Origin of the sequence: Pseudomonas fluorescens, from assembly GCF_001708445.1 — a bacterium.
Taxonomy (GTDB): Bacteria; Pseudomonadota; Gammaproteobacteria; order Pseudomonadales; family Pseudomonadaceae; genus Aquipseudomonas; species Aquipseudomonas gorinensis.
Map to the genome: position 1 here is coordinate 1,027,737 of NZ_CP015637.1, position 115,343 is coordinate 1,143,079.

Here is a 115,343-nt window from a genome sequence, read left to right on the forward strand (position 1 = left end):
CGGACCTGCTGCGCACGCGCCGCGCCACCAGCACCGCGCTGTTACCGGCGGCCAGCCTGCACCTGCGGGCCTGCCGCTGGTTCAATGCGCAAGGCTTGATCGATGAGGCGGTGGAACAGGCATTGCGTGCCGGCCATCTGGATGTGGCCGCCAACCTGGTACAGAACCTGTCCGAAGAGCAACTGCTGGCCGAACAGAACGTCGGCATGCTGTTGCGCTGGAAAATGGACTTGCCCGATAGCCTGCTGATCAGTACACCCCGGTTGATCGTGCTCTATAGCTGGGCCCTGGGGCTGGCGTGCCAGTTGGATGCGGCGGAAGAGTTGTCCAGTTACCTCAGTCGCTTCCTGCCGGCACCGTCGGCCACGGCGCAGAAGTCGATGCTGGCCCAGTGGCTGGCGCTCAGCGGGATTATCGCCCGTGGCCGCGGTGACCGCGAATTGACCCAGCGTTATTGCAGCGAAGCCTTGGAAAGTTTGCCGCAGCGTCGCTATGGCCAGCGTCTGATGTGCCTGTCGACCTTGTCCAACCTGGCCATTGTCGACGCCGACCTGTGGCGCGCCCGCGGCCTGAACCGCGAGTCCCTGGAATTGGCGCAGCGGGTCGGAAACCCGCTGTTCGAAGCGCTGGCCCATTACGACCGTGCGCGAGTGTTGCAGGCGCGCGGCGAAATCCTGCGTTCCCTCGATGAGGTTCGCCAGGGCCTGCAACGCCTGCAGGGCCTGGCGCCGCAGCGGTTGTACGCCGTGCGTGCGCGATTGTCGCTCTATGAAGGTTATTTGCTGCTGGCGCGCTATCAGCCTGAGGCCGGCCTTGCTCGTCTGCGGGCCGGGCTGGTTGAAGCGCGCGCCTGTCGCGACATCAGCGTACTAATCGGCCATTGTGTGATCGCCAACTTCGAAGGGCGCCGCAACGACTTCCCCAAAGCCTTCGCCGAACTGGCCGAGGCCGAGCGCTTGATGCACATCTGGGACGTGCCGCCGATCTACTACCTGGCGATGATCACCCTGATCAAATGCGAATTGTGGCTGGCCCAGGGCCGCACCGACCTGGCTGATGCCTGGCTGACGCGGCTGGGGCAAACCTACAATGGTCAACACGCGGCTGCCGCGCCGGAGTTTCATCCGCACCTGCCGCAACATATCGGGCTGCAACAGGCCGCCCTCGATGCGATTCGCCATCAAGCGGATGCGGCGTTGGAGCGTCTCGAAGACCTGGCGCAACAGGCGCACAACAGTGGGCGACAAATGATTGCGCTGATGGCGCTGACCCAGCAGGCGCAACTGCTGCTGGAAAACGGCCAGGAAGCCAAGGCGCGGCCGGTGTTGGCGCGGGCGCTGGAGGCCGGCTCGGGAGGGGCATTGCAGCCGTTCCAGCGTTTGCTCGAAGGTTACCCGCAGTGGATGCGCGAACAGCTTGGCAAGGACCCTCACGGCTTGCTGAACCAGAGCCTCTTGGCGCTGCTGCCGGCCGTTGCGGTCGCGGAGCCGTCGCCTGGTCATGAAGTCCTGAGCGCCCGTGAATTGGCGGTGCTGCAATTGATCGCCCAGGGGTGCTCGAACCAGGAAATCAGCAACCGCCTGTTCATCTCCCTGCATACGGTCAAGACCCACGCCAGCCATATCAACAGCAAGTTGGGGGTGGAGCGACGAACCCAGGCGGTGGCGCGGGCGCAAGAGTTGAGGTTGATTGGCTGAAACGTAAACCTTACGGCGGGCGAGCTTGCCCGCGTTGGGCTGCGAAGCGCACCCAGTCTGGTTTAATAGTGCAATTATTTTGGCGATGCTCGCCGGAAAACGATAATTCATTTGCACTGGAGGACCGCCCATGACCACCGCCAAGCCGACTCTCATCCGTGAAACCTTCCCCGTCGGCCCGTTGCAGTGCAACTGCACCATCATCGGTGACCCCATCACTAAAAAAGCCATCGTGGTCGACCCCGGTGGCAACCACGAATTGATCCTGGCGCGCCTCGATGCACTGGGCTTGAAGGTGGTGAGCATCATCCACACCCATGCCCATCTCGATCACTTCCTCGCCTCCGGCCAGTTGAAGGAGAAAACCGGTGCCACCCTGCACCTGCACAAGGATGATCAGTTTCTCTGGGACAACCTGGAAATGCAGTGCCAGATGTTCGGTGTGCCCTACACTCCGGTGCCTTCGCCAGACCAATGGCTGGTCGATGATGAAGCGTTGGCCTGCGGCTGTGGCGTGGCGCTGCATACGCCGGGGCACACACCCGGTTCGATGAGTTTCTGGTTTGCCGATGCCAAGCTCCTGATTGCTGGCGACACCTTGTTTCGACGTGGCGTAGGGCGAACGGATTTGTGGGGCGGTGACCAGGCGGCGATCGTGCGTTCGATCAAGCAGCGGCTCTATACGTTGGATGAGGGCGCGACGGTGGTAACCGGTCACGGCCCGGATACGCGGTTGGGGGATGAGATGCGTGAGAATCCCTTTGTGCGCGCGTAATGGGGCAGGGGACGTCGGTAGTCCAGCTTTCGGCGCTGTGGTGTCTGGAGAATTGCTGTAGCAAAAACACAGGTCGCGTTCAGCCTGCTTCTGCTACGGTTTCTGTAGCGGTAATCCTGGCCAGTTTTTTGTTACAGCTCTGGATGCGGTTGCGGAATTTTTACCGTTTGTCGCGTTCCAAACTCGGCACAGGTCCATTGCCTATGTCCTCTGCACCACAGAATGCAAAAGTAGGAGCTTCCTTCATGTTCACTCCGCGTCGTCTGCTTGTTGTCGCTACCGCCGTAGCCCTGTTGTCTGGCTGCGCTTCACCTAATCCATATGACGGCAGCCAGGGACAGGCAAATAATGGATCGCAAGGCGGCATGAGTAAAACCGCCAAGTACGGCGGCCTTGGTGCCCTGGCCGGCGCACTGGCCGGTGCGGCCATCGACCATAACAACCGTGGCAAGGGCGCGCTGATCGGCGCGGTGGTTGCCGGTGCAGGTGCGGCTGGCTATGGCTACTATGCCGACCAGCAGGAAAAGAAACTGCGCGAAAGCATGGCCAATACCGGGGTTGAAGTTCAGCGCCAGGGCGACCAGATCAAGCTGATCATGCCGGGCAATATCACATTTGCCACCAACTCGGACGCGATCTCCAGCAGCTTCTACCAGCCGCTGAACAACCTGGCCAACTCCCTCAAGCAATTCAATCAGAACACCATCCAGATTGTCGGTTACACCGACAGTACCGGCAGCCGTCAGCTGAATATGGACCTGTCCCAGCGTCGCGCGCAGAGCGTGGCCAACTACCTGACCTCGCAAGGCGTCAACGGTGCCAACCTGAGCGCGCGCGGTGCCGGTCCGGATAATCCGATTGCCAGCAACGCCGACGTTAACGGCCGTGCGCAGAACCGTCGTGTCGAAGTGAACCTCGGTCCGATCCCTGGCCAGCAGTACGGCCAGCCTGCAGGCCAGCAACAAGCGCCCCAGCAGAACAATCAATTCCAGGGCAATCCGTACCAGCAGTACCAATAAACGCCGGCCACTAAAAAGGGCGCTGTGCAGTCAATGCACAGCGCCCTTTCTATTGCGTTCAGATCAGTCGATGTATTCAAACACCTTCACAATTTTCTGCACGCCGGACACACCCTGTACCAGGTTGGCCGCACGGGTCGCTTCCGCCTGGGTCAGCAAGCCCATCAGGTAAACGATACCGTTGTCGGTCACGACTTTGATGCGCGAGCCAGGAATCGCGTTATCGGTCAGCATCTGCGCCTTGATCTTGGTGGTCAGCAAGGCATCGTTGCTGATAGCCAGCAGGGTGATCGGGTCCATCACCTGCAATTCGTTGTGGACCTTCTTGACCCGTTGAACAGTCGAGGCCGCTTGTTCGGCCTGGGCTTTCAGGTCGGCGCGCGGTGTTTGCCCGGCAAGCAGTACCACGCCGTTGAAGCTGGTCACGACGATACGCGACGCGCCGTTGCCCAGGTCTGGCGCGGCCTTGGCGATGTTGACTTCGACCTTTGTTTCGATCAACGAGTCGTCGATCTTGCTGCCAAAGGTACGGGTGCCCTTGTCGTCCTGGATGGGGGTGTCACGTGTCGCAGTGATTGCCGTGCTGCACCCGCTGATGCTGAGGCATAGCGTGATGGCCAATAGGCTGAGGCGTTTAACGGTCATTCTTCACTCCCGAACAGTTGGCTGTCGATCAGATCGCACAGGCAGTGGATCGCCAGCAGATGGACTTCCTGAATACGTGCGGTGACAGTGGCCGGGACGCGAATCTCCACATCCTCGGGCAACAGCAGCGACGCCATGCCGCCGCCATCGCGTCCGGTCAATGCTACGACAATCATTTCACGATCATGTGCGGCCTGGATCGCCTGAATAATATTCGCCGAGTTGCCGCTGGTGGAAATCGCCAGCAACACATCACCCGGTTGGCCCAGGGCACGGATTTGCTTGGAGAAGATTTCGTTGTAGCTGTAGTCGTTGGCGATCGAGGTGATCGTCGACGAATCTGTGGTCAAGGCAATGGCCGGCAGGCTCGGCCGCTCGCGCTCGAAGCGGTTGAGCAGTTCGGACGAGAAGTGCTGGGCATCGCCGGCCGAACCGCCGTTGCCGCACGAAAGCATTTTGCCCTCGTTGAGCAAGGCATTGACCATGACCTGACTGGCTTGCTCGATGTGCGGTGCAAGTACGTCCATCGCCTGTTGCTTGGTGTCGATGCTGGCCTGGAAAAGCTGGCGAATTCGGGATTGCATGTCCATCTGTGTGACCTTAAGTAGCGCGGCTGTTTGGCACAGGTATGTGCAGCCCGCAAAGCAAAGAGCAAAAGTGTGTGGTGAAAATGTCCGGCGAATCAGCTGTCGAAGGCGTCTTTGAGCCAGGTCAGATCAGCAAGGCCTGCCGGTGTGCTTTCCATGGCAACCACATCGAAACGGCAGGGGGAGTCAGACCAGCGGTGCTCCTTGAGTAGGAAGTACTGCGCGGCGAGTATCAGCTTCTGACGCTTGCGCCCGTCAATACTGGCGAGCGCGCCACCCCATTGTGCGTGTTTTCTGTAGCGGACTTCGACGAATACTACTGTATCGCCGTCAAGCATGACCAGATCAAGCTCGCCGCGTTTACACAACCAGTTCTGCGCCAGAAGGCGCAGACCCTGTTGTTGCAGGTATTTCAGAGCTTGAAGTTCGGCATCCTTGCCGCTTTTTGCGCTGGACCGCTCAGGCATCAGCGTGGGGTATCAGGCAGGCGCTGGATCTCGCCGCCGACGAATTTCGCCCATGGCATCTGGCGGTCGACGCGCTGGTTGGGGCTGATACCCAGGCTGCCCGAAAGGCCATCAACCCGTGTATCCGGCAGGGCCTTGAGCTGACCCAGGCGTGGCGCCAGGCGGTAGGCATCGACACCCATTGCATACAGGCGGCCGAGGCTGCCATTGGCTTGTGGCCATTGCGCGGCGACCTGGTTGCGCAGCGGGTCGGTGGTGTTGAGCAGCCAAGGGGTTTCGCAGAACATCACGTTGGTCATGTCCAGGTACTGGTTCTTGTCGCCGCTGGCACTGAATACGTGGGACGTGGCGTACACCGGTACATCACCGGCGTATTGGAAGTTAAGGGTCGGCTTGATCTGCTGGGCCAGTTGCGGGGTCACGGCCAGGAAGATGAACTCGATGTCCTGGCGACGCGAAGGTTGCGCGGCCACGTCGGTGCCGACGGTGCTTTGCAGGCTCTTGGCGCGGCCTTCGCTTTTGCGCAGTTGGAACAAGTCGGCGATCTGCTGTGCAAGGGCGACCGGCTGGTCGACGTACTCGACGCCTACGACGGTGCCGCCATTGGCTTCCCAATCCTGACGGAAGGCTTTGTAGACGCGCTCGCCCCATTCGCCACGCGGCACCATGGCAGCGGCGCGGTGCAGGCCATCGGCACGGGCGCGACGTGAGACTTCGCGGGCTTCGTCTTCAGCGGCCAGGCCGAACTGGAACAGCTGGGCCGGGCTTTGATCGGTCTCGCTGTAGTTCAGTGCCAGGGTGGTGATCGGTAATTGCGGACGTGCGCTGAGCTGTTTGACCAGTGGTTTTTCCAGCGGACCGACGACCAGTTGCACGCCGGCAGCCTGGGCCTTGGCGTAGAAGTCGTCGAGGGAGGTCAGGCGCGAGCTATCGTAGAACTCGATCACCGGCGGTCGCTGGCCGGCTTGCTCGGCCTGGTAATGCGCGGCCATGAAACCTTCACGCAGCGCCTTGCCGACGGACGCCAGCGGGCCCTCCTGTGGCAGCAGCAGGGCGATCTTGTTCAGGGGCTGGCTGGCGAGTTCCTTGAGCTTGGTCAGCGGGGTTGGCAGTTGCACGGCCGCCGGGTGCCCTGGGTTCTGCGCGCGCCAGGTGTCGATCGCCGCCTGTTGTTGCTCCAGGGTGCCAGCGCCCTTGACGGCCTGGGCCAGGGTGATCCAGCCGTCCATTGTCGGGTTGCCGCTGGCTTGCAGTTGCTCGGCCGGGAGTGCGGCAATCAACGTCCAGATGGCTTCGTGGTTGCTCTTGGCGACATCACCGCTGAGCAATGGCGCCATGGCCACACGCTCGCGAGCCGCGGCCAGGGTCTGGCCATCGGCTTCATAGGCGCGAGCGTGCACGGTGCCGGTGCGGATCTGCTGCTCGGGCGGCAGGTCCTTCAGGCTTTGCAGGCTAGGGTGGTTCAGGGCGGTCAACGCAGCCTTGGGCTGGTTGCGCGTCATCGCCAGTTCGGCGGCCAGGGTGCTGGCAAAGATTTGTGCGGCGGGTTTGAGAACATCCAGCGGCACCTGCGCAAGGATCTGCGACGAGCGGCCGGGGTTGTTCTGGCGGTAGGCCATGTCAGCCGCACTCAGGCGCAGCAAGGCCGCCTTTTCTGGCGTCTTGGCGGTGGTCGCCTGTTCGAGCAGTTGCTCGATACTGGCATCCGGGGTCCGTGGAAGGTCGCCAAGGCTGGACGAGGGCGAGCTGGCGCAAGCGGCCAACAAGGCAGCGAGGCAAAGGGCGGAGAGCAGCCGCAGGCAAGCGATCATGTAAGTGTCCTGATACCGATCAAATTAGCGTGGAATTGTACCCAAGCACTGGCCCAGGCGCGATGTTACTGGCGTGAAACTGTCGATTTAGGTCGTGTAAATGTTGCGATTGGCTGTGCACGGCTGAAAAGGCATCGGCTTCGATGGCATATTTTCAAGGCGTCTACGCGCTACAATGTGGCTTTTGCCAACCATCGAGGTGTGCGTTTTGACTGCTCCAGGTCCTTTGAATTCCACTGCAGGCTCGCTTTTTGTCGTGGCGACGCCCATTGGCAACCTGGACGATATCAGTGCGCGGGCGCTGAAAGTGTTGCGCGACGTTAAATTGATCGCAGCGGAAGACACCCGGCACTCCCAGCGTCTGATGCAGCATTTTGGTATCAGCACGCCATTGGCTGCGTGCCATGAGCATAACGAGCGCGAAGAAGGCAGTCGTTTTATCACGCGCCTGCTGGCAGGTGATGACGTGGCGCTGATCTCCGATGCCGGTACCCCGCTGATCTCTGATCCGGGTTATCACCTGGTTCGCCAGGCGCGTGCTGCGGGTATCAATGTAGTGCCTGTTCCGGGCGCATGCGCGCTGATTGCCGCTTTATCGGCAGCTGGATTGCCCTCCGATCGTTTTATTTTCGAGGGCTTCCTGCCGGCCAAGGCGGTCGGGCGTCGTGCTCGGCTCCAAGCGTTAAAGGAAGAGCCGCGTACATTGATCTTCTATGAGGCTCCCCACCGTATTCTGGAATGTCTGCAGGATATGGAGCTGGTGTTCGGTGGTGAACGCCTTGCACTGTTGGCGCGGGAGATTACCAAGACCTTCGAGACCCTCAAGGGCCTGCCGCTGGAAGCGTTGCGCGCGTTTGTCGAGGGTGACAGCAATCAGCAACGAGGCGAATGCGTGGTGCTGGTGGCGGGCTGGAGTGCGCCAGAGTCCGAAGACGCGGTGGGCAGCGAAGCCATGCGCATCCTTGATCTGTTACTCAAGGAAATGCCCCTTAAGCGCGCGGCAGCCCTGGCGGCGGAAATTACCGGGGTGCGCAAGAATGTGTTGTATCAAGTTGCGCTGGATAAACAGAAAACCGAATAGTTCCGGGGGTAAGCCGGTATTTCGTCTGAAGGTGATGGCACTGCTATGCTTTTAGTACTTGTCCTAAGTCCCTCGTGCCGTTAACCTGCGCGGCGGAGAGTCGATTGGACAGTCGCTGCCTTCTATGAAAATTAGGAGGGGGAGGAAAGTCCGGGCTCCATAGGGCGAAGTGCCAGGTAATGCCTGGGAGGCGTGAGCCTACGGAAAGTGCCACAGAAAATAACCGCCTAAGCACTTCGGTGCCGGTAAGGGTGAAAAGGTGCGGTAAGAGCGCACCGCACGACTGGCAACAGTTCGTGGCTAGGTAAACCCCACTTGGAGCAAGACCAAATAGGGTCCCAAGGCGTGGCCCGCGCTGGGACCGGGTAGGTTGCTAAAGATGTCCAGTGATGGCCATCGTAGACGAATGACTGTTCAAGACAGAACCCGGCTTATAGATCGACTCTCCACCTTTTTCCTTCTGTCCGAATCTCGGGCAGAAAACCGGTAGTAACGCAAGAATCCCTCCCTGCTGAATCATTGGCAGATGCATCTTCGTAATACCAAAAAAATCTTACTCTTAATAAATTACATTAACTATGAGCCATAGCTCTTTGAGCTATTTGTGCTTGTTGGGCCCAAAACATCGCTGAACTCTGGTTTCTCCTCCCTTTACGCTCCTAAATCTCCGTTCTGTAAGGCTTTTCCTTGAATCCGCGCCTTGACGGTGTGGTGGCCGCATTCCTATAGTGTGCGCAAGTGGCGGAAAGTGGCACAAAGTGGGTTTTTTGAACGTAAAACGCTAAAATTTGGAGAAACGCATCTGTGTTTCGCGGAGCTAACGCTATCAGTCTCGATGCAAAAGGCCGTCTCGCCATGCCGAGCCGGTATCGTGACGAGCTCATTTCGCGAAGTTCCGGGCAGTTGATTATCACCATCGATGCTGTTGACCCTTGTTTGTGTGTTTACCCGCTCGATGAGTGGGAGTTGATTGAAACCAAGTTGCGCGCTTTGCCTTCATTGCGTGAAGAGAACCGCCGCCTGCAGCGTTTGCTGATTGGTAATGCCGTCGACCTCGAGCTCGATGGCAGCGGTCGTTTCCTGGTGCCTCCGCGTCTGCGCGAGTACGCCAAGCTGGATAAGCGCGCAATGCTGGTGGGCCAACTGAACAAGTTCCAATTGTGGGACGAAGATGCCTGGGACGCTGTTTCTGCAGCGGACCTGGCTGCTATTCAACAACCGGGCGCCATGCCTGATGAACTGCGTGATTTGATCCTGTGACTATTGATAGCGGCTTTAACCACATCACCGTACTGCTTGACGAAGCCGTTGAGGCTCTCGCCGTACGCGCGGATGGCTGCTATTTGGATGGCACCTTCGGCAGAGGCGGGCACAGCCGGTTGATACTCAGCCAGCTCGGGCCCGACGGCAAGCTCCTCGGATTCGATAAAGACCCCCAAGCGATTGCCACCGGGCAAGCGCTAGCGGCCGAAGACGGCCGCTTTGTCGTTGTGCAGCGCAGCTTTGCCGAGCTGGGCGCGGAAGTTGCCGAGCGCGGCATGGCGGGCAAGGTGGCCGGGGTTTTGCTCGACCTGGGCGTGTCTTCGCCGCAGCTCGATGATCCGGAGCGCGGCTTCAGTTTCATGAACGACGGCCCGCTCGACATGCGCATGGACCCGACCCGTGGTGTCAGTGCTGCCCAGTTCATCGCCACCGCGCCGGTGGAAGAAATCGCCCGCGTGTTCAAGGAATACGGTGAAGAGCGCTTCGCCGGGCGCATGGCCCGTGCCGTGGTCGAGCGTCGGGAAATCCAGCCGTTCGAGCGCACCGCCGATCTGGCCGAAGTGCTGAAAGTCGCCAATCCTGCCTGGGAAAAGGGCAAGAACCCGGCTACCCGTGCATTCCAGGGCCTGCGTATTCACGTCAACAACGAATTGGGCGATCTGGAAGCCGGCCTCGAAGCCGCGCTGGAAGCCTTGGAAGTGGGGGGGCGCCTGGTGGTGATCAGCTTCCACTCCCTGGAAGACCGTATCGTCAAACTGTTCATGCGCCGCCTGGTCAAGGGCGAGTCCGACAACCTGCCGCGCAACCTGCCGGTGCGTTTCGAAGCCTTCGTGCCAAAAATCAAAATCCATGGCAAAGCGCAGTTCGCTTCCGAAGCCGAACTCAAGGCCAACCCACGTTCCCGTAGCGCTGTCATGCGTGTCGCGGAGAAGTTGCGGTGAGCAAGCTTTTCGCCAAGCCCCTCCCGGGCGGCAGCTTTTTTATGCTGCTGCTGTTTATCGGCGTGCTGGTGTCCGCGATTGCGGTGTCCTACAGCGCCCATTGGAATCGTCAACTGCTCAACACCCTGTACGGGGAATTGAGTGTGCGTGATAAAGCCCAGGCGGAGTGGGGCCGGCTGATTCTGGAGCAGAGCACCTGGACGGCCCACAGCCGTATTGAAGTGCTGGCGACCGAGCAACTGAAAATGCACATCCCGGGCGCGGCCGAAGTTCGCATGGTGGCGCCATGATGAAGCTCGAAGGTGCACTTTACCCGTGGCGCTTCCGTCTGGTGCTGGGCTTGTTGGCCCTGATGGTCGGCGCGATCGCCTGGCGCATCATCGACCTGCAAGTGGTTGACCGCGACTTCCTGATTGGCCAGGGCGATGCCCGCAGCCTGCGGCATATTCCGATTCCTGCGCACCGTGGCCTGATCACTGACCGTAACGGCGAACCACTGGCTGTCAGTACCCCGGTGACTACCCTGTGGGCCAACGCCAAGGAACTGCAGGTGGCCAAGGACAAATGGCCGCAACTCGCCGCCGCCCTGGGCCAGGACCCGAAGGCCTTGGCCGAGCGCCTGGAAGCCCAGGCCAATAAAGAGTTCATCTACCTGGTGCGCGGCCTGACCCCCGAGCAGGGCCAGCAGGTGCTCGACCTTAAAGTCCCCGGTGTCTACGGCATCGAGGAATTCCGTCGTTTCTATCCGGCCGGTGAAACCACCGCCCATATGGTGGGTTTTACCGACATCGATGACCATGGCCGCGAAGGTGTGGAGCTGGCCTACGATGAATGGCTGGCCGGGGTCCCCGGCAAACGACAGGTCATCAAGGATCGGCGCGGCAGACTGATCAAGGATGTCCAGGTCACCAAAAACGCCAAGGCCGGTAAGCCCTTGGCGTTGTCGATTGACCTGCGCCTGCAATACCTGGCCAACCGCGAGCTGCGCAACGCGATCATCGAGAACGGCGCCAAGGCCGGCAGCCTGGTGATCATGGACGTGAAGACCGGCGAGATCCTCGCCATGGTCAACCAGCCGACCTACAACCCGAACAACCGTCGCAACCTGCAACCGGCGATGATGCGCAATCGTGCAATGATCGACGTGTTCGAGCCAGGTTCGACCATGAAAGCCATCTCCATGAGTGCTGCCCTGGAAACCGGCCGCTGGAAGCCCAGCGACAAGGTCGAGGTGTATCCAGGCACCCTGCAGTTGGGCAAATACACCATTCGTGACGTGTCCCGCACTGAAGGGCCGGTGCTGGATTTGACAGGTATCCTGATCAACTCCAGTAACGTGGGCATGAGTAAGGTGGCCTTCGATATTGGTGGCGAAACCATCTACCACCTGGCGCAAAAAATCGGCCTGGGCCAACCCACCGGCCTCGACTTCCCGGGTGAGCGCGTCGGCAACCTGCCGAACTATCGCGACTGGAAAAAAGCCGAGACGGCCACGCTTTCCTACGGCTACGGCCTGTCCGTCACCGCCATCCAACTGGCCCACGCCTTCTCGGTGCTGGCCAACAATGGCCGCATGGTGCCGCTGAGCCTGATCCACGTTGACGAAGCGCCGAAAGCCACCCAGGTGATCCCGGAAAACGTCGCCAAGACCATGCAAGGCATGCTGCAACAAGTGATCGAAGCGCCGCGCGGTGTCTTCCGCGCCCAGGTGCCGGCGTATCACGTGGCAGGCAAGTCCGGTACGGCACGTAAGACGTCGGTGGGTACCAAGGGTTACGCCGAGAACTCCTACCGCTCGCTGTTCGCCGGCTTCGGCCCGATGAGCGACCCGCGCTACGCCATCGTGGTTGTGATCGATGAACCAAGCAAAGCCGGTTACTTCGGTGGCCTGGTATCGGCGCCGGTGTTCAGCAAAGTGATGTCGGGCACCCTGCGCCTGATGAACATCACGCCGGATAACCTGCCGCCGACCCAACAAGCGAACGCCGGACCACCGGCCGCTGCTGCCAAAGCCAATGGAGGGCGCGGCTGATGTCCTTGAGCCTGAACAAGATTTTTGCCCACGCCGGTCGCGATCTGCTGATTCGCGAGTTGAGCCTGGACAGCCGCAACGTACGCGCCGGGGACCTGTTCCTGGCGGTGCCGGGCGGCAAGTACGATGGCCGTGCGCATATCGCCGATGCCTTGCAACGCGGTGCGGCGGCCGTGGCCTATGAAGTGGAAGGCGCGACCGTGCTGCCGATCACCGACGTGCCGTTGATTCCGGTCAAGGGCCTGGCCGCGCAGCTGTCGGACATCGCCGGGCGTTTCTATGGTGACCCGAGCCGCCACCTGAACCTGATTGGCGTGACCGGTACCAACGGCAAGACCAGCGTGACCCAATTGGTCGCCCAGGCCCTCGACCTGTTGGGCCAGCATTGCGGCATCGTCGGCACCCTCGGCACGGGCTTCTATGGCGCGCTGCAAAGCGGCCTGCACACCACGCCAAACCCGATTGCCGTGCAAGCGACCCTGGCTGACCTGAAAAAGGCCGGAGCCAAGGCGGTCGCCATGGAAGTCTCGTCCCACGGCCTGCATCAGGGGCGTGTGACGGCCCTGGCCTTTGATGTGGCAGTGATGACCAACCTGTCCCGCGATCACCTGGACTACCACGGCACCATGGAGGCCTACGCCGCCGAGAAGGCCAGGCTGTTTGCCTGGAATGACCTCAAGTGCCGGGTGGTCAACCTGGACGATGCCTTTGGCCGCCGACTGGCTGCCGAGGACCACGAAGCTCGCCTGATCAGCTACAGCCTGGAAGACGCCAGCGCGTATCTGTATTGCCGCGAAGCCCAGTTCAATGACGAAGGCGTGCGTGCCACGCTGGTGACGCCACAAGGCGAACACCATTTGCGCAGCACCTTGCTCGGGCGCTTCAACCTGAGCAATCTCCTCGCCGCTGTCGGCGCATTGCTTGGCCTGGATTACGCCCTGGATGAAATCCTGCGCGTGCTGCCGAAGCTGGAAGGCCCCGCTGGGCGCATGCAGCGTCTGGGTGGGGGCACGCAACCGCTGGTGGTGGTCGATTACGCTCACACCCCGGATGCGCTGGAAAAGGTCCTGCTGGCCCTGCGCCCCCACGCCAAGGGCAAGTTGCTCTGCCTGTTTGGCTGTGGCGGTGACCGTGACCGTGGCAAACGCCCGTTGATGGCTGAAATCGTCGAGCGTCTGGCCGATGGTGTGCTCGTCACCGACGACAATCCGCGCAGTGAAGACCCGAGCCAGATTTTCGCTGACATCCGCGCAGGCTTCCAGGACGTGTCCAAGGTTGCCTTCGTCGCCGGTCGTGGCGCGGCCATTGCCCAATTGATCGCCAGCGCCAGCGCTGACGACGTGGTGGTCCTGGCCGGTAAAGGCCACGAGGATTACCAGGAAATCAACGGCCAACGCCATGCCTTCTCCGATCTGGTCGAGGCTGATCACGCCTTGACTGCCTGGGAGGTCGCCCATGCTTAAAGCCATGAAGTTCAGCGAACTGACCCAGCCCCTGTCGGGCCGTGTGCTGTCCGGTGATTGCAGTTTCAATGGTGTCAGCATCGACAGCCGCGTAATCAAGCCGGGCCAATTGTTCGTCGCCCTGGCCGGGCCGCGTTTCGACGGTCACGACTACCTGAATGAAGTCGCCGCCAAAGGCGCCGTCGGTGCTTTGGTGCAGCGCGAAGTGGCGGATTCGACCTTGCCGCAATTGCTGGTGGCCGATACACGCCTGGCCCTGGGCCAGCTCGGGGCGCTGAACCGTGCTGCCTTCGATAAACCCGTGGCCGCCATCACCGGTTCCAGCGGCAAGACCACGGTCAAGGAGCTGCTCGCCGGTGTCCTGCGTACGCGCGGGCCGGTGCTCGCTACACGTGGCAACCTGAACAATGATTTCGGCGCACCGTTGACCCTGCTCGAACTGGCCCCGGAACACACGGCGGCGGTGATCGAACTGGGCGCTTCGCGCATCGGCGAAATCGCCTACACCGTGGCGCTGACCAAACCCCACGTCGCGATCATCAACAACGCCGGAACTGCCCATGTTGGCGAGTTCGGCGGCCCGGAGAAAATCGTCGAGGCCAAGGGGGAAATCCTCGAAGGCCTGGATGCCTCGGGCACCGCTGTATTGAATCTGGACGACAAGGCCTTCGAGACCTGGCGTGTACGTGCCGCCGGTCGCAAGGTCCTGACGTTTGCCGTGCTGAACGCCACGGCCGATTTCCATGCATCCGACATCACCGTCGATGCCCGTGGCTGCCCGTCCTTTACCTTGCACACTCCGCAAGGGCGTGAGCATGTGCAGTTGAATCTGCTGGGCAACCACAACGTCGCCAACGCCTTGGCTGCCGCCGCTGCTGCTTACGCCCTGGGCGTTTCGCTGTTCGGTATCGCCACCGGCCTGGGCGCGGTACAGCCGGTCAAGGGCCGCACGGTGGCGCAACTGGTGACCAACGGCATGCGCGTGATCGATGACACCTATAACGCCAACCAGTCCTCGGTCTGCGCCGCCATTGACCTGCTCAAGGGCTTCGACGGGCGCAAGGTGCTGGTGCTGGGCGACATCGCCGAACTGGGCGATTGGGCCGAACAGTCCCATCGCGAAGTCGGTGTCTACGCCAGCGATAAAGTCGACGCCCTCTACGCCGTTGGCCCGCACATGGCTCACGCCGTCGCGGCCTTCGGCCCTGGCGCGCGGCATTTCGCGACCCAGGCCGAGTTGATCCAGGCGCTGGGCGTGGCTGAACACGACAAACACACAACCATTTTGATCAAGGGATCGCGCAGCGCGGTGATGGAAAACGTCGTCGCGGCCTTGTGTGGCTCAAGTACGGAGAAACATTAATGCTGCTGCTGCTGGCTGAGTATCTGCAACAGTTCCACAAAGGCTTCGCGGTCTTTCAGTACCTGACCCTGCGCGGGATCCTGGGTGTGCTGACTGCGCTGTCTTTGTCGCTGTTCCTGGGGCCGTGGATGATCCGCACCCTGCAGAACCTGCAAATTGGTCAATCGGTTCGTAATGACGGCCCGCAGTCGCACCTGTCCAAATCTGGCACCCCGACCATGGGCGGTGCATTGATCCTGTCGTCCATCGGCATCAGCACCTTGCTCTGGGCTGACCTGCACAACCGCTACGTGTGGGTGGTGTTGCTGGTGACCCTGTTGTTCGGCGCTATCGGCTGGGTCGATGACTACCGCAAAGTCATCGAGAAAAACTCCAAAGGGCTGCCAAGCCGCTGGAAGTATTTCTGGCAGTCGGTGTTCGGCCTTGCCGCTGCGATCTTCCTCTACACCACCGCGCCAAGCGCCGTGGAAACCACCTTGATCATCCCGATGCTCAAGGACGCCAGCATTCCACTGGGCATTGGCTTTGTCGTACTGACGTACTTCGTCATCGTCGGCTCCAGCAACGCGGTGAACCTGACCGACGGCCTCGATGGCCTGGCGATCATGCCGACGGTGATGGTCGGCGGTGCGCTCGGCATCTTCTGCTACCTGTCGGGTAACGTGAAATTCGCCGAATACCTGCTGATCCCCTATGTGCCGGGTGCCGGTGAACTGATTGTGTTCTGCGGCGCATTGATTGGTGCGGGCCTGGGCTTCCTGTGGTTCAACACCTATCCCGCACAAGTCTTCATGGGTGACGTTGGCGCATTGGCGCTGGGCGCGGCCCTGGGCACCATCGCGGTGATCGTTCGCCAGGAAATCGTGCTGTTCATCATGGGCGGTGTGTTCGTAATGGAAACCCTGTCGGTGGTCATCCAGGTGGCCTCCTTCAAATTGACCGGGCGCCGCGTGTTCCGCATGGCGCCGATTCACCACCACTTTGAACTCAAGGGCTGGCCTGAGCCGCGCGTGATTGTCCGTTTCTGGATCATCACCGTGATTCTGGTCCTGGTCGGCCTTGCCACCCTGAAACTGAGGTAGAAACGAGTGTCCCTGATCGCTTCAGACCACTTCCGCATCGTTGTCGGCCTCGGCAAGAGCGGCATGTCCCTGGTTCGCTTCCTGGCGAACCGGGGCAAGCCGTTTGCCGTGGCCGATACGCGGGAAAATCCACCGGAGCTGGTCACGCTGCGCCGTGACTACCCGCACGTGGAAGTGCGTTGTGGCGAGTTGGATGTGGAGTTTCTGTGCCGTGCCGATGAGCTCTACGTAAGCCCCGGCCTGGCCTTGGCGACACCGGCCCTGCAAGCTGCAGCCGCGCGTGGCGTGAAGCTGTCCGGTGACATCGACCTGTTCGCGCGTCACGCCAAGGCGCCGATCGTGGCCATCAGCGGCTCCAACGCGAAAAGCACCGTGACTACCCTGGTCGGCGAAATGGCGGCTGCGGCCGGCAAGCACGTGGCGGTGGGCGGCAACCTCGGGACACCGGCGCTGGACCTGCTCAGCGACGACGTCGAGCTGTACGTCATGGAGCTGTCGAGCTTCCAGCTGGAGACCACCCACGACCTGGGTGCCGAAGTCGCCACCGTATTGAATGTCAGCGAAGACCACATGGACCGCTACAGCGGCCTGCCGGCCTATCACCTGGCCAAGCACCGGATTTTCCGCGGTGCCAGGCAAGTGGTGGTCAACCGCCAGGATGCCCTGAGCCGTCCGCTGATGGGCGAGGGCTTGCCGTGCTGGACCTTCGGCCTGGGCAAACCCGACTTCAAGGCCTTTGGCATCCGCGAAGAGAACGGCGAGAAATACCTGGCCTTCGAATTCCAGAACCTGATGCCCGTGCGCGAACTGAAAATCCGTGGTGCGCATAACCAGTCCAATGCCCTCGCGGCCTTGGCGCTCGGGCATGCCGTTGGCCTGCCGTTCGACGCCATGCTGTCGAGCCTGCGTTCCTTTGCCGGCCTTGAGCATCGCTGCCAATGGGTGCGTGACCTCGATGGCGTCAGCTATTACAACGATTCCAAGGCCACCAACGTCGGCGCTGCACTGGCCGCCATCGAAGGCCTGGGGGCCGATATCAAGGGCAAGCTGGTGCTGATTGCCGGTGGTGACGGCAAGGGCGCCGACTTCAAGGACCTTAAAGGTCCGGTGGCCGCCCATTGCCGTGCCGTGGTGCTGATGGGCCGCGACGCCGACCTGATCGCCGCCGCCCTGGGGGACGCCGTGCCGCAAGTGCGCGCCACCTCCCTGGACGACGCTATCGCCCAGTGCAAGGCCTTGGCCCAGCCGGGCGATGCGGTGTTGCTGTCGCCGGCCTGTGCGAGTCTCGACATGTTCAAGAACTACGAAGAGCGCGGCCAGTTGTTCGCTCGCGCCGTGGAGGCCTTGGCATGAATATCAACTTGCGCAACATCATCAAGCCGTACCCTTCGCCGATTATTACCGGGCGCGGTATCGACCTGGATTTCCCGATGCTCGCCGGTTGCCTGGCGCTGCTCGGACTGGGCCTGGTGATGATCACCTCGGCGTCTTCCGAAGTGGCCGCCGTGCAGTCGGGCAACACCCTGTACATGATGATCCGTCACCTGGTGTACCTGGTGATCGGCCTCGGGGCGTGCATCGTCACCATGATGATCCCCATCGCCACCTGGCAGCGCCTGGGTTGGCTGATGCTGATCGGTGCCTTCGGCTTGCTGGTCATGGTGATCCTGCCCGGCATTGGCCGTGAGGTGAACGGTTCGATGCGCTGGATCGGCTTCGGTGCATTCAACGTGCAGCCGTCCGAGATCGCCAAGGTGTTCGTGGTGATCTACCTCGCCGGTTACCTGGTGCGTCGCCAGAAAGAAGTGCGCGAAAGCTGGATGGGCTTCTTCAAGCCATTCATCGTGCTGCTGCCCATGGCCGGCCTGTTGCTGATGGAACCTGACTTCGGTGCCACCGTCGTGATGATGGGGGCCGCGGCGGCCATGCTGTTCCTCGGCGGCGTGGGCCTGTTCCGCTTCACCTTGATGGTGGTGCTGGCGGTCGCTGCGGTGACCGTGCTGGTACAAGCGCAACCTTACCGGATGGCGCGCCTGATCACCTTCACCGACCCATGGTCCGACCAGTTCGGTTCCGGCTACCAGTTGACCCAGGCGCTGATCGCCTTCGGGCGCGGCGAGTGGCTGGGCGTGGGCCTGGGCAACAGCGTGCAGAAGCAGTTCTACCTGCCGGAAGCGCACACCGACTTCGTGTTCTCGGTGCTTGCCGAAGAGCTTGGCGTGGTCGGTTCGCTGTGTACCGTCGCGCTGTTCGTGTTCGTGTGTGTGCGCGGCATGTACATCGGCCTGTGGGCCGAGAAGGCCAAACAGTATTTTGCCGCTTATGTGGCATATGGCTTGTCGTTCCTGTGGATCGGCCAGTTCCTGATCAATATCGGTGTGAACGTCGGCCTGTTGCCGACCAAGGGCCTGACCTTGCCGTTCCTCAGTTATGGCGGCAGTTCGTTGGTGATTTGCTGCGCCTGCCTGGGGTTATTGCTGCGCATCGAGTGGGAGAGTCGAACCCACCTGGGCAGCGAAGAGATGGAGTTCAGCGAAAGCGACTTCGCCGAGGAGCCGACCCATGGGCGCTAACGTGCTGATCATGGCAGGCGGCACCGGGGGCCACGTGTTCCCGGCCCTGGCTTGTGCCCGCGAATTCCAGAACCGTGGCTACACCGTGCACTGGCTGGGGACGCCGCGTGGCATTGAAAACGAACTGGTGCCGAATGCCGGGCTGCCGCTGCACTTGATCAACGTCAGCGGCCTGCGTGGCAAGGGCAAGTTGTCTTTGCTCAAGGCGCCGTTCGTGTTGCTCAAGGCGGTGTGGCAGGCGCGCAAGGTCATTCGTGAATTGAAGCCGGTGTGTGTGCTTGGCTTTGGCGGCTATGTGACAGGCCCTGGCGGTGTTGCCGCGAAGCTCGCGGGAGTGCCGGTGATCGTGCATGAGCAGAACGCCGTGGCCGGCACGGCCAACCGTTTGCTCGTGCCTTTGGCGGCGCGGGTGTGTGAAGCGTTCCCCAACACCTTCAGTGCCTCGGACAAACGTCGCACCACCGGTAACCCGGTGCGCACCGAGCTGTTCATGGCCATCGCCCGTGAAGCATTGGCCGGGCGCAAGGCGCACCTGCTGGTCCTGGGCGGAAGCCTGGGTGCCGAGCCGCTGAACAAATTGCTGCCGGAAGCGGTGGCGCAATTGCCTGTGCAATTGCGCCCGGAAATCTTCCACCAGGCGGGCAAGCATCACGATGAAGTGACCGCCGCGCGTTATCGGGAGGCAGGTGTGGAGGCCAATGTGCAGCCCTTCATCAAAGACATGGCCCATGCCTATGGCTGGGCCGACCTGGTGGTCTGTCGCGCTGGTGCGCTGACCGTCAGTGAACTGGCCGCTGCCGGACTGCCGTCGTTACTGGTGCCTTTGCCCCATGCGATCGACGATCACCAGACCCGCAACGCCGAATATTTGGCCGGGGAGGGCGCTGCCTTCCTGCTGCCGCAAAGAACGACTGGCGCCGCCGATTTGGCCGCACGCCTGACCGAGGTTTTGATGCAACCGGAACGACTCAACAGCATGGCGAGCACCGCAAGCCGCCTGGCCAAGCCTGACGCAACCCGCACCGTGGTCGATATCTGCCTGGAGGTGGCCCATGGTTGAGAATCAGAAAGCCATGCCGCAACCAGAGATGCGCCGCATCCGCCGCATCCACTTCGTCGGTATCGGCGGCGTGGGCATGTGCGGTATTGCCGAGGTGTTGCTGAACCTCGGCTACCAGGTGTCGGGCTCCGACTTGAAAGAGTCGCCGGTCACCGATCGCCTGAAGTCCTTTGGCGCACAGATTTTTATCGGCCACCGCGCCGAGAACGCCACCGAGGCTGACGTGCTGGTAGTGTCCAGCGCTGTGAACACGTCCAACCCGGAAGTGGCCACCGCCCTTGAGCGCCGCATTCCCGTGGTGCCACGCGCCGAGATGCTGGCCGAGCTGATGCGCTATCGCCACGGCATCGCCGTTGCCGGCACCCACGGCAAGACCACCACCACCAGCCTCATTGCCTCGGTGTTCGCGGCCGGTGGCCTGGACCCGACCTTCGTCATCGGTGGCCGCCTGAATGCAGCCGGCACCAATGCCCAGCTCGGCACCAGCCGCTACCTGATCGCCGAAGCCGACGAAAGCGATGCCAGCTTCCTGCACCTGCAACCGCTGGTGGCCGTGGTCACCAATATCGACGCCGACCACATGGCGACCTACGACGGTGACTTCAACAAGTTGAAGAAAACCTTCGTCGAGTTCCTGCACAACCTGCCGTTCTATGGGCTGGCGGTGGTGTGCCTGGATGATCCGGTGGTGCGTGAAATCCTGCCTCTGGTCAAGCGCCCGACCGTGACCTACGGCTTCAGCGAAGACGCCGACGTGCGCGCGATCAATGTGCGCCAGGAAGGCATGCAAACCTTCTTTACCGTGCTGCGTCCCGACCGCGAGCCACTGGACGTGTCGGTGAACATGCCGGGCAACCACAACGTGCTCAATTCCCTGGCGACCATCTGCATCGCTTCTGACGAGGGCGTCAGCGATGAGGCCATTGTCGAGGGCCTGTCGTGCTTTGCCGGCGTGGGCCGTCGCTTCCAGGTCTACGGCCAGTTGCCGGTGGAAGGTGGCGACGTGATGCTGGTGGACGACTACGGCCACCACCCGACCGAAGTCGCCGCGGTGATCAAGGCCGTGCGTGGTGGCTGGCCGGAGCGTCGCCTGGTGATGGTCTACCAGCCGCACCGCTACAGCCGTACCCGCGACCTGTACGACGATTTCGTCAATGTATTGGCCGATGCCAACGTGCTGCTCTTGATGGAAGTCTACCCAGCCGGTGAAGAGCCGATCCCGGGTGCCGACAGCCGCAAGCTGTGCAACAGCATCCGTCAGCGTGGCCAGTTGGACCCGATCTACATCGAGCGCGGCGTGGACCTGGCGCCGATCGTCAAGCCGCTGCTGCGTGCCGGCGATATCCTGCTGTGCCAGGGTGCCGGTGATATTGGCGGCCTTGCGCCGAAATTGCTCGCCAGCCCGCTGTTTGCAGCCGCGCAGGGGAAGTCGAAATGACCGTGAATTACGACGCCCTGTTCTCTACCATCGCGCCTGCCGACTTCGGCCGCGTGGCGGTATTGTTCGGCGGCAAGAGCGCCGAGCGCGAAGTGTCGCTCAAGTCCGGCAATGCCGTGCTTGAAGCCCTGCAAAGCGCTGGCGTGAATGCGTTCGGGATCGACGTGGGCGATGACTTCCTCGCCCGCCTGCAGGCCGAGAAGATCGACCGCGCCTTTATCATCCTGCACGGTCGTGGCGGTGAAGATGGCAGCATGCAGGGCCTGCTGGAGTGCGCAGGCATTCCTTACACCGGCAGCGGTATCCTGGCTTCCGCGCTGGCGATGGACAAGTTGCGCACCAAGCAGGTGTGGCACAGCCTGGGTATTCCAACCCCGCGCCACAGTGTCCTGTGCAGCGAAGACGATTGTATTTCCGCAGCCAAGGAACTGGGCCTGCCTTTGATCGTCAAACCAGCCCATGAAGGCTCCAGTATCGGCATGGCCAAAGTGAACTCGGCCGCCGAATTGATCGACGCATGGAAAGCGGCAAGTACCTACGATTCGCAAGTGTTGGTGGAACAGTGGATCCAGGGTCCCGAGTTCACCATCGCCACCCTGCGTGGCCAGGTATTGCCGCCCATCGCATTGGGCACGCCCCACACCTTTTACGACTACGACGCCAAGTACCTGGCTTCCGATACCCAGTACCGGATCCCGTGCGGCCTTGACGCAACCAAAGAACAGGAATTGATGGACCTCACGGCGAAAGCCTGTGAGGCGCTGGGTATCGCCGGTTGGGCGCGGGCAGACGTGATGCAGGATGACCAAGGGAATTTCTGGTTCCTGGAAGTCAACACCGCACCGGGTATGACCGACCACAGCCTGGTCCCTATGGCCGCTCGCGCCGCCGGTCTGGATTTCCAGCAGTTGGTGCTGGCCATTCTCGCAGCAAGCATTGAGGCTCGAGGCTAAGACATGAAAGGCGCATCGCTTCGTCATCAGCCCCCCGCACCCGGCCGCAAGCCGGTGCCACGGGGTGCCAGTCGAATGGTGGCTAAAGAGCCGATGTCGGCGCGCCTGCCGAAAGCCAACTTTGGTTTTATCAAGGCGCTGTTCTGGCCGGTGCTGCTGGTGGTGCTGGGCTTCGGCACTTACGAAGGCGCACAGCGTCTATTGCCGTATGCCGACCGGCCGATCACCAAGATCAGCGTGCAGGGCGACTTGAGCTACATCAGCCAGCAAGCGGTGCAGCAGCGCATCGGGCCGTTCCTCGCCGCGAGCTTCTTCACCATCGACCTGGCCGGCATGCGCCGGGAGCTGGAACAGATGCCGTGGATCGCCCATGCCGAAGTCCGTCGCGTCTGGCCGGACCAGGTGACGATCCGCCTGGAAGAACAACTGCCCGTGGCCCGTTGGGGTGACGAAGCGCTGTTGAACAACCAGGGCCAGGCGTTCACGCCGCGTGAGCTGGCCAACTACGAACACCTGCCGCAGTTGTTCGGGCCGCAGCGGGCGCAACAGCAAGTGATGCAGCAGTACCAGGCCTTGAGCCAGATGCTGCGGCCACTGGGCTTCTCCATTGCACGCCTGGAACTGCGTGAGCGGGGCAGCTGGTTTTTGACGACCGGGGCAGGCAGTTCCGGCCCGGGCATCGAGTTGTTGCTGGGACGCGACCACCTGGTGGAAAAGATGCGCCGCTTCATCGCCATCTATGACAAGACCTTGAAAGAACAGATTACGAACATTGCGAGCGTCGACCTGCGTTACGCCAACGGCCTTGCCGTCGGCTGGCGTGAACCGGCTGCGCCCACGGCAGCGCAACCCGCTGTCGCGAAGAATTAAGAAGAGGCAGGACCCATGGCAAACGTGCAAAGCGGCAAAATGATCGTCGGTCTCGATATCGGCACCTCCAAGGTGGTGGCGCTGGTGGGCGAGGTCGGGGAAGACGGCACGATCGAAATCGTCGGTATTGGCACGCATCCGTCCCGGGGCCTGAAGAAGGGCGTGGTGGTGAACATCGAGTCCACCGTGCAATCGATCCAGCGCGCCATTGAAGAAGCGCAGCTGATGGCCGGTTGCCGGATTCACTCGGCGTTCGTCGGCGTGGCCGGCAACCATATCCGCAGCCTGAACTCCCACGGCATCGTGGCGATCCGCGACCGTGAAGTCAGCTCGGCCGACCTCGAGCGCGTGCTCGACGCCGCCCAGGCCGTGGCGATCCCGGCTGACCAGCGCGTGTTGCACACCCTGCCGCAGGACTACGTGATCGACAACCAGGAAGGCGTGCGCGAGCCCCTGGGCATGTCGGGCGTACGCCTGGAGGCCAAGGTCCACGTGGTGACCTGCGCCGTCAACGCCGCGCAGAACATTGAGAAGTGCGTGCGCCGCTGCGGCCTGGAAATCGACGACATCATCCTTGAGCAACTGGCTTCGGCCTACTCGGTACTGACCGACGACGAAAAAGAACTGGGCGTATGCCTGGTGGACATCGGCGGCGGCACCACCGACATCGCGATCTTCACCGAGGGTGCGATCCGTCACACCGCTGTGATCCCGATTGCTGGCGACCAGGTCACCAACGACATCGCCATGGCGCTGCGTACACCGACCCAGTACGCCGAAGAAATCAAGATTCGCTACGCCTGCGCCCTGGCCAAGCTGGCGGGTGCCGGTGAGACCATCAAGGTGCCAAGCGTGGGCGACCGTCCACCGCGCGAACTGTCGCGCCAGGCCTTGGCCGAAGTGGTCGAACCACGCTACGACGAGCTCTTCACCCTGATCCAGGCTGAACTGCGCCGCAGCGGCTACGAAGATTTGATCCCGGCCGGCATCGTGCTGACCGGTGGTACCTCGAAGATGGAAGGCGCGGTCGAACTGGCCGAGGAAATCTTCCATATGCCGGTGCGCCTGGGCGTGCCCCATGGCGTCAAGGGCTTGGGCGATGTTGTGCGCAACCCGATTTATTCCACCGGTGTGGGCTTGCTGTTGTACGGGCTGCAAAAGCAGACCGATGGCATTTCCCTGTCGGGCCCGAGCAACCGAGACAGCTACCGCAGCGACGACGAAGCCAAAGCGCCGTTGTTCGAGCGGTTGCAGGCTTGGATCAAAGGCAATTTCTAACGAATTACCGCAACACCGCAACACGGCAAAAAAGCAGTAGGCGAAAAAACTAGAGAAAACGAAAGGAGAGGGAACATGTTCGAACTCGTAGACAACATCCCCGCCAGCCCGGTCATCAAAGTGATCGGTGTCGGCGGTGGCGGCGGCAACGCTGTCAACCATATGGTCAAGAGCAACATTGAAGGCGTTGAATTCATCTGCGCCAACACTGATGCCCAGGCGCTGAAAAGCATCGGCGCGCGGACCATCCTGCAATTGGGCACAGCCGTGACCAAGGGCCTCGGCGCTGGCGCCAATCCGGAAGTCGGCCGTCAAGCCGCCCTGGAAGACCGCGAGCGTATTGCTGAAGTGCTGCAAGGCACCAACATGGTGTTCATCACCACTGGCATGGGCGGCGGTACCGGTACCGGTGCGGCGCCAATCATTGCCGAAGTGGCCAAGGAAATGGGGATCCTGACGGTTGCCGTCGTGACCCGTCCGTTCCCGTTCGAAGGCCGCAAGCGCATGCAGATCGCCGACGAAGGTATCCGTCTGCTGTCTGAAAGTGTTGACTCGTTGATCACCATCCCCAACGAGAAATTGCTGACCATCCTGGGCAAGGACGCGAGCCTGCTGTCCGCGTTTGCCAAGGCTGACGATGTACTGGCCGGTGCCGTTCGCGGTATTTCCGACATCATCAAGCGCCCGGGCATGATCAACGTCGACTTTGCCGACGTACGTACTGTCATGAGCGAAATGGGTATGGCGATGATGGGCACTGGCTGCGCCAGCGGTCCGAACCGTGCACGCGAAGCCACTGAAGCGGCCATCCGCAACCCGCTGCTGGAAGACGTGAACCTGCAAGGCGCACGCGGCATCCTGGTGAACATCACCGCCGGTCCTGACCTGTCCCTGGGTGAGTACTCCGACGTAGGTAGCATCATCGAAGCCTTCGCTTCCGAGCACGCAATGGTCAAGGTCGGTACCGTTATCGATCCGGACATGCGCGATGAACTGCACGTGACCGTGGTTGCAACTGGCCTGGGCGCGAAAATCGAGAAGCCTGTGAAGGTCATCGACAATACCGTTCATACCAGCCACGCCAGCCAGTCGGCTGCCGCTCCTGCGCCTTCGCGCCAGGAACTGCCGTCGGTGAACTACCGTGACCTGGATCGTCCGACCGTGATGCGCAACCAGGCTCAGGCCGGTGCTGCGGCGTCCCGTAGCCCGAATCCGCAAGATGACCTGGACTACCTGGACATCCCGGCTTTCCTGCGTCGTCAGGCCGATTAATGGAATGTATCAGGGCTATGAAGGTGATTGGTGTTCAGCAAAGGTCTGGTCTGCTATTATCGCCAGCCTTTGTTGATACCAGTTCGCAATTTGCGCTGAAGCGGTCCAAGCCATGATTAAACAACGCACCCTGAAGAATATTATTCGTGCCACAGGTGTAGGTCTGCACTCCGGGGAGAAGGTATACCTGACCCTCAAGCCTGCACCTGTCGACACCGGCATCGTGTTTGTGCGTGCCGACCTGGACCCTGTGGTGCAGATTCCTGCTCGCGCGGAAAATGTTGGCGAAACCACGATGTCGACCACGTTGGTCAACGGTGACGTCAAAGTGGACACGGTGGAGCACTTGCTCTCGGCCATGGCCGGTTTGGGCATCGATAACGCCTACGTCGAGCTCTCCGCGTCCGAAGTCCCGATCATGGATGGCAGCGCTGGACCCTTCGTATTCTTGATTCAATCTGCCGGCCTGGAAGAACAGGACGCAGCCAAGAAGTTCATACGCATTCTGCGGGAAGTGACAGTAGAAGACGGCGACAAGCGCGCCACCTTCGTCCCGTTCGAAGGCTTTAAAGTGAGCTTTGAGATCGATTTCGACCACCCGGTATTCCGTGACCGCACCCAAAGTGCAAGCGTGGATTTTTCCAGCACTTCGTTCGTAAAAGAAGTCAGCCGCGCCCGTACCTTTGGTTTCATGAGTGACATCGAGTACCTGCGCAAGCACAACCTCGCACTCGGCGGCAGCGTTGAAAACGCCATTGTGGTCGACGCGGATGGTGTACTGAACGAAGACGGCCTTCGCTATGAAGACGAATTCGTGAAGCACAAGATCCTCGATGCAATCGGTGACCTCTACCTGCTGGGCAATAGCCTGATAGGCGAGTTCAAAGGCTTCAAGTCGGGCCACGCCCTTAACAACCAGCTGCTGCGCAAGTTGATTGAGCAGACAGACGCTTGGGAAGTCGTGACCTTCGAAGATGCCAGCACCGCACCGATCTCTTACATGCGTCCCGTTGCGGCGGTGTAAGTAACAACTCTCTTTCTTTAGTTTTGAAAGGCTGCCTTCGGGTGGCCTTTTTTTATGTCCGTTGCAACAGCGCCGCCCCCTGTAGGAGCGAGCTTGCTCGCGAAAAACCTGAGTGCGCCGCAATAAACCTGGTGCCCGCGTTATCGTTGACGTTCTTCGCGAGCAAGCTCGCTCCTACAGGGGCTAGGTTGCGGCATCGACAATGCAGTTTCGGCCACTGTGCTTGGCTTCATACAGCGCCTGGTCCGCACTCAGCATCAACGCCTCCAATGACATGCGGCTGCGTTTGTCCCAGGTGCTCATGCCGATGCTGACGGTAATCGGCCGTTCATCTTCCGCCACCCGTGGCAAGTGCTCGACGCTGCTGCGGATATGCTCGGCGATCAGCCAGGCGCCCTTGGCGTCGGTGTCGGGCAGCACCACCGCGAATTCCTCCCCGCCATAGCGCGCCGCCAGGTCAGCCGGTCGGCGGATATTGTTGCCGATCACCTGGGCCACGGTGCGCAACGCTTCGTCGCCGCCACTGTGGCCATGGCGGTCGTTGAACGCCTTGAAGTGGTCCACGTCGATCATCAGCAGTGTCAGCGGTTCTGTGGAGCGTTGGGCGCGATCCCATTCCAGACGCAGGCGCTCGTCAAGGACGCGGCGGTTGGGCAGGCCCGTCAGGGCATCGGTGGCTGCTTGTTCTGACAGCACTCTCTCCGCACGATAGCGCCGGCGCAGTTCCCGGCGCAGCATCCAGGTGAGCCACAACAGGCCGATACACAGGATGCCCGTGGCGCCGCTGGTGAGCAGCGCGACACGTTTCCAGGGGGCGAATACGTCTTCACTGGGGAGCGCCACCACCACGATCAGCGGCAGTTCGCCGACATTGGTGAACGTGAACAGGCGCTCCTTGCCGCTGATGGCGGAGATGGCCTGGAAGCTGCCGCTTCCATCGCGCAGCATGCGTTTGAAGTTCGGTCGCTCGCTCAGGTCTTTGTCGATCATGTCGCGTTCAAGCAAAGGTTGCTGGGCCAGCAGGATGCCTTTGTTGTTCAGCAGGTTGACGCTGCTGCCGTTGCCGATCGTCAGGGTGCTGAACAACTGGTCGAAATACGCCAGGCGCATGGTGGCGACCGCGACGCCGGCGAACTCACCATTGGGCCCCGACACGCGCCGGCTGAATGCGATGCGCCAGACCTGGTCGCAGTCGCAATGGATCTTGAACGGTCGGCTGATAAACAAGCCCGCCTGGGCGTCCTTGGCATGCACCTGGAAATAATCACGATTGGCAAAATTGCGCGGAGTGGGCTGCAGGGTCGAGGAGTCGGCGATCACCGCTCCGGTGGCATCCAACAACAGCACCTCACCCTTGAAAGGTGCCGCCATGGACAAGTCAAACTGCACCAGGTGGCGGATATTCGCGGCAACCTGTGACAGGTCCTCACGTTGCGTGGCGGTAATCAGTCCCTTGAGGGCCAGGTCGTACAACTCGACGTTTCGCAGTACATCGGCATTGATCAGTTGGGCAATGTTGGTGGTTGAACGCTTGGCCGCCTGCAAGGTGCTGGCGTGTTCGCGGATCAACAGTGCGGCGACGATGATCACAATCAGGGCGACGGTGAGGCCGCTGCCCAGCATCAGCAATAGTTCGGGGTGTGCAGGTGAGGTGCGAGTAGGGCGTGGGCTCATCGGGCAGACTTCAGCGGTGACGATGCTGGCAGTTTAGTTCTACCCGATGAAAATTAAATACTTGGTTAAAAAGAAACTGTGCGCGTCAAAACACGTTGATCGGATAGTCGACGATCACCCGGTACTCATCCACATCCCGATCCACCGCCGAGTAACCCCGGCCGCCACGGTTGGTCGCCCATTGCAGGCGCACCGCCAGGTCCTTGGCCTTGCCGCCTTGCACCACATACTTCAGGTCGACATCCCGTTCCCAGTGCCTGGCGTCTTTGCCGTCTGCGCTGTACCAGGCGCTGTAGCCACGACTTTGCGGGTCGACCTTGGTCAGGTCGGTCTTGCCGCTGATGTAGGACACCGCCGAGGTCAGGCCCGGCATGCCGAGGCCGACGAAGTCATAGGCGTACTTGAGCTTCCACGAGCGTTCGTTGGGGCCGTTGAAGTCCGAGTACTGCTGGGAGTTGTCCAGGTACACGCTGTCGCCCTGGGTGATGTAGTCGAACGGCGTGTTGCCGTTGACCCGCTGGTAGGCGGCGGTGACGCTGTGGTTGCCCACGCCCACGGTGAAATGCAGGCTGTAGGTGTTGTTGTCGATGGCACCGAGCAGCGACTGGCCGGTGTCCTGGGTGTGGTAATAGTGCAGACCCGGGTTGAGGCTGACCTGCTCGTTCAGCGCGTAGGTGTAGTCCAGGTCGTAGTAGTACTGGTGCCACACGTCCTTGAGTTCAGAGGCGTAGAGATTGCTGGTCAGACCCGGGATGGCGCTGAACGACACACCGGCCCAATCCAGGTGCTGGTTGTCGGCATGGTCCGGCAGTGCGCCGTAGCTGGTGCCGATGCGCTGATGGCCGCTCTGGTTGTAGAGCTTGGTGAAACTGGCCTGGCCGCCTTCGAGCATCCAGCCGTCGAAGCTGTGGTTGACCAGGCTCACGCCACGGAAGGTCTGCGGCAGCATGCGGGTCATGCCGCCGGCAATCACCGGGTTGTTGAGGAACAGGTCGCCCGCTTTCACCTCGGTGTCGAACGCCCGTATCTTCAAGGTACCGCCCGCCGTGGAGAACGAGCCGGGTGCCTTGCCGTTGCCGCTGCCATACGGAAGGATGCTGGAACCGTCGGTGCCGCCACCCCCGTCGAGCTTGAGGCCGAGCATGGCGTGGGCGTCCAGGCCGAAACCAACGGTGCCCTGGGTGTAGCCGGATTCGAAGGTGCCGAGAAAGCCCTGGCCCCACTCCTTGCTGTCATCGGTATGAATATCGCGACGGTCGCGGTTCATGTAGTAGTTGCGGGTGTTGATATTGAGGTGGGCGCCTTCGACAAAACCGTCGGCGGGAGGCGCGTCTGCTGCATGGGCAAGAGGGACGATCGTTGCGGTAATCGCGAGAAATAACGGGGTGAACGTCAGCGAGTTCTTCACCGGTGGAGCTCCTTGGGTCAATCGGAAACGGCCAATGTCGTGGGGGTGTGCCTGGCCTTTTTTTACGGCAAAAAAAAGCCGCTGAAGTCAGCGGCTTTAAGACAGATTCCCAGTGTAGAGCCCTGGAAATATGTCGAGGGAAATTCGGGTAAGCGGGTCAGCTGTCTTTGCCGTCGCGCTCATCGATGCGTCAAATTAACGCAGGCGAGCGGTACGATACAGAGTGTAACAAGATAATGACTGTTGCCGAAATCGCAACAGTAGTAGTGAGGGCCAAGCCCTAATACTTGTCAGTTAAAAGATAGAACGAGCAAACAGTCACCTGTGGCGAGCGGGCTTGCCCTAATGCCACAGTTACAGTGTTCCTCCTTGACTGACTGGCATTAGGGCAAGCCCCCTCCCACATGTGACCGAGGTGTTTTCAAGATTTAGATTGGCAGGGTGATGCCAAAGGTATTGCCACCGGGCTCGCTGCGTACGAACACATCGCCGCCATGCATCAGCGCAATCGCCTTGACGATGGCCAGGCCCAACCCGTGATTCGCCCCGCTGTTGCTGCGCGACGCGTCCACCCGATAGAAGCGTTCGAACAGCCGTGGCAGGTGTTCGCTGGCAATCACTTCGCCGGGGTTGGTCACGCCGATCGTCACCTGATGTTCCAGCACTTCGATGTTCACGTCGATCACCTGCCCAGGCGCGGTGTGCTGCACTGCATTGCTCAGCAGGTTGATCAGCGCTCGGCGCAGGTGGGCTTTTTCGATCTGCACCTGGGCGTCGCCGTGGACCTGCACCTGGACCTGAGCGTCTTCGAGGATGAAGTCCAGGTAGTCGAGGGTGGTGGCAACCTCGTCGGCCAATGAGCTTTCAATCAGCTTGGTGGCCTTGCTGCCCTGGTCGGCGCTGGCGAGGAACAGCATGTCGTTGATGATCGAACGCAGGCGTTCCAATTCTTCGAGGTTGGATTGCAGTACCTCGAAATAATGTTCGGCCGAACGTCCGCGTGTCAGGGCAACCTGGGTCTGGCCGATCAGGTTGGTCAACGGCGAACGCAGCTCGTGGGCGACGTCGGCGTTGAACGACTCCAGGCGTGAGTACGCTTGCTCTACGCGGTCGAGGGTGGCGTTGAACGAGTTGACGAACTGACTCAGTTCCGGCGGCAGCGGCGACAGTTGCAGGCGCCCGGAGAGCTTCGGCGGTGCCAGCTTCTGTGCTTCATCCGAGAGTTTGCTCAGCGGCTTGAGGCCAATGCGCGACACCCAGAACCCCAGCAGCGACGCCAGTACCACGCCGACCAGTGCCAGGCTCACCAACGCCACCAGCAGATGGTGCTGGGTGGCACGGAAGTTATCGGTGTCGATGGCGATCATGAAACGCAGCGGCGGGCGTTGGTCCTTGGCCGGGAACTGGCTCACCAGTACCTTGAACGGGTATTCGCGCCCCGGCAGGCGCAGATCGCGCTTACCCGTCGGGCCTTCGGCGAAGGCGCGGATCAGCGCATCGGGGTTGCCATACTCGTAGTTCGGATCGCTGCTGACGACCCAAAAACGGATACGTTTGTCTTCCTCACCCAATAATTTGAGCTTGGCTTGAATCTTCGCCCAATGGTCCGGTGTACCGAAGCGGTTCACAGAGGATTCCAACACGCTGTAGCGCGCGTCCAGCTCCGCCCCGGGTAGCAGGCCCAGGCTGCGGTCCACCTGCTGATACAGCGCGCCGCCGATCAACAGGAAGATCAGCGCCGCCACGAGGGTGAACAGGCTGCTCAGACGCAGGGCAATGGAGTTAGCCGACACTGCGATTCTCCAGCACATAGCCCATGCCGCGAATGGTGTGCAGCAGCTTGTGTTCGAACGGCCCGTCGAGTTTGGCGCGCAGGCGCTTGATCGCCACTTCCACCACGTTGGCGTCGCTGTCGAAATTGATGTCCCAGACCATTTCTGCAATCGATGTCTTGGAGAGGATCTCGCCCTGGCGCCGCGCTAACACACTGAGCAGCGAGAACTCCTTGGCGGTCAGGTCCAGGCGCACGCCGTTGCGGCTGGCCTTGCGGCTGATCAGGTCGATCCACAGGTCGGCGACCGTCACCTGCACCGGCTCGTGGCCGCCGCTGCGGCGGGTCAGGGCTTGCAGGCGCGCCACCAGTTCGAGGAATGAAAACGGTTTGCCGAGGTAATCGTCGGCACCTTCGCGTAGCCCGCGGATACGGTCTTCCACGCGTTCACGGGCGGTCAGCATGATCACCGGTGTCTGCTTGCGCGCGCGCAACGCCCGCAACACGCCAAAGCCGTCGAGGCCAGGCAGCATCACGTCGAGCACGATCACCGCGTAATCGTTTTCCAGCGCCAGGTGCAAACCCTCGACGCCTTCGCGGGCCACGTCGACGGTGTAGCCTTGCTCCGTCAGGCCGCGGTGCAGGTAGTCGGCGGTTTTTTCTTCATCTTCAACAATCAATACGCGCATGAGCCTTTTGCTCCAGGGCGGTGCCTTGGCCTCAGTGTGTGGTCGCCAGCTCGGCAGCTGGTTTGGGCCGGTGGAAAAACTTTTCGAGGTACAAGTATATGACCGGTGTGGTGAACAACGTCAGCGCCTGGCTCACCAGCAACCCGCCGACCACCGCGATGCCCAGCGGTTGGCGCATTTCCGCGCCAGGGCCGGCACCGAGCATCAACGGCACGGCGCCGAGCAGGGCGGCGAGGGTGGTCATGATGATGGGCCGGAACCGTGTGACACAGGCTTCATAGATCGCCTCCTCCGGCGCTAGCCCGCGTACGCGCTGGGCTTCCAGGGCGAAGTCGATCATCAGGATGCCGTTCTTCTTCACGATCCCGATCAGCAGTACCAGGCCGATCAGGGCCATGATCGAAAAGTCCTGGCCCATCAGCGACAGCATGATCAGTGCGCCCAACCCCGCCGACGGCAAGGTCGAGATAATCGTCAGCGGATGCACGAAGCTCTCGTACAGCACGCCGAGAATGATGTAGACCGCCACCAGTGCCGCCAGGATCAGCCACGGTTGGCTGGCCAGCGAACTCTGGAACGCCTGGGCCGCGCCCTGGAAGTTACCAATGATGGTGGCCGGCATGCCGATTTCATTCTTGGCCTGGTTGAGCATGATCACCGCATCCCCCAGCGCCACGCCGGGGGCGAGGTTGAACGACAGGTTGGCGGCCGGGAACATGCCGTCGTGGCTTATGGACAAGGGCCCTACGGTCGGCGGGTCGACCTTGGCCACTGCCGCCAACGGCACCATCTCATTGGTCAGCGGCGAGCGCAGGTAGAAGTAGTTCAGGCTTTCGGCCTTGCCGCGTTGCTGGGTGTCCAACTCCAGCACCACCTGGTACTGGTTGATCTCGGTCTGGAACTCTTTGATCTGACGTTGGCCGAAGGCGTCGTACAGCGCCTGGTCGACATCGGTGGCGGTCAGTCCGAACCGTGCGGCGGCCTGACGGTCGATGCTGATGTGGGTAATGCTGCCACCCAGTTGCAGGTCGTTGGACAGGTCGCGAAACGCCGGGTTGGCGCGCAGTTTTTCGGTGAGGCGTTGGGTCCAGGTATTCAGCGTCGGGCCGTCGTTGCTCTTGAGCACGTACTGGTATTGGGCGCGGCTCGGGCCGGAGCTGAGGTTGATGTCCTGGCCGGCGCGCAGGTACAGCACGATGCCGGGCACCTTGGCCAGTTTCGGGCGGATGCGGTCGATGAACTGGCTGGCGGACACATCGCGATCACCGCGGTCTTTCAAGGCGATCCAGAACCGCCCGTTGGCAATGGTCTGGTTGCTGCCGGTCACCCCCACCGAGTGGGAAAACGCCTCGACCGCCGGGTCGTCCTTGACGATCTCGGCCAGGGCCTTGTGCTTGGCGACCATGTCCGGGTACGACACGTCGGCTGCCGCTTCGCTGGTGCCGAGCACGAAGCCGGTGTCTTGCACCGGAAAGAAGCCCTTGGGAATAAACACATAGCCGACCACGGCCAGGGCCAGGGTCACCACGAAAATGACGCCCATCGTGCGTTGATGGGCCAGGGCGCGGCGCAGGGTGCGTGCATAGCCGGCCAGCAGGCGTTCACTGAAGCTGGGTTTGTCGTGGGCAGGATGGGTTGGGGCGCGCATGAACAGCGCCGCCAGGGTAGGCGCCAGCGTCAACGAGACCACCACCGAAATCAGGATGGTCGAGGTCGCCGTCAGCGCGAACTCCTTGAACAACCGTCCGACCACGCCGCCCATGAACAGCAGCGGGATAAACGCCGCCACCAGCGAGAAGCTGATGGACACCACGGTAAAGCCAATCTCGCCGGCGCCCTTGATCGCTGCTTCGCGCTTGTCCAGCCCGGCTTCGAGGTGGCGGTGAATGTTTTCCACCACCACGATGGCATCGTCCACCACAAAGCCCACGGCGATCACGATCGCCACCAGGGTCAGGTTGTTCAGGCTGAAGCCCATCAGGTACATCAGCGCAAAACTGGCGATCAGTGACACGCCGAGCACGCTGGACACAATCATTGTGGCGGACAACTGGCGCAGGAACAGCGCCATCACCGCCACCACCAGCAAGATGGCGATCAACAGGGTGACTTCCACCTCATGCAAGGACGCACGGATGGTCTTGGTGCGGTCGCTCAATACACTGACCTGCACGGATGCCGGCAACATGGCTTGCAGGCGCGGCAGTTCCGATTGGATGCGGTCGACGGTCTCGACGATATTCGCGCCAGGCTGGCGCGAGATCACCAGGTTGACCCCCGGCGTGTCGCCGGACCAGGCCTGCACGTAGGCGTTTTCCGAACCGTTGATGACTTTGGCGATATCGCGCAGTTGTACCGGCGCGCCGTCCTTGTAGGACACGATCAGTTGGGCGTAGTCCTCGGGGTGGAACAACTGGTCGTTGGCCGACAGGGTCGACACGCTGTTTTTCCCGTAGATCGCGCCTTTGGCCAGGTTCAGGCTCGATTGCTGGATGGCCACGCGGATGTCGGCCAGGGTCAGGCCAATCGCGGCCAGTTTATCCGGTGAGGCCTGCACGCGAATTGCCGGACGTTGTTGGCCGGTGATGTTGATCTGGCCGACGCCGTCGATCTGGCTGATCTGGCGCGCCAGCAGGGTTTCCACGTAGTCGCTCAGCTCGGTGCTGGGCATGCTGTCGGAGCTGACGCTGAGGATCAGCACCGGGCTGTCGGCCGGGTTGACCTTTTTCCAGGTCGGCAGGCTCGGCATATCGCTGGGCAGTTTGCCGGACGCGGTATTGATCGCCGCCTGCACTTCCTGGGCGGCGGTGTCGATGCTCTTGTTGAGCGTGAATTGCAGGGTCAGGAGGCTGGAGCCCAGGGCACTGCTGGAGGTCATCTGGGTCATGCCGGGGATGGCGCTGAATTGCACCTCCAAGGGCGTGGCCACGGACGAGGCCATGGTGTCCGGGCTGGCGCCGGGCAGTTGCGCGGTGACTTGGATCGTCGGGAATTCCGCTTCCGGCAACGGCGCGATGGCCAGGCGCGGGAAGGCTATGATCCCGAGCAGCACCAGGGCAAACGTCAGCAGCAGGGTGGCGACGGGGTGATCGACGCACCAGGCCGAAGGTGAACGGCTGCCGTTCATGGCTGCACCTTGGCGTCGACGGTCTGGATCGTTTGTGGCGGGTCTTTGAGCACCTCCACCTGGGCGCCGGCCTTGAGGCGCGACTGGCCATCACTGACCAGCACATCACCGGCCTGCACGCCCGTGATGAGGTTGACGTCGCTGTTCTGGTAGGTCACTTGCACCGGCACGATCTCGACCTTGTCGCCGTTGACCCGGTACACGAAGTGCGAGTCCAGGCCGCGTTGCACCACGGTGGGCGGCACCACCAGCGCGTTCTTGTCGAGGGCGGTCTGGATCTTGATGGTCACCAGTTGCCCGGGCCACAAGCGTTGCGAGGGGTTGTTGAACTCGGCCTTGGCCCGCAGGGTGCCGGTGGTGGAGCTGATCTGGTTGTCGATCAGGCTCAAGTGGCCTTCGCCGAGCAGGTCGCCGGTCTGGCCGTCGGTGTCGGCGCCCAGGTAGGCGTCGACGCTGGCCTGGGTCGGCGCGGCGATCAGGCCTTGCAGGGTGGGCAGCATCTGTTGCGGCAGGGAAAACTCGACGGCGATCGGGTCGATCTGAGTGACCGAGAACAAGCCCTGGGCATCGCTTGTGCGCAGGAAGTTACCTTCATCTACCGTGCGGATACCCACGCGACCGCTGACTGGCGAGCGGATCTGGGTGTAGGAAAGCTGAACTTTCGCCGCGTCAATTGCAGCCTGGTTTCCCTGCGCGGTGGCCTTGAGCTGGTTGACCAGGGCTTGTTGCTGGTCGTAGGTCTGCTTGGACACGCCGTCGTCGATGCTCAGTTCCTTGTAGCGCTTGAGGTTGATCAGCGCCACTTGCAGTTGCGCCTGGTTTTCCCCCAACTGCGCCTTGGCCTGGTCGAGGCTGGCACGGATCGAGCGGTCATCAATGGTGGCGAGCAGATCACCGGCCTTCACCGGTTGGCCTTCCTTGACCAGTAATTGGGTGAGGATGCCGTCGACCTGGGGACGGATCACCACACTGTGCAATGACAATACCGTGCCGATCCCACTGACAAAGCGCGGGACGTCCTGTTGCACCACCTTCACCACCCGCACCGGGATCGCCGTCGGCGCAGCCAGCCTGGTCTTGGCCGGCCGGCCCAGGGCCCAGGCGACAATGGCCAGCACCACCAGGACACCGACGATCAGGGCAGTTTTACGTTGAATTTGCATGGAGTGGCGCGCCAGGGCAAAGAGTGGGAAGAGTGTAGGGGCTTTATAGCGCGCCAACCCGGTCAGCAAGGTGACTGCTAACTGACAGCGCTGTCAGTAAACTCCGACCATTCGTACAGGTGGTGGTTAAAGATCCGAAGGGCGCAGGTATACTGCGCGCCAGTGTGGCTCGCAAGTCGGCCCCACATCATTTTTTGCACGCTCCGGAGCTTCCATGAATTCCCCGACACAACCCCCTGTTGAAGCGGCCGACATCGTCGATCCGGCCAGCGCCGAAAGCGTTGAGAAGACCGAGATCCCGGCGTTCAAGTTTCCGTTCAAGCCGGGTGAACTGGCCGGGGCGAAAAATGCGGCCCAGCCTTGGTACAAGAACGGCGCCAAGAACGGCCACACCAAGTCGCCGGGCATGGCGCCACCGGGGACGCGTCGTTCAATGGGTAAACGCTGAGACTAACAAGTCGCACGCTGTGTCGACTATTGCCTACAGCGCGTGCTGATATTTCTGCTTGTAGGTCCGCGTCTATTTCTTGAAAGCTTGCACGACATTTGCTCCACCCCGGTCGGCTTTTACCGGGGGGCGGGGCGTGGTGAGGCTGGTTTTCCGGAAAAGGACGTCCCCGTGACCCTGATACACCGCTGTGTGGCGCATACCTTATGGCTGTTGAGTGTGGTGTTCTGCACGGCAGCGGCGGGTGACCCACCCCGTCATGAAATTCGCTTCGCCGTCGCCGCACAATTTCCCCCGTTCCAAAGCCGCAATCAGCAAGGCCAACTGGTCGGGCTGAATATCGAACTGGGCAACGCTTTATGCCTGCAACTGAATGTGCGCTGTACCTGGGTCGACCAGGTGCTTGTGGAGAACTTTCCGGCCCTGGATGCCCACCAATTCGATGCGATCATGGGCATAGCCCAGACGTCGAAGCGGCGGCAATGGGCGAACTTCACCGAAGACCTCTATCCGTTCACCACACGCCTGGTGGCCCGAAAATCATCGGGCCTGCTGCCCAGCGTGCGGTCCTTGAAAGGCAAGTGTGTCGGCGTATTGGTGGGGAGCAACCGCGAAGCCTTTGCCCTGGCGCAGTGGGCGCCGAAAGGCGTTATCGTCAAGGGCTTCTGGCGCAATGATGAGCTGGTACGCAGCCTGGTGGCAGGCGATATCGATGCCACGCTGCAAGGCACCGTGGAAATTCGCGAAGCCTTGCTCGACAGCGCCGAGGGCCAGGATTTCGATTTCCTCGGGCCCGCGGTTTCCGGGGAATTGCTGGGCAGCGGTGTGGCGATCGCCGTGCGCAAGCCTGACACCGCGTTGCGCAATGAGCTTAACGGCGCGTTGGAGCAACTGATGCACAACGGCGAATACCAGCGGATCATCCAGCCTTACCGCCTGGACGCCCCATTCCCCTCGCCGTGATGGCTAATAATTGCGCGGAACATGCGCTGGGAATGTCGCCCGCTATCGTGAGCGGGCCTGAAAGGCTAAGCCGCTCGTAACGGGATGAACGCATAATTGGCCGGCACCTCGGTGGCAATCTGCGCCCCGGCGTCGAGCAGCTGTTCGGCGATGTCCATCCCCGACACATGAAACACCCACTCATTGGCCACGCTCGGCTGGTCCGCCGCCCGCTCGATCGCCTGGGCAAACGCGCCCATGTCCGGCAGGTATGCGGTAAACCCATCGCCCTTGAGCGCCGTGGTCCGAATACCCAGCAAGGCGCACACCGCCTCCTTGGTCTGCACATCGTCACGGTCGGCCTGGCGCGAGCGGCGGATCAGTTCCGCCAGTTCCAGGTCCATCAACTCACCGCCGACGATCAGCGCCGGGCCCTGTTCCCAGGATTCCGGCGGGCAATCCTTGGCAGCCGGGTTCAGCGGGATATGCGGGTTGATCTCCATCGGGTAGATGCGGCACACCAGTGGCCGGCGCTCATAGATGCGACACAGGTTGTCTTCGTCAAGATTCCGGCAGCGTCCAGCGTTGTAGGCGGCAAATGTGATGGCCACGAACGCTTCGGTAGTGCCGCTGGGTACCACCACTGATCGGCGTTCTGCGTGTTCACGTTGTGGCTGGGGCAGGCCCAGGCCATTGCCGAGAAAACCCTCCACCAGAACGATGACATTACCGCCGTCAGCCGCCCACTGTCGGGCTTCTTCGAGGGTCAGGGGGACATGGTGGTCGGTGCAGCATTTACCGCAACCGACGCAGGAAAAATGAGTGTTCATGGCGGAACTGTCACCAGGCAAGGTCAGAAGGCACGCTCGAACGGCGACGGGTTATGACCTCTTTCCACCATTCAATGACTCTGGAAGCAAGTTATGCGCCAGCCTCTGTCAGTCCTCGACGACCACATCCCGCAGTACGAAGACCATGCCCGTACTTTCATACAGCTTGCGCGCGCGCAGGTTGCGTTCCAGTACCTTGAGATCCACATAGGGTTCACCGCGCTGCTTGAACACTTGGAAGGCATGCAGCAACAGGGCCCGGCCCAGCCCTTGGCCCTGGGCGCAAGGGTGAACTGAAAGGTTCTTGATGAAGGCGCTGGTCCAGCATTGGGCCACGCCGAGAACGCCTTCGCCGTTACTGGCGACCAGGCAGAGCGTGGGGTCGAATTCGGCATCGGTAATGAATTGGTGCCGCCAGGTTTCCAGCTGGGCGACGCGGCCACCGCCCTGGGCCTGGGTCATGCGCAATACCGCATGAATGGCCGGAGCCAGGTCGTCGCGATAATGATCCAACACCGTCCCGGCCGGCCATTGCGGCGCGGGCAGGCTGCCGGTGAGGTCGCGGCGCAGCAGTTGGAAATACTCGGCCACCGCCTACAGGCCTTTTTCGGCCACGGCCTTGGCGGCGACGACCAGGCACTTGGTCAGTTCCGGCGAGGAGAATTTGGTCAGCACTGCGTTGGCTCCGGCCAGGCGGGCTTTTTCGCTGTTCATCGCACTGTCCAGGGAGGTGTGCAACAGCACATAGAGGTCCTGGAAGTCCGGGGTTTCGCGCAACGTGCGGGTGAGGGCGTAGCCGTCCATCTCGGACATCTCGATGTCCGAGACCACCACATTGATCTGTTCGACCGTGCCTTGCAGCTCCAGCAACACGTCGATGGCTTCCTTGGCACTGCGTGCGGTATGGCAGGTCAGGCCGAGGTTGCGCAGGGTGTGCACCGATTGTTGCAATGCCACTTGGCTGTCATCGACCACCAGAATCCGCGCGTTGCCGAGCACTTCGGCCTCTTCCATGGTCAAGTCGGTCGGCGCCACTTCAATCGGCGCCGGCGCGATGGCGTGGATGACTTTTTCGATGTCCAGCACCTGCACCAGCCCGCCTTCCACCTGCGTGACCCCGGTGATAAACGAGCGGTTGCCGCCCGAACCGTAGGGTGGCGGGCGAATATCGGTGGTCAGGCAATGCACGATCTTGCTCACCGCCTGCACATGCAGGCCCTGTTTGGAGCGGCTGACGTCAGTAACGATCAGGCAACCACCGTCCGGGTCGGCCAGGGGCATTTCCCCCAGGGCACGGCTCAGGTCGATCACCGACAGCGAGGCCCCGCGCAAGGTGGCGATACCCTTCACATGGGGGTGGGACTCCGGCAGCTTGGTCAGCGGCGGGCAGGGGATGATTTCACTGACTTTCAGCAGGTTGATAGCCATCAGCTTGCCGCTACGCAAGGTAAAGAGCAGAAGCGAGAGTGAGTCTGCGCGGGCTTTAGTGGTGGACATAAAAACCTTCTGTGAATCAAGGATGACGAACTTCTATTGAGGGTTATCGACTTGGGAGGGCCAGGCTTTAACCGGATTTTGTGCTGGGGTGAATTCATGTGGGCGGGTCAACCCTAATGTCAGTCAGTCAAGCGTACATTGCTTTCTCTTCTGTAGGAGCGAGCTTGCTCGCGAAAAACCTCAACGATAACGCGTGCTTCCTGAATGAACGCGGCGCCTGTGAGTTTTTCGCGAGCAAGCTCGCTCCTACAAAAAAAGCCTTAACTGACTGGCGTTAGGTAAGCCCCCCGCCCACATCGGATTCCTGTCAGCCTTTCCAGACGTGTGGGTTAACCAGGTCCTGCGGGCGTTGGCCCAGCAGGGCCGCGCGCAGGTTGTCCAGCGCGCGGTTGGCCATGGCTTCGCGGGTTTCGTCGGTGGCCGAGCCGATATGCGGCAGGGTCACCGCGTTGCTCAGTTGAAACAGCGGCGATTCGCTCAGCGGTTCCTTCTCGTACACATCCAGGCCGGCGCCGCGAATGGTGTGGTTTTGCAGGGCCTGGATCAGTGCCGGTTCATCCACCACCGGGCCACGGGAAATGTTGATCAGGATGGCGCTGGATTTCATCAGCCCCAGTTCGCGGGTGCTGATCAGGTGACGGGTCTTGTCGCTCAACGGCACGACCAGGCAGACGAAATCCGCCTCGGCCAGCAATTGGTCCAGGCTGCGAAACTGTGCGCCCAGTTCCTGTTCCAACGCGGTCTTGCGGCTGTTGCCGCTGTACAGGATCGGCATGTTGAACCCCAGGCGCCCGCGACGGGCCACGGCCGCGCCGATATTGCCCATGCCGACGATACCGAGGGTCTTGCCATGCACATCGCAGCCAAACAGCGGTGCGCCAACACTGGCTTTCCACTGGCCGGCCTTGGTCCACGCATCCAGTTCGGCCACGCGGCGCGCGCTGCTCATCAGCAGGGCGAAGGCCAGGTCGGCGGTGCTTTCGGTAAGTACGTCAGGGGTGTTGGTGAGCATGATCCCGCGCTCGTTGAAGTACGGCACGTCATAGTTGTCGTAGCCCACCGACACGCTGGAGACCACTTCCAGCCTGCTCGCCCCTTCGAGCTGTTCGCGGCCCAGCTTGCGGCCTACGCCGATCAGGCCATGGGCATGGGGCAGGGCTTCGTTGAACTGTGCATTGATGTCACCCAGCTTGGGGTTGGGCGCGATCACCTCGAAATCCTGTTGCAGGCGTTCGATCATGGGCGGGGTGATACGGCTGAAGGCGAGGACAGTCTTTTTCATTGCAGGCGGGCTCATCGACTACGGAAGAATGCCAAGCACGCTAACATTCCTGGTTACGATTGTCAGGACATGCACCGCTGTGGGGGAACCCGCTGAATCTCCGACTCAGCGCTGCCGCACAGCAACGCCTGTGGCGAGCGGGCTGTTGTGGCAAGCCCTAATGCCGTTCAGTTAAGGCTTTTTTGTAGGAGCGAGCTTGCTCGCGAAGAACTCACAGGCGCCGACACGCGTGATCGTTGACGTTTTTCGCGAGCAAGCTCGCTCCTACAGAAGGCGATGTACGCTTAACTGAACGGCATTATGGCAAACCCGCTCGCCACAACAGCTCGCTCACTACACAAGTGGGGTCGTTTAATATCAGTTCGCCATCCGCACGCTGCCCAGGCTGCCGCTCACCTCATACGCCACCAGTTCCGCCTGGTGCGCCGCCAGAATCTCCGGCAGCGAGCCGCGCAGGTATTCCACCCACGTCTTGATCTTCGCATCCAGGTACTGGCGCGACGGGTAGATGGCGTACAGGTTCAATTCCTGGGACCGGTAGTTGGGCATGACCCGCACCAGCGTGCCGTTGCGCAAGCCTTCGATGGCGGCGTACACCGGCAGCAGGCCGACGCCCATGCCGCTGGTGATCGCGGTTTTCATCGCGTCGGCCGAGTTCACCAGGAACGGCGAGGTGTTGATCGCTACGCTTTCCTGGCCTTCGGGGCCGTTGAAGGTCCATTTGTCCAGTTGGATCACCGGGCTGACCAGGCGCAGGCACGCGTGGTTGAGCAAGTCATGGGGGCGTTGCGCGCAGCCCTTGGCCTTGACGTAATCCGGCGAGGCACAGGCGATGCTGTAGGTAATGCCCAGGCGCTGGGACACGAAACCCGAATCCGGCAGCTCGCTGGCCAGCACGATGGACACGTCGTAGCCCTCGTCGAGCAGGTCTGGCACGCGGTTGGCCAGGGTCAGGTCGAAGGTCACGTCGGGATGAGTCCGGCGGTAGCGCGCAATCGCATCGATGACGAAATGCTGGCCGATACCGGTCATGGTATGCACTTTCAACTGCCCGGCCGGGCGTGCATGGGCGTCACTGGCCTCGGCCTCGGCCTCCTCGACATAGGCCAGGATCTGTTCGCAGCGCAGCAAATAACGTTTGCCGGCTTCTGTCAGTGCGATGCGTCGGGTGGTGCGGTTGAGCAAGCGGGTTTGCAGATGGGCCTCCAGGTTGGAGACTGCGCGCGAGACGTTGGCAGTGGTGGTGTCCAGTTGGGCGGCGGCGGCGGTGAAGCTGCCGGCTTCGGCCACGCAACTGAAAGCGCGCATGTTTTGCAAAGTGTCCATGGAGTGTTCTCAGGGGAGATAACAAATTGTGACAGAAAGTTACGCCGTCCAGTGATCCCTACCAACGGATTATCGCCTGAACGGTAACAAAGATTCACAGGAATACCAGCTTATCGCCATTCCCCTGGCCGCCTAGAATTGCGCCACCTTCCCCGCAACACCCACCTCAGGAATTCGTTCGCCGTGCCGCGTCGCATCAGCAGAGAGCTGAAGACTCTCATTTACAGGGAGCTGAAGGCTCTCAGTGTTTGCGCCTTATCGTTAGCAATCAGCGGCTGCATCGGAACCGGAGGAATCGCCCCCCAAGGCCAGGCCCTCGACGCCAATCAATTGGCCACCGACGAGGCGATCCAGAGCGCCGCGCGCGACGCCCACTGGCCCACCGCCCAATGGTGGCAAGCCTACGGCGACCCGCAATTGAACCGCTGGGTCGACCTCGCTACGCGCGACAGCCCAAGCATGGCCATCGCCGCTGCTCGGGTGCGCGAAGCGCGGGCCATGGCCGGGATTGCCGAGTCGGCCGAGTCGTTGCAGATCAACAGTGACACCACCCTCAAACGCCACAACTGGCCGAACGATCAGTTCTACGGCCCGGGTGCATTGAGCGGTTCCAACACCTGGGACAACAATACGTCCCTGGGCTTCAGCTACGCACTCGACCTGTGGGGCCGCGAAAGCAACGCCACCGAACGTGCCGTCGACCTGGCGCACATGAGCGCGGCCGAAGCCCGCCAGGCTCAGCTGGAATTGCAGAACAACGTGGTACGCGCCTATATCCAGCTGTCGTTGCACTACGCCAACCGCGATATCGTCGCGGCGACGTTGGCCCAGCAACAGCAGATTCTCGATCTGGCCAATAAGCGCCTGAACGCCGGGATCGGCACCCATTTCGATGTCAGCCAGGCCGAAACCCCGCTGCCGGAAACCCACCGTCAATTGGATGCGCTGGACGAAGAAATCGCCCTGAGCCGTAACCAGTTGGCCGCGTTGGCGGGCAAGGGGCCGGGGGAGGGCGCGCAGTTGCAACGCCCCACGTTGTCCCTTGCGGCACCCCTGAAGTTGCCATCGAGCCTGCCGGTGCAACTGCTTGGCCAGCGTCCCGACGTGGTCGCCAGCCGTTGGCAGGTCGCGGCGCAAGCCCGTGGCATCGATGTGGCGCATGCCGGTTTCTATCCCAATGTCGACCTGGTCGGCAGCCTCGGCTACATGGCCACCGGCGGTGGCCTGCTGGGCTTTCTCGCCGGCAAGAAATTCAATTACAACGTCGGCCCGGCGATCACCTTGCCCATTTTCGACGGCGGCCGCCTGCGGGCAGAGTTGGGCGAGGCCAGCGCCGGCTATGACATCGCCGTGGCGCGCTACAACCAGACCCTGGTCAATGCGCTCAAGGGCATCAGCGACCAGTTGATCCGCCGCGAATCCATGGACAAGCAGGCGGGTTTTGCCGCGCAGTCGGTGGCCTCGGCGCAGAAAACCTACGACATCGCGATGATCGCCTACCAGCGTGGCCTTACCGACTACCTCAATGTGCTGAACGCCCAGACCCTGTTGTTCCGCCAGCAGCAAGTCGAGCAGCAAGTGCAGGCGGCCCGCTTGAGCGCGCATGCCGAACTGGTGACCGCCCTGGGCGGCGGCGTCAGAGCCGGCGACGACGTACCGCAGGACACCAGGACCCTCCCGAGCAAAACCCCTGCGGCGCTTGCCGTGTTTGATCACTGAGTAGGCGTTCATGACTCCCTTGCCTGCACCGCTGCGCTGGTTGCACTCCCTTGAGTGGCGCCGTGGCTTTTTCGACTGGGCACGCAGTGATGGCGTGACTTGGGTGTACATCTTCAAGGTACTGATCGCTGCCTTCCTCACGCTGTGGCTGGCCATGCGTCTGGAACTGCCGCAACCGCGCACCGCGATGATCACCGTGTTTATCGTGATGCAACCGCAGAGCGGGCAGGTGTTCGCCAAGAGCTTCTATCGTTTCCTCGGCACCCTCGCGGGGTCGGCGGTGATGGTGTTGTTGATTGCGTTGTTTGCGCAGAACACCGAGTTGTTCCTGGGGGCGCTGGCGATCTGGGTCGGCATTTGCACCGCTGGCGCGACACGCAATCGCAACTTTCGCGCCTACGGGTTTGTGCTCGCGGGCTATACAGCGGCGATGGTCGGCTTGCCGGCCCTGGCCCATCCCGATGGCGCCTTTATGGCGGCGGTATGGCGGGTGTTGGAAATCTCCTTGGGGATTCTCTGTTCCACGCTGGTCAGCGCCGCGATCCTGCCGCAGACCTCCAGCGCCGCGATGCGCAATGCGTTGTACCAACGCTTCGGCGTGTTCGCGCTGTTCGTCACCGATGGCCTGCGCGGGCGCAGCCAGCGTGAAGGGTTCGAGGCCACCAATGTGCGCTTTATCGCCGAAGCCGTGGGCCTGGAAGGGTTGCGCAGCCTCACCGTATTCGAAGACCCGCACATGCGTCGACGCAACGGCCGGCTCAGTCGTCTCAACAGCGAGTTCATGAGCATCACCACGCGCTTCAATGCCTTGCACCAGTTGCTCGAACGCCTGCGCGCCGACGCTGCCGATCACGTTGTCGCGGCGATCAAGCCGGGGTTGCAGGACCTTGCCGAAGTGCTCGACGGTTTCTCCGGGCGTGCCCTGACCAGCCCCGACGCCGCGCGCCTGGTCAACCAGCTGAGCGCCTACAAGGATGGCCTGCCCGCCAAGGTGCGCAGCTTGCGCGCGATCTTCCAGGAGGGGCACCCGAGCGAGGCCGAGCAGCTGGATTTCCATACTGCCTACGAGCTGCTCTACCGCTTTGTCGACGACCTGCACAACTACGCGCAGACCCACGCCTCCCTGGCCGACCACAGCCATGCGCGCGAACAGTGGGACGAAACCTTCAGCCCGAAAACCAACTGGCTGGCCTGCGCCGCCTCGGGCATTCGCGCATCGTTCATCCTGATCGTGCTCGGCAGTTACTGGGTTGCCACCGCCTGGCCCAGCGGCGCCACCATGACCATGATCGCCGCCGCCACCGTCGGCCTGTCCGCCGCCACGCCCAACCCCAAGCGCATGGCGTTCCAGATGGCCTGCGGCACGTTCATCGGCGCGCTGGTCGGCTTTGTCGAAATGTTCTTCGTGTTCCCCTGGATCGATGGCTTCCCGTTGCTGTGCGTGATGCTCGCGCCGGTGATCATCCTCGGCGCCTTCCTCGCTTCACGCCCGCAATACGCCGGGGTGGGCGTGGGCCTGCTGATCTTTTTCAGCACCGGTTCGGTGCCGGATAACCTCACGGTCTACAACCCCTACAGCTTTATCAATGACTACATCGCCATGATCCTCGGCATGCTGGTGTGCGCGGCGGCGGGGGCGATCATCCTGCCGCCCAACAGCCGCTGGCTGTGGCGCCGCCTGGAGCAGGACCTGCGCGAGCAAGTGGTGTATGCGATCAGCGGCAAGCTCAAGGGCCTGGCGTCGAGTTTCGAAAGCCGTACCCGCGACCTGCTGCACCAGGCCTATGGCCTCGCCGTCGGCCAGCCGCAGGTGCAGCGCGATTTGCTGCGCTGGATGTTCGTGGTGCTGGAAGTCGGCCACGCGATCATCGAGTTGCGCAAGGAACAGGCGATCCTGCCGGTGCACCCGGCCTATGCCGAATCCCAGCCGTGGCGCCAGGCGATCCGGGTAATGGGGCGCTCGCTGGTGCGACTGTTCCTGCAACCCAGCGCGAGCAACCTGGAGCGCGGGCTGATTGCCGTCGACCACGCGATCAGCCGTGTACAGGCCACCGACGAACCCTTCGCCCCGCACTTCGACACATCCGCCCTGCGCCGGGTGAAGAGCTACCTGCACTTTATCCGCACCTCGTTGCTGGACCCGCAATCGCCGTTGGCGGCCCTCAAAGGATCCCCGCATGCCTCGTGAAATCGCCTTCCACGGCGTCTATATGCCGACCATGACCCTGATGTTCTTGATCGCGGCGGGCCTGGCCTGGGCGCTTGATCGCTTCCTGGCCGGGTTCGACCTGTACCGTTTTTTCTGGCACCCGGCGTTGCTGCGCCTGAGCCTGTTCGTTTGCCTGTTCGGCGCCCTGGCGCTGACCGTCTACCGTTGAGAATGCCCCGATGAAAAAGTTTTTCAGCCTGCTTGCGACCTTGCTGGTACTGGCTTTGGCAATCTGGATTGGCCGCACGCTGTGGGTGCATTACATGGAGACACCCTGGACCCGCGACGGCCGTGTGCGCGCCGACATCATCAACGTCGCGGCCGACGTCACCGGCGAAGTGGTCGACGTGCCGGTGCGCGACAACCAGTTGGTGAAAAAGGGCGACCTGCTGATGCAGATCGACCCCGAGCACTACCGCATCGCCGTCAAGCAGGCGCAGTCCCTGGTGGCGTCCCGCAAAGCCACCTGGGAAATGCGCAAGGTCAACGCCCACCGCCGTGCCGACCTCGACGCCCTGGTGATCTCCAAGGAAAACCGCGACGACGCCAGCAACATCGCCGACTCGGCCCTGGCCGACTACCAGCATGCGCTGGCGCAACTGGAAGCCGCCGAACTGAACTTGAAGCGCACGCAAGTGGTGGCGGCCGTCGACGGTTACGTCACCAACCTCAATGTGCATCGCGGCGACTACGCGCGCATCGGCGAAGCGAAGATGGCCGTGGTCGATATGAATTCGTTCTGGGTCTACGGCTTCTTCGAAGAAACCAAGCTGCCCCACGTGAAAGTCGGTGACAAAGCCGATATGCAACTGATGAGCGGCGAGACGTTGAAGGGCCACGTAGAAAGCATCTCGCGCGGCATCTACGACCGCGACAACCCGGAGAGTCGCGAGTTGATCGCCGATGTGAACCCGACCTTCAACTGGGTGCGCCTGGCCCAGCGCGTGCCGGTGCGGATTCATATCGATGAAGTGCCCGAAGGCGTGTTGTTGGCGGCGGGGATCACCTGCACGGTGATTGTCGACCCTCTCCAGCACTGAACGTGACCATTACCTACGGCCCAAACCTTACCAGCATGCGTTGTCCCACCCGCAGCGACTGCGGCGCCGGTTGATCGAACGCCAATATGCATTCAACCGTACGTGTATTGGCCCTGACCAAGGCGTCGTCTTCCAGGGTGCTGTTGCCCAGTACCGCGCTGATCCGCACCACATGGGCGGACAGCACAACGGAGCCTGCGGCGCTGTCATCGGTGACTTCGGCCTTCATCCCGGGGAGCACCACGCCGGTGAAGGACTCATTGAGCTCGGCCCTGACGATACGCGCCTGGTTCGGCAACAACACGAAGGCCGGCCCGGACTGTGCGGAGACCGCGGCGCCGGGTTGAATCAGGCGACGAACCACTTCGGCGTCGACCGGCGCACGCAGACTGTGTTTCGCCAGTTCGTAGCGTGCCGCAGTCAGCTTGTTCGCCGCGACTTCAGCGTCTGTCTGGGTCTTTTCAATCTCGTCGCGCAAGCGCTCGGCGGCCTCGTGGGCCTCATCGGCACTCTGGCTGTCGCCGGCGCCTGCCTTGGCGGCGGCGGTCAGGCGGCTGGCCTGCTGCTCGGCAAACTTAAGCTGCCTTGCCAACTGTTTGGCTTGAGTCTGCACCTGTCGTTGCTCGGTCAGCGCGGCGCTGACCGCCAGCTGTGCCAGTTCGCTGTCCAACGTGGCGAGCAATTGGCCTTTCTTGACCTGCTCGCCCTCCGCCACCTTGATCTCGGCGACCACGCCGTCGCGGCTCACGCCGAGCTTGAGCAAACCGCCTTCCACATCGATACGGCCGCGAGCGACGGCCAGGTAGGCGGGGGCCGATGACGTCGGCTGAGGGGGCGCATCTTCACGGGAGCAGGCGCTCAGCAATACAAGTGCGGTATTCAGAAGCAGCCAAGAGCGAAGCGAACGCGCGTTCATACAGAATGTTCCTGGGTACCGACCGTAGCGGCCGGTGGGAAGGGAAGGGATTGATCGTTCAAAATGCGGCCGTCCTCGATGGTCAACACGCGGTCGGAGTTACTGATCAGGCGCGGATCGTGGCTGACGCACAGCACCGTGGTCCCGCGTGTGCGAGCGATGCGGTGCAAAATATCGATCACGATTTGACCGTTGGCCGCATCGAGGGCGCTGGTCGGTTCGTCGGCGAACAACAACTCGGGGGCCTTCGCCACGGCGCGTGCAATGGCTACGCGCTGCTTTTCGCCGCCGGACAATTCGGCCGGGCGCAGTTTCATGCGCGGGCCCAGCCCGACATCCTCCAGCGCCTCGATGGCGCGTGCTCGGACTTCCGTGCTCGGCAGCCCCAGGTAGCTCAAGGGCAGTTCGACCTGTTGCTGCGCCGTCAAGGCTGGAAACAGGTTGAACCCCTGGAATATGAAGCCGGTGTGCCGCAGGCGAAAATACTCCAGGGCCCGCGTGTCGAGGCTTGAAAGGTCGTGCCCCAGGGCCGATGCGCTGCCACGGTCGGGCTGCTGCAAGCCGCTGAGAATCGCCAGTAGCGTGCTTTTGCCACAACCGGACGGACCTGAGATCAGGGTCAGCTCGCCGGGTCGTATCGCCAAGCTAATGTCATGCAGCACTGGGGTTACGACCCGCCCCGAGGTGAATGATTTACTGATATTGCTGGCTTGCAGGGTGAAGGGTGGGGCGGATGTCAGGAGGCTCATGGCAGTGCTATCTCAGAAGGCTGGCCGGGTCGGCATGGCGTAAGGTGCGGATGGCCGCCAGGCCCGACACAAGTGCCAGGAGCATGCTCAGGAACAGGCAGGCTACGGCCGCGACGGGCGAGAGCTGCACCGGCACGTTGTAGTGCGCCGCCAGGGCGAAGAACAGGCCGGCGAGCACCGAACTGCCCAGCAGCCCCAGTGCCCCGACCCAGAAAGCCTGCTCCATGACCACTTTGCGCAGGGCGTTCACGCCGACGCCAAGGGCGTTCAAGGTGGCGTACTCGCGGATGGAACCCACGACGGCGGCGACCAGCGTCTGGCTGGTGATGACCGCGCCCACCAGGAACACAATCGCGGCCAGAAACAGCACGCCGGCCCCGGCACCGGTGTCGAACATCCAATACATCTGCGAGCGTTGGGCGAACTGTTTTGCGGTCCATACCGCGTAGTTGCCGAACGCGCGGCCGTCGCTCAGGCGCGCGGCAACAGCGCCTGCCTGAGCCGGATCGCGCACTTTGGCCACCAGGTAGGTAATGCGGTCCGCTGCCGTGGTGGTGTCGAGCTGTCGGGCAGTGGCCAGCGACGCCAGCACGTTGACCCCGCCCAGCGCGCGCAGGCCGCTGGTGACGCCCACCACGCGCACACGTTGCCCGTTGATGGTCGCGGCGTCCCCCAGGTTCACGCCGAGGGTGCTCAGGTCGGCGCGGTCAACGATCACCGCGCCGGGCTCGGCCAGGCGGGCGCGCAGTGCCGTCGGCAGGGCGCGCGCAAACATCAGGCCGTCTGGCCCGGCGTCGATGCCGCTGACAAACACCGACACGCCACCGGTATCTCGCGCACCGCGCCAATCGGCGTCGACCCAGCGAAACGACTCGACGCGCAGTACGTCGGCGTCCATGCGCAGGCGCATTTCCACGCCCGCATCGATCGGTCTCCCGAGGTTGACGCTTTGCGTGCCGGGGTAACCGACCCAGAGGTCAGCCGTAGAGCCGGTGATATAGACGCTGGCACTGCCGAAAATACCCAGCACCAGCGCGGCCTGGAGCAACTGCAGCAACCCCGCGAAGCCCACGGCAATCATCGCGGGCAGGAAGCGCCGCCATTCGTGGACCAGTGTCAGACGGGCAAGCGCCACCATCAGTCAGCATCCTTCAAGGTCGGGTTCGGTAACGGCGCGCCGCCCAGGGCTTTATAAAGCGCGATGTAGGCGATGTCCCGTTCGGTGCTTGCGCTGTCGGCCTGTTGCATGGTTTGGAGCGCCTGCACGTTGGCGGTCGTCAGCTCCAGTGGGCTCATGAGCCCCAGGCGTGCCCGGTGTTGCAAGGCCTCCAGGTGGGTCTGTGTCGCCCTCTGGGCCTGGCGCGAGGCGTGCTCGCGCAGGCGCGTTTGTTCGAGGTCACTCAGGGCGATTTCGGCTTCGGCGACGCCTTGCAACACCGCCTGGCGATAAGCCAGAACCGCGGCCTGCAACAGGTGGCCTTTGGCGCGCGCGGTGGCGACACGTTGGCCCCAGTCGAACAACGGGATACTGATCCCCGGCCCTGCGGAGAAAATGCTGTTGCCGTTGGGCGTGTGCTTGCGGTTGCTGGCAATGTTCAGCGACCACTGCAATGAGGCGCCCAGGCTGAGGTGCGGGTAGATATCGGCACGGCTCATCCCCAACTCCCCGGCGGCCACGAGCACCTCGGCCTCGGCGTTGGTAATTTCCGGGCGTGTGCGCAGCAGGTCCGCCGGCACGCTGTTGAGTTGCCATTGGCCGAGTGCGGGCTGTGGTCCGGGCTTCAGCCAGCGAGGGTCGGGCCCGGGGCGACCGGCCAACAGCGCCAACTGCTGCACATGGCGTTGGATCTGTTGTTGTGGCGCGCTCAGTTGCCTCTCGGCCCGCGCCAGTTCAGCCTCGGCGTCCGCCACGTCAGCGTGCGGCGCCAGGCCAAGCTGCTCGCGCACACGCAGCAGCGCCAGTTTTTCCTGCTGCGCGTCACGAATGGCCGTCAGCGCGCGTTCGGCTTGTTGCGCCGAACGCAGCTCAACCCACTGCCGGGTGACCTCGGCGACCAGCGACACCTGGACGCTGCGCAAGTCGGCGGCCACCAGCGCCTGGTTACCCTCAGCGATGCGATCCGCGCTCTGCCTGGCCCCGAACAGTGGCAGTTCCCACTGCGCATCGAAGCCGATCAAGAAGTACGAACTGCTGGTGTCCGGGCTTATCGCGTCGTGGGTCTTGACCCCGAGCGAGGGCAGATAGGGGGCTTGCGCATGTTGGCTCAACACACGCGCAGCCCGCAGGCGCTCGACTGCGGCGGCGACGTCGAGGTTGTTTTGCAGTGCCTGATCCACCAGGGTATCGAGTTCAGGATCATTGAATGCCTGCCACCACCGATTGAGGTCGGGCCTGGCCGGCGCCAGAGGGGACGGTGCGTTGCGCCATGCCTCGGGCGCGGGCGGTTTCAACGCGGGCAGAGGCGCGACCGAACAGCCTGTCACCGCAGTTAACCCCAGTGACAGTGTGAGCAGCGTCCGACAGGCGCGCGATGTGTTTGAAGGCTTGATAGGGGTCACCCAAGAGGTACCGGAACGGCTGTGCTGAATCGATGCGGACAGCGATCAACGACAAGCAGGCATGAGGTCTGAGCGCGTTGCGTCAGAAGTCAGCGCGTGACTCTATCGAGAGTGTCCGTTCAGTTCTGTAGCGAAATTGTATTGACACCCATGAGGGGGGCTCAGGGCGATGGGCTGCGCGCGCAAGCGTGGGGGGAGCTTGCGCGCGTATTGGCGGGGTGTTGCCTGTGGGTTCAGGCCTGGCAGTACGTCTCGTGCAAATGACGCCACAACAGCGCGCCGCTGGCCTGTTTCTCGAATACCACCGTGGCCCGGCGATCGGTCTGGGTGCCGCTGTCGTCGATCTGATGTTCGCGGTAACTGACGACGGCGCCGCGTGCATGCCGGTCAATGCCGATCAGTTCGCTCAAGGTTATCTTCAACCCTGGCCGCTGCCCGCCCAGGCGGGTGAACAGGTACTTGACCCCTGCCGCGTTCATGCGTGTGCCGGTGGAGGGCGCAATCATGCTGAACTCCGGCGAGAAGCGCGCGAGCAGCCTCTGCAGGGTGTCTTCAGGTGCCACGCCGGCAAACCACTGTTCGATCTCGACGTGGGTCTGGATCACTTCCTCGAAAAAGTCGCTGTAGTCGATCATTTACAAACTCCTATTCAAACCAAAGCGTTTTTTCAACACGGTTTCCAATAATCCTTTGGGCAACAACGCCGCCATCAACGGCAACGCCCGACTGCCATTGCCCGCGCGCAACAGGCGCGGCGGCTGTGGTTGTTGCACGGCCTTGAGCACATCCGCTGCAAACACGCTGGCCGGGGTGGGCTTGTCCTGGGAGGCCTGGCTGCGTGCCCGGATACCCTCGCGCAACGGCCACCACGGCGATTGTTCGTTGATCAACAGCTCAGCCTGGGCCCCGGCGTTTTTTGCAAAGCTTGTATTAATGGCGCCGGGCTGCACTTCCATCACGCGGATGCCAAACGGCGCCAGTTCCATGCGCAATGCATCGCTCAGCGCATGCACCGCCGCCTTGGAGGCGCAGTAGGCGCCAGCGAACGGCGTGACCAATACGCCGGAAACGCTGCCGATATTCACCACCAGGCCTTTGCTGCGGCGCAGGGCCGGGAACAGCGCCTGGGTCACGCCGACGAGGGCAAATACATTGGTCTCGAACTGGCGCTGCATCGCCTCGGTACCACCGTCGAGCAGCGGGCCCATGGCGCCGTAGCCGGCGTTGTTGACCAGCACATCCAGCTCGCCCAGTTGTTCGGCCAGGCGCTGCAATGCGGCGCTGTCGTTGACGTCGAGTTCGACGGCATTGAAACCCGCGGCGGCGAGGGCGGTGACGTCTTCCGGGCGGCGGGCGCTGGCCCACACGTTGAAGCCGGCGGATTTGAAGGCATCGGCCAGGGCGCGGCCAATACCGCTGGAGCAACCGGTGATCAGTACGTTGGGCATGGATCAGTCCTTTGTCAGTCCGAGAAACTGCCTTGCAGGTGCTCGGCGCGAAATTCCAGGGTTTGCGGGCGATAGCCGGGGCGCAGGGGCGGGGTGGGCAGGCAGTCGTCCCAGGTGGCGCCGGCCTGCAACTCGCCGGGGCCACGATAGCGGGGGGCCGCGTAGACGTTATCGGCCAGGTTGACCGTGTCACCCGGCGCATAGGCGGCGACGCGCCAGCGCAGTTCGGTCAGCGGTACGTCGTTGCCGTTGTTCAGGGTCAGTTTCAGTGGGCGGTCGGCGGGGCATTCCTGCGGCGCGTAGCTGATGCGCAACTCCAGGCGCGCCAGTTGCGAGGCTTCGCGGTTGTCCAGCCAGACCACCCAGACCGCGACAAGGCCCAGGCCGGCAGCGGCGGCAAGCGATACCGGCAGCGCCTTGGCCGGGTAGCGCAGCAGGAGGATCAACCAGGTGATGATCAGGAGAACGCCGAAGAACATGGAGACCACCTCGAATAGGGAACGAGCATCCTAACTTAAGCGTAGGTGGGATTGGCTACCTTGAGTGCTGTGGTGGCCGGGTGGGCCTCATCGGGGGCAAGCCCCCTCCCACACTTGAATGTATTCACAGATCAAAGGTGGGAGGGGGCTTGCCCCCGATGAGGCCCTCACAGCCAGCACAAATCCCAAACAAAAAGCCCCCACCCAACCCACTGCGGATAGGGGACGCAATGGGTTGGGCGAGGGCTTCTTGTACGACTGTTTTACTGCGCGATAGTTTTCACCGACACGCCACGTTCAACCGGCGTCGAGCGACCGTAGATATCTTCAAACCGCTCGATATCGTCTTCGCCCAGATAGCTGCCCGATTGCACTTCGATGATCTCCAGCGGGATCTTGCCCGGGTTGCGCAGGCGGTGCACCGAGGCGATCGGGATGTAGGTGGATTGGTTCTCGGTGAGCAGGAACACGTTCTCGTCACAGGTCACTTCCGCCGTGCCGCTGACCACGATCCAGTGTTCGGCGCGGTGGTGGTGCATCTGCAGCGACAGGCATGCGCCCGGCTTGACCGAGATGTGCTTGACCTGGAAGCGCCCGCCCATGTCCACAGAGTCGTAGGAGCCCCACGGACGGTAGACTTCGCAGTGGTTCTGGGTTTCGCTGCGGCCCTGTTCGTTGAGGGTCGCGACCATCTGCTTGACGCCCTGGACCTTGTCCTTGTGGGCAATCATCATCGCGTCCTTGGTTTCCACTACCACGATGTTGTCCAGGCCGATCACCGATACCAGCTTGCCGTTGCCATGGATCATGCAGTTCTTGCTGTCCTGGATCACGACGTCGCCCTTGGTAACGTTGCCGTTGATGTCTTTATCGTTGACCGCCCACAGCGAGGCCCAGCAACCCACGTCGCTCCAGCCGGCACTCAGCGGTACCACGCAGGCGCGTTGGGTTTTTTCCATCACGGCGTAGTCGATGGAGTTGTCCGGGCAGCAGGCGAAGGTGGCTTCGTCGAAGGTCACGGTATCGGCGGTCTGCTCGCTGCGTTCCAGGGTCAGCACGCAGGTGTCGTAGATGTCCGGATCGTGTTTTTTCAGCTCTTCGAGGAAACGGCTGGCGCGGAACAGGAACATGCCGCTGTTCCAGAAGTAACCGCCGCTTTTGACGAACTCGATGGCGCGTTTTTCATCGGGTTTTTCCACGAACTGTTGCACGCGGCTCACGCCTTCGGGCAGCAGCGAATCGTTGGTGGACTTGATGTAGCCATAGCCGGTTTCCGGGCGGGTCGCCGGCACGCCGAACAGCACCATCTCGCCTCGCTCGGCAGCCACGGTGGCCAGGGCCAGGGCGCGTTGCAGGGCTTTCTGGTCGTCGATCACGTGGTCGGCGGGCAGGACCAGCATCAATTCGTCGCGGCCTTCGTTGACCAGCATCATCGCGGTCAGGGCCACGGCCGGCGCGGTGTTGCGGCCGAAGGGTTCCATCAGGATGCGCTGGCTTTCCAGCTTGCGCGCGCTCAGTTGCTCGTTGACGATGAAACGGTGGTCTTTGTTGCAGACCACGATCGGCGCGTCCATGCCTTCGAATACCAGGCGTTCCAGGGTTTGCTGGAACAGCGTGTGCTCGCCGGTCAGAGCCAGGAATTGTTTCGGGAACTGTTTACGGGAAAGCGGCCAAAGACGTGAGCCGCTACCACCGGAAAGGATTACTGGGATCATGTGTTTCTCCTTGAATCAATTTGGGTCAGAGCTACGAAGGTTTGTCGTTTCACTCTTGTTTTTGTCTCGGTCCGAACTGACGCCTCTGTCCTCTGTAGGAGCGAGCTTGCTCGCGAAGAACTCCCAGACACCGCGTACATCCAGAATTTCCGCGTCATCATTGGCGATTTTCGCGAGCAAGCTCGCTCCTACAGTGGGGGGGCGTCAGTCCGGGAAATAGTTAGCGGGTCGACACGGGGCGTTTCACCCACACTGGCGACAGGCTGCTGCCGGAGCCGGTGACGTACAGCACCGCTGCCTCACCGCGCTCCAACGCAACCGGCTTCACATCGCCGACTTTCTTGTCACCGTCATACAACGCCAGGCTCACCTTCACCGGGTTGATTTCACGCTCGCCACGGCCCTTGGCCGCCACGGACTTGACCACTTCGGTCTTGCCGTCAGCGGTTTTCAGGGTCAGGGCCTTGTCGCTGAGGTTCTGTACGCGCACCAGGGATTTCTGCTTGTTCTTGAACGGCGGTTCTTCGATCAGCTGAGGCTGGCCGCTGCTGTTGTTGACCAGGGTGTAGTAGTGATCGGCGGCGAGCTTGACCGGTACGGTCTGGCTGCCGACCTTGGCGCTGTAGTCGCCGCCGGGCATGAAGCTGAAGTCGCTGCTGGCCAGTGGGGCCACTTCGTTGAGGTTGGTGCTGCCAACTGTCGCGCTGACTTCCTGGTTGGAGGCGTTATAGACGCGCACGAAGCTGGAGCCTTTCGGTGCGACAGGGCCGTACAGGGCGGCGTCACCACCGGCGAAGGCAGACATCGATACAACGCTCATGCCGGCAACCAGTGCCAGGGTCTTGGCGAGACGACGCGGAGTAGTAGTGAAAGTCATGTGAGTTACCTCTCTTTCAGTTTTGCGCCCGGTCGGGCGTCTCGGATTTTTGGTGTTTAACTGGGGTGTTCAGTGCCATGTTTTGTTGGCGCGAACCGGCTTGTTTAAGTTGCGCAACCCACGATGGGTCGGCATCACCGATTTCGTTGTTCACGGGCAGATAACGTTCAGGAAACTCCCAGATCAGCACTTGTGGCGGGCTGTTCTTGAAGTCGTCACTTTTCAGGTAGCTGAGCATCGGCAGGATCGGGCCGTGGCCGTCTTCGGCGTAGCTGACCACGTCGCTGCCCAGGGCTTGCTTGAGCGCACCGACGAAGTTCCAGTTGGGGTTGGCGCTGTAGCTGGTGCCCACCAGTGCTACCGGGGTTTCGCTGTCGGTGAACAGTGCGTCGTCGCCCTTGGTTTCGGCCAGGTGCGTCACGCGTTTTTCCAACGGCTCCTTCGGTGGCATCAGGTTTTCGAACAGTGGGTCCAGGGGCAGGAACAGACGCAGGTCGCCTTTATGCGGTTCGGTCTTTTCGGCTTCGGTGACAAAGCGCTGCGGTTCGCCGTTCAGTGGGGTTTTGTCGGCAATGGTTTTAGCCAACTGCTTGGCGGCGATTTCGGCGCCGTCCGGGGTCCAGTGGGTGTCGGTACGCAGGAACACTTGCTTGCCGCCCAGCTTGGCCTGTTGCAGCGGGCCCAGCAGGTCGGGGGCGATGATGTGGTCGGCGGCGACACGGGCGTGGAAGTCCTGGTACAGGTTGGCGTGGATACTTGCCGGTTTCACTTCGCCCAGGTGTTCCGGGTACAGGCGTACCTTGGCCGGAATGATCGCCATCACCAGCTCAATGCCTTGGGCCTTGAGTTTCTGGCGCACGCCTTCGACCAGGGCGTAGTTGCCTTCCAGGTTCTGGTCTTCGTTGACGGCGGGGTTGAACTCCTCGTCGCTGTACAGCCAGTGATCGCGACCCAGCACCACGCCAGGGCGGCCTTCATTGAACAGCTTGTAGTCCAGCGCGGCCCAGAGGTTGGTGCCGATGCGCTTGATCGGGAACTGGTCGTCGTAGTGCGTCTCGACGGCCTTGGTCCAGCGACCGTTGAGCACGGTCGCATCAGCGTTGGTGCTGAAGCCGAAGAAACTGCGCATCGACCAGGCGCCCAGGGCCAGCAGCACCAGCAGGAACAGTGCGATATAGAGGACGCGGAATGAACGGGTCATGGTCGGCTCCCTCAGAATTGGAAGTAAAGGAACGGCGAGAAGCTCTGCGCCGATAGTTTCAGGATCGATGCCACGAACAGCAGCAGCACCGCGGCGCGCATGGCGTAGCGTGGCCAGTCAGCGGTCCAGTAGGCCGGTTGCACAGCGGCGTCTTTACCCACGGTGAAACCAGGCTGGTGGATGCTGCCCGGGTCATCGCCAGGCACGGCCTTGATCAGGCTTGGGTCTGCCGGCTTGGTTTTTTCGGCGGGGCGGTTGGTGTAGAAGTCGCGCAGGCCGAAGAACGCCAGGGTTGCGTACGCCACCACCAGGGTTGCCACTTGCAGGCCCGTGAGGTTGGCGCGGTTGAGTTCCGAGAGCGACCACTCGCCAAAGCTGAACATCGCGCCGTACATACGGCCGGCCACATGCAGGTTTTCGGAGCGGAAGATGACCCAGCCCATCACCACCAGCAGGAAGGTGAAGGCCCAACGGACAACATTGAAACTGCGTGGTGCGGTGTTGAGGCCGATGGCTTTCTCAATCGCCAGCCACATGCCGTGCCAGGCACCCCACACGATGTAGGTGATGTTCGCACCGTGCCACAGGCCACCGAGCAGCATGGTCAGGAACAGGTTGCGGTAAGTGGTCAGCGTGCCTTTGCGGTTGCCGCCCAGGGTGATGTACAGGTAGTCACGCAGCCAGGTCGACAGGCTGATGTGCCAGCGCCGCCAGAACTCGGTGATCGACTGGCTGATGTACGGCTGCTTGAAGTTTTCCATGAAGCGGAAACCCATCATCAAGCCCAGGCCGATGGCCATGTCGCTGTAGCCGGAGAAGTCGAAGTACAGCTGCGCGGTATAGGCCAGCGCGCCAAGCCAGGCGTCGCCGGTGGTGGGGTTTTGCAGGGCAAAGCAATGGTCCGCCACCACCGCCAGGGTGTCGGCGATAAACACCTTCTTGATGAAACCCTGCATGAACCGCGTGCAGCCCTCGGAGAACTTGTCGAGGGTATGGGTGCGGTTATTGAACTGGTCGGCCAGGTCGCGGAAACGCAACACCGGGCCGGCGATCAGGTGCGGGAAGATCGCCACGAACGCCGCAAAGTCGATGAGGTTGCGCGTCGCCGGGGTATCGCCACGGTACACGTCGATGATGTAGCTGATGGACTCGAAGATGTAGAACGAGATCCCGATCGGCAGCAGCACGTGGGTGAGGATGAACGGCTCGAGACCCACCGACTTCATCATCACGTTGATGCTGTCGACACCGAAGTTGGCGTACTTGAAGTAGCCGAGGATGCACAGGTCGACGGCCACGCCAAGCAGCAGCCAACGTTGGGCCGGCTTGGTACGCACGCCGGCTGCACCAACCTTGAGGCCGATCCAGTAGTTCCACAGCGTGACGGCCGCGAACAGCGCCAGGAAGTCCACTCGCCACCAGGCGTAGAACACGTAGCTGGCAATCAGCAGCAGCAGATTGCGATAGCGTTGCCCGCTCAAGTAGTACAAGCCGAGAAAGATCGGCAAGAACAGAAACAGGAACACATTGGACGAGAAAACCATCCCGATCTCTCCATGTTTAACCAACAGTCAAGGGCCAGAGCCCCCCCAAACCCCCCACGATGTCGGGGGAGGTTGTATTGCATTCGCGCCCCCCTGTAGGAGCGAGCTTGCTCGCGAAGGTCGTTAACGATGACGCGTGGCACCTGAAGAGACGCGGTGCCTGTGAGTCCTTCGCGAGCAAGCTCGCTCCTACAGGTGAGTTGTGTTTCGCTCAGGAACCTTTGTTGCCTTTTTCGTGTGCTGGGTCGTAGACCTTGGTCAGGTCGCCGCCGAGGCGGAAGGTCTTGAACGGTTGCATCCCGTGCTTGCGTTCGAGTACATCCGGCGCGCAGGTGTAGAGGGTGCAGAAGGGTTCGAGCCAGGCGAATTTCATGTCTTCCTTGAGATCCTTCATGTCCTGTTCCTTGCCGTTCTTCTGTTCGAAGATCTCTGGATCCTTGACCCCGGCCAGCACCTTGTCGCCCAGGCGCTTGAGCGCGCCGTTGTTTTCCTGGCGCAGGTCAACCCCGTTGACCAGGGCAAAACTGGCGATCATCGACAGCGGCGGCAGCGCGTAGTTGTGGTACGACAGGGCGCGTTGCTGACGCTTCAACTCGTTGGGCAAAAAGCCCTGGTCATCGACCTGGTTGACGCCGACCTTGTATTCCTTCACGGCCCAATCAAACAGGTCGCGACGGTTGGTGGCGATGGAGGTTGCCATCACCGACCAGGCGGCCCAGTAGGAGTGGTTGTTGGTTTTTTCCAGCGGCAGGTTGTCCCAGTCGCTGACCACCTGGTCCGCCAGCTTGTTGAACCAGGCTTCGATCAGTTGCGATTCCTGCTGGTGGTTGGCCAGCGGATGCGAGTCGGAGAACTTCAGGCGGACATAGGCCGAGGCCATGCTGCCCAGTGCCCATTTGCGCATGGACTTGCCGGTGTGGTTGAAGTCCTTGGACATCAACGCGTCAGCCTTGGCCCAGCTGGTCAACCAGTTGAGCGTGCATTCCAACTGCTCCGGACGACCGTCGCGCATGAACTGCATCACGCGCTTGCTGGTGTCTTTTTCCAGCTTGGTGATGTCGGCGGTGCTGTCGCGAAAGGCTTTTTCCGACTGCACATTCAGCGTGGAGCGGGCCTTGTCGGAGCCTTCGTACTTGCTGCGAAATTGCAGCGGGCCGGTGTACGGCGTGGGCATGGCATCGCAGTCATTCTTGAAATCGCCGGTCTTGAACGCTTCAATCGGTGCGAAGTAGCCCTGGGGTGGACGCAGTGGCGCGGCGGCGCTGGCCGCGCCGGCGAAGATCGCCAGGCCCAGTAACGATGGAATCAGTAACTTCTGCATAGGTAACCTCATTGCCCGAGTGAGGCAGTCTTCTGACCGCCGCTTGGGAATACGTTGCGTGTGCAAATTTTCGCTTCGACCTTCTGCGCGGCAGCGCCCGCTTCGGGGCCCTGCACTTCCACGGCCAGCAAGTTCTGCGAGGCCCAGTCTTCATCGGTGCGCAGTTCAAAGGCGAAACGCCCGTCTGTATCGGATGTTTCGGGTTTCTCGATCTTGATGTCCTCGTGGCGCCCGTTCATGTACCAGAGGGTGGCTTGCAAGGTTTTCACCGAGGGATCGGCGAAGCGGATATCGACCTGATGGTTGGCATTGCGCAGGTCTTTGTTCGAACTGTTAACCAGCAATTCGTTCTTGCCGGGTTTCAAGGTGGTGCTGGCGCTCATCTGCGCGGTCTTGCCTTCACAGCCGTTGTCCAGCAGCGCCATCATCTGGCGGTAGATGGTTTCCTGGTCGAGGCGATACAGCGGCGAGAATTCCCAGATCAAGATTTTCGGTGGGGTTTTCTGGAATTCATCGCTGCCCAGGTACTGGATCATCGAACCTTCCAAACCACCGCCGGGGAAGGCGACGTTGAGGATGTCGGCACCGATTTCCTCTTCGAGGAAGCCGGCGAAGTTGTAGTTCTTGCCGCTGTGGCTGGTGCCGACCAGGGTGATCTGCGGGTTGCCCGAATCGCTGAACAGGTCGCCGTCGCCCGCTTCGCCCTTGGGCTCGGTGGTGAACTGGTCCATGTACTGGATCGCGTAGCTGGTGCCGCACAGTTGCCCGGCCATGTTGTGCAGGGTACCGGTCTTGCCCATGCGTCCGGAGCGCTTGGTCTCGAACTCACGCTTGGGAATATCGGCGAACTCCGGCATCGCGCGCACTTTGGCACCGACGATTTTCGCGGTGCGCTGGGCGCCATAGGGGGTCCAGTGCTGGTCGCCACGGAAGTAGAAATCGTGGGCCGGCAATTCGTCCGGCAGTTGCTCGTTGGTCAACGGCGACAAGTCCGGCACCACGTAGCCCATCTTGGCGAAGCGGCCGAGCATGGTCTTGTAGTTGCTCAGGGCCTTGTCGAAATCGAACGAGGCTTTTTCTGCCGGGTTGAGCTTGTTGCGGTTCACCAGGCCACGGGTCGGCTGGTAGACCACCACCAGTTCCACGCCTTTGGCCTTGAACGCATCGTGCAGTTGTTGCATGCGTTTGTAGCCGGCGGGGCTGGTGTCGAATTCGGTGCGCAGGTCTTCCTGGGTACGGAACAGCCAGTCGCCCTGGGCTTGTACCAGGGTGGTGAAGTTCTGCTGGTAGCGCGTGGTGTAGTTCTTCGCGTCATGGGCGGCCGGGCACAGGCTGCAGCACGGTTCGGCGGTAAAGGTCGGCGCCTTGATTTCATCGGCGCGTACGCCCTGGCTGGCCGCGAGCAGGCCGAGGGTCAGACCCGAGAGGCTCAGCAGTTTGATCATGTGTGGGTGCATAAGGGTCATCCTCAGTCCTGCATTTCGGTCTGGCGTTCGACAGGGTCGATCAGCACGGCTTTCTGCTGGCGCACCAGCAGGTCGAGAATTTCTTCCTGACGATCGCCCAGCACGCCGGAGAAGCTGATGCCGCTGGATTTGGTCGGCGCCAGCATCGACACGCGATACAGCTCGATACTCAACGGCGAGTCGATCGACAGCGGTCCGCTGCCGTTACCGGCCAGCTCACCGCCGACCACGATCAGCGAGACCTTGGCATCGAACGGGTCGAGGGCGATGTCGCGGTCGGTGTCGGTCAAATCCTTGATGTGGCCGTACACGCCGGTCAGGCCGTTGGCCATCGAGGTGTTTTCGTACAGCTTGATGTTCACGCTGTTACGGACCCGGATGCCGTGACGACGGTTGCTGATCACCTTGTTGCCCCACAGCAGGTTGTCGCCGCTCTCATAGAGGGTGATGCCGTCGGTGTGGTTGCGGTAGATCTCGTTGTCGGCGATCAGGTTGTTCACGCTGTTACGGTCGATCACCAGCCCCGACAGCTTGTTGTCGTAGCTGCGGTTATTGAAGATGAAGCTGTCGTTCACTTCCCGGGAAATGATGATGCCGTGCTTCTTCTTGGTGCCGTAGACGGTGTTGTCCGCGATGATCAGGCCGTGGGAACGGTCATGGGGGTCAATGCCGTAGACGATGTTGTCTTTATAGGTGTTGCCTTTGAGCACAAAGCCCGTGGTCTCGTAGCAGTAGAAGCCGTACCACATGTCCGAGAACTCGGAGTCGATGATCCAGCCGGTCGGCTCAGGACGCTTGAGTACCTTGGCCATGTTCGGCGTGTATTGGGAAATACTCACCCCGTACGACTTACTGTTGGCGTAGCCGAAGCTGGCCATCTTGGTGTTGGAGATGTAGGTCTCGGTGCCGCCCCAGGACAGCAGGAACGGGCGGAACGCCTTGGGCGACGTGAACAGCGCCGGGCCATTGGCTTTTTCGCTCCAGCCGGTGACCTTGGTATCGCGCACAAACAGTTGGCCGTCGTTGATCAGGAACGAGCCGGCTTCCTGGGACAGGCGCAGCTCCTGGGTCTTCTTGTCGATTTCCAGGATGCCCTTGCGCCCGACCACGATCGGCAGCTTGGCCAGGAACACGCCCGGCGAGGTTTCGCTCAGGTACTGCTTGGGCACTTTACCCAGCAGGTCCTTGAGGTTCATGTAGCCGTCGTCGACAAAAATGGCCTGGGGAATGCCGTGCTGGCGCACCACCCATTCGGCCATCTTGTTGTCGCCGCCGATGAAGTCCTTCAGGGCGTCTTCCTGCATCATGCGGCGGATGCTGATCTTGCCCGGCTTGGTTCTGACGATTTTCTTTTCCATCGCCGCGGCGGTGTAGCCCGACAGGTCCGGCAGGGCAGGCTTGGCCATTTCCAGCGGCGCGGTCGGCGGGCTGGAGATGGTGTAGGTCTTGGCCTGTTGCAGTTCTTTGGCGATGGTCGGCGCCTTGACCGGCTGCGCGGTATCGGCGAACGCTGTGGCACTGGCCATCAGCATCGCGGTCACCAGCAGGCATCTGCCTGTGAAGGGGTGAGCAATCATTGCGCGGGCTCCCATCAGAACTTCCAAATCACGTCGACAAAGGCGCGATGCATGTACGAGTCGACTTGGCTGCCATAGGCGTCGCCCGGTTTGAACACACCTGCACGCAAGCGCACCAGGGTCGACGGTTCGTCGATCGAATGGCTGAGCCCAGCCGGCAGCAGGCCGGTCTTGAAGTACTTGGTGACCACCAGGTCCATCTCCTGGCCCAGGTCTTTCTTGCCGTCTTCCAGGGGCAGGGACGTGCTGGACAGGATCGCGCCGGTCACGTCATCGGTGTTGTTCTGCACGGCGTCGATGCCGTTGCTGCCGACCGGCTTGTTGCCGTCGACGCGCCAGAACTTGTGGTACACCAGGCTGGCGTCATAGTCCTCGCGCAGCTGCCAGGAACCGAACAGGCTCATGGACTGCATGTTGTTCATTTCGCCGCGGAATGCTTCGCCGAAACGGTGGACGCGGGACTGGGTACCGGTCCAGTTCGAACGGTTGCTTTGCAGGCCGTTCTGCTCGTATTCGGCACTGGCACGCGAATAGGCGGCGCCCACTTGCCACTGCGGGTCAAGGCGCAGGCGCACACCCAGGTCGGTGGCCCAGCCATTCAGGTCATCGCTGCGCTTGGCGTTGGTCGGGCGGGTGCCGTCGGCGTTCAAGGCATTGACCGTGTCGCGGTTGCCCTGCATGCCGGTGACGCTGGCCCAGTAGTTGACGGTGTTGGTGTTACGCCAGTTGTAGGCGTCGCTGTTGGCTTCGATGCCAAGCCAGGTCAGGTCGCCGTTTTCGCGCTTGTCCAACGAGTCGGTGGGCACGCCCGGCTCGGGATAGTCGAGCTTGCCGTCGTCATGGGTATGGTGACCGCGCAGGCCGATCCACTGCCCCGGCGTCCACTGGTAGGACGCGTCGGCGTAGAAGTGCTGGCGGTCCTTGTCCTCGGGCGACAGTTCCTTGAGGTCGGTGCGGTATTCGCTGAAGCGTTCGGCTGCGCCGACATTGGCCTTGAGCAAGGTGGTGTCGAAGGTCCAGTTCAGCGCTTCGATATTGGTGTCGCGCCATTGGCCGTCGTCATTGTGCAGGCGTTGGCGACCGAGCTTGAGGATCTCGCCAGGGTAGGGCGTGAAGCCGCTGTAGCCGACCCAGAATTCGCGCATGGCCAAGTAGTTTTTCTTGGTCTTGCGGTCGTCGTTGGTGGTTTGCTGGTTTTCGTCATCCGCCGACTGTTGCAGGGTGTCGGTCTCGATAATGTCGCTCGAAGCAACCGCCTGGCCCATGGCATAGGCGCTCCAGTTGCCGCTTTCGCCGTAGATCCACGGGCGCAGGTCGAGGCCGATGCCGTTGACGTCGCCGCCTTTCTGGGTGCCCAGGTCGCGGTCGTCTTCGGACTGGCCGGTGATTTTAACGTCCATGCCGAAATTCTTGGTTTCAGTCAGTGCGGCCAGGGTCGGGCACGACCACAGCAGGGCAAAGGTCAGGCCGATGCCGGCCTGCACGAATGGATTGAGCTTCATAGGGATTCCTCGCCGTCTTCTTCTTGCAGGGCGTGCAGTTGCAGCGTGCTTTGGGCCAGGGTGCCGCGCGCGGCCAGTTCCTGTTGCACCAGGCGTTGGCCTTCGGCGCGTTGTTCCGGCGTCAGCGGGGCTTCGAGCTGCGTCGCCAACTCATTGGCCTCTGGCGTGTCCTGGGCTTTAGCCAACTGGCTGAAGACATAGGCGTTCAGTGGGTCGGGCTTGGTGCCCTTGCCTTGGGAAAACAATTGGGCGATGGCGAAGTCGGCGCTGTTCTGGCCGTTACGCGCGGCGGTGAGCAAATGGTCCAGGGCTTTTTGCGAGTACACCTTGCCCAGGTAGCCACGGCGGTAGATCTGGCCGAGGTAGTAATCGGCGGCCACTTCCTTGCCTACGGCTTTTTCGAAATGCGCTTCGGCCGCCTTGGCGTCCGCCGGCACCCACTTGCCTTCGTAGTAGAGCTTGCCCAGCAACAGCTCGGCGCGCGGCTGGTCGGCGGCGCGGCCGTTGTTCAGGTACTTCATCATCTGGTCGACGTCGCCCAGTTCCGGGAAGTCGTAGAGCAGTTGCGCCAGGCTGACCCAGGAAGCGGGGTAGCCGGGGGCGATTTTTTCCAGCAGGGCCTGGGCGGTCTTCTCGTCGGTCTTGCCCAGGGTTGCATCGCCCAGCACGCGGGCGACGCTGTCGACGCGCTGTGCGGTGACGGTGCCACGGCTGTAGCCGGCTTCCATTTGCTTGAGCAGCTCGGCTTGTTTTTCCGGCTCGGCTTTTTTCTGGTAGACCGTGGCCAGTTCGACGTAGCAGATGTCGGTGGTGTTCAGCGCGGCTTTGCAGATGCGCTCTACGTCATCCAGGTGCTGGTCGTAGGTGTCCTGGGTGCGATACAGCAGCACCTGGGCCAGACCGGCTTCCGGGTAACCGGCCGCCTGCCATTTGTTGATCTGCTGCTGGGCATTCACGTTGGGGAAACTGTGCGGGTATTGCAGGTACAGCATCGCCAGCGGGATCAGGGTGTTGCCTTCGCCATTGGCAAAGGCTTTTTTCAACAGGCCTTCGGCTTCATGGTGTTCGGCCTCGGTAGAGCCTGGCTTGGCCACCAGCAGGCGACCGAGACGGGCCTGGGCACGCGGCGAGGTATCCGCCGCTGCGCGGTAGGTGGCTTCGGCCTGTTTGATTTGCGCCGGATCGCGGGTGCCTACCTGGATGTCGGCCAGGCCCACCTGGGCCTCGCTGTAACCCAGGTCTGCCAGTTGCTGGTAATTCTGCTGCGCGGTGACGGTATCGCCACGCTTGAGCGCTTCATTGGCCAGGCGTTGGTCGGGCAGGCCGGCGCAACCGGCGAGGGCGATGGCCAGCGCCAGGGGCACCGGTAGGGTTCGAAGGGCGCTCATGATTAAAGACCTGCTGCCATGGCTTTATCGATCAGCCAGTTCAGGGAGGGGCCACGGTCGCTGGTCACTTCTACCGGGCGGCCGGCGTAGGTGCTGTCCAGGGGAGCATCCGGCTTGATCTGCACACGAATGTCGGAGGACAGGTCGGCGCTGTTCAGGCTGGTGCTGCTGACGATGGTGCCGGTGCGGACCTGCTCTTCGTCGGCGACCTGGAAGCTCACCGGGGTACCAGGGCGTACGTCGGCGAACTGGCGATAGGTGAAGCGTGCTTCCACATTGGCCAGGCTGCCGCGTGGCACCAGTTGGAAGATCACATCGCCCTTGCTGGCGTACTGACCGTCGGCCACCAGTTGCTGGGCCACGACGCAGTCGCATGGGGAGGTCAGGGTGCCGGTCATTTGCTTGCCGAACAGTTCTTCGACCTTGGCCGGTTGCAGCTGGTCTTCGTCGAGGTGGCCCTTGAGTACGTCGAGCATGCTGGTGCTGAAGGTGGCCAGTGGTGCGCCCTTGGCCGCAACCGCATCACCTTTGAGCAGGCTTTGCACGGTACCGTCGCGCGGCATGGTCACGTTCATGCCGGGTACGCTGACCAGGCCCGCCTGGGCGTGGGTAACGAAGTACATGCCGTACAGCGACTTGAAGACAAACCCGAACGCCGCCAGGCCCACGAGGAAGATCGCCAGGCTGAACGTCACGGCGCGCAGGCGGCCGGAGGCGCTCATGTTGCTGCCGCCATCCTTGACCTTGCGGGCCTTGGTGAAGTTGTCGCGTTGCAGGGTGGCGAGCACATCACCCATGGTCACGATGTCGCCGGACAAGTGCGAGGTGATCAGGTGGCGCAGGGTGGAAATATCCTGGGCGTCGAGGTTCTGGAACTGGCAACCGGTACGGCCGCTCTGGCGGTCGTAGGAGCGAATCTGCAACTCCACATCCATGGCCAGGCCGAGGTTATCGATGACGAATTGCAGGCGGCCCTTGTGCACTTCACCCACGGTCAATGGCTGGGTGGCGGTGAACGCCAGGCCGCCGGCGGACAGGTCGATCACGCGTGCTTCGGTCTGGGTGCGGTCAGTGTTGAAGAAGCGCAGCTTGGCCGGGATTTTGACCCGGGCATGTTGGCGCTGGGCTTCGGATTCGTGGACAACGTTGGCGTTTACTTGGCTGTTCATCAGGGCAATTTCCTAGAGTTAATTCAGGCTTGGCAGGGTCAGACCATCATCAGCAACACGGCGACGAAGATGCTGCCGGCGGAGAAGGTCATGGTCCGAGACGACCAGGTGTTGAACCAACGTTGAAAGCTGGCCAAATCGCGGGTCAGTTTGGTGTCCTGGCGGGTCCAGGACTGTTGATCAAGGCGGAAGAACACGTAGATCTTCACCAGCGCGCCCATGATCTGGTTGTAATAGAGAATCACCGGGTAGGCCGGGCCGATCTTGTGGCCGGAGCACGACAGCAGCAGGGTGAGGATCAGGCGGGTGATGCCGATCCACAGCAGGTAGGCGAGGATGAACGCGCCGCCGTACTTGAAGGTGGCGATGATCGCCACGGTCAGGCCGAGCAGGGAGGTCCACATCGACACGCGCTGGTCGAACAGCACCACGCTGGTGAACAGGCCCAACCGACGTACGCCCAGGCCCAGGGCACGGGAGTTCTGGCGCAGGTTGTTGCCGTACCAGCGGAACATCAGCTTGCGGCTGGCCTTGATAAAGCTCTTTTCCGGCGGGTGTTCCACCGTATTGATCGCGGCGTCCGGCACGTAGAACGTGTCGTAGCCCAGGCGCATCAGGCTGAACCAGCTGGACTTGTCATCGCCGGTCAAAAACTTGAAGCGGCCCAGGCGCCAGTGTTGCAGCGAGTCGCTTTCCACATCGGCGATAAAGCCCGGGTCAGTGACGACGCTGGCACGGAACACCGACATGCGCCCGGTCATGGTCAGTACGCGCTTGGACAGGGCCATGGAGCACATGTTGATGTGACGTTGGGCGAAGCGCAGTTTGTGCCACTCGCTCATGATGTAGCCGCCACGGACTTCGCAGAACTCGTTGGTGGTCAGGCCGCCGACATTGTCGAACAGCTGGAACCACGGCACGGTCTTGCGCACGACGCCTTCGGCAAGCACGGTGTCGCCATCGATCACGGCGACCACGGCACGTTCGTCCGGCAGGTGGCGGGAGATCGCGCGAAAGCCGAAGGCCAGGCCGTCGCGCTTGCCGGTACCGGCGATGCGCACGAAGTCGAGCTTGACGTGGTCAGGCGGGTTCATGCGTTCCCACAGGCTCTTTACCAGCAGCTCATCGGACATTTCCACCAGCGAGCAGACCACGGTGGTGGGGAAGCCGCACTCGATGGCCTCGCGAATCACCGAGCTGTACACCTGGGCTGTGGTCAGCGCGTCGATACGGAAGCTGGTGACCATCAGGAACACATGGGACGGGTCTGCGGCTTTGCCCAGCTTGCGCACTTTGCGGCGCAGGTGGGGGTAGACCACGTACAGGAACAGCATGCCGCGAAAGAAATGCGTCGCACCCATCGAGTAGCGCCAGATACCGACGGCGCCAATCAGGAAAATAAAATTCTTCGACTCCGAGTCGAATGTACTCGCCGGCAGCAGCAGGGCGAGTCCCATCAGCAGGCTGAGGAACAGCAGCCAGCCGGCGGATTGCAGTAGTACATGTTTTAACTTGGACATAAGCGTCATCCGGAAGGGAAGGAGGTTCCCGGCTGCAAGCGCTGGGGATGAAGACGCTTGCAGCCCGGAACTTGCCGTCGCTGTTACCAGCAAATACCTTCGGTGCGGCCGCTCACACTGGTGGCTTTGGACATGAAGCCCACCAGGTCGACCACTTGCTTGCCATCCGGCGCGTTATGCGCCAAGGCACGGAACTTCTCGTCACGGTTGCCGAGGATGATCACGTCGGAGTTGTTGATCACGTCGTCGAAGTCCGAATTGAGCAGGGACGACACGTGCGGGATCTTGCCTTCGATGTAATCTTTGTTCGCACCGTGCACACGGGCGTATTCGACGTTGCTGTCGTAGATGCTCAGGTCGTAACCCTTGCCGATCAGCATCTCGGCCAGTTCTACCAGCGGGCTTTCGCGCAGGTCGTCGGTACCGGCCTTGAAGCTCAGGCCCAGCAGGGCGACTTTGCGTTTGTCGTGGCCGGCGACGATGTCGAAGGCGTTCTGTACCTGGGATTCGTTGCTGCGCATCAGCGAGTTGAGCAGTGGCGCGTCGACGTCCAGGGAGCTGGCGCGGTAAGTCAGGGCACGCACGTCTTTGGGCAGGCAGGAGCCGCCGAACGCGAAGCCTGGGCGCATGTAGTACTGGGACAGGTTGAGGGTCTTGTCCTGGCAGACCACTTCCATCACTTCGCGACCATCGACGCCGACGGCCTTGGCGATGTTGCCGATCTCGTTGGCGAAGGTCACCTTGGTGGCGTGCCACACGTTGCAGGTGTACTTGATCATCTCGGCGACGGCGATGTCCTTGCGGATGATCGGAGCGTCGAGTTCTTCGTACAGCGACTGCAGGACGTCGCCGGAAGCTTTGTCGAACTCGCCGATAACGGTCATCGGTGGCAGGTCGTAGTCGGCGATGGCGGTGGATTCACGCAGGAATTCCGGGTTGACCGCGACACCGAAGTCGATGCCGGCTTTCTTGCCGGAGCAGTCTTCGAGGATCGGGATCACCACGTTGGCGACGGTGCCCGGCAATACGGTGCTGCGCACCACGATGGTGTGGCGGGTGGTCTTGTCACGCAGGACAAAACCGATCTCGCGGCATACCGATTCGATGTAGTTGAGTTCCAGGTCGCCGTTTTTCTTGCTGGGCGTGCCGACGCAAATCATCGACAGGTCCGTATCGCGAATCGCTTCGGCGAAGTTGGTCGTACCGCGCAGGCGACCGTTTGCGATGCCTTGGCTCAACAGTTCGCCCAGACCCGGCTCAACGATCGGCGATTTACCGGCATTGATCAGGTCGATCTTTTCCTTGGAGATGTCTACGCCCACCACTTCGTGGCCACGGGCAGACAGGCAACCGGCACAGACTGCGCCGACGTAACCCAAACCAAATATGCTGATGCGCATCGCAATTACCTCTTTGTCATTGAAGACGGTATTTAAAACATGCCATTAGATGGCCGGAGTTCATGTTTGCAAGCGTCACAAATGCCGCGAAAGTTGGGCGAATAGACGCCGACTTGCCGCGTACAGGCATGTTGAATAACGAGTGACTAACTATTGCACTCAAGTTGTGCGCAACTTGGCCTTGTTATTGGGGCCTGCCCTCAAATGCAGCCAGCCTTCCTGGGAGAAGGGCCTGGCGTCAGTGCCGCAGGGCTTTGATAAAGGCTACAAGCCTTTAAATATCAATGCCTTGGGTTATCTCACTGACCCATTAGGGTAAGCACAGCCTTGGCCTATAGTGCGTGGCAATTCATCCTTGTCGCCGCTCTTAACTAATCGGTTGGTAAAGTGACCCCTGAGTCAAAGTTCAATGTGACAACTTCGCTACTTCCGTTGGTCGGCCATGTAAGTCATCTCTTACAGAAACAGAGAATTTCGTTACCGGTGGTATGAGCGGTGCTTTAGGACGAAGTTCCGGGCCACTCATCCTGTTTCCGGAAATTTCTTGAAATATTGGCAAAGATGGCACTGGTACTATATTGATAGCACTTGCTATTTGGGCCAGTAGTTACGGGGAGTTGGCGCGCGGGGATAGTTTTTTGCCACTAGTAATTAAAAAGTGGGGTGCCACTACGAAAAAAAATGACGAATGTCGAGTGAAAGAAATTTTAGAGAAGTGTCAGAATATTTTTTGACGCCAAAAAATTGGCTATTCCTGATCTGAAATGCACCCAAAATGTGTGAGGGGGCAAGCCCCTCCCACATGTGGATTTCATTGCCCGAAAGCCTTATTCCGGTGCGTGATCGCGCAAAAACACCAGCTTGTCCGGCTTGGACTGCTCTGCATTGAAGCGGTAGCCCTGCACCTCGAACTGCTTGAGCTGGGCCGGGTCATTGATACGCTCTTGGATCACGAAACGGCTCATCATGCCCCGGGCCTTTTTCGCGTAGAAGCTGATGATCTTGTACTGGCCGTTCTTCAGGTCCTTGAACTCGGTATTGATGATCCGCGCGTTCAGGGCGGTGCGCTTGACCGCCGAAAAATACTCGTTGGATGCCAGGTTGAGCAGCACGTCATCGCCTTGTTCGGCCAGCGCCTGGTTGAGCCACTCGCTGAGGCGCGTGCCCCAGAAGGCGTACAGGTCCTTGCCACGGGCGTTGGCGAGCTTGGTGCCCATCTCCAGGCGGTACGGCATCATCAGGTCCAGGGGGCGCAGCAGGCCGTACAGGCCCGAGAGCATGCGCAGGTGGTCCTGGGCGTAGCTGAAGTCGGCATCGCTGAAGGTGTCGGCGTTGAGGCCGGTGTACACGTCGCCCTTGAACGCCAATAAGGCCTGCTTGGCATTCTCTGGGGTGAAGGCCGGGATCCAGCTGCCGAAGCGGGCGGCGTTGAGGCCGCCGATCTTGTCGGACACGTGCATCAATTCGCTGATCTGCGCCGGGCTCAGCTGACGCAGTTGCTCGATCAGTTCCTGGGAATGGTCCAGGTATTGCGGCTGGGTGAAGCGCGCAGTGACCGGCTTTGACTCGAAGTCGAGGGTTTTGGCGGGGGAAATCACCATCAGCATGAAGTCGTCTCCTGTAATCGTGCGCGGATTCTAGGGGTTGCGGCGTTTTGACTCCACCTATGAAACCCATAGATGCCTCGATTTCTGTAGGAGCAAGCTTGCTCGCGAAAAACGAAAAGACACCGCGTTGATTCAGGATGCCCGCGTCAGCGTTAACGTATTTCGCGAGCAAGCTCGCTCCTGCAATGATCGGCTATAGTGCGCGACGACTCTGGAGAAGGAGACCCTGGTGCGAATTGCGCTTTTATTATCCGCTTGCCTGTTCTGCATGAGCGCCCAAGCGGCGCCGGTGGATGTAGCCAGCCTGGACCGTGGCACCTGGCCCGAAAAGCTCAGCAGCCCGGCGCTGTTCGATGTGGCTTCGCGTGCGGAAATCCTGATGTTTGCCCATAGCCTGATCGCCAGCGAAGCCCAGGATGACGCGGCGCTCAAGCAGCGCCTGGGGTTGAAGATCATCAACCTGGCGGCCATCGATGACCTGCGTCGCCAGCTCTGGCGGCGCTTGCTGGAGAACTACACCTTCGCCCAGCAGAGCTGTGAGGAAGATGCCTCGTTCTGCTACCTGGTGGAAAACATGGACGATCTGCGCGAGCAGGCGGGCAAGTTCGAAGTCGGCGAAAACTCCTTCTATATAGGCTGGGCCGGCCCGAGCCATGTTTTCCATGAGCGTTATCTGGACGAGCTGCTGCGCAAGGCCGCGCTGTTCCCGCAGATCAGCAGCGAAGTCGCGCGTTTCGGTGATCACGAGCGCAATGGCGATGAACTCAACGACCGCCTGTTCCTGTTGACCTTCGACGGCGGGCCGGCACCGGTCAGTGGCAATACCGACTGGCTTACCGAGTACCTGCGCAAGCAGAAGATGAATGCCACCTTCTTCGTGCTCGGCAGCAGCCTGCAAAACCGTGTGGAGCGTAGTTCGGCTGCCGATGTGCAGGCGCTGTACCAGGGCCAGTGCGTCGGCATCCAGGGGTGGCAGTACCGTTCCCACAGCCATTGGGTCGACTGGCAGAGTTCGATCACCCGCAGTGCATCGCTGGCGCAGAACCTGATGCCGGAAAACTACGTACCGCTGTTTCGCCCGCCCTACGCTCAGCGGCGTGCGGACAGCCAGGGCTTCTTCCAGGCCCAGGGCCTGCAGGTGGCGTTGTGGGACATCGACTCCCAGGACGAGCCGGGCAAACTCAAGGCCGATGAGTCGGCGCAACGGGTACTGACGCTGATGCTGTTGTGGCGCAAAGGGGTGATTGTGTTTCACGACACCCAGGACAAGGCGCGGGTGGCATTGCCGCTGTTGCTGCAGGCAACGGCGCAAAGTGGCCTGGGCTGGCAGGACTGCCACGAGGCGTTTCGCTGAAAAGATGAAGTGCCCGGCCCTGTTGGGGATGAGGCGTTTACGGGGAAATTTTGTGCGACATTTCGATGCAGGCGGACTTCCGACTTTAACGGGGTAGCTGGCACTCGGCTAGTGCTATTCGTCATCCTGAAAAATAAACTTCAAAAAACCGTCAAAGTGCTTTTTCCTGTCATGGGTTTTGCGGTATTACGAAGTCAGATCGCCGAAACCTGCAACACAGGTGGCGTCTTCCAAGACTCCTCATGTGGGCACTGCCCTTGATGTCACTCAAGGTGCGGTCGGTGGTCGAATCGAGGCGCAGCACTGTTGTGGTATTGCGTCGACTGGCTCCCACAAAGGTGACCGAGTATGGATGATCATGGACGTAACCCTTCTTCCGACCAGCCAATCCTTTATGTGCTTGATACCAATGTATTGATCCACGATCCAAACGCACTGCTCAACTTCGAAGAACACCACGTCGCCATCCCGATGATCGTGCTTGAGGAGCTCGACAAACTCAAAAGCGGGCACCACAGCGTGGCTGCCGAATGCCGCCAGGCCATCCGCCTGATCGACAAGACCCTGGGCGAAGCGTCACCCGAGGATGTTGAAGTCGGCGTGCCGATCCAGCGCGGCAAAAGCGGACCCAAGGGCTTGCTGTCGATCCTGATGAGCAAGCGCAGCGAGCCCAACAGCCTGCTGCCGGAAAACCTGAACGACAACAAGATCATCAACCAACTGATCGACCTGCACGCACGCGACAAGGACTTGCGCCTGGTGCTGGTGACCAAAGACATCAATATGCGCCTCAAGGCACGAGCGTGTGGGATCGCTGCCGAGGACTACAGTACCGACCAACTGGTCGACGACGTGTCGATGCTGTCCCGTGGTTATCACACCATGACCGGCTCGTTCTGGGACCGTGTCAGCAAGGTCGAAACCCGTCAGGACCATGGCCGCACCTGGCACCAGGTGCAACTGATCGACAACCTGCCGGCCGTGCACATCAATGAATTCATCATCGACGAACAGGGCTTCGTGGGCTGGATCAAAGAGATCCAGGTCGACAAGCTGCTGATCCTCGACCTGCATCAGGAGCCCCTGTTGCACCAGGAAGCCTGGGGCCTGAAACCGCGTGACATCTACCAGAGCCTGGCACTGTATGCGCTGCTCGATCCGGACATCCACCTGGTCAACCTGACCGGCGCCGCGGGCTCGGGCAAAACCATCCTTGCCCTGGCGGCCGCCATCGAGCAGACCATGGTGACCAAGCGCTATCGGCGCATCATCGCCACCCGCAGTGTGCAGGGCCTGGACCAGGAAATCGGCTTCCTGCCGGGCACCGAAGCGGAAAAAATGGAGCCATGGCTGGGGGCGATCACCGACAACCTCGAAGCCTTGCACATGGATGACGAAAACACCCATGGCAGCGTCGACTACATCCTCAGCAAAGTGCCGTTGCAGTTCAAATCCCTCAACTACATCCGAGGCCGCAGCTTCCAACAAAGCCTGATACTGATCGATGAATGCCAGAACCTTACGCCGCACCAGATGAAAACCATCATCACCCGTGCCGGCGCCGGTTCCAAAGTGGTGTGCCTGGGTAACCTGGCACAGATCGACACCCCCTACCTGTCCGCGACCAGCTCCGGGCTGACTTACCTGACGGAACGCTTCAAAGACTTCCCCAACGGCGTGCATATCGCGCTGCAAGGGGTGCCTCGCTCGATTCTGGCCGAATACGCCGAATCGCATTTGTAAACGTGGTCAGTGTGGGAGGGGGCTTGCTCCCTCCCACATTTGTTATGCATTGGGTTTACAATCGGTGCTCCTGATCAGGAGTATCCCTGTGCTGACTCATCTCGATTCCCAAGGTCGCGCCCATATGGTCGACGTCACTGACAAGTCCGTGACGTTCCGTGAAGCGGTGGCCGAAGCGCGGGTGCGCATGCTGCCCGAGACCCTGCAAATGATTGTCGACGGCGCCCATCCCAAGGGCGACGTGTTCGCCGTGGCCCGCATCGCCGGGATCCAGGCCGCGAAAAAAACCAGTGACTTGATCCCCCTGTGCCACCCTTTGATGTTGACTGGCGTCAAGGTCGAACTGAGCGCCGATGGCGCAGACTCGGTGCATATCGTGGCGCGCTGCAAACTCTCCGGGCAGACCGGCGTGGAGATGGAAGCGCTGACAGCCGCCAGTGTCGCCGCGCTGACGATCTACGACATGTGCAAGGCCGTGGACCGCGGCATGACCATCGAAAACATTCGCCTGCTGGAAAAACTTGGCGGTAAAAGCGGGCATTTCAAGGCGGATCAGGCATGAGCATCAACGTACTGTTTTTTGCGCGCTACAGCGAAGCGGTGGGCCTGGACTCGCTGGAGATGGAGGGCGACTTCGCCACCGTCGACGCTGTGCGCCAGGCGTTGGCCAGTGATCCGGGCTTTGAAGTGCTCAACGAAGCCAGCTTGATGTGTGCCCGTAACCAGGAGCTGTGCAATCTCGACGAACCGCTGCACGCCGGGGATGAAGTCGCGTTCTTCCCGCCCGTGACCGGAGGCTGAGCATGGCCATTCGTGTGCAGCCCGAGCCGTTTGATCCGGGTGCCGAAGTCAACGCGATGCATGCGGCGAATGTCGGCGTGGGCGCAGTGGTGAGTTTTGTCGGCTATGTACGCGACTTCAACGATGGGCGCGAGGTGGCGGGGATGTTCCTGGAGCATTATCCCGGCATGACCGAGAAAGCCCTGGCCAAGATCGCCGTCGAAGCCGAACAACGCTGGCCGCTGCTCAAGCTCGAAGTGCTGCACCGCATCGGCGCGCTGGAGCCGGGCGAACCGATTGTGTTTGTGGCGGCCGCCAGCGCCCACCGCCAGGCCGCGTTCGATGCCTGTGCGTTTGTGATGGATTACCTGAAGACCCGTGCGCCGTTCTGGAAGAAGGAAAGCACCCCTGAAGGCGCGCGCTGGGTGGAAGGGCGCAGCAGTGATCACGCTGCTGCCGATCGCTGGAAATAACCAGCCGAACACAGATGCAAATGTGGGAGGGGGCAAGCCCCCGCCCACATTTTTTTATTGCATTTCAGCTTAAGGGCGTTTGCGCTCTACAGCCCGCAGCAAGTGCGTCGGCGGTGTCTCACAGCTGATCTTGCGACCCAGCAGCGCCTCGATCGAGGGCAACTGATACGAGTCATCTTCGCCGGCAAAGCTGATCGACACACCCGCCGCGCCTGCGCGACCGGTACGGCCGATACGGTGCACGTAGTCGTCCGGCACTTCCGGCAGGGTGAAGTTGATCACGTGGCTGATGCCATCGATGTGAATCCCGCGCCCCGCCACGTCGGTGGCCACCAGCACGCGAATCTTGCCTTCGCGAAAGCCTTCCAGGGTCTTGATGCGCTTGTGCTGTGGCACATCGCCCGACAGTTGCGCGGCGTTGACACCATCGCGCACCAGGCGCTCTTCGATGCGGCGCACTTCGTCCTTGCGGTTGGCGAACACCATCACGCGCTCCCAGCCGTTGTCGTTGACCAGGTTATAGAGCAGCTTGTACTTGTCGGCACCGGCCACGGCATAGATGTGCTGTTCGACGTTTTCGCTGGCCACGTTCAGCGCTTCGATCTCGACGATGGACGGGTCGGTGGTCCACTGCTTGGCGAGGTTCATCACGTCTTCGGTGAAGGTCGCGGAGAACAGCAGGGTCTGGCGCTCGTTTTTCGGCGGGGTCTGGCGAATGATCTGGCGTACTTGCGGGATAAAACCCATGTCGAGCATGCGGTCGGCTTCGTCGAGCACCATCACTTCGACCATGTCCAGGTGCACGTCGCCGCGCTGGTTGAAGTCCAGCAGGCGGCCCGGAGTGGCGACCAGGATGTCGCAATGGCGGGCTTCGAGGTACTTGAGCTGCTTGTCGAAATCCATGCCACCGACGAACGTCATGACATTGAGGCCGGTGTACTTGGTCAGGTCGGCGGCGTCCTTGGCGATCTGCACCACCAGCTCCCGGGTCGGGGCGATGATCAGCGCGCGCGGTTCACCCATGTAGCGCTCTTTCGGCGGCGGGGTTTGCAGCAGCTGGGTGATGATCGAGATCAGGAACGCGGCGGTCTTGCCGGTACCGGTCTGGGCGCGACCGATGGCGTCTTTGCCCGCCAGGGTGAAGCCCAGCACCTCTGCCTGGATCGGCGTGCAGTACGGGAAACCCAGGTCCTGGATGGCGTGCATCAGTTCCGGGGCGAGTTTGAAATCGTGGAAGCGGGTCTTGCCTTCCTGGGGTTCGACGACGAAGTCTTCGAGTTTCCAAGGGGTGACAGGCGGTTTTGGCGCGCGTTCGCGGCGGGGTGCTTTTGGTTGGGGCGCCGGCTCGGGGGCGGCCTCGGCAGGTTTTGCCTGTTCAGGCGGCGTCACCGCTGGCTTTTTTTGCGAGGCGACAGGTGCGGGCCGGCCTGGCTGTTGACCGTCATGGCGGCTGCCGGGCGTGGGGACAGGAGCACTGGGAACAGGCGCGAGCGGCTCAGCCTCGCTTTTGCCGAACATCTTCTTAAGTGCTTTGAGCACGGTCATCTCATTAATTGGTTAAGGAATGTACGCCGGCCAGTGTAATGCAAGAATCGGGCGCGGCGTAGTGCGTCTGTCATACGGCTACATAAACGCTGGCTTTCAGCCCAGGCGAGCGGTCAACCAGGTGCCGATGTCGTGTATCTCCTCAGGTAACACTTCGTGGCCCATTGGGTATTCCTGCCATGTCACGGTGACACCACGGCTTTTCAAATGCTCATAAGCGCTGCGGCCCATGGCGTTCTGTACGACGTCGTCGTACTGGCCGTGCAGGCACAGGGTGGGAATGCGCTGCTGGCTGGCGGATAACTCCAGCTCATCCCCAAAGGTTGGAGCATAGGTGGAGAGTGCTATTACGCCGCCCAATGGCCCCTGCCATTGCTTGAACGCCGTGTGGAATACCACCGCACCGCCTTGGGAAAAACCTGCGAGGAAAACCCGCGAAGCGTCTATTCCGCTTCTCTTCTGCGTTTCGATCAAGCCCATGAGCATGTTGGCTGATTCGTCCAGCTCTTCCAGGCTGATCGAACGGGCCGGGCTCATGGCCTTGATGTCGTACCAGCTTGGCATTTCGTAACCACCGTTGATGGTCACCGGGCGAGTGGGCGCCTGGGGCAATACAAAGCGGGTCGACGACAAGGTTTCCTGGAGTGCCTCGGCCACCGGCAAAAAGTCGTAGCGATCGGCACCCAGGCCATGCAACCAGATTACGCAGGCGTCTGCGGGCTTGGCGGGCTGAATAATCAGGGGTTCGGTCATGGTTGCTCCATCTATGTGCGTGCGCTCCGATTGAGTGCATCGGAACGGTGCGCGACAGGTTGATCTGTTAAGAGAATGTCGCAAGGTTGAATGTTTTGCTATTGACCATGGGCTGAAACGACTCAGCCGGTACTCTGGTACGCGCCTTGCTATGTGTAGATCGATGTCAGAACTTTCCTAGGGCGGTAACACTATCAGTGACTGCCGCCTGTGGGATAGCAACTGGAATTACTGCGACAACTTCATGCTGCTTGGCCCCAAAAAAAGCCAACACGGGTCAATATCGCCTCACAAGGGTGCGCTGAAGTTTTAGCTCCGACACAACAAGAGCAACTGGAGGTTTGAATGAAGGTATTGAAATCCACCCTGGCCATCGTAACCGCGGCCGCTGTACTGGGTGTCAGTGGTTTTGCCCAAGCCGGCGCCACCCTGGACGCCGTACAGAAGAAAGGCTTTGTGCAATGTGGCGTGAGTGACGGCCTGCCGGGTTTCTCGGTACCGGATGCCAGCGGCAAGATCCTCGGGATCGATGCTGACTATTGCCGCGCTGTGGCCGCTGCCGTGTTTGGCGACGCCACCAAGGTCAAATTCAGCCAGTTGAACGCCAAGGAGCGTTTCACCGCGCTTCAGTCCGGCGAAGTCGACATCCTGTCGCGTAACACCACCATGACCAGCTCCCGCGATGCGGGCATGGGCCTGAAATTCCCAGGCTTCATCACCTACTACGATGGCATCGGCTTCCTGGTGAACAACAAGCTGGGCGTTAAAAGTGCCAAGGAACTGGACGGTGCAACCATCTGCATCCAGGCCGGTACCACCACTGAGCTGAACGTTTCCGACTACTTCCGTGGTAACAACCTGAAATACACCCCCATCACCTTCGACACCTCCGACGAAAGCGCCAAGTCGCTGGAATCGGGTCGTTGCGACGTGCTGACCTCCGACAAGTCCCAACTGTTCGCCCAGCGCAGCAAGCTGGCCTCGCCGAAGGACTACGTGGTTCTGCCGGAAACCATCTCCAAGGAACCGCTGGGCCCGGTCGTGCGTAACGGCGACGACGAGTGGCTGGCTATCGTGCGCTGGGTTGGCTACGCCATGCTCAACGCTGAAGAAGCCGGTATCACCTCGAAGAACGTCGAAGCTGAAGCCAAGTCCACCAAGAACCCGGACGTCGCGCGTCTGCTCGGTGCTGACGGCGAATACGGCAAAGACTTGAAAGTGAAGAAAGACTGGGTCGTACAGATCGTCAAGCAAGTTGGTAACTACGGCGAAGTGTTCGAGCGCAACCTGGGCAAGAGCACCCCGTTGGAAATCGACCGTGGCCTGAACGCGCTGTGGAACAACGGCGGCATTCAATACGCACCACCTGTGCGCTGATCGCTGATGGTTCTATCACCCGGTGGGCCAACCGCCGGGTGATGTTCTGTTCCATTATTTCCGGGGCACTCCATGCAAAATCAAATCGGCGCACACAAGCAGAAGCTCAGCTTCAGCGATCCCAAGGTGCGTGCGTGGCTATTCCAGATCGTCACGATTGTGGCGGTGGTCTCGCTGGGCTGGTACCTGTTCAACAATACCCAGACCAACCTTCAACACCGGGGCATTACCTCGGGTTTCGACTTTCTTGAGCGCAGTGCCGGCTTCGGCATCGCTCAGCACCTGATCGACTACACCGAATCGGACAGCTATGCCCGGGTGTTCGTCATCGGCCTGCTCAACACCTTGCTGGTGACCGTGATCGGTGTGGTCCTGGCGACCCTGCTCGGCTTCATCATCGGCGTGGCGCGTTTGTCGCCCAACTGGATGATCAACAAGCTGGCGACCGTGTACGTGGAAGTGTTCCGCAACATCCCGCCGCTGCTGCAGATCCTGTTCTGGTACTTCGCGGTGTTCCTGACCATGCCGGGGCCGCGTAACAGCCACAACTTCGGCGATACCTTCTTTGTCAGCAGCCGTGGCCTGAATATGCCGGCCGCGCTGACCGCTGATGGTTTCTGGCCGTTTGTGGCCAGTGTGGTGCTTGCCATCGTGGCGATCGTGCTGATGGCGCGTTGGGCCAACAAACGCTTTGAAGCCACCGGCGTACCGTTCCACAAGTTCTGGGCGGGCCTGGCGCTGTTCATCCTGATCCCGGCGTTGTGCACCTTGGTCTTCGGCGCGCCGCTGCACTGGGAAATGCCCAAGCTGCAGGGTTTCAACTTCGTCGGCGGCTGGGTACTGATCCCTGAACTGCTGGCGCTGACCCTGGCGTTGACGGTGTACACGGCGGCGTTTATCGCCGAGATCGTGCGCTCGGGCATCAAGTCCGTCAGCCACGGCCAGACCGAAGCCGCGCGCTCCCTGGGCCTGCGCCCAGGGCCGACGCTGCGCAAGGTCATCATCCCGCAAGCCTTGCGGGTGATCATTCCGCCGCTGACCAGCCAATACCTGAACCTGGCGAAAAACTCTTCGCTGGCCGCTGGTATCGGTTATCCGGAAATGGTTTCGCTGTTTGCCGGCACGGTGCTCAACCAGACCGGCCAGGCCATCGAAGTCATTGCCATCACCATGAGCGTGTACCTGGCGATCAGCATCAGCATTTCCCTGCTGATGAACTGGTACAACAAGCGCATTGCGCTGATCGAGCGGTGAGGAAACGCACATGAGTTCGCATACGTTCAAACCTGATATGCCGCCGCCGAGCAAAGTCTTCGGGCCGATGGCATGGATGCGCGCCAACCTGTTCTCCAGCTGGCTCAATACCCTGCTGACGCTGTTGGCGTTTTACCTGATCTACCTGGTGGTGCCGCCGATCCTGCACTGGGCCATCCTCGATGCCAACTGGGTCGGCACCACGCGCGCCGATTGCACGAAAGAGGGCGCGTGCTGGGTGTTTATCCAACAGCGCTTCGGGCAGTTCATGTACGGCTACTACCCCGGCGACCTGCGCTGGCGCGTGGACCTGACCGTGTGGCTGGCCATCGTCGGCGTGGCACCGTTGTTCATCTCGCGTTTCCCGCGCAAGGCGATCTATGGCCTGGGCTTCCTGGTGCTGTACCCGATCATTGCCTACTTCCTGCTGCACGGCGGCATCTTTGGCCTGAGCAACGTGGCGACCAGCCAATGGGGCGGCCTGATGCTGACTCTGGTCATCGCCACCGTCGGTATCGCCGGCGCGTTGCCGCTGGGCATTGTGCTGGCCTTGGGGCGGCGCTCGAACATGCCGGCGATCCGGGTGGTCTGCGTGACCTTCATCGAATTCTGGCGCGGCGTGCCGTTGATCACCGTGCTGTTCATGTCTTCGGTGATGTTGCCGTTGTTCCTGCCCGAAGGCATGGGCATCGACAAGCTGCTGCGGGCGTTGATCGGCGTGATCCTGTTCCAGTCGGCCTATGTGGCTGAAGTGGTGCGCGGTGGTTTGCAGGCGATTCCCAAGGGCCAGTACGAAGCGGCCGCGGCGATGGGCCTGGGCTACTGGCGCAGCATGGGCCTGGTGATTTTGCCGCAGGCCCTGAAGATGGTGATCCCTGGCATCGTCAACACGTTTATTGCGCTGTTCAAGGACACCAGCCTGGTGATCATCATTGGCCTGTTCGACCTGCTCAACAGCGTCAAGCAAGCCGCCGCCGACCCGAAATGGTTGGGCATGGCCACCGAAGGCTACGTGTTCGCCGCCCTGGTGTTCTGGATTTTCTGTTTTGGTATGTCGCGCTATTCCATTCATTTGGAACACAAGCTCGACACAGGCCACAAGCGTTAGGAGTTGTTGTTATGAGCGAAGCGATCAAACAGCCTGTGAGCCCTGAAGGCATTATCCAGATGCAGGGCGTCAACAAGTGGTACGGCCAGTTCCACGTGTTGAAAGACATCAACCTCAACGTCAAGCAGGGCGAGCGTATCGTGCTGTGCGGCCCGTCGGGTTCCGGCAAGTCCACCACCATCCGCTGCCTCAACCGCCTGGAAGAACACCAGCAGGGCCGCATCGTGGTCGACGGCGTGGAACTGACCAACGACCTCAAGCAGATCGAAGCGATCCGCCGTGAAGTCGGCATGGTGTTCCAGCATTTCAACCTGTTCCCGCACCTGACCATCCTGCAGAACTGCACGCTGGCGCCGATGTGGGTGCGCAAGATGCCCAAGCGCAAGGCTGAAGAAATTGCCATGCACTACCTGGAACGCGTGCGCATTCCAGAGCAGGCCCACAAGTTTCCGGGCCAACTCTCGGGCGGCCAGCAACAGCGGGTGGCCATCGCCCGTGCGCTGTGCATGAAGCCGAAAATCATGCTGTTCGACGAACCGACCTCGGCCCTCGACCCGGAAATGGTCAAGGAAGTGCTCGACACCATGATCGGCCTGGCCGAAGACGGTATGACCATGTTGTGCGTGACCCACGAAATGGGTTTCGCCCGCACTGTGGCCAACCGCGTGATCTTCATGGACAAGGGCGAGATCGTGGAGCAGGCGGCGCCGAATGACTTCTTCGACAACCCGCAGAATGACCGGACCAAGTTGTTCTTGAGCCAGATCCTGCATTGATCGATGTTTGAAAAAATAAACCCGGCCTGGCCGGGTTTATTTTTGTCTGTTCATGAGGCCTTGAGCGCCTCATCTTCTGTGTTCACGGTATGAGTGAACCCCCGCAGGTCAGCGCCTTCGGCCAATACCTTGGCGTCGGCGAGCAAATGAGGGTAACGGTCCAATAATCGCATCAACAGAACCAGTGGCTTCGGTGGCAGAAGCTCACCGCGTTCATAACGTGAAAAAGCGTTGTGGCCGCCACCCGACAAGAGTTGCACGGTTTCTTTTTGCGTAAGGTGCAGCTTGCGACGGATGCGTTTCATCTCGTTGCCGATCATTGTCCGTGCGGCATGGACGAGTTCATCCCCTGCTTTTGCGTGGCGTTCTGCACTATCCGGGTCATACATGCCGTCGCCGCATGCATGGCATTCCCAGCCAGAAAGGTCATCGACACGACGCTCCATCCCTTTGACGCTGATGGTCTCGCTACGGCCCTCGAACCGAGTCATGCCGTCGGGCGTACCGCATATAAAGCACTGTTGAGTCTTCATGAGTTGCACTCCTTGAAGGAGATTACCGGTGGGTTACCGCCTGAGCGGTAAGTGACCTTTATGTAAATCTCCATGCCGTGTGAACTGATGTGGTACACGTCCTGCCAGACCTTATGGTCTGCATAGGTAGTCATTGATTTGTACAACATCCTGGTTTGCAATTGAAAAACGACTTCTTGCATTTCATGGATCTCAAAGCCGAGTTTCCTTCCTGTGCTCTTCGCCGTTGAGGTAAATGCCTTTTCCTTAAGCCGCCTGACATCCGCCTTGATCACCGCCAGATCGTAATGAGGTGTGTACTTTTCCATAAGACACCTGAGCCGGATAATTACCCTCTAAGGGTAATTTTACTAATCGAAAATACTGCTCCTTTTCCTGCCTAAGAACCCTAGTGCGTTGCCTTTGTAGGTAACTCTGAATAGGCTGTAGGAAAATTCATCCTATGATTGGACGAAAGCCAACATTCCATGACAGACATCGCCCCCCTGATCAAACGCTCCCTGGTGGACCAGGCCCTGGAGCAGTTGCGCTGGCGAATTACCGAAGGCAAGTGGGCCATCGGCGAGCGCCTGCCCACCGAGCCGGAGCTGTCGGCCGAGTTGGGCATCAGCCGCAATACCGTGCGCGAAGCCATGCGCGTGCTGGCGTTCTGCGGGTTGATCGACATCCGCCAGGGCGACGGCAGTTACCTGCGTTCGATGACTGACCCGCTGGGGGCGATGCGGGCGTTATCCCATTGCACCCTGGGACAGGCGCAGGAGACGCGGCAGATTCTCGAAGTGGAGGCCGTCGGCCTCGCTGCCGCGCGCCGTACCGAGGACGATCTCAACGGCCTGCACGAGGCACTCAAGGCCAGCGCCGAGCTGTACCACGGTGACCTGGAGGCCTATATCAGTGCTGACCTGGTGTTCCACGCACGGCTGGTGGACGCCGCGCACAACCCGGCCTTGAGCGAGCTGTACCAGTATTTTTCGGCGGTCATCGGCGCCCAGTTGCGCCAGACCCTGAACATTTCGCCGCGCCGCCAGGCGGTGTTCGACCTGCATATCGCCCTGCTCGACGCCGTGGAACACCAGGACCCGGAACGCGCCAAATCCATCTGCCGGCAGTTGATTAATGAGCCTTGAAGCCAAACGCACGCCCGAACTCGAAGAACTGTTGATCGATGCCGAAGCCGACGACGAGGTGGTGCAACACCGCCGCCCGGTAGTGAATCGCCCGTGGCTGTTGCTGTTGGGCCTGATCCTGGTGGCCTTGAACTTGCGCCCGGCGCTGTCGAGCATGGCGCCGTTGCTGGCAGACGTTTCCAGCAGCCTGGGGTTGTCGGCGGCCAGGGCCGGTTTGCTTACCACCTTGCCGGTGCTGTGCCTGGGCCTGTTCGCACCCATGGCGCCGATCCTGGCCCGGCGTTTTGGCGCCGAGCGCGTGGTGCTGGGGATTTTGCTGACCTTGGCCGCCGGCATCCTCCTGCGCAGTGCTTTTGGCGAAGTGGGTCTGTTCGCCGGCAGCCTGGTCGCGGGCGCGAGTATCGGCATCATCGGCGTATTGCTGCCGGGCATCGTCAAGCGTGATTTCGCCAGGCAGGCCGGCGCCATGACCGGGGTCTACACCATGGCCCTGTGCCTGGGGGCAGCGCTGGCGGCAGGTGCAACGGTGCCCCTCAGTCATTATTTCGGCGATCGCTGGACCTTCGGCCTGGGCTTCTGGATTGTGCCGGCGTTGGTGGCGGCGTTGTTCTGGTGGCCCCAGGTCGGCCAGAAGCAGAGTGCCCACCAGGTCGCCTATCAGGTCAAAGGCTTGCTGCGCGACCCGTTGGCCTGGCAGGTGACCTTGTACATGGGCCTGCAATCGTCCCTGGCGTACATCGTGTTTGGCTGGCTGCCGTCGATCCTGATCGGCCGTGGCTTGAGTGCCACCGAAGCCGGGTTGGCGCTGTCCGGCTCCATCATCGTGCAATTGTTCAGTTCACTGGCCGCGCCCTGGCTGGCCACGCGCGGTAAGGATCAGCGCCTGGCCATTGTGGTGGTGATGCTGCTGACCCTCGGCGGCCTGTTCGGCTGCCTGTATGCGCCACTCGACGGGCTGTGGGGCTGGGCCATTCTGTTGGGGCTGGGCCAGGGCGGGACGTTCAGCCTGGCGTTGACCTTGATCGTGCTGCGCTCACGGGATTCCCATGTGGCCGCGAACCTGTCGAGCATGGCCCAGGGCGTCGGCTACACCCTGGCATCCGCCGGCCCGCTCGCGGTGGGGCTGATACACGATTGGACCGGCGGCTGGGCTGCCACCGGCTGGGTGTTCGCGGTCCTCGGCCTGGGCGCCGTCGTCGCCGGTCTCGGTGCGGGGCGGGCGAAATACGTGGGTGTCAGCAGCGAAGCCGTCTAGAGATACACCACCTCCAGGGTCGCGGAACCGTCCAGGGGGATGTCGGTGCTCAGGTCCAGGTTCTGCTTGGCATTGATCACCGCCTCCAGGGTCAGCGTGCTGGTCAGGGTTTGGATGGCGGCCGGGCCGTCGGTGCTGCCCTCGATGTCGGTGAACCCCAACAGGCTTCTGGCGCCGATGTCGATCGGGTTTTGATTGGCCGTGCGCCAGGCCGCGCCGCCGGTGGTGGATTCGGTGCCGAACACCTGTGGCAATGGGCTGGCCACGGTCTGCTTCGGGTCGAACTTGAGGGAGTAGACCCCGACCTTGTTGCCACTGTTGTCGTACCCCAGCCCGTAATAGATCTCGCTGTTGACGTGGGCCGAACCTTCGCGGTTGTCGCGCATGCGCAAGGCGTAGCGGCCGGGTGCATTGCAACTGACGGTCAGCGTCAGGGACTTGAGCGGCAGCCGGGTGCCTGTGGCCTGGTTGAGGTCTTGTTGGGATATCTTGCCGAATTCGACCAACCCACCGCCGGAAAACACCGGGGTGCAGGCCATGGGGGTGATCAGGCCTGTCACGCGCAAGTCGACGGTGGAGGCGGCCTGGGCCGTCGATACAGGGGCCAGCCACGCAACGGCGGTTAGGGCGAGCAGTAACGTTTTCATGGTTTAACTCCTATAAGTACTTCACGGTCAGGGTCACGGAGCCGTCTATAGGCGCTTCTTTTGTCAGCAACAACGTGTCGGTCGGGGCGATGATCGGCTGGATCGACAAGAGGGCGCTCAGTTGTTGTACCGGCGCCGGGACGGTCACGTTCCTGATGGGGGTGAACGCGCTCAGGGCGTGTGGTGACAGAATTGTCGACGGCGCCCATGTAGTAGGGCCGCTTGAGATGAGCGTGTACATCTCGACGCCGTCGGCCACGGCTGAATCGAGGCTCAAATTCAAGGCGCCCAGCCTTTGGTTGTCGTTGATCAAGCCCAGGCCGAACGAATGGCTTTGATCACCGGAATAACTGGAGCCCTGTCGGTTATCCCGGGGTTCCAGGGCCAGCAGGGTCGACGCCTGGCAGTCGATCGCCAATTTCAGGCTATGAGGCGGCAGCCGGGTGGGTTGATGGGCGTTCAGGTCCTTGGCGGCGATCTTGCCTACGTCATACACGCCACCATTGGACAGGCTGGGTTCACAGGCACTGGGGGTGAGCTGGCCGCTGACGCCCAGGTCAACAGTGGAGGCGGCCTGCGCCAGTGAGTTGAGCAATAGCGTCGTGAGGAGCAAATAGCGATTGAACATGAGGATTCCTGTGGCACTTAGAAGTAGATGATTTCCAGGGTGGCTGAACCGTCGAGTTCGATTTCGCCGCTGAGGTCCAGGTCTACGAGTGGCGCGATCACGGCGTTCAGGGTCAGCAGCGCGCTCAGGTTCTGCAGGGCGTTGGGCCCCTCCGTGCTGCCGGCGGTCGCGGTAAAGCCCAGCAAGCTGCGGGCACCCAAGGCGATGGGGGTGGCGCTGGCGCCGCTCCAGGCGTTGCCGCTGGTGGTGGAGTCGGTACGGTACATTTGGGGCAGGCTGTCGGCGGTGACCAGGGCCGGGTCGACGGTCAGCGCGTAACGGCCGATTTTCTGCCCGCGCGCGTCATGGCCCAGGCCGTAGGCGGTCTCGTCGACGCCGCCGGTGGCTGAGCCGCTTCGGTTGTCGTGCATCACCAAGGCAAAAGGCGTAGGCCCGTCACACGCGACGGTGAGGGTCAGCGGTCGGGAGGGCAGGGGCGTATCCCTGTCGTTGTTCAGGTCGCCGATCGATAACTTGCCAAAATCCACTGTCCCGCTGTTGGACAGGGTTGGCGTGCAGGCGGCCGGGGCGAAGCTGGCTTGCAGATGCAACGCCCGTGAACGGCCCGATGCGGGCGCGTCCACCAGCCCCTCCGTTTCCCAAGTGACGGCGTCGCGCACATGAGTGGCTGCATCGAGGGCCCAGGCGCTGACGTCCAGTTGCACGGAAAAACTGCTGCCGGTTGCGGGCTGGCCGTTGTACATCGGCACGATGCCGTGGTCAGCCCGCCACGTCAGCGTCGAGGCGACCGCCGCTGGCGCCTGGTCTTGCCCTGGCAGCAGGCCGAGTTCCACGGCCCGGCCATCCAGCACCCCGTCCCGCACCTGCACGCGGTAGCTGCCGCCTTCGGTGAAGCGCAAGCGCTCGGTACCGGCGGCCAGGGCGCGGTAAAACAGGCGCATGTCACTGGGTTGCGGGCAGTTCAAGGTCAGCGACAGACGGCGTTCGCCGAGCAATCGCTCTGGCGCAGATGCGGGGCCGCTGGCGCGTTTCATCAAGCCGAAATCCAGGCGCGACTGGCTGAGGTCCAGGCGGCAGTCGTCCTGTGCGTGGACGGTGCCGGCGAGGAGCGCCAAGGCGGCCAGGGCGTAGTGAAGGTTCATGATGGTGTCCTCAAGGAGTCTGGCAGCGCGCCGGGGCGGTTTCGTAGTACACGTGGGGGTCGGCCTTGGCGGGCAGTTCAAAGCGCAAGTGGCAGCGTGGCTGGCCGGGGGCCTTGATCCACAGCGTGCGGGTGTCGAGCACGTTGGGGATAAATACCTGGTTGTTTTCCTGGACCAGCGTGATGAACTCGCCGTCTTCGGTGGTCACCGCTGCGCCACGGGGCACGGGTCGGTCCAGGGTCAGCAGTGCGCGACGGGTCAGCGATACGCCGAATTCAACCCGGTCTACCGCGCCGCGCCCCGCCGATACCACGGCCAGTCCATTGCTGATGTCGGCATTGCGCGGCAATGAACGGGTTTGGACTTCCACCGGGCTACGGCCATAGGGGCTGAGCTGGGACGCCACGGCGTGGCCTTGCCAGTCGGTCCATACCGGGCCACTGGGGGTACTCACCTGCACGCCGGCCATCTCGCCCACCGACACCACGGCGAAGGTGTCGCGCACCGGATAGGGCGAGAACGTCACCCCACCGCCATGCATGACCACTGCGCCACGGGCACCGCCCTGGTAGCTTGAGCGCTCGGCATCGGAGCGGGTGTAGTTGAAATCCAGCTGGCTGTAGTACGGCAACGCAGAAAGGCCGAGGGACGACTCCACCTCGCGGTCGCGGGTGTCGTGTTCCACGGCGACCCGGTAAGCCAACTGCTCATTGATCTGTTCGTTGAGGCCCAGCCCGGTGCGGTGTTCACCCCCCGAGTTGCGCACCCATGCCCGGCCACGGCGACTGTCCCCAAGCGGCACGCTGAGATTCAGGTACAGGCTGTTGTCATTGTGCTGGCGGCCACTGACTTGCCATTCGGCCGTGGCGGAAACGGACACACCGCGTACCTGGGTGCCCCACGACGCCAGGGCACGGCTGCTGCTGTCGCCCTGGAACGAAGACGACCGGGACATGCCCGCACTGAACGCACCCCACCCTGGGTGGGACCAGGAAACCGTGGCGCTTTGCTGGTCGCGGTAGCGTGAGCGTTGCTGTGGCTCGGTGTCGGTGACGTACGTCGACTCGGTCAGGTCGCGGTACCCCTCAGTGCGCCAGGAGTTGGCGGCGCTGACCGCCCAGCGCTCGTTCAACTTCTGCGACCAGGACAGGTCGGTCTGCACACCGCGCTCGCGGATTCGGCGCGTCGCCTCTGCGCCCACCACGGTCACTTGCACCTGGCTGTCCTGCCAGGGCAACAACCCCAGGCTCAGGCCCGCCGAACGATAATCTTCGGCCGCCAGTACGCCGCTGCCGAAGCTGACTTGCGGATGGAGTGATGCACTCCAGCCGGCGCTCACCACCCACGGCTCGGCGGCCTGGCCATCGCCTATGCTACGTACCCGCCCGGCGGCCACCGAGTAGCCGGGCGCAGGCAGGTCCAGGCCAAGCATGGCCGCGGGTACGGTGAAGCGGCGTTCCTCGCCGGTGGCTTCCTTGACGGTCACTTCAACGTCAGAGCGCCCGTTCAGGCGCGGCACATTGCTCAACGAAAAGGGCCCGGCGGGCACCACGGTGGAGTGGATCAAGGTGCCGTTCTGGCGGACTTCGACCTGCGCCGGCCCATTGGCGATGCCGTTGATCGTCGCGCCCTGGTTCTGCTCTTGCAGGGCCTGTTCATTGAGCACTTGTACGCCGGTGATTTGCGCGCCGGCGAGTACCGGGTTGTAGAGGTTGATCTGCCCGGCCTGCAGCACCGCCTGTTGACTGGCGAAGGTGCGTTGGGCGTAGGCGTCCAGGTGGGTGGTGCGCGAGACACGGTCTTGCCAGGTTTGTACCTGGCGACTGCGTACGATCCAGTCGCCCGCATTGAAACCGACCTCGGTATTGGCCGAGGCAAAACGGCTGGTGTCGTCGCTGTATTGGCTGTATAGCCCGGTGATGTCGTAATTGATCAGCGCGGCAAAACCGCCGGTTGAATAACCGGAAATGTCCTGCGTCAGCGGACGCAGCGCCTGGGTCGGCACCACCAGGGCCAGGCTCAGGCTGGCCGGGTCGGCATCGATCACGGTTTGTGGGTAGTCCTGGAGGAAGCCGTAGCAGCTGCTTTCCTCTGCCGGGCCGGTTGACGGCATAACCAACTGGCCGGCGTCGAGCAACGGTGGGTCGAAGCACAGCGCGCCGTGCTGATCGAAGCTCACGTCCACGCGGCCACGGCGCTGGCCGTTGACGCTCAGGCTGAGCGCATGGCGCCCTGGGGCGAACCGCGGTGCCTGCATCAACAGGCTGGCAAGCTCGGGGTCGATTCCCCGCTGACGCAACGTCTGCGGGTCGAAGGCGCTGGCCGTTGATGGGGTGTCCGCCCAGGCGGCGTTCGACAGCAGTATCTGCCCCAGGAACAATGGGATAAATGCCCGGCGTGGTGAAATGCCGGGCACGGCTTTGCCGTCACGGATGTTCATGACTGTGTTCACACAAGTGCACTCATAGGATGGAAAAACCGCCACGATTTCCTATCGCTGCAGGTCGTTTCCTGGTGGCCTTAGGGGTGGCCACTTCGTTTTTATTGGCGCCGTTACGTCCCTGGGCGGCGCTGAGTTACAGGCTGATCGCGGCGTCGTGAGCCGGTACTGCAAAGCCATATACCGTGGCCGGTTGCAGGCGTACGGTGGTGGCTGCCGCGCCATTGGTCGTCACCGTCAGTGTTTCGCCTGGCAACACGTAGGTGCGCGGCAACATGGCCGAGCCGTTGCCAGGCAGCAATTGCAGCTCCTGGGCCAGGCGTACCACGTACGGCGTGGGGTTACGCACGCTCAGTTGGTCATTGTCCAAATGCCAGGTCAGGCCCAGCCAAGGCTCGCGGTTACGCGCCAGGCCTTTGGGGTGAATGATCACCGGCAGGTTCTGGCGCACGGTCACACCCACTTGGGCGCGCCCGGCCCGATTGGGGTCCTGCTGGGCAGGCATGCCTTCGAAAATCACCCGCTTGAGGCGCTGGGTCTTCAACGGCTCCTGGCTTTGCAGGATGAAACGCACCAACTGGCTTTTGGACGCTTCGACCCGGCTCAGGGGCGGGGTGACGAACAACAGGGTTTCGGGGTCCTCGGGGATGTTCTCGAGGGTCACGTGCATCAGGGCCACTTTGTTATCGGTGTTGCTCACTGACACAGAGGCTTCGCCATCTGCTTCATAGACGAGCACCACCGACGTGTCCGGCACCATGCCATCGGCCAGGCTGGCGGTGGCAACGCACAAGAGGCCAAGGGTAAGGCCGATCCAATGCCAGGTTGATAAAGAGCTGTACATCGTCATTACTCGCGAGGATTAGAGGTACTTGAGGTCCAGGGTGATTGAACCGTCGAGGGGGACTTCTTCTTTCAGGGTCAGGGTGTTGGCCGGGCTGATGGACGTGTCCACCCGCAGACTCGCCACCAGTTGGCGCAAGGGCCCGGGCAACAGCACGCCGGCCGGGGCGAATGCCATGAGTTTGCGTGGGTAGGCGTGGGGCTCGGGTGTCCAGGTGGCGCCATTGTCCGCCGAGGTCAGGGTCTGCAAGGTGGCGTTGTCCCCCACTGGGCCGCGCAGTGACAAACTGACGTGCCCCAGGCGTTCGCTCGGCGCATGGATGTTCATGCCCAAGCCGTAGAACACCTGCGGGTCCGGGGACGAATTGCCCTGGTTGTCGATGCCTGTGAGGGCAAACAGGGTTGGGCCTTCGCAACTGATGCTCAGCCCCATTTGCTGGTTGGGCAGCACGGTGAAGTCAGTCAGGTTCAGCGTGCGTGCCGGGATCTTGCCGTAATCGACCAGGCCGCTGTCAGACAGCGAAACCGAGCAGGCCTGGGGCGTGATGCGACCGGCTATATCCAAGTCCACGGCGGATCTGGCGAAGGAGGGCGTCAGGTGCAAGGCGAGCAAGGTAAGTGCCAAACAGTGGATAGGTCGATTCATCGGGCAAAATCCCTGTGGGGGTTTTAGAGGTAATGGACTTCAACGGTACCGCTGGCCCGGAAGGCGACTTCTTCTGTCAGGGTCAGGCCGTCGGCACGGGCAATCTCCGCATAGATCTTCAAGTCGGTCGCAAAGTGCGTGCTGGGGATAGGCTGTGTCGGGTCGGTCGGATTGCTGGGGGCATGCAGTGAGTCGCCGATGTAAAACCCTTGGCCATTGTTACGGCTCCAGGTTTTGCCACCGTCTTCCGACTCGCTGATGTGTACGGTTTGGTTATCGGTCGTGGAGTTTTCAAAGGTGATACGGACCAGGCCGATCTTCTCTTGGGCCGGTGTCAGGCCCAGCCCCAGATACCAATAATTACTGCTGGTATCCGGCTGATTGTCGATGAGCTTGAACGCCATGGCGGTCGGGCCCTCGCAGTCGATTTTCAGCAGTAACCGGTTCTCTGCCAGCTTTGTTGTTGAGGTCTGGTTCAGGTCTTTCGCCGCCACCTTGCCGTAATCGATCTGCCCACCCGCCGATAGGCTGGGTGTGCAGGAGCTGGGGGTGATCAACCCCTTGACGCTCAGGTCGACAGTGGAGGCGGCGAATGCAGGTGCAAGACTGCCGAGCAAGCAACAGCTGATCAGGCTTTTAAGTGTGGTCTTCATGATGAGGAATATTCTTGGTAGAAGGGATCAGGGTCAGGGAATTACAGGTACTTCACTTGAAGGGTGGCGCTGCCATCGATGGGCACTTCGTCCACCAGGGGCAGGTCCTTGGCCGGTACCAGGGTGGTGAAGGCGCTCAAGCGGGCGTTCAGCACCTTGATGGCGATGGGCGTATAGAGGTCTGCCGGGGCGGCAAAGGCTGTGATACCGGCGTGGCCCAGGTATGACGAGATCCGCCAACTGCTGCCGCCGTTGCTGGACATGATGGCGTGCACCGGTTGAGTGTCGGCCACCGCGTCGAACACGCTGAAGGCGGCGCTGCCCAGCATTTGGTCGTCGTTGATGGTGCCCAGGCCATGGCTGGCGGGGTGAATGGCCGACGTACCGGCGCGGTTGTCGACGGTGGTCAGGGTAAAGAAGGTGGCCGCCTCGCAATTGACTTCCAGCAGCAACTCGCCGGTTGGCAGGCGGGTGGGCTGCTCTGGGTTGAGGTCCTTTACCGTCAGCTTGCCGTGGTCGACGATGCCCCCGCTGGACAACGTCGGTGTGCAGGAACTGGGCGTGATGGTCCCGCCGACACTCAAACTGGTGCTGCTGGACGCGAAAGTCGCGGGTGCGCAGGCAATCAGCAGGCTGGCCACGAGGCCTGAGGTGAATCTATCCATGGGTAATCGTCCTGATTGAAGACGGGAACCATCTGCAAGCCGGCCGCTGGCAGTGTGGCGCAACCGTCGATAGGGGGGCTCCCATGCAGGGCAGGGAGGAGGGCGGTACGCTTCATGCCTGCGTGCTACAGGTACTTGACTTCAAGCGTGGCGAGGCCGTCGATTTCAACCTCTTCCTGGCCCATGTCCCAACTGTTTGTGGCGTTGATAAAGGTAGTGACCATCAGGTCTGCAGTGACGTTTTTGAGGGGGATAGGGCCCTCTCGACCGGTTGGCCTGTCACGAAACCCCAGCAGCTCCAAAGGACTGGTGGCGGCATCTTCATTGTTCATCCAAGTCAGGCCGCCATCCCTCGAGAGAATCGGGTAGAGGGGGCCGCCGTCGCCGTTGACAGGGTTCTCATACACCAGATCGTACTGGCCGAGTTTTTGCGTACCGTTGACGAAGCCCAGGCCGAAACCATTCGAGTAGGTGGCCGAGCCTGCCCGGTTATCGGTTGCCTGGACCGCGAACAGGGTATGGGCGTCGCAGCCGATGGTCAGTTTCAAGACGGATGTAGGGAGACGGGTCCAATTGGTCGGGCTGAGGTCCTTGGCCGAAATCTTGCCGTGATCGACGACGCCATTAGCGGACAAGGATGGCGTGCAAGCCGTCGGGGTGATCAGGCCAGTGACGGTCAGGTCCACACTGCTGGCGGCAACCGCAGCACCTGAGGTGGCGAGCATGACGAGAGTGGCGAGTGCTGCTAGGGGCTTTTTCATGTTTTGAAGTTCCGGTGCAAGGCTTGCTGACGGCAGGAAAACAGGAGATGCCGTCTGGTTTTCAGCGACCGGCGTGATGGCTGGTCGTCCCTCTCCGTGGGATGCGGCGCAATTTATCGGTCGTCGGTGTTGGCGCAAATACAACAATTACGAGAGTGAGTGGATCTTGCGCACGTGCAATAACTGATGTCGGAACGGGCTTGTCTATGTGTAGGTTTTATTAACTTTTCGTAGTTGTTGTATCGCCGGCACGCCTCGCTTCAAATATTTTCTTCCCTCTGATTAGTAAAAAAGATTCTCAACAGGATGGCTCGCCTTGCCGATATAGGCGTGCGGGCCACTGCCGCCGATCTATGCCTGTTTTGTAGGGGCGTTCCATCCAGGCCCGCGCATTGCGGTAAGTCGAGGTAGTCATGTCATCGGACATTCGCCCAGTCGACGGCGCTGGGGATGATCCGCTGCCGTCAAATGCCTCGCCTGCCCATTGGCAGGATTGCACAGTGCTGGTAGTCGACGACCATCCTGCCTATCGCATGATGATGAGCGCGATGCTGCAGCAGTTGGGGTTGGGCTGCGAGACCTGCGGTGATGGCCAGGCCGCGCTTGCCGCGCTCGATGGGCAACCGTTCGACCTGATCCTCACGGACTGCCAGATGCCGGTCATGAATGGTTATGCCTTGGCCCGTGAAGTGCGCCGTCGAGAGCGTGAGTCGATGGCCGAGCCCGTACCGATCGTTGCCTTGACCTCCAACCTTGGGCCGAATGAAGTCCACCAATGCCTGGACGCGGGCATCAATGCCTGGCTGATCAAGCCTCTGACGTTCGGTCAACTGCGCAATGTCTTGCTGTATTGGTTGGCGGACGGCACCCCACTGGTGACAGACGTGCCGCGCACCCGAGAAGAGGATTGGCCGACGCGCGCCAGGCTGGTGCAACTGTTTGGTAGTGCGCAAGTGCTGGATGGGATGCTGGCCAGCCTGGTGCAGGAGGTACGCCAGGATTTGCAAGCCTTGTCCCATGCCATGGCGCATGTGGATGCGGTCCAGACAGCACAGCACTTGCACCGCCTGATCGGAAGCGTGGCGTTCCTGGGGGGCACTCCGCTGGAGGCGCGCGGCATCCAGTTGATCAGCGCCGTGACGCGTGATGGGGTGGCGTTGCATGCCAGGGCGTTGTTTGGGTTACGGCAAGACTTGGTTCGTTATGTGGAATATCTGAAAGCTCTTTAGTGTTGATGTGTAGGACTTTTATTAAGGTTTGCGTAGGTTTTTTCTGTAGCCGTGTTCTTTTTGTTTTGTAGGTGAAAATCTTGCTCTCATAGATTGCTGGGCCACCTGCTGCTACTGCTGTTTTTGCCGGTTGTTGCGGTTTGCATCCGGCGCTATTTTTGCCCGAATCAAGTTGCCATCATGGTGGTTCTAATGCTTCGAGTAATTATTGCCGACGACCATCCGATTGTACGTATCGGCCAAAAAGTGGTGATTGAAGCCAACGGTCGCTGCAAAGTGGTGGGCGAGGCCGACGGGCCCGATCAATTGCTGGCGCTGATCGACAGCACACCCTGCGATATCGTGGTGACTGATTTCGCCATGCCGGGTAACCAGCAGGCCGATGGTTATAGCCTGCTGAGCCTGATGCATCGCAAGCACCCCGAGCTCCCGGTGATTCTGGTCACCATGTTCGCCAACGTCGCGACATTGCGCACGTCCTTCGCCCACGGCGCCCGGGCCATCATTGCTAAAAGTGCATCGGCCAGGGAGTTGCCTCAAGCCATTCAATCGATCAGCACCGGCAAGACGTTCATCAGCGAATGCCTGCGTCAGCAACTGGTGGAGGCGGGTACCGGGGATCAGCAAGCCGTGCCGCAATTGTCCGGCAAGGAGCGCGAGGTGGTGCGCATGCTCGCCAGCGGCATGACCGTCAGCCAGATCGCCGCGCGGGTCAACCGGAGTATCTCGACGATCAGCAAGCAGAAAAGCACCGCGATGAACCGGTTGTGTATTTCCACTGACGTGGATTTGTTCGCCTACGCCCGCAGCAGTGGGATGGTGCCCTGAGGTTGGCCAGGCAAGCGAGATAGAACGGACAAACAGTATCCCCTGGCGAGCGGGCTAGCTGTGGCGAGCGGGCTTGCCCCGCGTTGGGCTGCGAAGCAGCCCCACTAAGATCACCGCGCTGTTTCAGATGGACCGCGGCCTGAGGTTTTGGGGCTGCTGCGCAGCCCAACGCGGGGCAAGCCCTAATGCCGTTCAGTTAAGCGTACATCGCCTTCTTGTAGGAGCGAGCTTGCTCGCGGAAAACTCGTTGACGTTTTTCGCGAGCAAGAACTAGGCGTCCCCCTCGCTCCTACAGAAGGCGATGTACGCTTAACTGAATGGCATTAGGGCAAGCCCGCTCGCCACAACAAGCCAACTCGCCACAACAAGCCCGCTTGCCACAACAAGCCTGCTAGCCATAACAAGCCTGCTAACCCCAACAAACCCGCCAGGCTTTAGAACTCCAGGGTGCTGGACACCGACACCTGCCGCGCATCACCTATCGACACGAAGTAGCGGCTGGCCGCCGAGGTGTAGTAGGTGCGGTCGAACAGGTTCTTCACGTTGAACTGGAACTTGACCTTCTGCCCGTCGATCTTGGTGTCATAGGTGGCAAACGCGTCGGCCACGGTGTAGCCCGGCAAATCGAAGTCGTTGGCGGCATCGCCTGCGCGCTCGCCGACGTAGCGCGCGCCGGTCCCCACCCGCAACTGGTCGCCACCGAAAATAGTGCCGAAGTCATAGGCCACCGACAACGAACCGGTGTGCCTGGCCACGTTTTGCAGGCGGTTGCCTTGCAGCGTCGGGTCGTTGTCCTTGACGTCTTCGGCGTCGGTGAAGGCATAGCTGCCGATCAGGCTCCACTTGTCGGTCAACTGGCCGCTGGCGTCCAGTTCCAGGCCACGGGAACGCACTTGCCCGGCAATGCTGTAGATCGTGTTGGCACCGGAGCCCACCGACACCAGCACATTGCGCTTGTCGATGTTGAACAACGCCACGCTGGCGGTCACACGCCCAGGTATGTCGAGCTTGGCCCCCAGTTCCCAGGACTTGGATTCCTCCGGCGTGAGGTCGCCGGTCAACGTGCTGCCATCGGCCAAGGCGGCGATGGTGGAGTTGGGTTTGAACGACTCGGTGTAGCTGCCGTAGAACGACAGCTCATCAGTGTAGCGATACACCAGGCCGGCCCGCGGCACCCAGGCCTGGCCATTGCCATCGGTGTTGGCCTTGAACGGCACGCCCTTGCCGGCGTATTGGTCATACATCTGGTAGCGCACACCGCCCACCAGAATCCACTGGTCGGTCAGGTGAATGGCGTCCTGGAAGAACAGCGAGTCGCTGCGCAACAGGTCGGTCTGGGCACTGTCGGCGGCGCTGACGGTGGTGCCCGCGACTTCGTTGCCATACACCGGGTTGTTGTAGTTGAACGTGCCGCGCGAGTTCTGGCGGATCAGGTCGGCGCGGTAGATCTTGCGGTATTCGTCATCCAGGCCGAACACCAGGTCATGCTGCATGCCCAGCACGTTCACCTTGCCTTCCAGGCTGGCCGTGGTGAAACGGTCGGTGCTGATCGCGCCCCGGGTGCCGTCCATTCTGCGGGTCAGGGTGCCATTGTCATTCACCGCGCTGACGCGCACTTGGCTGGCGTCGTAGGTTTCACGGTTCCAGCTGTAGCCGAAGTGCGCCTTCCAGTCGTCGTTGAGGTCGTGGTCGGCCTCGAAACGGTACAGGTCGGAACGGCCCTCCATGTTGTTGAACGGTTCGTCCAGACGCCGCGTGGAGGGGATGTCCAGTGGGTGGTTGGACTTGTCGATCGCGGTGCCACGGTCGAACGGCGAGAGGAATTCACGGTGCTCGTAGGCGAACAGCAGCTTGGTAGTGTCGCCGTACCAGGCCAGGGACGGCGCCACCAGCGATTCGCGGTGGGTGCCGAAGTTGCGCCAGTAGTCTTCGTCTTCATGGTCGACGATCAAGCGATAAGCGAGGCCCGAATCACCGATGGGGCCGGTGGTATCGAGGTTGCCACCGCTGCCGTTCTTGCCATCGCCAAAGGTGGAACCGCGCACGGTCAGGGCCGTGGATTGGCTCAGCTCGGGCTTTTTGCTGACGATATTGACCACGCCGCCCGGGTCCTGGATGCCGTACAGCAGCGACGATGGCCCCTTGAGCACTTCAACGCGTTCTGCCGTGGCGTTCAGCGCGCGGCCCTGCACCACCGGCATGCCGTCTTGCATGATCGAGCCGTTACGGTTGTCGCCAAAGCCACGCAGCATTACCGCGTCCTGGGTGCTGGCCAGGGTGTTGGCCTGGGTGATGCCGCTGATATTGGCCAGGGCGTCATCCAGATTGCGCGGGGTCTGGTCGCGCAACACTTGAGCGGGTACGACGTTGACGGTCTGCGGGGTTTCCAGCAGCAAAGCATGGGAGCGCATCACCGAACTGGTGGGCGGAGGCTGGTAGCTGGTGCTGTCCTGGGCCTGGCCGACACCGCTGATGGTGGTCGCGCCGAGGTTCACCGCACCGTCGGTGGGCAGCGGTTCCAGGGCCAGGGTGCGCGCGTCGATCTGGCGGAAGGTCAAGCCGGAGCCGCCCAGCAAGCGTTGCAGGGCCTGGGTGGCGCTCATCGGCCCACTGACCGCCGGGGCGTTGAGACCATAGGGGGCTTCATCGGTGTAGATCACGCTGATGCCGGTCACCCGGCTGAAATCGCTCAGCGCCTGGGGCAGCGGCTTGGCGGCCTGGGCAAAGTTGAACTGGGCGCTTTGCTGCTCCTGCGCCTGCGCCACGCTCAAGGGCAGCAATGCCAGCCCAGACACCGTCAATACCGAGGCTCCCAGCCACTGTTTTACCCAACCGCCCGCCGTCGACTTCATGCTGTGAGAACCCGTGTAGAAAACGCTGTTAATGCGAATAGATCGCAGTTTCAAGCACTACACGGATGGGCTGTCGAAAAACCTCACATTTATTTGCAGATATTTTTTATTTATTGCGCCTGAATGCGGAAACCCATGCGTGGGAAATGCACATGCACGGTGCCAGCGCGTTCATCGGTACGCCGCAGGATCAGCTCTTCGCGCCCGACAAACCGCAGCTCGCCGGCCACCGGGTCAACGCCATAATCCGTAGCGCTGATCGTCACCGGCTGCCCGGCCTTGAAACCATTCAGGTCATCGAACAGTTCATCGGGCAACGCGGCTGGCGTGGCGTTTCGCGCCACCTCCAAGGCGTGCTCGGCAGTCATCTCACTGGCGGTGCCATGACCAACGCTCAGCACCCGCTCCAGCCAGGCCGCGACAGCGGGGTATGCGTCCACCAGCGGCGCCGTCACCGTCGAGCCTTTGAGGAACCACAGCGGATGGGCCAGGGCGAAGTCGGCAATCGAAGGCTCACCGAACAGGAAATCCCCCACCGAGTGCTGCAACTGCTGCTCAATGCGACCGGCCAGCGCCGGCCATTGATGCAAGGCCACCTCCAAGGACACCCGCGCCGCACTGCCACCGCTGAACAGTTTGCTGCGGTCGTCCACCAGCACCTGGAGCAGGTGCGGCGGCACCTTGGCAAACTTGACCGCCAGGGATTCAGGCTGGAACACCAGCGCCACGGCATGGGCAAATACCACCGAATCCGCCCAGGCCGCAAAGCCCTGGGTGACCAGTTCCAGGCCCTGGGGAAACAGCGTCGGTGCCGCTTTTTCCTGCTCCAGGCGGCGGGCGATCAAGGCGGTGTCGCAGTAAATATCGGCGCCGACCTGCAACACCGGCGTCTTGCGATAGCCCCCGGTCAAGGCGGTCAGATCAGGCTTGGGCATCACCGGCGAGATAAGCACCGAGCGCCACGACAACCCCTTGAACCCCAGGAGCAGGCGGGCTTTTTCAGCAAAGGGGGACTGCGGGTAGTGGTGCAGGATCAACTCAGACATGCCAGGCTCCGCTCAATGGAATGAACCGCTAGCTTAGCCCGCAAAACCGTACGTGGGGACGATGGGAACCCATCACTCAAATCAATGAACCACTCGCGGCCAGGCACTCCTTGGCACTTTTTTTCAGCTTCTTGATCAGCCGTTCCTGGCGCAGCGCCTCGCCCTTGCTCGCGCACTGCTCGGTGTAGACCAACGCCACGGCGGGGCTGGACAAAAAGAACCGCGCGCCCTTGCCGCTTTGATGAGAAGCAAAGCGGCGCACCGGGTCGTTGCTGATGCCGCAATAGAGTGAGCCATTGGCGGCACGCACCAGGTACACGAACCAGGGTTTGGCTTGAGTGGGAGTCATCACGAATCGATTTCGGCAAACCAGAAGAGCGCTGATCTTATCAACGACCGGCCTGGAATGCCTTCAAGCCTTTGAGCGCTTGGGCACGCACCGCGTTTTTCAATGCCGGCGACCAGCCCAGCAACAGCCCCTTGAGGCCCAGGGCCTGGCGCGACCAACGCCACAGGTCGAAATGGTCGTGGTGCTCGCAGATCTTGCCGTCGCGAAACACAAACCGCGCGCCGATGTCGTTGACCACGGTATTGCCGGTCGCGCTGAACAGGTAAGTCGCCACCCAATGCGCGCTGCCGGTGCGCTCATCGCTGCGCACATGGTCGAACGTCAGGGAAAAGTCCTTGGCCCGCGTGGTGAGCATGCGCCACATATCCCCGGCATCACGCCCGCGTAACTCGCCGAACGCCGGGTCGCTGAAGACCACATCGTCGGTGTAGCAGGCGGCCATGGCTTCGGCATCCAGGCGCTGGAAGGCGCTGTAGAACTCGGTGATCAGGGCGTTATGGGCATCACTCATGGGCGGGGTCCTTTGGCGTCAGAAGAGTTGACGCACGATAAGCCGGTCGCGCCGCCAAGGCTACTGTCATTCACTGTGCAAATGAGTGGGCTTGCTTAATGCCAGTCAGTCAAGGAGGAACACTGTAACTGTGGCAAGCGGGCTTGTCGTGGCGAGCGGGCTTGCCCTAATGCCGTTCAGTTAAGGCTTTTTTGTAGGAGCGAGCTTGCTCGCGAAGAACTCACAGGCGCCGCGCAGCAGCCCCAAAACACAGCCCCGGAGCTGACTGACACACTGCAGCGCTCTTATTGGGGCGGCTTCGCCACCCAACGCGGGGCAAGCCCGCTCGCCACAACAAGCCAACTCGCCACGACAGGCCCGCTCGCCACAGGAGTACGGAGCTGTTAGCGTTGCGGCCACTAATGGCTTTGCGGAACACAGTACTGATGCACTTTGGGCGATGGCTACACCTGCTGTACGTGAGTTTTTTACTGGGGGGCTGTGCGAGTGTTTCGCCGCCTTCCACACCATCAACACTCGATCACCTGCTGGCCGATCCTGCCCTGAACGGCTCCACGGTTTCCGTCATGGTGCGCGATGCCCGCAGCGGCACCACGCTCTACCAGCACAATCCGCGCACGCGCTTGGTTCCCGCGTCCAACCTCAAGCTGCTGACCACGGCGGCGGCGATGGACGTGCTCGGGCCGGACTACCGGTTTTCCACGCAACTGTTGAGCGACGGCCGCCGCCAGGGCGAGCGCCTGATCGGCAACCTGTACCTGCGTGGCCTGGGTGACCCGACAACGCAGTTCGCCGACTACCAGGCCCTGGCCGCGCAGTTGGCCAGCCAAGGTGTGCGTCAGGTATCGGGTGACTTGGTGTTCGATGACACCTGGTTCGATACCCAGCGCCTCGGCGTCGACTGGGCCCAGGACGACGAAAGCACCTATTATGGTGCGCAGATTTCGGCGCTGACGGTGTCACCCGATACGGATTTTGATGCCGGCACCTTGCTGGTCACCGCCAAGGCGCCGCTCAGTGCCGGCCAGCCGGTGAGTGTGTCGATCAGCCCGGCCACCGATTATGTGCAACTCAGCAATCGTGCGGTGAGCGGCGCGGGCAACAACTACGCCATCACTCGCCAGCACGGCACCAACCTGCTGCAACTCAGCGGTGCACTGGCGCCGGGAAAGCAAAGCCGGCAGTGGGTGAGTGTGTGGGAACCGACGCAACTGGTGGCCAATCTGTTTGAGCAGGCGCTGGCGCAGCAGGGTATCCAGGTGCTAGGCCGGCGTGTGTTCGGGGGCGCGAGCCCAGCGAAGGCGACGCTGTTGGCGGAGCATCGATCGGCGCCGTTGCAAGATTTGATCACGCCGCTGCTCAAGCTTTCGAACAACAACATGTCCGAAGCCCTGCTCAAGGCCATGGGCCGCAAAACCTCCAATGCGGGCACGGCGGTGGCGGGCGTGGCGGCAGTCGCGGCGTTTATGCAGCGCCAGGGCATGGACCCGGCGACGCTCAGCCAGGTGGATGGCTCCGGTTTGTCGCGGCGCAACCTGGTGTCGGCGCAAAATCTCACCGACCTGTTGCTGGCCGCTTCGAAACAATCCTGGTTCGACGCCTGGTACAACGCCTTGCCGATTGCCGGCAATGCCGAGCGCATGACCGGCGGCAGCCTGCGTTATCGCCTGCGGGGCACCGCCGCCGAAAACAACCTGCACGCCAAGACCGGCTCCATGGGCGGTGTGTCATCACTGAGCGGTTACATTACCGACAGTGAGGGACGGCGCCTGGTGTTTTCAATGATCAGCAATAACTACATCAGCGACGCAGCCCCCATCCGCGCCCTCGAGAACCGCCTGGCACTTGCCCTGGCCCAGTGGCACGACTAGCTCAGGGCTGGTAGCCCATCCGCCAACTCACGGCCCGGGTCGCCGCCAGCAAGCGCTGCGCCGCCGGGCCATCTTCGTCGGCGTGGAACAGTGAGGTGGGGCCGACCACGGTCATCACCGCAGCTACCTGGCCAACCGCGTTGAACACCGGCGCCGACAATGCATCCACCCCCGGCATCAGCAGGCCATGCACAAAGTGCAGGCCGCGCTGGCGGATCTGTTCGCAGGTGAGGGCATAAGCCTGGTCGTCGGCCAGGGCATGGGCGATGCCAGCCTCGATCTCGCGTTCACGCAATTCGACGGTTTCCCGCGACGGCAGGAAGGCACTGAACACCAGCCCGGTGGACGAGCTGAGCAGCGGCAGTACCGAGCCCAGTTGCGTCACCACCGTCACGGCGCGCACCGCCGGCTCGATCTGCACCACGGTCGCGCCCTGGTTGCCCCACACCGCCAGGAAGCAGGTTTCATTCAATTCGTCGCGCAGTTCGGCCAGGGGCAGGGCGCCGACTTTCAACACGTCCATACTGCCCAGGGCGGCCAGGCCCACGCGCAAGGCTTCGCGGCCCAGGCCGTAATGGTTGGTGGCGGTGTTCTGTTCGGCAAAACCGGAGGCGATCAACGCCTGGAGATAGCGGTGCACCTTGCTCGCCGGCATCTGCACATGTTCGGCCAGGCGCGACAGCGAGGTGGAGGGCGACAGTTCGGCCAGGGCCTTGAGGATATCGGTGCCCACTTCGGCCGAGCGGACTTTCTGTTTACCGGTGTCGCGGGGCTTTTCCATGGAGGGGCGGGAATCCGAGAGATGAGTGGGCGTCTTTATAGCTTGACGGTCGGCAGTGATCAAATTACGTTATGCGTAACTGGATTACGATAAAAACAACTTCCGCCAGAGGATGATCCATGAACCTCGAATACCTGTCGGGCTTCGGCAATGAATTCGCCAGCGAAGCCCTACCCGGCGCGCTGCCCGTCGGCCAGAACTCCCCGCAAAAAGCGCCCTACGGTCTCTACACCGAACTGTTTTCCGGCACGGCCTTCACCATGGTGCGCAGCGAAGCGCGCCGTACCTGGCTGTACCGCATCCAGCCGTCGGCCAACCACCCGGCGTTCGTCAAGCTGGAGCGGCAATTGGCCGGTGGCCCGCTGGGGGCGGTCACGCCCAATCGCCTGCGCTGGAACCCGCTGGAGCTGCCGAGCGAGCCGACGGACTTTATCGAGGGACTTGTCGGCATGGTCGCCAATTGCGCGTCGGAAAAACCGGCGGGCATCAGCATCTACCACTACCGCGCCAACCGATCGATGGAGCGCGTGTTCTTCAACGCCGATGGCGAGCTGTTGATCGTGCCTGAGCAGGGCCGCTTGCGTATCGCCACCGAACTGGGGGTGCTGGAGGTCGAGCCGCTGGAAATCGTCGTACTGCCGCGCGGCCTGAAGTTCCGCGTCGAATTGCTGGATGCGCAAGCGCGTGGCTACGTCGCCGAGAACCATGGCGCACCGCTGCGCCTGCCGGACCTGGGGCCGATTGGCAGCAATGGCCTGGCCAATCCCCGCGACTTCCTGAGCCCCGTCGCCCATTACGAAGACCTCAAGCAGCCCACCACCCTGGTGCAGAAATTCCTCGGTGAACTGTGGGCCTGCGAGCTGGACCACTCGCCGCTGAACGTGGTGGCCTGGCACGGTAACAATGTGCCGTACAAATACGATCTGCGTCGCTTCAACACGATCGGCACCGTGAGCTTCGATCACCCCGACCCGTCGATCTTCACCGTATTGACCTCGCCCACCAGTGTGCATGGCTTGGCCAACCTCGACTTTGTGATCTTCCCACCGCGCTGGATGGTGGCCGAGAACACCTTCCGGCCACCGTGGTTCCACCGCAACCTGATGAACGAATACATGGGCCTGATCCAGGGCGTCTACGATGCCAAGGCCGACGGTTTCCTGCCCGGCGGTGCATCGCTGCACAGCTGCATGAGCGCCCACGGCCCGGATGGCGAGACCTGCACCAAGGCCATCAATGTCGAGCTGGCGCCCCACAAGATCGATAACACCATGGCCTTTATGTTCGAGACCAGCCAAGTGCTGCGCCCGACCCAGTTCGCCCTGGAATGCCCGCAACTGCAACCCGCTTATGACGCGTGCTGGGCCTCGCTGCCCGCCACCTTCAACCCGAACCGGAGATAACCCATGACGCAACCAACGCTTGCCCGCAGCTGGGTCGCCAGTGCCAATGGTCACCGCGACTTCCCCCTGCAAAACCTGCCGCTGGGCGTGTTCAGTATCCATGGCTCGGCACCGCGCAGTGGCGTGGCGATTGGCGACTGTATTCTCGACCTGCTGGCCGTGCGCGATGCGTTTGACGGCGAAGCGCTTCGCGCCGTCGATGCCACCACCGGCGGACAGTTGAATGCCTTCTTCGAACTGGGCCGTGGCCCGCGCATGGCCCTGCGCGAGCGCCTGTTGGAATTACTGGGGGAGGGCAGCCCGCTGCAAGCGCGTGAGGCCCAAGTGCTGCACCGCGCCGCCGATTGCCAGATGCACTTGCCGGCGAAGATCAACGACTACACCGACTTCTACGTCGGCATCGAGCATGCGCAGAATGTCGGCAAATTGTTCCGCCCCGACAACCCCTTGCTGCCCAACTACAAGTACGTGCCGATTGGTTATCACGGCCGCGCCTCGACCATTCGCCCCTCCGGCACCGACGTGCGTCGTCCCAAAGGCCAGACCTTGCCAGCCGGCCAGGCCGAGCCGACATTCGGTCCCTGCGCGCGCCTGGATTATGAGTTGGAGCTGGGTATCTGGATCGGCCAGGGCAATGCGATGGGCGATTCGATTGCCATTGGCGATGCGGCAGACCACATCGCCGGTTTCTGCCTGCTCAACGACTGGTCGGCGCGGGATATCCAGGCCTGGGAATACCAGCCGCTGGGGCCGTTCCTGTCCAAGAGCTTTATCACCAGCATCTCGCCCTGGGTGATCACGGCCGAAGCCCTGGAGCCGTTCCGCAAGGCACAACCGGCGCGGCCTGAGGGTGACCCGCAACCGTTGCCGTACCTATTGGATCAACGCGACCAGGCGGCGGGCGCCTTCGATATCGAACTGGAAGTGCTGCTGACCACGGCCGCGATGCGCGAACACAACCTGCCAGCCCATCGCCTGGCCCTGAGCAACACCCTGCATATGTACTGGACCGTCGCGCAATTGGTGGCGCACCACAGCGTCAACGGCTGCCAGTTGCAGGCCGGTGACCTGTTCGGTTCGGGCACGTTGTCCGGGCCCGAAGCCGGGCAGTTCGGCAGCCTGCTGGAGATGACCGAGGGCGGTAAGAAAGGGGTCGAACTGCCTTCCGGCGAGGTGCGCCGATTCCTCGAGGACGGCGACGAAGTCATCCTGCGCGCCCGCTGCGGCCGCGAAGGCTTTGCGTCCATCGGGTTTGGCGAATGCCGTGGCACCGTGGTTGCGGCGCGCTAGGAGGGCAGGGCAATGGAACTTTATACCTACTACCGCTCCACCGCATCGTACCGGGTGCGTATTGCCCTGGCCCTCAAGGGCCTGGATTACAGCGCTGTACCGGTCAACCTGCTGGTGCCGCCTGGCGGTGCCAATCACCAGCCCGCGTACCTGGCGATCAACCCGCAAGGCCGTGTGCCGGCCTTGCGCACGGATGACGGCGAGCTGTTGATTCAATCCCTGGCGATCATCGAGTACCTGGAGGAACGTTATCCACAGGTGCCGCTGCTGGCGCAGGACCTGGCGACCCGTGCCCATGCGCGCGGGGTGGCTTCGATCATCGGCTGCGATATCCACCCGCTGCACAACTCCAGTACCCAGAACCTGCTGCGCCAGTGGGGGCATGACGAGGCTCAAGTGCTGGAATGGATCGGTCATTGGATCAGCCAGGGCCTGGCTGCCGTCGAGCAGTTGATTGGCGATCAGGGTTTTTGCTTTGGCGAGCAGCCGGGGCTGGCGGATGTGTTCTTGATCCCGCAGTTGTACGCGGCGCAGCGTTTCAAGGTCCCACTGGCGGCGTACCCGCGCATCGGGCGAGTGGCGGCGTTGGCGGAGCAACATCCGGCGTTTGTGCAGGCGCATCCGGCGAACCAACCTGATACCCCATGACGCTGGAGACTTGTATAGAGCACTGGTGGCCCCTAAATCACTGATAGCCAGCCCGATACTGCATTTACAGCGAGCAATATCGCTGTGGCGAGCGGGCTTGTTGTGGCCGATGTGTTTTTAACTGACACACCGCGGTGCCTGGTTTTGGGGCTGCTGCGCAGCCCAACGCGGGGCAAGCCCGCTCGCCACAACAAGTCCGCACGCCACAGGCCAGCCCGCTCGCCACAGTTACGGTGTTCTGCCTTAACTGAACGGCATTCGGGCTTGCCACAATCACTGTTACCGAATCGGAAATGATGCATCTTGCGATTTGCGCTTTCTCTCGGCGCGTCCTCCCATTATCCTTGCCGCAATAAACTGAAACGTTTCACTCTCCGGTCGACCCCATCTTGCCGAATTCCCCTCGCAACAGAGACAGCGCTGTCTTGCACCGACCTGCGCCTGGGTATAAATCGCCCGCCTGTGGATAACCCAGTTATCCACAGAAAAACCGAATGAACGCTGAACCAAGCCCGCGCCGAATCGTCATCTACAGTGAAGCACGGGGTTACATAATTCCAACGTAACGGAGAAACACAACTATGAGCACTGACGGTGCCTCAAGTCCAAGTCGCCTGCTGCCCAGGCTGCTTGGAGTCTTGCTGCTGATCATGGGCCTGGCCTTGCTGGCCGGGGGTATCAAGCTGACGATGCTCGGCGGGTCGCTGTACTACCTGCTGGCCGGTATCGGCATCACCTTGACCGGCCTCTTGCTGCTGGCCACCCGCCGCGCTGCGCTGGGCCTGTACGCACTGGTGCTGTTCGCCAGCACCGTGTGGGCACTTTGGGAAGTCGGCCTGGACTGGTGGCAACTGGTGCCGCGCCTGGCACTGCTGTTCGCCCTGGGTATCGTCATGTTGCTCCCATGGTTTCGCCGTCCGTTGCTGCGTGGCCAACCGGCCCCGCTGGGTACCGGCGCGCTGAGCGTGGCCGTGGTACTGGCGGGCGCCGCAGCCATCGCCAGCCAGTTCACCAACCCCGGTGAGATCAAAGGCCAGTTGGACCGCGACGCGGTACCGGGCATGGCCAGTGCGGCACCGGCCCAGGCCGATGGCGACTGGAACTCCTACGGTCGTTCCGCCTATGGCGATCGCTACTCGCCCCTGGCGCAGATCACAGCGGAAAACGCCCATAAGCTGGTCCCGGCGTGGACCTACCGCACCGGCGACATCCCCGGCCCGAACGACCCGGGTGAGACCACGGCGGAAAACACCCCGCTGAAAGTCAACGGCATGCTCTACGTATGCACCCCGCACAGCCAAGTCATCGCCCTCGACCCGGATACCGGCAAGGAAATCTGGCGTTTCGATCCGAAGATCAGCACCGAAGGTGCCGAGAACTTCAAGGGTTGGGCGCACATGACCTGCCGTGGCGTGTCGTATCACGATGACGCCGTCTACGCGTCCGAGCAGAGCCCCACCGGCAGCGCCAGCCCCGCCGTCGCGCCGAATGCCTGCCCGAAACGCATCTTCGTACCGACGGCCGACACACGCCTGATCGCCCTGAACGCCGACACCGGCAAGGTGTGCGAAGACTTCGGTGACAAAGGCCAGGTCGACCTGCGTGCCAATATCGGCAGCTTCGCCCCAGGCGGTTACTACTCCACGTCGCCACCGGCCGTGACCAAGAACCTGGTGGTGATCGGCGGCCACGTCACCGACAACGTCTCCACCGACGAACCCAGCGGCGTGATCCGCGCGTTCGACGTGCACACCGGCAAGCTGGTGTGGAACTGGGACAGCGGCAACCCCGACGACACCACGCCGCTGGCCGAGGGCAAGACCTACACCCGCAACTCGCCGAACATGTGGTCCATGTTCGCCGTGGATGAAAAGCTCGGCATGCTCTACCTGCCGATGGGCAACCAGATGCCTGACCAATACGGCGGCGACCGTACCGAAGACTCGGAAAAATACAGCGCCGGCCTGACAGCCCTGGACATCGACAGCGGCCATGTGAAGTGGACCTTCCAGTTCACCCACCATGACCTGTGGGACATGGACGTGGGCGGCCAGCCTTCGCTGATCGACATCAAGACCGCTGAAGGCGTGAAGCAAGCGGTGATGGCGTCGACCAAGCAAGGCAGCATCTACGTCCTGGACCGCGCAACCGGCCAGCCGGTGGTGCCGATCCACGAAGTGGCAGTGCCGCAAGGCGCAGTCGCTGGCGACCATACCTCGCCGACCCAACCGAAGTCCGACCTGAACTTCATGCCACCGCCGCTCAAAGAGCGCGACATGTGGGGCGTGACACCGTTCGACCAACTGCTGTGCCGTATCGACTTCAAGTCCCTGCGCTACGACGGGGCTTTCACTCCGCCATCGCTGCAAGGTTCGATCGTGTACCCAGGTAACTTCGGCGTGTTCGACTGGGGTGGCATTTCCGTCGACCCGGTACGCCAGATTGCCTTCGTGAACCCAAGCTACATGGCGTTCAAATCGAAACTGATCCCGGCCGCCGATATCGCCAAGCAAGGCCCGCGCATCAGCGAAACCCAAGGCGTACAGCCGAACAAAGGCGCGCCCTACGGCGTGATCCTCGAAGCCATGCTGTCGCCCATGGGCCTGCCGTGCCAGGCACCGGCGTGGGGATATGTGGCAGCGGTCGACCTGACCACCCACAAAACCATCTGGATGCACAAGAACGGTACCGTGCGCGACAGCTCGCCCGTGCCAATCCCCCTGACCATGGGCGTGCCTAGCCTGGGCGGCACCTTCACCACCGCCGGTGGCGTGGCGTTCCTCAGCGGTACCCTCGACCAGTACCTGCGTGCCTATGACGTGAAAAACGGCAAGCAACTGTGGGAAGGTCGCCTGCCAGCCGGCGCGCAAACCACCCCGATGACCTACACCGGCAAGGACGGCAAGCAATACGTGCTGGTCATGGCCGGCGGTCACGGTTCCCTGGGCACCAAGCAGGGTGACTACGTGATGGCGTTCAAACTGCCGGATTAAGCTGTATCGGCGGCAAACCAAGGCGGCTACCCTCACAGGTAGCCGCCTTTTTCATGAGCGAAGAAAATCAAAATATGGGAGAGGCGGTGGACTGCACCCGTCGTTATAGCGGTACCCGCTCGCGCCGCATCCACATCTCGAACGCCATGGCACTGAGCGGCCGGCTGATCAGATAGCCCTGGGCAGTGTCGCAATGCCACAGTTTGAGCAGCTTGAGGCTCGGCTCGAACTCCACCCCTTCGGCCACCACCTTGAGCCCCAGGTTGTGGCTCATTTCGATGGTGGAACGCACGATCACCCCATCGCCACTGGTGCTGTCGAGGTTGCGTACAAAGGACTGGTCGATTTTCAACTCCTGCACCGGCAAGCGCTGCAATTGCGCCAACGACGAATAACCGGTGCCGAAGTCATCCACCGACAGGCTGATGCCGCAACCACGCAACCGGTCCAGCACACTGAGGGCCTGTTGCGGGTTGTGCATGATCGCGCTTTCGGTGATCTCGAAAATCAACTGCTGGGCCAATACGCCGTATTGCAGCAGCAAGGTGGTGACTCGAGTGGCCAGGTCATCATCGCCCAGGTCATCCACCGAAATATTCACCGACAGCTGGATCGATATACCGCGCTGTGCCCATTCACCCACCTGGCGGATGGCTTCTTCGATCACCCACTGGGTCAGGCCGCGCATGCTGCCGGTGCGCTCGGCCAAGGGGATGAATTCGGCCGGAGACACCAGGCCCAGGCTCGGGTGCTGCCAACGCAGCAGGGCTTCGGCCTGGCGCACGTCGCCCTGTTTGAGATCGAGCTTGGGCTGGTAGCAGAGGAACAGTTCGCCTTCGACGGCGGCCCGGCGCAAGTCGCGGATCAAGGTGATCTGACGTTGGTGCGCAAGGTCGCGGTCCTGCTGGTAGATCTGCAGGTAGCCTGGCAGCGCTGCCGCATCGTGACGAGCGATGGCGGCGCGACCGATCAACTCTTCCACCTGCTGGCCATCGGCGGGGTACGCAGCGATACCGATACTTACTTCGTGACGCAGTTCGTCATTGCCAATGCGTTGGGGCTCGGTGAGCAGTGCATACAGCCGGTCGGCGCGGGCCACGGCGCGGTCGATCTCGGTGTTTTCCAGCAGCAGCAGAAATTCGCTGCCGGTGATGCGCGCGGCCGTGTCGCAGGCCAACAGGCTCATGGACAGACAGCGGCTGGCTTCGCGCAGCATTTCCTCGACGCCCTCGGGACCGAAGCCTTCGTTGATCACCCGGTAGTTCTCGATGCCCAGGTACAGCAACACCACCGGCCGCCTTGCACTGATCGCACTGCCCAGGCGCTCCATGGCCAGGGCGCGGTTGGGCAGGCCGGTCAGCGGGTCATGCAAGGCGTTATGCGCCAGTTGCCGCTCGCGCACGGCGATACCGCTTTGCATGGCGTTGAAGGCGCGGGCCAGCAGGCCGAACTCGTCGTGGCTACGCACCCGCACCGGCGTGCGGTAATCACCGGCACCAATGCGTCCGGCCGCCTCCACCAGCGCATTGAGCGGTCGTGACACACGGCGCGCCAGGAACAGCGCGCCGGCCAATGACACCAGCAGCACCGCCAGGGCAATCCCGAGGAACTGCCGGTCCAGCGGAGCAAAGGACTCCAGCGCATGGTCCAGCGGACTTTGCAGCAGCACGCGCACGTCATCGCCATCGCCATCGCCGTTATTGGCCAGCGGCAGCACTTGGCTGAGCACGCGTTGCCCGTAAAACAACGTGATCTGTGCGTCACGTTCGAGGTGTGTGTCGCGCAACAGGTTGAACACAGTGGCCTGGTAGGCGTCGGGCTGGGTGCTGAACAGCGTGCCGGGACGGCCGTCCTGCACACTGAGAAACGACACCTCAAGGTTGCTCATGGAGCGCAATTCATGGGCGAACCCTTTGTCCATGGGGAAGCCCATGACCACTCGGGCAATGGGCAACGGGTCGAGCACTTCATCCTGCACCAGCAGGTAGGGTCGCCCGTCCATGGCCACGATCAACATCTGCAAGCCACTGCGCCGTGCCTGGCGCAACGCCGCATCGTAGGGAAACAGCTGACCGCGACTCAGCAGCGGCAAGGTACTGGCGATCACCTTGCCGTCGAGCCCCAGCACAAACACCTGGCTGGAACGGATACCGCTGCCGTGGCGGCGCACGGCGGCCAGAATCGGTGTGGCCTGGCCCTCGGCCACGGCTTGCTTGAAGGGGCCATCGGCGGTCAGCCAATCCAGCCCGTATTGCAGGCGGCGACCCCGCAGTTCCAGCAGGCGTTCGAAGACCTGGCTGCCGGTCTTCAACTGGACCTGGGCCTGGTTTTCCACAGCCTGGGAGGTGGCGGCCTTGACGGCGAGGTAGGTGGCGCCGACCACCACCAGCAGCAGCAACACCAGCACTCCGGCGATACGAGTTTGAAACGTGTGGCGCCACGCCATTGCCGTGCCCTCTGGCAGCGTTCGTCGTTTTATGCCACTGCGTCCCTGTGTCATAGCGCGTCCCTCGCGAACTGCTGACCTGGCGTCAAAAAAATATCCATCGTCGATGGATATTCAGTTTTAGCAGATTAGCTGGGAGCAAGGACAAGTGCACCCAATAAAACCGGGGACTTCGCTGTCATTTTATTGGCGACAAACGTTGGGCGGGCCGTCAGCCACGGGCGCGCATAAAGTCCCCCCAACGACGCACCAGGTAGTTGTGCTCATCCATCACCGAGTTCCACACGGCGATATGCCCCATGCGTTGCTCATAGGAACCGCCGTCGCGCACTTCGCCGATATCAATCAGCGGCAAGCCATCGCTGCCGAGCAATTCCTCACGGGCAGGTTTGCCGGCATACCAGTAATCCCATTCGGCGCTGCTCAGGTGGTCGCGACTGCGCGCCGGGTTGCCGATGTAGTAACCCTGGCGCGCCATCACCGCGCCCGGCCAACCGGACAACCACCAATTGAGATACGCATATGCCGCATCCAGCACCGCCCCCTGGGCATGCCGCGACAGGGACAGGCCGCCGAACCAGGCGCGATAGCCTTCGCGGGGCACCGCCAGACGGTACTTCACCCCCGCCCGGTGCAAGCGCATCAACGTGGGCGACCACAGGCTCTGGATATCGATGCTCGGGCTGAGCATCAATTGCGCGGCTTCTTCATCGTCCGACCAGAACGCCGCGAAGTGCCCTTCCTTCTGCTTGCGCACCAGAATGTCAGCGAGTACATCGATCTCTTCGATGCTCATGTTGCCGATGTCCTTGAACGTCGCCAGCCCGGCGCCCTGCACCGCCAGCGCGGCGTCCAGGGCGCCGATGGCGGCGTCGCTTTGCAACGCGGTGCGCGCGCTCCAGGCGGGGTCGAGCAGCCAGCCCCAGCTTTCATTGCCGTGGCTGAACCCTTCGGGCAGGCGCTCGGGGCGGTAGGCAAAGCTGTCGGCATTGTGGGTCAGGGGCAACATGCTGATGCGTTCGGTGACGGTGCTGCCGAGGCTGCCGTCGTGCTGTACGAACAGGCGCTCGCTGGGCACGCTGCCGCTGCCCAGGCGGTCATGGGCCGAAAGGCGGCCACGCTTGGGCAGGTCGTTGATCTCGTGCCACAGGGCGATGCGCCGGGTGTCGATGGGCTGGATTGCCCGCGCCGGCCACACGAAGTCGACGTTGTGGAACCACTGGTCATACAGGTCGTAGCTATCGGGCTGCATCACTGCGATGCGCTGGGCCTGTTCGACATCGTGCACCTGGTACACCAGGCGAATGCCCAACTCCTGTTCGGCCCGCACACGCAGGCATTCGAGCAGCGTTACCGACGTACCGAGCACGCGCAATGTGATCATGCAGCGAACCGCCGTGAGAACACGTCGAACGAGCGACGCAACTGCGCCGGGTCCAGGCCGCGCAGGATGAACACCAGGCGCGATTGCCGCTCGGCACCTGGCCAAGCCGGCAGGTGGACCGGGGCATGCAGGCAGTGCTGCACACCATGAATAACGATGGGGGCCAAACTTGCGTTCACGTTGAGCAGTCCTTTGACGCGAAGGATTCGTTCGCCGTGGCATCTTAGCAGCATCGACAACCAGACCCCGAAGCCGACCCAATCCAATGGCTGGTCGAAGGTCAGGCAGCACACTTGCGCAGCGCCGTGGGTGGCGGCCGTGGGTTGGTGCAGTTGCCAGCGACTGACCTCCACGGCGGGTTCGGCACTGCGCAAGCCTTCGCCGAGCAGCAACTGGTCGCCGCTGTGGATGTCATGGGTATCGAGGATCGGCGTACCGGCATTGAGCGCCTGTAAATGCGCGCGCAGGGGCGCGCAGTCGCCTTCCAGGTCGGTCTTGCTCAGCAGCAAGCGATCCGCCGCCGCGACCTGGGCCAGCCATTCCGGGTGCAGGCGTTCTTGCAGGGCGGCGTGGCAGGCGTCGACCAGGGTGATCACCAGGCCAATGTGAAAGCGCCCACGCAGTTGCACGTCGTTGTTCAGGGTGGCCAGGATCGGCGCCGGGTCGGCCAGGCCAGTGGTTTCCAGGATCACCCGTTTGAAGGCCGGGATTTCGCCGCGCTCGCGGCGTTGCAACAGGCCGAGCAGCGCGTCTTTCAACTCGCCACGGATCGAACAGCATACGCAGCCGCTGGGCAGCAGCACGGTGTCCGGGGCCACCTCTTCGACCAGCAGATGGTCGATGCCGACGTCGCCGAATTCGTTGATCAGCAGCGCGGTGTCGCCGAGGCTTTCGCCGTGCAGCAGGCGCTTGAGCAAGGTGGTCTTGCCGCTGCCGAGGAAGCCGGTGATGA

The 115,343-nt window shown here is 61.7% G+C and carries 99 protein-coding genes, 1 other RNA gene and 1 pseudogene (2 of these 101 cut by a window edge); 45 read left to right on the forward strand and 56 right to left on the reverse strand.

Annotated features, from left to right (window positions below; translation table 11 throughout):
* The 3 genes from A7317_RS04550 to A7317_RS04560 form a co-directional block, all read left to right on the forward strand.
* Positions 1-1,697, forward strand: partial view of a LuxR C-terminal-related transcriptional regulator gene (locus A7317_RS04550; protein ID WP_069075277.1) — the 3' portion only. The gene continues 1,036 nt to the left of window position 1, outside the view; only the last 1,697 of its 2,733 coding nucleotides appear in the window; the start codon falls outside the window, past its left edge; it ends in the stop codon at positions 1,695-1,697.
* Positions 1,698-1,827: 130 nt separating this feature from the next.
* Positions 1,828-2,472: an MBL fold metallo-hydrolase gene (locus tag A7317_RS04555; protein ID WP_024073506.1), complete on the forward strand. Its 645-nt coding sequence runs from the start codon at positions 1,828-1,830 to the stop codon at positions 2,470-2,472.
* A gap of 245 nt (positions 2,473-2,717) precedes the next feature.
* A complete protein-coding gene (locus A7317_RS04560; protein ID WP_024073507.1) occupies positions 2,718-3,491 on the forward strand; it encodes an OmpA family lipoprotein in 774 nt (257 codons plus the stop codon).
* A 63-nt stretch (positions 3,492-3,554) separates the two neighbouring features.
* On the opposite strand, the gene A7317_RS04565 is transcribed toward A7317_RS04560, so the two are convergent.
* The 4 genes from A7317_RS04565 to A7317_RS04580 form a co-directional block, all read right to left on the reverse strand.
* Positions 3,555-4,136, reverse strand: coding sequence for a BON domain-containing protein (locus tag A7317_RS04565; RefSeq protein ID WP_069075278.1), 582 nt, complete (start codon positions 4,134-4,136; stop codon positions 3,555-3,557).
* Positions 4,133-4,726 carry a phosphoheptose isomerase gene (locus A7317_RS04570; protein ID WP_024073509.1) on the reverse strand — a complete coding sequence of 198 codons (594 nt, stop codon included), beginning with the start codon at positions 4,724-4,726 and terminating at the stop codon, positions 4,133-4,135. The genes A7317_RS04565 and A7317_RS04570 overlap by 4 nt, the downstream gene beginning before the upstream one ends.
* 92 nt (positions 4,727-4,818) lie before the next feature.
* Positions 4,819-5,190, reverse strand: a complete 372-nt coding sequence (locus A7317_RS04575) for a YraN family protein (RefSeq protein ID WP_024073510.1) — start codon at positions 5,188-5,190, stop codon at positions 4,819-4,821.
* Positions 5,190-7,001 carry a penicillin-binding protein activator gene (locus A7317_RS04580; protein WP_069075279.1) on the reverse strand — a complete coding sequence of 604 codons (1,812 nt, stop codon included), beginning with the start codon at positions 6,999-7,001 and terminating at the stop codon, positions 5,190-5,192. The genes A7317_RS04575 and A7317_RS04580 overlap by 1 nt, the downstream gene beginning before the upstream one ends.
* A gap of 175 nt (positions 7,002-7,176) precedes the next feature.
* Between A7317_RS04580 and rsmI the strand changes: the two genes are divergently transcribed.
* The 18 genes from rsmI to lpxC all read left to right on the forward strand — a co-directional run bounded on the left by rsmI (position 7,177) and on the right by lpxC (position 26,694).
* Positions 7,177-8,082, forward strand: a complete 906-nt coding sequence (rsmI, locus tag A7317_RS04585) for a 16S rRNA (cytidine(1402)-2'-O)-methyltransferase (RefSeq protein ID WP_024073512.1) — start codon at positions 7,177-7,179, stop codon at positions 8,080-8,082.
* A gap of 96 nt (positions 8,083-8,178) precedes the next feature.
* Positions 8,179-8,532, forward strand: an RNA gene (gene rnpB, locus A7317_RS04590) — RNase P RNA component class A.
* A 354-nt stretch (positions 8,533-8,886) separates the two neighbouring features.
* Complete coding sequence (mraZ, locus tag A7317_RS04595) at positions 8,887-9,342, forward strand: division/cell wall cluster transcriptional repressor MraZ (protein ID WP_003171868.1); 456 nt, start codon at positions 8,887-8,889, stop codon at positions 9,340-9,342.
* Complete coding sequence (gene rsmH / locus A7317_RS04600; RefSeq protein ID WP_010213048.1) at positions 9,339-10,286, forward strand: 16S rRNA (cytosine(1402)-N(4))-methyltransferase RsmH; 948 nt, start codon at positions 9,339-9,341, stop codon at positions 10,284-10,286. Before mraZ ends, rsmH begins: the two co-directional genes overlap by 4 nt.
* Positions 10,283-10,576: a cell division protein FtsL gene (ftsL, locus tag A7317_RS04605; protein WP_003171871.1), complete on the forward strand. Its 294-nt coding sequence runs from the start codon at positions 10,283-10,285 to the stop codon at positions 10,574-10,576. The genes rsmH and ftsL overlap by 4 nt, the downstream gene beginning before the upstream one ends.
* Positions 10,576-12,318, forward strand: coding sequence for a peptidoglycan D,D-transpeptidase FtsI family protein (locus A7317_RS04610; protein WP_168232483.1), 1,743 nt, complete (start codon positions 10,576-10,578; stop codon positions 12,316-12,318). Before ftsL ends, A7317_RS04610 begins: the two co-directional genes overlap by 1 nt.
* Complete coding sequence (locus A7317_RS04615; RefSeq protein WP_024073514.1) at positions 12,318-13,781, forward strand: UDP-N-acetylmuramoyl-L-alanyl-D-glutamate--2,6-diaminopimelate ligase; 1,464 nt, start codon at positions 12,318-12,320, stop codon at positions 13,779-13,781. Before A7317_RS04610 ends, A7317_RS04615 begins: the two co-directional genes overlap by 1 nt.
* Positions 13,774-15,144, forward strand: coding sequence for a UDP-N-acetylmuramoyl-tripeptide--D-alanyl-D-alanine ligase (locus A7317_RS04620; RefSeq protein WP_069075280.1), 1,371 nt, complete (start codon positions 13,774-13,776; stop codon positions 15,142-15,144). Before A7317_RS04615 ends, A7317_RS04620 begins: the two co-directional genes overlap by 8 nt.
* Positions 15,144-16,226 (forward strand): phospho-N-acetylmuramoyl-pentapeptide-transferase, encoded by a 1,083-nt coding sequence (gene mraY, locus A7317_RS04625; protein WP_003171875.1) that lies wholly within the window; start codon positions 15,144-15,146, stop codon positions 16,224-16,226. The genes A7317_RS04620 and mraY overlap by 1 nt, the downstream gene beginning before the upstream one ends.
* A gap of 6 nt (positions 16,227-16,232) precedes the next feature.
* Positions 16,233-17,579 (forward strand): UDP-N-acetylmuramoyl-L-alanine--D-glutamate ligase, encoded by a 1,347-nt coding sequence (gene murD, locus A7317_RS04630; protein WP_069075281.1) that lies wholly within the window; start codon positions 16,233-16,235, stop codon positions 17,577-17,579.
* Complete coding sequence (gene ftsW, locus A7317_RS04635; protein WP_024073517.1) at positions 17,576-18,799, forward strand: putative lipid II flippase FtsW; 1,224 nt, start codon at positions 17,576-17,578, stop codon at positions 18,797-18,799. Before murD ends, ftsW begins: the two co-directional genes overlap by 4 nt.
* A complete protein-coding gene (murG, locus tag A7317_RS04640; RefSeq protein ID WP_024073518.1) occupies positions 18,789-19,859 on the forward strand; it encodes an undecaprenyldiphospho-muramoylpentapeptide beta-N-acetylglucosaminyltransferase in 1,071 nt (356 codons plus the stop codon). The genes ftsW and murG overlap by 11 nt, the downstream gene beginning before the upstream one ends.
* The gene (gene murC, locus A7317_RS04645) at positions 19,852-21,297 is read left to right on the forward strand and encodes a UDP-N-acetylmuramate--L-alanine ligase (protein WP_024073519.1); all 1,446 of its coding nucleotides are present in this window, start codon (positions 19,852-19,854) and stop codon (positions 21,295-21,297) included. The genes murG and murC overlap by 8 nt, the downstream gene beginning before the upstream one ends.
* Complete coding sequence (locus A7317_RS04650) at positions 21,294-22,250, forward strand: D-alanine--D-alanine ligase (RefSeq protein ID WP_069075282.1); 957 nt, start codon at positions 21,294-21,296, stop codon at positions 22,248-22,250. The genes murC and A7317_RS04650 overlap by 4 nt, the downstream gene beginning before the upstream one ends.
* Before the next feature lie 3 nt (positions 22,251-22,253).
* Positions 22,254-23,120: a cell division protein FtsQ/DivIB gene (locus A7317_RS04655; protein WP_069075283.1), complete on the forward strand. Its 867-nt coding sequence runs from the start codon at positions 22,254-22,256 to the stop codon at positions 23,118-23,120.
* 15 nt (positions 23,121-23,135) lie between these two features.
* Complete coding sequence (gene ftsA, locus A7317_RS04660) at positions 23,136-24,398, forward strand: cell division protein FtsA (protein ID WP_024073522.1); 1,263 nt, start codon at positions 23,136-23,138, stop codon at positions 24,396-24,398.
* A 75-nt stretch (positions 24,399-24,473) separates the two neighbouring features.
* Positions 24,474-25,670, forward strand: coding sequence for a cell division protein FtsZ (gene ftsZ / locus A7317_RS04665; protein ID WP_024073523.1), 1,197 nt, complete (start codon positions 24,474-24,476; stop codon positions 25,668-25,670).
* A gap of 112 nt (positions 25,671-25,782) precedes the next feature.
* Positions 25,783-26,694 (forward strand): UDP-3-O-acyl-N-acetylglucosamine deacetylase, encoded by a 912-nt coding sequence (gene lpxC, locus A7317_RS04670; protein ID WP_003171886.1) that lies wholly within the window; start codon positions 25,783-25,785, stop codon positions 26,692-26,694.
* A gap of 183 nt (positions 26,695-26,877) precedes the next feature.
* Here the strand turns inward: lpxC and A7317_RS04675 are convergent, their stop codons facing one another.
* The 6 genes from A7317_RS04675 to A7317_RS04700 all read right to left on the reverse strand — a co-directional run bounded on the left by A7317_RS04675 (position 26,878) and on the right by A7317_RS04700 (position 36,526).
* Positions 26,878-28,368 (reverse strand): GGDEF domain-containing protein, encoded by a 1,491-nt coding sequence (locus A7317_RS04675; RefSeq protein WP_069075284.1) that lies wholly within the window; start codon positions 28,366-28,368, stop codon positions 26,878-26,880.
* A gap of 85 nt (positions 28,369-28,453) precedes the next feature.
* Positions 28,454-29,776 carry an OprD family porin gene (locus A7317_RS04680; protein ID WP_069075285.1) on the reverse strand — a complete coding sequence of 441 codons (1,323 nt, stop codon included), beginning with the start codon at positions 29,774-29,776 and terminating at the stop codon, positions 28,454-28,456.
* Between the two features lie 428 nt (positions 29,777-30,204).
* Entirely contained in the window at positions 30,205-31,569 is a 1,365-nt protein-coding gene (locus A7317_RS04685) for a heavy metal sensor histidine kinase (protein WP_069075286.1), read from the reverse strand.
* Positions 31,559-32,236, reverse strand: coding sequence for a heavy metal response regulator transcription factor (locus A7317_RS04690; RefSeq protein ID WP_024073527.1), 678 nt, complete (start codon positions 32,234-32,236; stop codon positions 31,559-31,561). The genes A7317_RS04685 and A7317_RS04690 overlap by 11 nt, the downstream gene beginning before the upstream one ends.
* A 31-nt stretch (positions 32,237-32,267) precedes the next feature.
* Positions 32,268-35,363, reverse strand: coding sequence for a multidrug efflux RND transporter permease subunit (locus A7317_RS04695; protein WP_069075287.1), 3,096 nt, complete (start codon positions 35,361-35,363; stop codon positions 32,268-32,270).
* Positions 35,360-36,526 (reverse strand): efflux RND transporter periplasmic adaptor subunit, encoded by a 1,167-nt coding sequence (locus A7317_RS04700; RefSeq protein ID WP_041160846.1) that lies wholly within the window; start codon positions 36,524-36,526, stop codon positions 35,360-35,362. Before A7317_RS04700 ends, A7317_RS04695 begins: the two co-directional genes overlap by 4 nt.
* Before the next feature lie 214 nt (positions 36,527-36,740).
* Between A7317_RS04700 and A7317_RS04705 the strand changes: the two genes are divergently transcribed.
* Entirely contained in the window at positions 36,741-36,974 is a 234-nt protein-coding gene (locus A7317_RS04705) for a hypothetical protein (protein ID WP_069075288.1), read from the forward strand.
* 171 nt (positions 36,975-37,145) lie between these two features.
* Positions 37,146-37,937: a transporter substrate-binding domain-containing protein gene (locus A7317_RS04710; protein WP_081329151.1), complete on the forward strand. Its 792-nt coding sequence runs from the start codon at positions 37,146-37,148 to the stop codon at positions 37,935-37,937.
* 65 nt (positions 37,938-38,002) lie between these two features.
* Here A7317_RS04710 and A7317_RS04715 read toward each other — a convergent pair whose 3' ends face one another.
* The 5 genes from A7317_RS04715 to A7317_RS04735 form a co-directional block, all read right to left on the reverse strand.
* Entirely contained in the window at positions 38,003-38,746 is a 744-nt protein-coding gene (locus tag A7317_RS04715) for a YkgJ family cysteine cluster protein (RefSeq protein ID WP_069075289.1), read from the reverse strand.
* A 108-nt stretch (positions 38,747-38,854) separates the two neighbouring features.
* Complete coding sequence (locus tag A7317_RS04720) at positions 38,855-39,337, reverse strand: GNAT family N-acetyltransferase (RefSeq protein ID WP_069075290.1); 483 nt, start codon at positions 39,335-39,337, stop codon at positions 38,855-38,857.
* A 3-nt stretch (positions 39,338-39,340) separates the two neighbouring features.
* Entirely contained in the window at positions 39,341-40,243 is a 903-nt protein-coding gene (locus tag A7317_RS04725) for a chemotaxis protein CheV (protein WP_024073534.1), read from the reverse strand.
* Positions 40,244-40,550: 307 nt separating this feature from the next.
* Positions 40,551-41,525 carry a 2-hydroxyacid dehydrogenase gene (locus tag A7317_RS04730; protein ID WP_024073535.1) on the reverse strand — a complete coding sequence of 325 codons (975 nt, stop codon included), beginning with the start codon at positions 41,523-41,525 and terminating at the stop codon, positions 40,551-40,553.
* Positions 41,526-41,882: 357 nt separating this feature from the next.
* Complete coding sequence (locus A7317_RS04735) at positions 41,883-42,851, reverse strand: LysR family transcriptional regulator (RefSeq protein WP_024073536.1); 969 nt, start codon at positions 42,849-42,851, stop codon at positions 41,883-41,885.
* Positions 42,852-43,034: 183 nt separating this feature from the next.
* Between A7317_RS04735 and A7317_RS04740 the strand changes: the two genes are divergently transcribed.
* Genes A7317_RS04740 through A7317_RS04755 form a run of 4 tightly spaced genes read left to right on the forward strand, consistent with a single transcriptional unit; the run spans position 43,035 to position 47,819 of the window.
* Complete coding sequence (locus tag A7317_RS04740) at positions 43,035-44,570, forward strand: efflux transporter outer membrane subunit (protein WP_024073537.1); 1,536 nt, start codon at positions 43,035-43,037, stop codon at positions 44,568-44,570.
* 10 nt (positions 44,571-44,580) lie between these two features.
* The gene (locus A7317_RS04745) at positions 44,581-46,758 is read left to right on the forward strand and encodes an FUSC family protein (protein WP_069075291.1); all 2,178 of its coding nucleotides are present in this window, start codon (positions 44,581-44,583) and stop codon (positions 46,756-46,758) included.
* Complete coding sequence (locus A7317_RS04750; protein WP_010565658.1) at positions 46,748-46,948, forward strand: DUF1656 domain-containing protein; 201 nt, start codon at positions 46,748-46,750, stop codon at positions 46,946-46,948. The genes A7317_RS04745 and A7317_RS04750 overlap by 11 nt, the downstream gene beginning before the upstream one ends.
* Before the next feature lie 10 nt (positions 46,949-46,958).
* Positions 46,959-47,819, forward strand: coding sequence for an HlyD family secretion protein (locus A7317_RS04755; protein ID WP_024073539.1), 861 nt, complete (start codon positions 46,959-46,961; stop codon positions 47,817-47,819).
* A gap of 13 nt (positions 47,820-47,832) precedes the next feature.
* Here the strand turns inward: A7317_RS04755 and A7317_RS04760 are convergent, their stop codons facing one another.
* From A7317_RS04760 to yaaA, 20 genes and pseudogenes are all read right to left on the reverse strand, one after another.
* Positions 47,833-48,735 (reverse strand): HlyD family secretion protein, encoded by a 903-nt coding sequence (locus A7317_RS04760; RefSeq protein ID WP_024073540.1) that lies wholly within the window; start codon positions 48,733-48,735, stop codon positions 47,833-47,835.
* A pseudogene (locus tag A7317_RS04765) lies at positions 48,732-49,382 on the reverse strand (ABC transporter ATP-binding protein); the annotation flags it as partial. The pseudogene A7317_RS04765 and the gene A7317_RS04760, both read right to left, overlap by 4 nt.
* A gap of 109 nt (positions 49,383-49,491) precedes the next feature.
* On the reverse strand, positions 49,492-50,622 hold the full coding sequence (locus A7317_RS04770) for an ABC transporter permease (protein ID WP_024073542.1): 1,131 nt from the start codon (positions 50,620-50,622) through the stop codon (positions 49,492-49,494).
* The gene (locus A7317_RS04775; protein ID WP_236646001.1) at positions 50,622-51,968 is read right to left on the reverse strand and encodes an efflux transporter outer membrane subunit; all 1,347 of its coding nucleotides are present in this window, start codon (positions 51,966-51,968) and stop codon (positions 50,622-50,624) included. The genes A7317_RS04770 and A7317_RS04775 overlap by 1 nt, the downstream gene beginning before the upstream one ends.
* 308 nt (positions 51,969-52,276) lie before the next feature.
* On the reverse strand, positions 52,277-52,678 hold the full coding sequence (locus A7317_RS04780; protein WP_024073544.1) for a hypothetical protein: 402 nt from the start codon (positions 52,676-52,678) through the stop codon (positions 52,277-52,279).
* Entirely contained in the window at positions 52,679-53,491 is an 813-nt protein-coding gene (locus tag A7317_RS04785) for an SDR family oxidoreductase (protein ID WP_024073545.1), read from the reverse strand.
* Between the two features lie 14 nt (positions 53,492-53,505).
* Positions 53,506-53,970, reverse strand: coding sequence for a hypothetical protein (locus A7317_RS04790; protein ID WP_024073546.1), 465 nt, complete (start codon positions 53,968-53,970; stop codon positions 53,506-53,508).
* Positions 53,971-54,233: 263 nt separating this feature from the next.
* A complete protein-coding gene (locus A7317_RS04795) occupies positions 54,234-55,685 on the reverse strand; it encodes a mannose-1-phosphate guanylyltransferase/mannose-6-phosphate isomerase (protein WP_024073547.1) in 1,452 nt (483 codons plus the stop codon).
* A gap of 220 nt (positions 55,686-55,905) precedes the next feature.
* Positions 55,906-56,562 (reverse strand): alginate O-acetyltransferase AlgF, encoded by a 657-nt coding sequence (locus tag A7317_RS04800; RefSeq protein ID WP_024073549.1) that lies wholly within the window; start codon positions 56,560-56,562, stop codon positions 55,906-55,908.
* 16 nt (positions 56,563-56,578) lie between these two features.
* Positions 56,579-57,763, reverse strand: a complete 1,185-nt coding sequence (locus A7317_RS04805; RefSeq protein ID WP_024073550.1) for an alginate O-acetyltransferase — start codon at positions 57,761-57,763, stop codon at positions 56,579-56,581.
* An 11-nt stretch (positions 57,764-57,774) separates the two neighbouring features.
* Complete coding sequence (locus tag A7317_RS04810) at positions 57,775-59,307, reverse strand: MBOAT family O-acyltransferase (protein WP_024073551.1); 1,533 nt, start codon at positions 59,305-59,307, stop codon at positions 57,775-57,777.
* Positions 59,308-59,518: 211 nt separating this feature from the next.
* On the reverse strand, positions 59,519-60,628 hold the full coding sequence (locus tag A7317_RS04815; protein WP_102625057.1) for a mannuronate-specific alginate lyase: 1,110 nt from the start codon (positions 60,626-60,628) through the stop codon (positions 59,519-59,521).
* Positions 60,629-60,636: 8 nt separating this feature from the next.
* Positions 60,637-62,085 (reverse strand): alginate O-acetyltransferase, encoded by a 1,449-nt coding sequence (locus tag A7317_RS04820; RefSeq protein ID WP_041161102.1) that lies wholly within the window; start codon positions 62,083-62,085, stop codon positions 60,637-60,639.
* Between the two features lie 11 nt (positions 62,086-62,096).
* Positions 62,097-63,686: a mannuronan 5-epimerase AlgG gene (gene algG, locus A7317_RS04825; RefSeq protein ID WP_024073554.1), complete on the reverse strand. Its 1,590-nt coding sequence runs from the start codon at positions 63,684-63,686 to the stop codon at positions 62,097-62,099.
* Complete coding sequence (locus A7317_RS04830; protein ID WP_069075294.1) at positions 63,686-65,173, reverse strand: alginate export family protein; 1,488 nt, start codon at positions 65,171-65,173, stop codon at positions 63,686-63,688. The genes algG and A7317_RS04830 overlap by 1 nt, the downstream gene beginning before the upstream one ends.
* Positions 65,170-66,561: an alginate biosynthesis TPR repeat lipoprotein AlgK gene (algK, locus tag A7317_RS04835; protein ID WP_069075295.1), complete on the reverse strand. Its 1,392-nt coding sequence runs from the start codon at positions 66,559-66,561 to the stop codon at positions 65,170-65,172. The genes A7317_RS04830 and algK overlap by 4 nt, the downstream gene beginning before the upstream one ends.
* A gap of 2 nt (positions 66,562-66,563) precedes the next feature.
* Positions 66,564-67,730: an alginate biosynthesis protein Alg44 gene (locus tag A7317_RS04840; protein ID WP_069075296.1), complete on the reverse strand. Its 1,167-nt coding sequence runs from the start codon at positions 67,728-67,730 to the stop codon at positions 66,564-66,566.
* Positions 67,731-67,768: 38 nt separating this feature from the next.
* Positions 67,769-69,250 (reverse strand): mannuronan synthase, encoded by a 1,482-nt coding sequence (gene alg8 / locus A7317_RS04845; protein ID WP_162163588.1) that lies wholly within the window; start codon positions 69,248-69,250, stop codon positions 67,769-67,771.
* 83 nt (positions 69,251-69,333) lie between these two features.
* Positions 69,334-70,650 (reverse strand): nucleotide sugar dehydrogenase, encoded by a 1,317-nt coding sequence (locus A7317_RS04850; RefSeq protein WP_024073559.1) that lies wholly within the window; start codon positions 70,648-70,650, stop codon positions 69,334-69,336.
* Between the two features lie 827 nt (positions 70,651-71,477).
* On the reverse strand, positions 71,478-72,257 hold the full coding sequence (yaaA, locus tag A7317_RS04855; RefSeq protein WP_024073560.1) for a peroxide stress protein YaaA: 780 nt from the start codon (positions 72,255-72,257) through the stop codon (positions 71,478-71,480).
* A 229-nt stretch (positions 72,258-72,486) separates the two neighbouring features.
* Between yaaA and A7317_RS04860 the strand changes: the two genes are divergently transcribed.
* From A7317_RS04860 to moaE, 5 genes are all read left to right on the forward strand, one after another.
* On the forward strand, positions 72,487-73,611 hold the full coding sequence (locus A7317_RS04860) for a polysaccharide deacetylase family protein (protein ID WP_024073561.1): 1,125 nt from the start codon (positions 72,487-72,489) through the stop codon (positions 73,609-73,611).
* A gap of 348 nt (positions 73,612-73,959) precedes the next feature.
* The gene (locus A7317_RS04865; protein WP_024073562.1) at positions 73,960-75,354 is read left to right on the forward strand and encodes a PhoH family protein; all 1,395 of its coding nucleotides are present in this window, start codon (positions 73,960-73,962) and stop codon (positions 75,352-75,354) included.
* Between the two features lie 88 nt (positions 75,355-75,442).
* Positions 75,443-75,916 (forward strand): cyclic pyranopterin monophosphate synthase MoaC, encoded by a 474-nt coding sequence (moaC, locus tag A7317_RS04870; RefSeq protein ID WP_024073563.1) that lies wholly within the window; start codon positions 75,443-75,445, stop codon positions 75,914-75,916.
* On the forward strand, positions 75,913-76,155 hold the full coding sequence (gene moaD / locus A7317_RS04875) for a molybdopterin converting factor subunit 1 (protein WP_024073564.1): 243 nt from the start codon (positions 75,913-75,915) through the stop codon (positions 76,153-76,155). Before moaC ends, moaD begins: the two co-directional genes overlap by 4 nt.
* Positions 76,156-76,157: 2 nt before the next feature.
* Complete coding sequence (moaE, locus tag A7317_RS04880) at positions 76,158-76,607, forward strand: molybdopterin synthase catalytic subunit MoaE (protein ID WP_024073565.1); 450 nt, start codon at positions 76,158-76,160, stop codon at positions 76,605-76,607.
* A 69-nt stretch (positions 76,608-76,676) separates the two neighbouring features.
* On the opposite strand, the gene rhlB is transcribed toward moaE, so the two are convergent.
* Together rhlB and A7317_RS04890 are read right to left on the reverse strand one after the other, a co-directional pair.
* Positions 76,677-78,152, reverse strand: coding sequence for an ATP-dependent RNA helicase RhlB (rhlB, locus tag A7317_RS04885; protein ID WP_069075297.1), 1,476 nt, complete (start codon positions 78,150-78,152; stop codon positions 76,677-76,679).
* A 96-nt stretch (positions 78,153-78,248) separates the two neighbouring features.
* The gene (locus A7317_RS04890; protein ID WP_069075298.1) at positions 78,249-78,905 is read right to left on the reverse strand and encodes an alpha/beta hydrolase; all 657 of its coding nucleotides are present in this window, start codon (positions 78,903-78,905) and stop codon (positions 78,249-78,251) included.
* Positions 78,906-79,250: 345 nt separating this feature from the next.
* Between A7317_RS04890 and A7317_RS04895 the strand changes: the two genes are divergently transcribed.
* From A7317_RS04895 to A7317_RS04910, 4 genes are all read left to right on the forward strand, one after another.
* Complete coding sequence (locus tag A7317_RS04895; protein WP_024073568.1) at positions 79,251-80,282, forward strand: amino acid ABC transporter substrate-binding protein; 1,032 nt, start codon at positions 79,251-79,253, stop codon at positions 80,280-80,282.
* A gap of 72 nt (positions 80,283-80,354) precedes the next feature.
* Complete coding sequence (locus A7317_RS04900) at positions 80,355-81,536, forward strand: amino acid ABC transporter permease (protein ID WP_069075299.1); 1,182 nt, start codon at positions 80,355-80,357, stop codon at positions 81,534-81,536.
* Between the two features lie 10 nt (positions 81,537-81,546).
* Entirely contained in the window at positions 81,547-82,644 is a 1,098-nt protein-coding gene (locus A7317_RS04905) for an amino acid ABC transporter permease (protein ID WP_024073570.1), read from the forward strand.
* Positions 82,645-82,655: 11 nt separating this feature from the next.
* Entirely contained in the window at positions 82,656-83,420 is a 765-nt protein-coding gene (locus A7317_RS04910; RefSeq protein ID WP_003171943.1) for an amino acid ABC transporter ATP-binding protein, read from the forward strand.
* Positions 83,421-83,470: 50 nt separating this feature from the next.
* Here A7317_RS04910 and A7317_RS04915 read toward each other — a convergent pair whose 3' ends face one another.
* Positions 83,471-83,953, reverse strand: a complete 483-nt coding sequence (locus A7317_RS04915) for a type II toxin-antitoxin system MqsA family antitoxin (RefSeq protein ID WP_024073571.1) — start codon at positions 83,951-83,953, stop codon at positions 83,471-83,473.
* On the reverse strand, positions 83,950-84,261 hold the full coding sequence (locus A7317_RS04920) for a type II toxin-antitoxin system MqsR family toxin (protein WP_024073572.1): 312 nt from the start codon (positions 84,259-84,261) through the stop codon (positions 83,950-83,952). The genes A7317_RS04915 and A7317_RS04920 overlap by 4 nt, the downstream gene beginning before the upstream one ends.
* A gap of 159 nt (positions 84,262-84,420) precedes the next feature.
* Between A7317_RS04920 and A7317_RS04925 the strand changes: the two genes are divergently transcribed.
* Complete coding sequence (locus A7317_RS04925) at positions 84,421-85,080, forward strand: FadR/GntR family transcriptional regulator (protein ID WP_069077368.1); 660 nt, start codon at positions 84,421-84,423, stop codon at positions 85,078-85,080.
* Positions 85,070-86,335 carry a CynX/NimT family MFS transporter gene (locus A7317_RS04930; protein ID WP_069075300.1) on the forward strand — a complete coding sequence of 422 codons (1,266 nt, stop codon included), beginning with the start codon at positions 85,070-85,072 and terminating at the stop codon, positions 86,333-86,335. Before A7317_RS04925 ends, A7317_RS04930 begins: the two co-directional genes overlap by 11 nt.
* Here the strand turns inward: A7317_RS04930 and A7317_RS04935 are convergent.
* The 9 genes from A7317_RS04935 to A7317_RS04975 form a co-directional block, all read right to left on the reverse strand.
* The gene (locus A7317_RS04935; RefSeq protein WP_069075301.1) at positions 86,332-86,982 is read right to left on the reverse strand and encodes a DUF1120 domain-containing protein; all 651 of its coding nucleotides are present in this window, start codon (positions 86,980-86,982) and stop codon (positions 86,332-86,334) included. The genes A7317_RS04930 and A7317_RS04935 overlap by 4 nt on opposite strands.
* A gap of 10 nt (positions 86,983-86,992) precedes the next feature.
* The gene (locus A7317_RS04940; RefSeq protein WP_069075302.1) at positions 86,993-87,610 is read right to left on the reverse strand and encodes a DUF1120 domain-containing protein; all 618 of its coding nucleotides are present in this window, start codon (positions 87,608-87,610) and stop codon (positions 86,993-86,995) included.
* Positions 87,611-87,627: 17 nt separating this feature from the next.
* Positions 87,628-88,752, reverse strand: coding sequence for a DUF1120 domain-containing protein (locus A7317_RS04945; RefSeq protein ID WP_069075303.1), 1,125 nt, complete (start codon positions 88,750-88,752; stop codon positions 87,628-87,630).
* Between the two features lie 10 nt (positions 88,753-88,762).
* Positions 88,763-91,192: a fimbria/pilus outer membrane usher protein gene (locus A7317_RS04950; protein WP_069075304.1), complete on the reverse strand. Its 2,430-nt coding sequence runs from the start codon at positions 91,190-91,192 to the stop codon at positions 88,763-88,765.
* Positions 91,193-91,328: 136 nt separating this feature from the next.
* The gene (locus A7317_RS04955) at positions 91,329-92,042 is read right to left on the reverse strand and encodes a fimbria/pilus chaperone family protein (protein ID WP_081329152.1); all 714 of its coding nucleotides are present in this window, start codon (positions 92,040-92,042) and stop codon (positions 91,329-91,331) included.
* Between the two features lie 12 nt (positions 92,043-92,054).
* Positions 92,055-92,681 carry a DUF1120 domain-containing protein gene (locus A7317_RS04960; protein WP_024073580.1) on the reverse strand — a complete coding sequence of 209 codons (627 nt, stop codon included), beginning with the start codon at positions 92,679-92,681 and terminating at the stop codon, positions 92,055-92,057.
* Positions 92,682-92,704: 23 nt separating this feature from the next.
* Positions 92,705-93,334 carry a DUF1120 domain-containing protein gene (locus A7317_RS04965; RefSeq protein WP_024073581.1) on the reverse strand — a complete coding sequence of 210 codons (630 nt, stop codon included), beginning with the start codon at positions 93,332-93,334 and terminating at the stop codon, positions 92,705-92,707.
* Positions 93,335-93,375: 41 nt separating this feature from the next.
* The gene (locus A7317_RS04970; protein WP_069075305.1) at positions 93,376-93,999 is read right to left on the reverse strand and encodes a DUF1120 domain-containing protein; all 624 of its coding nucleotides are present in this window, start codon (positions 93,997-93,999) and stop codon (positions 93,376-93,378) included.
* A 125-nt stretch (positions 94,000-94,124) separates the two neighbouring features.
* Entirely contained in the window at positions 94,125-94,760 is a 636-nt protein-coding gene (locus A7317_RS04975; protein ID WP_069075306.1) for a DUF1120 domain-containing protein, read from the reverse strand.
* Between the two features lie 413 nt (positions 94,761-95,173).
* Here A7317_RS04975 and A7317_RS04980 point away from each other — a divergent pair, with 413 nt between their 5' ends.
* Together A7317_RS04980 and A7317_RS04985 are read left to right on the forward strand one after the other, a co-directional pair.
* The gene (locus A7317_RS04980) at positions 95,174-95,989 is read left to right on the forward strand and encodes a response regulator (protein WP_069075307.1); all 816 of its coding nucleotides are present in this window, start codon (positions 95,174-95,176) and stop codon (positions 95,987-95,989) included.
* 192 nt (positions 95,990-96,181) lie between these two features.
* Positions 96,182-96,817 (forward strand): response regulator transcription factor, encoded by a 636-nt coding sequence (locus A7317_RS04985; RefSeq protein ID WP_024073586.1) that lies wholly within the window; start codon positions 96,182-96,184, stop codon positions 96,815-96,817.
* A 434-nt stretch (positions 96,818-97,251) separates the two neighbouring features.
* Here A7317_RS04985 and A7317_RS04990 read toward each other — a convergent pair whose 3' ends face one another.
* The 4 genes from A7317_RS04990 to A7317_RS05005 all read right to left on the reverse strand — a co-directional run bounded on the left by A7317_RS04990 (position 97,252) and on the right by A7317_RS05005 (position 101,575).
* Complete coding sequence (locus A7317_RS04990) at positions 97,252-99,669, reverse strand: TonB-dependent siderophore receptor (protein ID WP_069075308.1); 2,418 nt, start codon at positions 99,667-99,669, stop codon at positions 97,252-97,254.
* Positions 99,670-99,779: 110 nt separating this feature from the next.
* Positions 99,780-100,715, reverse strand: a complete 936-nt coding sequence (locus A7317_RS04995; RefSeq protein WP_024073589.1) for a glutathione S-transferase family protein — start codon at positions 100,713-100,715, stop codon at positions 99,780-99,782.
* A gap of 76 nt (positions 100,716-100,791) precedes the next feature.
* Entirely contained in the window at positions 100,792-101,064 is a 273-nt protein-coding gene (locus A7317_RS05000; protein ID WP_024073588.1) for a GIY-YIG nuclease family protein, read from the reverse strand.
* A gap of 40 nt (positions 101,065-101,104) precedes the next feature.
* Positions 101,105-101,575: a nuclear transport factor 2 family protein gene (locus A7317_RS05005; RefSeq protein WP_069075309.1), complete on the reverse strand. Its 471-nt coding sequence runs from the start codon at positions 101,573-101,575 to the stop codon at positions 101,105-101,107.
* A 425-nt stretch (positions 101,576-102,000) separates the two neighbouring features.
* Between A7317_RS05005 and dacB the strand changes: the two genes are divergently transcribed.
* A complete protein-coding gene (gene dacB, locus A7317_RS05010) occupies positions 102,001-103,446 on the forward strand; it encodes a D-alanyl-D-alanine carboxypeptidase/D-alanyl-D-alanine-endopeptidase (protein WP_069077369.1) in 1,446 nt (481 codons plus the stop codon).
* A 1-nt stretch (position 103,447) separates the two neighbouring features.
* Here dacB and A7317_RS05015 read toward each other — a convergent pair whose 3' ends face one another.
* Complete coding sequence (locus A7317_RS05015; RefSeq protein ID WP_024073592.1) at positions 103,448-104,227, reverse strand: IclR family transcriptional regulator; 780 nt, start codon at positions 104,225-104,227, stop codon at positions 103,448-103,450.
* Between the two features lie 119 nt (positions 104,228-104,346).
* Here A7317_RS05015 and hmgA point away from each other — a divergent pair, with 119 nt between their 5' ends.
* The 4 genes from hmgA to A7317_RS05035 all read left to right on the forward strand — a co-directional run bounded on the left by hmgA (position 104,347) and on the right by A7317_RS05035 (position 110,561).
* On the forward strand, positions 104,347-105,630 hold the full coding sequence (gene hmgA, locus A7317_RS05020; protein WP_024073593.1) for a homogentisate 1,2-dioxygenase: 1,284 nt from the start codon (positions 104,347-104,349) through the stop codon (positions 105,628-105,630).
* A 3-nt stretch (positions 105,631-105,633) separates the two neighbouring features.
* Entirely contained in the window at positions 105,634-106,920 is a 1,287-nt protein-coding gene (gene fahA, locus A7317_RS05025) for a fumarylacetoacetase (protein ID WP_069075310.1), read from the forward strand.
* A gap of 12 nt (positions 106,921-106,932) precedes the next feature.
* Positions 106,933-107,568: a maleylacetoacetate isomerase gene (gene maiA, locus A7317_RS05030; protein ID WP_069075311.1), complete on the forward strand. Its 636-nt coding sequence runs from the start codon at positions 106,933-106,935 to the stop codon at positions 107,566-107,568.
* 581 nt (positions 107,569-108,149) lie between these two features.
* Positions 108,150-110,561: a glucose/quinate/shikimate family membrane-bound PQQ-dependent dehydrogenase gene (locus A7317_RS05035; RefSeq protein WP_069075312.1), complete on the forward strand. Its 2,412-nt coding sequence runs from the start codon at positions 108,150-108,152 to the stop codon at positions 110,559-110,561.
* Between the two features lie 103 nt (positions 110,562-110,664).
* Here A7317_RS05035 and A7317_RS05040 read toward each other — a convergent pair whose 3' ends face one another.
* The 3 genes from A7317_RS05040 to A7317_RS05050 all read right to left on the reverse strand — a co-directional run.
* Positions 110,665-113,007 carry a putative bifunctional diguanylate cyclase/phosphodiesterase gene (locus tag A7317_RS05040; protein ID WP_069075313.1) on the reverse strand — a complete coding sequence of 781 codons (2,343 nt, stop codon included), beginning with the start codon at positions 113,005-113,007 and terminating at the stop codon, positions 110,665-110,667.
* A 211-nt stretch (positions 113,008-113,218) separates the two neighbouring features.
* Positions 113,219-114,391 carry an ABC transporter substrate-binding protein gene (locus A7317_RS05045; RefSeq protein WP_024073640.1) on the reverse strand — a complete coding sequence of 391 codons (1,173 nt, stop codon included), beginning with the start codon at positions 114,389-114,391 and terminating at the stop codon, positions 113,219-113,221.
* Positions 114,388-115,343, reverse strand: partial view of a CobW family GTP-binding protein gene (locus tag A7317_RS05050; RefSeq protein ID WP_069075314.1) — the 3' portion only. The gene runs 19 nt beyond the window's last position; 956 of the gene's 975 nt are visible here — the last part of the coding sequence; the start codon falls outside the window, past its right edge; its stop codon occupies positions 114,388-114,390. The genes A7317_RS05045 and A7317_RS05050 overlap by 4 nt, the downstream gene beginning before the upstream one ends.

Bases quoted from the DNA above. Each gene is read 5' to 3' on its own strand.
- A7317_RS04555 (WP_024073506.1), top strand. From the start codon at position 1,828: ATGACCACCGCCAAGCCGACTCTCATCCGTGAAACCTTCCCCGTCGGC.
- A7317_RS04560 (WP_024073507.1), top strand. From the start codon at position 2,718: ATGTTCACTCCGCGTCGTCTGCTTGTTGTCGCTACCGCCGTAGCCCTG.
- A7317_RS04565 (WP_069075278.1), bottom strand. From the start codon at position 4,136: ATGACCGTTAAACGCCTCAGCCTATTGGCCATCACGCTATGCCTCAGC.
- A7317_RS04570 (WP_024073509.1), bottom strand. From the start codon at position 4,726: ATGGACATGCAATCCCGAATTCGCCAGCTTTTCCAGGCCAGCATCGAC.
- A7317_RS04575 (WP_024073510.1), bottom strand. From the start codon at position 5,190: ATGCCTGAGCGGTCCAGCGCAAAAAGCGGCAAGGATGCCGAACTTCAA.
- A7317_RS04580 (WP_069075279.1), bottom strand. From the start codon at position 7,001: ATGATCGCTTGCCTGCGGCTGCTCTCCGCCCTTTGCCTCGCTGCCTTG.
- rsmI (WP_024073512.1), top strand. From the start codon at position 7,177: ATGTGGCTTTTGCCAACCATCGAGGTGTGCGTTTTGACTGCTCCAGGT.
- A7317_RS04610 (WP_168232483.1), top strand. From the start codon at position 10,576: ATGAAGCTCGAAGGTGCACTTTACCCGTGGCGCTTCCGTCTGGTGCTG.
- A7317_RS04615 (WP_024073514.1), top strand. From the start codon at position 12,318: ATGTCCTTGAGCCTGAACAAGATTTTTGCCCACGCCGGTCGCGATCTG.
- A7317_RS04620 (WP_069075280.1), top strand. From the start codon at position 13,774: ATGCTTAAAGCCATGAAGTTCAGCGAACTGACCCAGCCCCTGTCGGGC.
- mraY (WP_003171875.1), top strand. From the start codon at position 15,144: ATGCTGCTGCTGCTGGCTGAGTATCTGCAACAGTTCCACAAAGGCTTC.
- ftsW (WP_024073517.1), top strand. From the start codon at position 17,576: ATGAATATCAACTTGCGCAACATCATCAAGCCGTACCCTTCGCCGATT.
- murG (WP_024073518.1), top strand. From the start codon at position 18,789: ATGGGCGCTAACGTGCTGATCATGGCAGGCGGCACCGGGGGCCACGTG.
- murC (WP_024073519.1), top strand. From the start codon at position 19,852: ATGGTTGAGAATCAGAAAGCCATGCCGCAACCAGAGATGCGCCGCATC.
- A7317_RS04650 (WP_069075282.1), top strand. From the start codon at position 21,294: ATGACCGTGAATTACGACGCCCTGTTCTCTACCATCGCGCCTGCCGAC.
- A7317_RS04655 (WP_069075283.1), top strand. From the start codon at position 22,254: ATGAAAGGCGCATCGCTTCGTCATCAGCCCCCCGCACCCGGCCGCAAG.
- ftsA (WP_024073522.1), top strand. From the start codon at position 23,136: ATGGCAAACGTGCAAAGCGGCAAAATGATCGTCGGTCTCGATATCGGC.
- ftsZ (WP_024073523.1), top strand. From the start codon at position 24,474: ATGTTCGAACTCGTAGACAACATCCCCGCCAGCCCGGTCATCAAAGTG.
- lpxC (WP_003171886.1), top strand. From the start codon at position 25,783: ATGATTAAACAACGCACCCTGAAGAATATTATTCGTGCCACAGGTGTA.
- A7317_RS04675 (WP_069075284.1), bottom strand. From the start codon at position 28,368: ATGAGCCCACGCCCTACTCGCACCTCACCTGCACACCCCGAACTATTG.
- A7317_RS04690 (WP_024073527.1), bottom strand. From the start codon at position 32,236: ATGCGCGTATTGATTGTTGAAGATGAAGAAAAAACCGCCGACTACCTG.
- A7317_RS04695 (WP_069075287.1), bottom strand. From the start codon at position 35,363: ATGAACGGCAGCCGTTCACCTTCGGCCTGGTGCGTCGATCACCCCGTC.
- A7317_RS04700 (WP_041160846.1), bottom strand. From the start codon at position 36,526: ATGCAAATTCAACGTAAAACTGCCCTGATCGTCGGTGTCCTGGTGGTG.
- A7317_RS04705 (WP_069075288.1), top strand. From the start codon at position 36,741: ATGAATTCCCCGACACAACCCCCTGTTGAAGCGGCCGACATCGTCGAT.
- A7317_RS04715 (WP_069075289.1), bottom strand. From the start codon at position 38,746: ATGAACACTCATTTTTCCTGCGTCGGTTGCGGTAAATGCTGCACCGAC.
- A7317_RS04725 (WP_024073534.1), bottom strand. From the start codon at position 40,243: ATGTCCACCACTAAAGCCCGCGCAGACTCACTCTCGCTTCTGCTCTTT.
- A7317_RS04730 (WP_024073535.1), bottom strand. From the start codon at position 41,525: ATGAAAAAGACTGTCCTCGCCTTCAGCCGTATCACCCCGCCCATGATC.
- A7317_RS04735 (WP_024073536.1), bottom strand. From the start codon at position 42,851: ATGGACACTTTGCAAAACATGCGCGCTTTCAGTTGCGTGGCCGAAGCC.
- A7317_RS04745 (WP_069075291.1), top strand. From the start codon at position 44,581: ATGACTCCCTTGCCTGCACCGCTGCGCTGGTTGCACTCCCTTGAGTGG.
- A7317_RS04750 (WP_010565658.1), top strand. From the start codon at position 46,748: ATGCCTCGTGAAATCGCCTTCCACGGCGTCTATATGCCGACCATGACC.
- A7317_RS04755 (WP_024073539.1), top strand. From the start codon at position 46,959: ATGAAAAAGTTTTTCAGCCTGCTTGCGACCTTGCTGGTACTGGCTTTG.
- A7317_RS04760 (WP_024073540.1), bottom strand. From the start codon at position 48,735: ATGAACGCGCGTTCGCTTCGCTCTTGGCTGCTTCTGAATACCGCACTT.
- A7317_RS04770 (WP_024073542.1), bottom strand. From the start codon at position 50,622: ATGGTGGCGCTTGCCCGTCTGACACTGGTCCACGAATGGCGGCGCTTC.
- A7317_RS04780 (WP_024073544.1), bottom strand. From the start codon at position 52,678: ATGATCGACTACAGCGACTTTTTCGAGGAAGTGATCCAGACCCACGTC.
- A7317_RS04785 (WP_024073545.1), bottom strand. From the start codon at position 53,491: ATGCCCAACGTACTGATCACCGGTTGCTCCAGCGGTATTGGCCGCGCC.
- A7317_RS04790 (WP_024073546.1), bottom strand. From the start codon at position 53,970: ATGTTCTTCGGCGTTCTCCTGATCATCACCTGGTTGATCCTCCTGCTG.
- A7317_RS04795 (WP_024073547.1), bottom strand. From the start codon at position 55,685: ATGATCCCAGTAATCCTTTCCGGTGGTAGCGGCTCACGTCTTTGGCCG.
- A7317_RS04800 (WP_024073549.1), bottom strand. From the start codon at position 56,562: ATGACTTTCACTACTACTCCGCGTCGTCTCGCCAAGACCCTGGCACTG.
- A7317_RS04805 (WP_024073550.1), bottom strand. From the start codon at position 57,763: ATGACCCGTTCATTCCGCGTCCTCTATATCGCACTGTTCCTGCTGGTG.
- A7317_RS04810 (WP_024073551.1), bottom strand. From the start codon at position 59,307: ATGGTTTTCTCGTCCAATGTGTTCCTGTTTCTGTTCTTGCCGATCTTT.
- A7317_RS04815 (WP_102625057.1), bottom strand. From the start codon at position 60,628: ATGCAGAAGTTACTGATTCCATCGTTACTGGGCCTGGCGATCTTCGCC.
- A7317_RS04820 (WP_041161102.1), bottom strand. From the start codon at position 62,085: ATGCACCCACACATGATCAAACTGCTGAGCCTCTCGGGTCTGACCCTC.
- algG (WP_024073554.1), bottom strand. From the start codon at position 63,686: ATGGGAGCCCGCGCAATGATTGCTCACCCCTTCACAGGCAGATGCCTG.
- A7317_RS04830 (WP_069075294.1), bottom strand. From the start codon at position 65,173: ATGAAGCTCAATCCATTCGTGCAGGCCGGCATCGGCCTGACCTTTGCC.
- algK (WP_069075295.1), bottom strand. From the start codon at position 66,561: ATGAGCGCCCTTCGAACCCTACCGGTGCCCCTGGCGCTGGCCATCGCC.
- A7317_RS04840 (WP_069075296.1), bottom strand. From the start codon at position 67,730: ATGAACAGCCAAGTAAACGCCAACGTTGTCCACGAATCCGAAGCCCAG.
- alg8 (WP_162163588.1), bottom strand. From the start codon at position 69,250: ATGTCCAAGTTAAAACATGTACTACTGCAATCCGCCGGCTGGCTGCTG.
- A7317_RS04850 (WP_024073559.1), bottom strand. From the start codon at position 70,650: ATGCGCATCAGCATATTTGGTTTGGGTTACGTCGGCGCAGTCTGTGCC.
- yaaA (WP_024073560.1), bottom strand. From the start codon at position 72,257: ATGCTGATGGTGATTTCCCCCGCCAAAACCCTCGACTTCGAGTCAAAG.
- A7317_RS04865 (WP_024073562.1), top strand. From the start codon at position 73,960: ATGGATGATCATGGACGTAACCCTTCTTCCGACCAGCCAATCCTTTAT.
- moaD (WP_024073564.1), top strand. From the start codon at position 75,913: ATGAGCATCAACGTACTGTTTTTTGCGCGCTACAGCGAAGCGGTGGGC.
- moaE (WP_024073565.1), top strand. From the start codon at position 76,158: ATGGCCATTCGTGTGCAGCCCGAGCCGTTTGATCCGGGTGCCGAAGTC.
- rhlB (WP_069075297.1), bottom strand. From the start codon at position 78,152: ATGACCGTGCTCAAAGCACTTAAGAAGATGTTCGGCAAAAGCGAGGCT.
- A7317_RS04890 (WP_069075298.1), bottom strand. From the start codon at position 78,905: ATGACCGAACCCCTGATTATTCAGCCCGCCAAGCCCGCAGACGCCTGC.
- A7317_RS04895 (WP_024073568.1), top strand. From the start codon at position 79,251: ATGAAGGTATTGAAATCCACCCTGGCCATCGTAACCGCGGCCGCTGTA.
- A7317_RS04900 (WP_069075299.1), top strand. From the start codon at position 80,355: ATGCAAAATCAAATCGGCGCACACAAGCAGAAGCTCAGCTTCAGCGAT.
- A7317_RS04905 (WP_024073570.1), top strand. From the start codon at position 81,547: ATGAGTTCGCATACGTTCAAACCTGATATGCCGCCGCCGAGCAAAGTC.
- A7317_RS04910 (WP_003171943.1), top strand. From the start codon at position 82,656: ATGAGCGAAGCGATCAAACAGCCTGTGAGCCCTGAAGGCATTATCCAG.
- A7317_RS04915 (WP_024073571.1), bottom strand. From the start codon at position 83,953: ATGAAGACTCAACAGTGCTTTATATGCGGTACGCCCGACGGCATGACT.
- A7317_RS04920 (WP_024073572.1), bottom strand. From the start codon at position 84,261: ATGGAAAAGTACACACCTCATTACGATCTGGCGGTGATCAAGGCGGAT.
- A7317_RS04925 (WP_069077368.1), top strand. From the start codon at position 84,421: ATGACAGACATCGCCCCCCTGATCAAACGCTCCCTGGTGGACCAGGCC.
- A7317_RS04930 (WP_069075300.1), top strand. From the start codon at position 85,070: ATGAGCCTTGAAGCCAAACGCACGCCCGAACTCGAAGAACTGTTGATC.
- A7317_RS04935 (WP_069075301.1), bottom strand. From the start codon at position 86,982: ATGAAAACGTTACTGCTCGCCCTAACCGCCGTTGCGTGGCTGGCCCCT.
- A7317_RS04940 (WP_069075302.1), bottom strand. From the start codon at position 87,610: ATGTTCAATCGCTATTTGCTCCTCACGACGCTATTGCTCAACTCACTG.
- A7317_RS04945 (WP_069075303.1), bottom strand. From the start codon at position 88,752: ATGAACCTTCACTACGCCCTGGCCGCCTTGGCGCTCCTCGCCGGCACC.
- A7317_RS04950 (WP_069075304.1), bottom strand. From the start codon at position 91,192: ATGAACATCCGTGACGGCAAAGCCGTGCCCGGCATTTCACCACGCCGG.
- A7317_RS04955 (WP_081329152.1), bottom strand. From the start codon at position 92,042: ATGACGATGTACAGCTCTTTATCAACCTGGCATTGGATCGGCCTTACC.
- A7317_RS04960 (WP_024073580.1), bottom strand. From the start codon at position 92,681: ATGAATCGACCTATCCACTGTTTGGCACTTACCTTGCTCGCCTTGCAC.
- A7317_RS04965 (WP_024073581.1), bottom strand. From the start codon at position 93,334: ATGAAGACCACACTTAAAAGCCTGATCAGCTGTTGCTTGCTCGGCAGT.
- A7317_RS04970 (WP_069075305.1), bottom strand. From the start codon at position 93,999: ATGGATAGATTCACCTCAGGCCTCGTGGCCAGCCTGCTGATTGCCTGC.
- A7317_RS04975 (WP_069075306.1), bottom strand. From the start codon at position 94,760: ATGAAAAAGCCCCTAGCAGCACTCGCCACTCTCGTCATGCTCGCCACC.
- A7317_RS04980 (WP_069075307.1), top strand. From the start codon at position 95,174: ATGTCATCGGACATTCGCCCAGTCGACGGCGCTGGGGATGATCCGCTG.
- A7317_RS04985 (WP_024073586.1), top strand. From the start codon at position 96,182: ATGCTTCGAGTAATTATTGCCGACGACCATCCGATTGTACGTATCGGC.
- A7317_RS04990 (WP_069075308.1), bottom strand. From the start codon at position 99,669: ATGAAGTCGACGGCGGGCGGTTGGGTAAAACAGTGGCTGGGAGCCTCG.
- A7317_RS04995 (WP_024073589.1), bottom strand. From the start codon at position 100,715: ATGTCTGAGTTGATCCTGCACCACTACCCGCAGTCCCCCTTTGCTGAA.
- A7317_RS05000 (WP_024073588.1), bottom strand. From the start codon at position 101,064: ATGACTCCCACTCAAGCCAAACCCTGGTTCGTGTACCTGGTGCGTGCC.
- A7317_RS05005 (WP_069075309.1), bottom strand. From the start codon at position 101,575: ATGAGTGATGCCCATAACGCCCTGATCACCGAGTTCTACAGCGCCTTC.
- dacB (WP_069077369.1), top strand. From the start codon at position 102,001: ATGCACTTTGGGCGATGGCTACACCTGCTGTACGTGAGTTTTTTACTG.
- A7317_RS05015 (WP_024073592.1), bottom strand. From the start codon at position 104,227: ATGGAAAAGCCCCGCGACACCGGTAAACAGAAAGTCCGCTCGGCCGAA.
- hmgA (WP_024073593.1), top strand. From the start codon at position 104,347: ATGAACCTCGAATACCTGTCGGGCTTCGGCAATGAATTCGCCAGCGAA.
- fahA (WP_069075310.1), top strand. From the start codon at position 105,634: ATGACGCAACCAACGCTTGCCCGCAGCTGGGTCGCCAGTGCCAATGGT.
- maiA (WP_069075311.1), top strand. From the start codon at position 106,933: ATGGAACTTTATACCTACTACCGCTCCACCGCATCGTACCGGGTGCGT.
- A7317_RS05035 (WP_069075312.1), top strand. From the start codon at position 108,150: ATGAGCACTGACGGTGCCTCAAGTCCAAGTCGCCTGCTGCCCAGGCTG.
- A7317_RS05040 (WP_069075313.1), bottom strand. From the start codon at position 113,007: ATGGCGTGGCGCCACACGTTTCAAACTCGTATCGCCGGAGTGCTGGTG.
- A7317_RS05045 (WP_024073640.1), bottom strand. From the start codon at position 114,391: ATGATCACATTGCGCGTGCTCGGTACGTCGGTAACGCTGCTCGAATGC.